This is a genomic window from Achromobacter sp. ACM04 (genome assembly GCF_014851465.1).
GTDB lineage: Bacteria > Pseudomonadota > Gammaproteobacteria > Burkholderiales > Burkholderiaceae_B > Achromobacter > Achromobacter aegrifaciens.
The window spans coordinates 1-114,050 of sequence record NZ_JACUZS010000003.1; the positions used below are offsets into that span (position 1 = coordinate 1).

Consider the following 114,050-nt stretch of genomic DNA (forward strand, 5'->3'; position numbering starts at 1 on the left):
CTGAAGGGTCGTTCGAGACCAGGACGTTGATAGGTCGGGTGTGGAAGCGCAGTAATGCGTTAAGCTAACCGATACTAATTGCCCGTGAGGCTTGATCCTATAACACTGATGGTTATGACCTGGTGATATAGCGTTCCAAGTGTCGTTCAATACAAAATCTGGCTGCACCGTCAGCAGCCAGCCAACACCAATTACACCCCACCGTGCGTGATCATCGAGTCTGACTCTGATCGCCACGCGTTGTGTTTCTTCCAAGATTGGAGCAGTTGCCTAACCGCAGCCGCTCAACCAGTTACGCTTGACGACCATAGCGAGTTGGTCCCACTCCTTCCCATCCCGAACAGGACAGTGAAACGACTTTGCGCCGATGATAGTGGACGGACGTCTGTGAAAGTAGGTCATCGTCAAGCTTTTATTCCGCAGAACCCCACAGGTAACCCCTGTGGGGTTTTGTCTTTGTGAGAGCCCCTTGCGGGCGCCTGTCGAGATCTGCTCCAGGCACGCGCATCGGTCTCGCTACAGGATTGGAGCGTTTGCCCACGATAGGGCAGGCACTCAAGCAGTTACGCCTGACAACCATAGCAAGGTGGTCCCACTCCTTCCCATCCCGAACAGGACAGTGAAACGCCTTTGCGCCGATGATAGTGGACGAACGTCCGTGAAAGTAGGTCATTGTCAGGCTTTGATTCCAGGAACCCCGCAGCTCGCGCTGCGGGGTTTTTTCTTTTGCGGTGTTGTGCGATGAGCTAGCAAGCGGTCGGCGCGGCTGCGGGCGGCTGGGGCTTTTGGGCGAGTGGTTGCGGACCGTCAATCAGGCTGCAAGCCGCGCCAGCATTGAATGTGCACAAATAACAACGGCCGTGGGCGGGGTAGCTTTGTGCGGTAAGATTGACCGAGTCAATTCGTTGGAGCGTTATCGTGAGTGATCCCCAGACCCCCGTGCCCGGAACGACGTTAGACCTGCGCACGCTGACCCACGTTGCCTATGGCTTGTACGCCCTGGGCTTCCTGACGAGCGGTTTCCTGGGCATCGCCACGCTGGCGGCCGTAGTGCTGATGTACCTGAAGCGCTCGGACGCCGCAGGTACCGTCTATGCCGCTCATTTCGACTGGCTGCTGCGGACCTTCTGGTGGGCCCTGCTGTGGCTGGCCATCAGCGGCATCGCGACGCTCATCTTCATCGGCTGGATCGGCCTGGCCGCGACCGTGATCTGGGTGCTGTATCGCCTGATCAAGGGCTGGCTGTCGTTGCTGGAAGGCTCCGCGCCGACTACCTACGCCTGAAGGCTCGCGTTCAAACAGAAGGCCGGCATATGCCGGCCTTTTGCTTTGTTGAGTTTGATCTTGTAGCCCGTACTTGGACAGCGGGTGCGGGCATCAGCGAACAAGCGCTGAGTGCAATTCAGCGTTTCGAAGGCCTCTGCTGGTGCAGGATTATTCACGCTCGACACGTGGGCCCGCAGCATGTGCAGCCATCGCGCATGGGCCAATCCATGTTGCTTCCGAATGCTGGCCGTGGGACCGTGAGGAAGCCATGCCAACTGCCTGAAGAGGCGCGCCACGCTTGGCTTTCGGGGAATGCTGGTGTGGGGAATCGGGCCGTGCCGGCGAGATTGCGGCGTGGCTGTCGCGGTGAGAGAAAGCTGCGCTGGGGAGGCGAGCTCGCCCAGGAATGAACCGGGGCGTCGCGACGATATGAAGGCAGGGACGTACGGGGTACGCCCTTTGCCTGCTTACTTCAGATGTGCGTTGACCAGCTTGGTCAGTTCGAACATCGTGACCTGATCTTTGCCGAAGATCGGGCGCAGCTTGGCATCGGCGTTGATGTTGCGCTTGTTGCTGGCATCTTGCAGGTTGTGCTTCTTGATGTATTCCCAGATCTTTTTGGTGACCTCGGTACGCGGCACGGCTTCCGAGCCGATGACGGCGGCCAGTTCGGCGCTGGGGGTCAGGGGCTTCATGAATGCAGCGTTCGGCTTGCGCGCGGTCGCGGGTTTGGAGGTTGTGGCCATAATGCGGCGCTCCTTCTCTGGCTGTTGGAAAAATTGTCCTGCGGCCGGAGCATAACGTGTCTCTCTCGTAAAGACAAAGGCATTTATCCTCTGTAGCAACTAAAATGCACAGACTGTCCCCTCTATATCGTCATTCTGTAACCTCCTATGTACGCACGATCTCCTTTGGAATCAATTCGCCTCTTTCATGACGAATTGACGGCGCTGCGGCGCGATTTGCACGCGCACCCCGAGTTGGGCTTCGAGGAAGTCCGGACCTCCGGAATCGTGGCGGGCGCGCTGGAGGCGCTGGGGATCGAGGTGCACCGCGGCATCGGCAAGACTGGCGTGGTGGGCGTCATCCGCGGCAAACGCTGCGATAGCGGGCGCATGATAGGCCTGCGTGCCGACATGGACGCCTTGCCCATGACCGAAGACAACGACTTCGGGCACAAGTCGACCAAGCCTGGCCTGATGCACGGTTGCGGCCACGACGGTCACACCGCGGTACTGATCGGCGCGGCCAAGTACCTGTCGCAGACGCGCAATTTCGATGGCACCGCGGTTCTGATCTTCCAGCCCGCGGAAGAGGGGCGCGGCGGCGCGCGCGCCATGCTGGAAGATGGCCTGTTCGATACCTTTCCGTGCGACGCGATCTACGCGCTGCATAACTGGCCGGGCCTGAAGCCGGGCACGATAGGCATCAACCCCGGGCCGATGATGGCCGCGGCCGATCGCTTCGAGATCCTGATCACAGGGCGCGGCGGCCACGGCGCGCATCCTTACCAGACCATCGATCCGGTCACCATCGCAGGGCAGATCATTACGGCGTTGCAGACCATCGTGTCGCGCAACGTCAATCCGCTGGATTCGGCGGTGGTGTCCATCGGATCGCTGCAAGCCGGGCATCCCGGCGCCATGAGCGTGATTCCGCGCGAAGCGAGAATGGTCGGCACGGTGCGCACGTTCCGCAAGTCCGTCCAGGAAATGGTGGAGACCCGCATGCGCGAGTTGGTGTCCGCGATTGCGGGCGCTTTCGGCGGCACTGCCGAGGTCACTTACGAACGGATCTACCCTGCGACCTTGAACACGCCGCAGCACGCCAATCTGGTGGCCGACATCGCCACCGAGATGATAGGCAAGGAGAACGTCGTGCGCGATCTGACGCCCTCGATGGGCTCCGAGGATTTCTCTTTCATGTTGCAGAGCAAGCCTGGCGCATACTTCCGCCTGGGCCAGGGCGGAGCCGATTCCGGCTGCGTGCTGCACAACTCGCATTTTGATTTCAACGATGCCGTCATCCCCTTGGGCAGCGCGATGTTCAGCGCGCTGGCCGAACGGGGCATGCCGCTGGCAGATTAAGAAGCCTTTCCATGTCTACTCAAAACACGACTCAGCTCACCATCACCCGGCCGGACGACTGGCACCTGCATCTGCGCGACGGCGCTGCCCTCGAGGCGGTGGTGGCGGATACCGCGCGCCAGTTCGCGCGCGCAATCATCATGCCCAACCTGAAGCCGCCGGTCACGACCACCGAACAGGCGTTGGCCTATCGCGGCCGCATTCTGGAGGCTTTGAAGAAGGCGGGCGGCAATCCCGATGCCTTCACGCCGTTGATGACGCTGTATCTGACCGACAACACCACGTCGGAAGAGATTTTCCGCGCCTACGAGTCGGGCCAGGTCTATGCCGTGAAGCTTTATCCGGCAGGTGCGACAACCAACTCCGATGCCGGCGTGACCGATCTGCTGGGCAAATGCACGAAGGCGCTGGAAGCGCTGGAAAAATGCGGCATGCCGTTGTTGGTGCACGGCGAAGTGACGGATCCGTCGATCGACCTGTTCGACCGCGAAGCAATCTTTGTCGAGCGCGTGATGAAGCCGCTGCGCCGCGCCTTCCCCGCCTTGAAGGTGGTGTTCGAACACATCACGACGAAAGAGGGCGCGGAATACGTGCGCGACGCGGAAGGTCCCATCGCAGCCACGATCACGCCGCAGCACCTGCTGTACAACCGCAATGCGATTTTCCAAGGCGGCGTGCGGCCGCACTTCTACTGTCTGCCGGTGCTTAAGCGCGAAACGCACCGCCTTGCGCTGGTCGAGGCGGCGACCAGCGGCAGCCCGCGCTTTTTCCTGGGCACCGACAGCGCGCCGCACGCGCGCGGGTTGAAGGAGCATGCTTGCGGTTGCGCCGGCTGCTACACGGCATTGCACGCGATGGAGCTGTACGCCACCGCCTTCGACGCGGTCGGCAAGCTGGACAAGCTGGAAGGCTTCGCCAGTTTCCATGGCCCGGACTTCTACGGCCTGCCGCGCAACACCGGCACGCTGACGCTGGTGCGCGAGGCCTACCAGGTGCCCGAGGAAGTCGCGTTCGGCAACACGACGCTGGTTCCGCTGGCTGCGGGTGAAGCGCTGACCTGGCGCGCGCGGGGCTAGGCAATTGCGCCGTCCGGCAAGTCCGGAACAAAAGAAATGCCCCCGGATTTCGGGGGCATTTTTCATGCGCCTCTATATGTATATAGAGACAAGCTGATTACAGCGTGCCTTCGCGGCGCGCTTCCAGCAGTTCCCAGCGGGCGAAGCGCTCTTCGAGTTCGCTTTCCAGCTTGGCCAGTTCGCCGTTGATGCGTTCGACTTCGGCGGGCGCGTCGCGGTAGAGGCTGCCATCGGCGAGCTTGCCGGCAAGTTCCGCTTGTTGCGCCTCCAGGGCGGCGATGGCGTCCGGCAGGCCTTCCAGTTCGCGCAGTTCCCAGGAGTTCATCTTGGCCGACTTGGCCGGTTTGGGCTTGGCGGCCTTGGCGCGCGCGGCGGCATCGTCGACAGGCCGGGCGGCGGGGGTTGCGTCTTCGGCCGGGGCCGCGGGCGCGGGCCGCTGCGCGACCCATTCGTCGTAGCCGCCCACGTAATCGCGCCAGCGGCCATTGCCTTCGTAGGCGATGGTCTGCGTAACGACGTTGTTCAGGAAGGCGCGGTCATGGCTGACCAGCAGCACCGTGCCCTGGTACTCCTGCAGCAATTCTTCCAGCAGTTCCAGCGTTTCGATGTCGAGGTCGTTGGTGGGTTCGTCCAGCACCAGCACGTTGGCAGGGCGGGCGAACAGGCGCGCCAGCAGCAGGCGGGCGCGTTCGCCGCCGGACAGGCTGCGCACGGGCGAGCCGGCGCGGGCGGGCGAGAACAGGAAGTCCCCGAGGTAACTCATGACGTGCTTGCGGGCGCCGCCGATTTCCACCCATTCGCTGCCCGGGCTGATGATGTCGACGAGCGTGACGTTTTCGTCCAGCTGCGCGCGCATCTGGTCGAAGTACGCGACCGCGACGTTGGTACCCAGCCGCGTCGTGCCGCTGTCGGGTTGCATCTCGCCCAGGATCAGCTTGAGCAGGGTGGTCTTGCCGGCGCCGTTGGGGCCGATGATGCCGATGCGGTCGCCGCGCAGGATGGTGGTGGAATAGTCGTCCACCACGATCTTGTCGCCGAAGGCCTTGTTCACGTGGTCGAGTTCGGCGACCAGCTTGCCGGAGCGCTGGCCCTCGGCCAGCGCGAGCGAGACGTCGCCGACGCGTTCGCGGCGTTCGGCGCGTTCGACCCGCAGCCGTTCCAGGCGGCGCACGCGGCCTTCGTTGCGGGTGCGGCGGGCCTCGACGCCCTTACGGATCCAGACTTCTTCCTGCGCCAGCAGCTTGTCGAAGCGCGCTTGTTCCAGGCGCTCGGATTCGAGCCACTGGGCCTTGCGCTCCTGCCACTGCGAAAAGTTGCCGGGAAAACTCAGCAGGCGCCCGCGGTCGAGTTCGACGATGCGGGTAGCCACTGCGTCCAGGAAGCGGCGATCGTGGGTGATGATGACGGCGGCGCCTTTCCAGGTGCGCAGCATGTCTTCCAGCCAGGCGATGCCTTCGAAGTCCAGGTGGTTGGTGGGTTCGTCCAGCAGCAGCAGGTCCGGCTCATCGACCAGGGCGCGCGCCAGCGCGACGCGCTTGCGCGTGCCGCCGGACAGGCCGGCGATCTGTACGTCCGCGGGCAGGCCGAGTTTTTCGAGCACCGAGCGCACGCGCGAGGGGCGCTGCCAGTCTTCATGATCGCCCTCGACATTGCAGACCACATCGAAGACGGTGGCGTTTTCGTCCAGTTCGGGTTCCTGTTCGACCGTGGCCACGCGCAGCCCCGAACTGCGGGCGATGTCGCCGTCGTCGGGCTGGGTCCTGCCGTCCAGCAGTCTCAGCAGCGAGGACTTGCCGGCGCCATTGCGGCCGATGAGGCCGATGCGCTCGCCGGCCTGGATGGCGAAATCGGCGTGGTCCAGCAGCGGGTGGTGGCCATAGGCCAGCTGGATGTCGGTAAGGGTGATGAGAGTAGCAAGGGCCATGTGATGGGTATTGTCTGCGGCGTCTGAGCGAATCAAGGCGTATTGTCGCAGGAACCCCGTAACGCCGTTTGCACGGCTAGTGTCGCGGCTTCTTCGGGGACGGAGCTGGCGGGTGTAATAGAATACGCACCGCAAGGCGGGTCGGACGATCGCGGTGGATGCGAATCCATCGAGGAAGGTCCGGACTCCACAGGGCAGGGTAACGGCTAACGGCCGTCCGGCCGCGTCTTCGGGCGCGGTTGAGGAATAGGGCCACAGAGACGAGTCTGCGGGGCGGGCGTGCATCGCGCGCACAGATACGGCCATCTCCGTATCGCGCCGTCCGGCAACGGGCGGCGGCATCGCAGGGTGAAACGCGGCAACCTCTATCCGGAGCAACATCAAATAGGCATGCGTGCGGTCTTCGGACCGCGTAGGGCGGCCCGTCCAAGCATGCGGGTAGATGGCTAGAGCGGCTCAGCAATGATCCGTCCAGAGGAATGATCGTCCGCCAGGGAAACCTGGTGTACAGAATCCGGCCTATAGACCCGTCTTGCAACTCATTCGCAACGCGAGCCTGGTCCTGGCTGGAACCTGGCGTCGCGCTGGCCGGGCCGGACCATTTTTGGGGCCGCTCAAATCGGCGGGCCCGGCTGGAAGCCTTGCCAACCGGAGCAAACGACCGACCGTAAAACAATGCAAAGGCATTGTTAGCCGCCACTTCTGAAGAAGGACTTTTAGATAGTGCCGCAACCTCCTGATTTATTGGGAGGTTTTTCTTTTTGCGGATTTACATATTGATCTAAGTCCTTGTTGTGATTGAAAAAATTGCAACCACGCGCTTGACCGCCCCGATCCCATACCGTAGAGTGGGAAATAGTAGGAAATTGTGCAATTAAGTGGGGTAAAAGTGGTGTTTCAGGGAAGCAGCGCGCTCACGCTGGATGCCAAGGGACGGATCTCGATTCCGACCCGGCACCGTGACGCGCTCATGTCGCAGGCCGATGGCCGGCTGACCCTGACACGCCACCCTGACGGCTGCTTGCTGGTCTACCCGCGGCCCGAGTGGGAAAAGAAGCGCGAGCAGATTGCCGCCTTTCCCATGACGGCGCGCGCGTTGCAGCGGCTGTTGCTGGGCAACGCTCAGGACGTGGAACTGGATGGCTCCGGCCGGGTCCTGATCGCTCCTGAACTGCGCAACGCTTCCGGTATGACGCGCGATGTGATGCTGCTCGGTCTGGGCGCGCACTTCGAGCTGTGGGACGCCGCTACTCTGGCCAGCCGCGAGGCTGAGGACCTGGCCAAGGGTATGCCGGATGTGTTGAATCAGTTTTCGTTCTGAAAAAGTTATGGAATTCGAACATCGGCCCGTTCTGCTGGAGCCGACGGTGGACGCGCTATTGCTGCCTGACTTCGGCGGCAAGGGTGCGGCACGGTCGCATCAGCAGGCCGGGCCGGCTGCGGCTACGCGGGCGGAAGGCGGCGTCTTCGTCGACGGCACCTTCGGGCGTGGCGGGCACAGCCGCGAACTGCTTGGCCGTCTGGGCCCGAGCGCCAGGCTGGTGGTGTTCGACAAGGATCCGGAGGCGATCGCCGTAGCCAGGCAACTGGCGGCAGCGGACCCGAGGGTCACCGTGGTGCATGGCGGCTTTGCCACCATGGCCGAAGAATTGGAGCAGCTCGGCATCGGCAAGGTCGATGGCGTGATGCTGGATCTGGGCGTTTCCTCGCCTCAGATCGATGACGCTGAGCGTGGTTTCTCGTTCATGCGAGACGGCCCGCTCGATATGCGGATGGACACCACTCGTGGTCCCACGGTGGCGGATTGGCTGGCGCAAGCCAGTGTGGATGAGATGCGGGAGGTCATAGCGGATTATGGCGAAGAACGGTTTGCTTTTCAGGTTGCAAAGGCGATTGCTGCTCGCCGCGCAACAAGGCCGCTGCGCACCACGCTCGAGCTTGCCGAGTGCGTCGCCAGCGCCGTCCGCACGCGCGAAAAGGGGCAACATCCGGCCACACGCACCTTTCAAGCTCTACGGATTTACATCAATCGGGAACTCGAAGAGCTCGCGCGCACCCTCGCGGCAGCTCTAGACCTGCTCGCCCCGGGAGGGAGGTTGGCGGTGATCAGCTTTCATTCGCTTGAAGACCGCATGGTCAAGCAGTGCATCGCGGCGGCGGCTCGTCCGGCCGCCGCGCATGCGCGCCTGCCCCTGCGCGAAAGCGAAATGCCCCAGCCGGTCCTGCGCTCCCTGGGCCGCGTGCTGGCCGAAGACGACGAAGTCTCGGCCAACGCCCGCGCCCGTTCCGCCGTCTTGCGCGTAGCCGAACGTACCGAGACGCCGCTGCCCGCCGAGGGCGGCTTCGCGTTCGTGAAGATCGGTTCGCTGCCGGGCAGCGACCTGGCACCCCCGCCGCGTCGCGGCAAGGGAGGGCGCCGCTAATGGGTCGCGTCAACCTGATCGTTGCGGCTTTGCTGATGCTGTCGGCCATTTCCCTGGTCACCAGCCGGTATCAGTCGCGCCAGCTCTTCATCGAGCTGGGACGTGATCAGGCGCAGGCTCGCGACCTCGAAACCAACTGGCGGCGCCTGCAGCTGGACCGCGCCGAACTGGCCCGCAACGCGCGGGTCGACGCCATCGCGCGCGATGGCCTGAAGATGATCTCCATCGTTCCGGATCGCACGCTGTACTTGAACCAGCCGCCCGCTTCCGCCACCGGAGGCGCGCAATGAAACGCGTCCCTTTCTTCGATAACCCCGTGCTGCGCGGGCAATTGCCCACCTGGCGCGCGCGCCTGGTGCTGATCCTGCTGTTCGGCGGGTTCACCGTGCTGGCCGGCCGCGCTCTGTTCCTGCAGGGGCTGTCCACCGAATTCCTGCAGCAGCAGGGCGAGCGGCGCTATGAGCGCACGCTGACCCTGGCCGCGACGCGCGGCAAGATCATGGATCGCAACGGCGCGGTGCTGGCCTCCAGCGTGCCGGCGCGCGCCATCTGGGCGATTCCGGAAGACGCCAAGCAGGCTACCCCGGCGCAGATGGACACGCTGGCGAAGCTGCTGGAAACGCCGCCGGCTGACCTGCGTCACCGCCTGGTCGACGAAGACAAGAACTTCGTCTACCTGAAGCGCCAGGTCTCCATGGATGTGGCCGACAAGATCAAGCAACTGGGCATGCCGGGCGTGCATCAACAGCCCGAGACCCGCCGCTACTACCCGGACGGCGACGTGATGGCTCACGTGGTGGGCTTCAATAGCGTCGAGGATCAGGGGCAGGAGGGCGTCGAGCTGACGTTCAACCAGCAGTTGTCCGGCCGTCCCGGCAGCCGCCGCGTCATCAAGGACCGGCTCGGCCGCGTGATCGAAGATGTGCAGGCCGTGACCCTGCCGGTGGATGGCCGCGACCTGCGCCTGTCGATCGACACGCGTCTGCAGTATCTGGTGTTCAAGGCGTTGAAGGACGCCATGGACAAGCACCAGGCCAAGGGCGCGACCGCCGTGGTCGTGGACGTGCATACGGGCGAAATCCTGGCCCTGGCCAACGTGCCGACCTTCGATCCGAACAAGCGCGAGACCTTCCACGGTTCCAAGCTGCGCAACCAGGCCATCACCGACACCTTCGAGCCGGGCTCGATCATGAAGCCGTTCACCGCCGCGTTGGCGCTGGACCTGGGTCGCATCAGCACCAAGACCCTGTTCGAAACCGGCAACGGCCGATTCCAGTATCAGGGCAGCACGATCAGCGATGTGAGCCGCAACGGCACGCTGGACGTGGCCGGCGTGCTGCGCAAGTCCAGCAACATCGGCATGACGATGATCTCCGAGAAGCTGGAATCCCGCGAAATGTGGGACCGTTTTACCGAACTTGGCCTGGGCCAGGCGCCCCAGGTGGGATTTCCCGGCGCGGCGCCCGGACGCCTGCGTCCCTGGGACCGTTGGCGCCTGATCGAAAAGGCCACCATGGCCTACGGCTACGGCCTGTCGGTGTCGCTGCTGCAGGTGGCGCGCGCCTATACCGTTTTCGCCCGCAACGGCGACATGGTGTCGCTGACCCTGGTCAAGCGCGACAGCGATCCCACCAGCGTCAAGATCTACACGCCCAAGACGACTGAAATGGTGCGCGGCATGCTGGAAGCGGCTGCCGGCCCCGAAGGCACCAAGGCTGCCCAGGTGCAGGGCTACCGCGTCGCCGGCAAGAGCGGCACGGCGCGCAAGATCGTCGACGGCAAATACAGCATGCAGCGCTATCGGAGCTCCTACGTGGGCTTCGCTCCGGTGTCCGATCCGAAGATCGTCGTGGCCGTGTCCATCGACGAGCCGACGATCGGCGGCTATTACGGCGGCGCCATCGCCGCGCCCGTGTTCTCCCAGATCGTGGGGGGGAGTTTGCGGCTGATGGGGGTGCGCCCGGACGCGCCCTTCGAATCCACAATTGTTGCTGGTCTCAAGGAGCCAGGCAGATGAGCGCCAAAGGCTTCCTCTCCAACCCTGTCGCCACGGTTGCCGAAACCGTGGCGTGGTTGCATTCGCGCGTGTCGTTGACCGCGCACCTCAAACTGGACTCCCGCGATATCGAGCCGGGCGATGTGTTCGTCGCCTGCCCGGGCCTGTCCAGCGACGGACGTCTCTATATAGAGAAGGCGTTGGCGCTGGGCGCCAGCGCGGTGTTGTTCGAAGCCCCCGCCAACGATGCCGTCGCGGCCGTGGCGGACCAGGCCGCGATGCTGCCGGTGACTGGCCTGCGCGCCCTGCTGGGCGAGTTGGCCGACACCTGGTACGGCCGGCCCTCGGCCGAGCTGGCGGTGGTGGCGGTAACTGGCACCAACGGCAAGACGTCGTCGGTGCAATGGATTGCGCACGCGCTGAGCCGCAATGACAAGCCCTGCGGCACCATCGGCACCCTGGGCGCCGTGCTGCCCGACGGCCAGACGCTGGGCGGCGACCTGACGACGCCGGACGTCTTGACCGTGCACCGTACGCTGGCCGCCATGCGCGACGCCGGCGCCAAGGCCGTGGCCATGGAAGCGTCTTCCATCGGCATCGAGCAGGGCCGGATGGATGGCGTGCGCGTTGCGTTGGCCGCCTTCACCAACCTGACGCGCGATCACCTCGATTACCACGGCACGATGGAACGGTACGAAGCCGCCAAGGCGCGCCTGTTCCGCTGGCCGGGCCTGACCGCCGCCGTGATCAATGCCGACGACGAAGCCGGCCGCCGCCTGATTGCCGATCTGCCGGCAGGCATGGCAATGGGCTACAGCCTGAGCGAAGCGCAGGACATTCCCGCCGCCATGCGCGCGCGCGATCTCCAGGCCACCGCGCAGGGTCAGATCTTCACGCTGGTGTCGCCGCATGGCGAAGCCCAGATCGTGACGCGCCTGCTGGGCGCGCACAATGTATCGAACCTGCTGCTGGTAGCGGGCGTGCTGTATCAGTTGGGCCTGCCGTTTGCGCAGATCGCGCGCGAACTGGCCGCGACGGACCCCGTCGACGGCCGTCTGCAAACCGTCGAGCCGGTGGCGCACAGCACCCAGGCCAGCACGGGCCGCGGCCCGCTGGTGGTGGTGGACTATGCCCATACCCCGGATGCGTTGTCGCGGGCGCTGACCGCCTTGCGCGCCGTTGCGACCGCGCGATCGGGCCGCTTGATCTGCGTGTTCGGCTGCGGCGGCGAGCGGGATCCGGGCAAGCGTCCCGTGATGGGCCGCATCGCGGCGGACCTGGCCGACCATGTGGTCGTGTCCAGCGACAACCCGCGCACCGAGTCGCCTGAAGCCATCGTCGAACAGATCCTGACGGGCATCCCCGACAGCGTGAAGCCCGACGTGCAAGTGGACCGCGCGCGCGCCATCATGCAGACCATCTGGGCCGCGACGCCCGACGATGTGGTGCTGCTGGCCGGCAAGGGCCATGAAACCTACCAGGACATCGGGGGCGAGAAGCTGCCTTTCGATGACCGGGAATGGGCGCGGCTGGCGCTGCTGCTGCCGCAGGTCAAGGGTGTGTCGACCGACACCCGCCGTATCGGCGAAGGCGAATTGTTCGTGGCGCTGGTGGGCGAGAACTTCGACGCCCATAACTATCTGGATCAAGCCGAAGCGCGCGGTGCGTGCGCGGCCGTGGTGGCGCACGTCGTACCCGACGCCAAGCTGCCGCAGCTGGTGCTGGGCGACACCCGCGTCGCGTTGATGCGCATCGGCGCCGCGTGGCGCGCGCGGTTCACGCTGCCCGTGGTGGCGGTGACCGGCAGCAACGGCAAGACCACGACCAAGGAAATGATCTCGGCGATGCTGGCCGAGTGGCAGGGTGAAGCGGGCCGCCTGGCGACCGCGGGCAACCTGAACAACGACATCGGCGTGCCGCTGACTCTGCTGCGCCTGCGGCCGGAGCACCGCGCGGCCGTATTCGAACTGGGCATGAACCACCCCGGCGAGATCGCGCAACTGGCCGCGATCGCGGCGCCCTCGGTGGCGCTGGTCACCAACGCTCAGCGCGAACACCAGGAATTCATGCATAGCGTGGAAGCGGTGGCGCACGAGAACGGCGCCGCCATCGCGGCGCTGCCCGAGGATGGCGTCGCCGTATATCCCGGCGACGAACCGTATTCGGCGATCTGGGATGCCCTGGCCGAGCCGCGCCGCGTGTTGCGTTTCGGCCTGCAGCCCGGCCTGGACGTGTATGCCGAGCAGATCCTGGCTGACGTAAACGCCACCCGCTGCCGTGTGGTGACGCCGGTGGGCGTCGCCGACCTGGCGCTGCCGGTGCCGGGCCTGCACAACCTGCGCAATGCGCTGGCCGCCATTGCCAGCGCGATCGCGGCGGGGGCGCCGCTGGATGGCGCGGTGCGCGCCCTGGCAGGTTTCAGCCCGGTCGCGGGTCGCATGCAGCACAAGAGTATGAGTGACGGAACGTTGCTCATTGATGACACTTACAATGCCAACCCCGACTCGGTTCGCGTAGCCGTGGACGTGCTGGCCCGCATGGCCGGCAAGCGCGTCCTGGTGCTGGGCGACATGGGCGAGGTCGGGGACAACGGCCCCGCCATGCATGTCGAGGTGGGCAATTACGCGCGTGAGCAAGGGCTCGACGCGCTCATCACGCTAGGCGAAGCCAGCCGGGCGGCCGCGGCCGCATTCGGAGTGGGCGCACACGCCTGCGCATCGGTAGACGAAGTGGTTGCCGCAATGCGCGGCTTGCGCGCGTCCTGCGTATTGGTAAAGGGATCGCGCTTTATGCGCATGGAGCGGGTAGTGACGGCTTTTTCTACGAATGAAGGTGTGACGGCCAAGGGGCAGGGAGAGCAGAATGCTGCTTGAAATCGCCCGCATGCTGTCTGACGATGTGCGCGCACTGGGGGTGTTCGAATACATCACCCTGCGCGCTGTTCTGGCATGCGCGACCGCGCTGTTGATTGGCCTGGTGGCGGGTCCGCGCGTGATTCGCAAACTGACCGAGATGAAGATCGGCCAGGCCGTGCGCTCCTACGGTCCGGAAACCCATCTGGTCAAGACCGGCACCCCCACCATGGGCGGTGTGCTCATCCTCATTTCCATCGCCATCAGCACGCTGCTGTGGGCGGACTGGACCAACCGCTTCGTGTGGGTGGTGTTGCTGGTGACCTTCGGCTTCGGCTGGATCGGCTGGATGGACGACTATCGCAAGGTGGTCTATCGCGATCCGGAAGGCATGCCCGCGCGGCAGAAGTTCTTCTGGCAGGCCACCATCGGGATGGTGGCCGCGGTGTATCTGGCGTTTGCCGTGTCGGCGCCGGCCAATACCGAACTGTGGCCCTTGTTCAAGGCCTGGGTGGGCAGCGGTTTCACGATGTCCTTGCCGACGCGCGCCGACTTGATCGTGCCTTTCTTCAAGAGCGTGAGCTATCCGCTGGGCGTGCTCGGTTTCGTGGCGCTGACCTGGGCGGTCATCGTCGGCACCAGCAATGCCGTGAACCTGACCGACGGCCTGGACGGCCTGGCCATCATGCCTACCGTCATGGTGGGCAGCGCACTGGGTATCTTCGCCTACGTGGTCGGCCGCGTGGACTATTCCAAGTACCTGCTGTTCCCCTACATCCCGGGAGCGGCGGAATTGATGGTGCTGTGCGCCGCGATTGGCGGCGCCGGGCTGGCATTTTTATGGTTCAACGCGTATCCGGCCCAGGTTTTCATGGGCGACGTCGGCGCGCTTGCCTTGGGAGGCGCGCTGGGCACCATCGCGGTCATCGTGCGCCAGGAAATCGTGCTCTTCATCATGGGCGGCGTGTTCGTGGTCGAGACCCTTTCCGTGATGATGCAAGTGACTTGGTTCAAGTACACGAAGCGACGTTATGGAACAGGTAGACGCATTTTCCGCATGGCCCCGTTGCATCATCACTTTGAAGTGGGCGGCTGGAAAGAAACCCAGGTGGTCGTGCGTTTCTGGATCATCAGCATGATGCTGGTGCTGATTGGCCTCTCTACCCTGAAGTTGCGATGAATACGATGGAAACCTCCCGCGCAGACGCGCCGCTCGTCCTGATCCTCGGATTGGGCGAGACGGGTGTCGCCGCCGCTCGCTGGTGCGCCCGCCTGGGTGCCCGCCTGCGCGTGGCCGACACGCGCGCCGAACCGGGCGGGCTGGCCGCGCTGCGCGAATCACTGGCGCAAAGCGAAGTGGAGTACCGCCTGGGCTGCGACGAGTCCTTCGACACGGCGCTGCTGGACGGCGTGCATCAGGTCGTGCTGAGCCCCGGCTTGGCGCCCTCCCAGGCGCCAGCGGCCGAGTTGCTGCGCGAGGCCGAGGCCCGCGGCATCGAGGTCGTCGGCGAGATCGAATTGTTTGCGCGCGCTTTGGCCGATCTGGCCGAGACGCGCGAGTACCGGCCGCGCCTGTTGACCGTGACCGGCACCAACGGCAAGACCACCGTCACCGCGCTGACGCGCCAACTGGTCGAGGCCAGCGGCCTGTCGGCGGTGGCGGCGGGCAATATCAGCCCCGCGGCGCTGGCCGCGCTGATGGAAGCGCTGGACGCCGAATCGCTGCCGCAGGTCTGGGTGCTGGAGCTGTCCAGCTTCCAGCTGGAAACCACGCGCTCGCTGATGGCCGACGCGGCCGTGGTGCTGAACGTCACCCAGGATCACCTGGACTGGCACGGCGGCATGGAAGCCTACGCGCAGGCCAAGGCCCGCCTGCTGAAGATGGCCCGCGTGGCCATCGTCAACCGCGACGATCCGTACACCGTGGACATGGTCGCCACGCTGAACGCGCTGAACGTGCGCAGCTTCGGCCGTGACGTGCCGGAGCTGGTCGGCGACATGGGCCTGGAGCTGGGCCAGGGCGTGGCCTGGCTGGTGGCCTGCGAACCCAACGATTTCGATGAACCCGCGCCGCCGGTGCGCCGCAAGAAGGACGCGCCCGAGCCGACGCGCGCCAAGGGCCGCATGAGCCGCCTGATGCCGGTGGACGCCTTGCGTATCCGCGGCATCCACAATGCCTTGAACGCGCTGGCCGCGTTGCAGTTGGCGCGCTGCCTGGACCTGGGCTGGGGGCCGATGCTGCGCGCCTTGCGCGAGTACACGGGCGAACCGCACCGCGCGGCCTTCGTGCGCACGATCGGCGGCGTCGACTACATCAATGACAGCAAGGGCACCAACGTGGGCGCCACTGTGGCCGCGCTGGAAGGCCTGGGCCAGCAAGTCGTGCTGATCGCCGGCGGCCAGGGCAAGGGCCAGGATTTCTCGCCGCTGATTCCCGTGGTGGCGCAGCATGCGCGTGCCGTGATGCTGATCGGCCAGGACGGCCCCGAGATCGGCCGCGTGCTGGCGTCGACCGGCGTGCAGTGCGTGACGGTTGAAACCCTGCGCGACGCCGTGCGCGGCGCCGCTGAATTGGCCCAGCCGGGCGATGCCGTGCTGCTGTCGCCCGCTTGCGCCAGCCTGGACATGTTCCGCAACTATCCGCACCGCGGACAGGTGTTCGTGGAAGAGGTCGAAGACCTGGCCCGCGACCGTGGAGAGATCGCATGAGCCTGATCGCCGATCTCACCGCCAGCGTCAACGCCGTACGGCCCGGCCGTACCCGCATGCGCAATTTCGATCTGCCGCTGGTCATCGCGGCGTCGACCTTGCTGCTGCTCGGCCTGCTGATGGTGTATTCGGCGTCGATCGCGCTGGCCGACGGCCCGCGCTATGCCTCATATGGCCGCTACTACTTCGTGATCCGCCACGGCCTGTTCATCAGCGCCGGCCTGGTGGGCGCGGCGGTGGTGCTGGCGGTGCCGATCCGCGTGTGGCAACGCCTGGCGGTGCCGCTGTTCGTGGTGGCGATGGTGCTGCTGGTGGCGGTGCTGATCCCCGGCATCGGCCGCGAGGTCAACGGCGCGCACCGCTGGATCCCGCTGGGTCCGCTGAACTTCCAGCCCTCCGAACTGATGAAGCTGGCTGCGCTGCTCTACGCTGCCGATTACACCGTGCGCAAGCAAGAGCACATGCAGGCCTTTGCCCGCGGCTTCCTGCCGATGGCGTTCGCGCTGGCCGGCGTCGGCATGCTGCTGCTGCTGGAGCCTGACCTGGGCGCCTTCATGGTGATCGTGGCGATCGCGATCGGCATCCTGTTCCTGGGCGGCATCAACGGCAAGTACTTCAGCAGCCTGCTGGCCGTGCTGGTCGGCACTTTCCTGATGTTGATCTGGCTGTCGCCGTGGCGTCGGGCGCGCCTGTTCGCGTATCTGGATCCCTGGAACGAAGACAATGCCTACGGTAGCGCCTACCAGTTGTCGCATTCGCTGATCGCTCTGGGTCGTGGCGAATGGCTGGGCGTGGGCCTGGGCGCCAGCGTCGAGAAGCTCCATTACCTGCCCGAAGCGCACACCGACTTCCTGATGGCGGTGGTGGGCGAGGAATTGGGCTTTGCCGGCGTGATGCTGGTCATCACCCTGTTCGCCATCATCGTCTATCGCGGTTTCGACATAGGCCGCCAGGCCATCGCCATGGAACGCACCTTCGCGGGCCTGGTTGCGCATGGCGTGGCGATGTGGTTCGGCGTGCAGGCCTTCATCAACATGGGCGTCTGCCTGGGCCTGCTGCCCACCAAGGGCCTGACCCTGCCCCTGATGAGCTATGGCGGTTCGGGCATCGTGATGAACCTGTGCGCGCTGGCCATGCTGATCCGGGTCGACGTGGAAAACCGCGTCATGATGCGTGGAGGGCGGGTATGACGGCCTCTCGCACCATTCTGATCATGGCTGGCGGTACCGGCGGACACATCATGCCGGGCCTGGCCGTGGCTGATGTGCTGCGCGAGCGCGGCTGGCGTGTGCTGTGGCTGGGCAATCCTGAAAAGATGGAAGGCCGGCTGGTGCCGCCGCGCGGCATCGAGCTGGTTCCGCTGCGTTTCCAGGGCGTGCGCGGCAAGGGTGCTTCGGCGCTGCTGAAGCTGCCGTTCCTGTTGCTGCGCGCATTCGGGCAAGCGTGGTCGCGTCTGTCCGACGTGCGGCCCGACGTGGTGCTGGGCATGGGCGGCTACGTCGCTTTCCCGGGCGGCGTCATTGCGGCGCTGCGCGGCACGCCGCTGGTGGTGCATGAGCAGAATGCCGTGGCCGGCACTGCCAACAAGTGGCTGGCCAGGATGGCCCGCCGCGTGCTGAGCGGCTTTCCCGGCGTGCTGCCCAAGGGCGAGGCCATGGGCAACCCGGTGCGCGCGGACCTGTGCGCGTTACCGGACCCGGCCGCGCGCTACGCCGGCCGCAGCGGCCCGCTGCGCGTGCTGGTCGTGGGCGGCAGCCTGGGCGCCCAGGCGCTGAACACGACTTTGCCGCAGGCGCTGGCGCGCCTGCCGCAGGAAAACCGGCCGGTGGTGGTGCACCAGGCCGGCGAGCAACATTTGCCCGCGCTGCAGCAGGCCTACGCCCAGGCGGGCGTGGAAGCCGACTGCCGCGCATTTATCGATGACATGGCGGGCGCCATGGGCGAAGCCGATCTGCTGATCTGCCGCGCGGGCGCCATGACGGTGTCCGAAGTGGCCGCGGCGGGCGTCGCAGCCCTGTTCGTGCCGTTCCCGCATGCCATCGACGACCACCAGACCGCCAACGCGCGCTTTCTGAGCGACGCGCAGGCTGCCTGGCTGCAGCCGCAGACCGGCCTGACGCCCGAATGGCTGGCGCAGTGGCTGGGCCAACGCTCTCGACAAGAACTCCAAGCCGTGGCCGAACGGGCCCGCGCGCATGCGCGCCCCGAAGCCGCGGCCCATATCGCCGACGTCTGTGAACAAGCAGCGGGGCGCGCATCATGAAACACAGAATTCAACACATCCATTTCGTAGGCATCGGCGGCTCGGGCATGAGCGGCATTGCCGAGGTGCTGCTCAACCTGGGCTACACCATCAGCGGTTCCGACCTGAACGAGTCGGCGGTGACGCGCCGCCTGGCCGGCCTGGGCATGAAGATCGCAATCGGCCACGTGGCCAGCAACGTCACGGGCGCCGCCGCCATCGTCACGTCCACCGCGGTGGCAGGCGACAATCCCGAGGTGATCGCCGCCCGCGCCGCCCGCATCCCGGTGGTGCCGCGCGCCATCATGCTGGCCGAGCTGATGCGCCTGAAGCGCGGCATTGCCGTCGCCGGCACGCACGGCAAGACGACCACGACCAGTCTGGTGGCCAGCGTGCTCGCCGCTGGCGACCTGGATCCGACCTTCGTGATCGGCGGCCGCCTGAATTCGGCCGGCGCCAATGCGCGGCTGGGGCAGGGCGACTACATCGTGGTCGAAGCCGACGAATCGGATGCCTCGTTCCTGAACCTGCTGCCGGTGATGGCCATCGTGACCAACATCGATGCCGATCACATGGACACCTACGGGCACGACGTGGCGCGCCTGAAGAGCGCCTTCATCGAGTTCACGCAGCGCCTGCCGTTCTACGGCAGCGCGGTGCTGTGCTCGGACGACGCCAATGTGCGCGAGATCATGCCTTTTGTCTCGCGGCCCATCACGACCTACGGCCTGAACGAAGAGGCGCAGGTGCGCGCCTACGAAGTGCAGCCGGAAGGCACGCGCATGCGCTTCAACGTGCAGCGCACGCATCGCGACACCCTGCTGCCGCCGCTGCAGGTCGAACTGAATCTGCCGGGCCTGCACAACGTGCGCAACGCGCTGGCCGCGATCGCCGTGGCGACCGAGCTGGGCGTGGCCGATGCAGCCATCTGCGAGGCGCTGTCGTCCTTCCATGGCGTGGGCCGCCGCTTCACGCAGACGGGCGAATTCCCTGTGCCGGCCAGTCATGGCGGCGGCACTTTCACGGTGATCGACGATTACGGCCATCACCCGGTGGAAATGGCCGCGACGCTGGCCGCCGCGCGCGGCGCCTGGCCCGACCGCCGCATCGTGCTGGCCTTCCAGCCGCACCGCTACACGCGTACCCGCGACTGCTTCGAGGATTTCGTGCGCGTGCTGGGCACGGCCGACGCGGTGTTGCTGACCGAGGTCTACGCCGCAGGTGAACCGCCACTGGTGGCGGCGGATGGCCGAGCCTTGTCGCGCGCCCTGCGTGTGGCCGGCAAGGTCGAGCCGGTGTTCGTCGAGGACGTGACGGAACTGCCGCAGGCCATCGTGGATTTCGTGCGCGATGGCGACGTGGTGATAGTGATGGGAGCGGGTTCGATCAGCAAGGTCCCCGCTCAAGTTGGAGAACTGGCATGAACACGCAATTCGGCAAGGTCGGTGTGTTGTACGGCGGACGATCCGCCGAGCGCGAAGTGTCCTTGATGTCGGGCACGGGCGTGCACCAGGCGCTGCTCAGCGCCGGCGTCGACGCGCACCTGTTCGACACGGGCGAGCGCAGCCTGTCCGAGCTGGCCGCCCAGGGTTTTGACCGCGTGTTCATTGCCTTGCACGGCCGCTACGGCGAAGACGGCACCATCCAGGGCGCCCTGGAACTGCTGGGCATCCCCTATACCGGCAGCGGTCCGCTGGCCTCCGCGCTTGCCATGGACAAGACCATGACCAAGCGCGTGTGGCTGCAGCACGGCCTGCCCACGCCCGACTTCGAATTGCTGGACGCCGACACCGAGCTGCGTCTGGTGCCGGACCGCCTGAGCCTGCCGCTGATCATCAAACCGCCGCATGAAGGCTCGACGGTCGGCATCACCAAGGTGGTGGGCTATTCCGACATGAAGGAAGCCTATGCCGCGGCCGCGCGTTTCGACGCCGAAGTGCTGGCCGAGCAGTTCATCACCGGTCGCGAGCTGACCGTGGCGGTGCTGGGCGGCGGCAAGACCGCGCGCGCGCTGCCCGTCATCGAGATCGCCGCGCCCGGCGGCAACTACGACTACGAGCACAAGTACTTCTCCGACGACACGCAGTATTTCTGCCCGGCCACGCTGCCGCCCGAAGTGGCCGCGGAAGTCGCCGAGATCGCGGTCAAGGCTTATCAGGCGCTGGGCTGCGAAGGCTGGGGCCGCGCCGATTTCATCCTCGACCGCGACAACCGGCCGTGGCTGCTTGAAATGAATACCTCGCCTGGCATGACCAGCCATTCACTCGTTCCCATGGCTGCCAAGGCGGTGGGAATCAGCTACGCCGATCTGTGCGTGGCGATCTTGTCCGAGGCTGCGTGCAAAGTGCGCAGTCCGGCCCGCAACGCTTGACCCGGATACTCTGTGTGGAACGACGCTCGCACCACCAACCTGATCGCCAACACGCTGGCCGTGCTGGCGGTTTGCGCCATGCTCGTCGCGGGTGTGGTGTGGGTGGCGCAACGCCCGTTCTTCACGCTGCAGGCCATCGAGCTGGAATCGATGCCGGACACCGAGCTGCACTACGTGTCCACGGGGGCGGTGCGATCTGCGATCGCGGGCCGCTTCAAGGGCAATTTCTTCACGGTGGACCTGGACGAAGCGCGCGAGATCTTCGAATCGGTGCCGTGGGTCCGGCACGCCACCGTGCGGCGGATCTGGCCCAATGTGTTGCGCGTGCGGATCGAGGAACAGCAGCCCCTGGCGTTGTGGAACGAGAACCAGATGATCAACACCTGGGGCGAGGCGTTCACGGCCAACACGGGCGAGGTGGACGACGAGACCGTTCTGCCGCAGTTCTCCGGTCCGGAAGGCACCGAGTCGCTGGTCGTGCAGCGCTACGCCGAATTGGCGCGCTGGTTCGCCCCGCTGGACATGCACGTCACGCAGCTGGACCTGAGTCCGCGCTACGCCTGGCGGGTGGTGCTGTCCAACGGCATGTCGCTGGACCTGGGCCGCGATCCGGGCGCCGATGCGCCGGATCCGCATGGCCTGCCCGGCGCTCTGCCGTTCGCGGCCCGCATTCAACGTTTTGTGCAGGCGTGGCCCGCCGTGGCGGGGCGCCTGGAAGGGCGCACCGTGACGCAGGCCGATTTGCGCTATCCCAATGGTTTCGCCCTGGCGCTGGCCCCGTTGCCGCCGTCGGAAACCAAATCCAAATCCATACCGAAACCTCCCAAGAAACGCTAACGCCATGACCCGTGACATCAAGGACCTTATCGTCGCCCTCGATATCGGCACCAGCAAGGTGGTGGCTGTGGTGGCTGAAATTTTGCCTGAAGGGCGATTCGAAGTGCTGGGCCTCGGCCAGCACGAATCGCGCGGCATGCGCAAGGGCGTGGTCGTCAATATCGAGACCACTGTGAATTCCATTCAGCGCGCGCTTGAAGAAGCCGAGCTGATGGCAGATTGCAAGATTCGCGACGTCTACACCGGCATTGCCGGCAGCCATATCCGCAGCTTCAATTCCAGCGGCATGGTCGCCGTGAAGGACAAGGAAGTCACCGCCACCGACGTTGCCCGCGTCATCGAGACCGCCAAGGCGGTGAACATCCCGACCGACCAGCAGGTGCTGCACGTGTTGACGCAGGAGTTCATCGTCGACGGCCAGGAAGACATCCGCGAGCCCATCGGCATGAGCGGCCTGCGCCTGGAAGTGCGCGTGCACATCGTGACCGGCGCGGTCAGCGCCGCCCAGAACATCGTGAAGTGCGTGCGCCGCTGCGGCCTGGAAGTGCAGGACCTGATCCTGCAGCCACTGGCCTCGAGCCTGGCCGTGCTGACCGCCGATGAAAAGGAACTCGGCGTCGTGCTGGTCGACATCGGCGGCGGCACCACCGACGTGGCCATCTTCACCGGCGGCGCGATCCGCCACACCGCCGTGCTGCCCATCGCCGGCGACCAGATCACCAACGACATCGCCGCGATGCTGCGCACGCCGACGCCCGATGCCGAGGAAATCAAGCTGCGCTACGGCGTGGCCAAGCAGGTGCTGGCCAGCCCCGACGAATCCGTGGAAGTGCCCGGCCTGGGCGACCGCGGCCCGCGCCAGGTCAAGCGCCAGGCGCTGGGCGCCGTGATCGAGCCGCGCGTCGAAGAACTGTTCACGCTGGTGCAGCAGGTCGTGCGCGACTCCGGCTACGAGGACCTGCTGGCTTCCGGCGTGGTCCTGACCGGCGGTTCGGCGCAACTGCCCGGCATGATCGAACTGGCGGAGGACGTGTTCCTCAAGCCGGTGCGCGTGGCTGTGCCCGAATACGAAGGCAGCCTGGCCGACGTGATGCGCAATCCGCGCTTCTCGACGGTGATGGGCTTGTTGCAGGAAGCAAGAATGCAGCGCGTGCGCGGCCGCAAGGTCGCCGCCCAGACAGGCAACTTCAAGAGCCTGCTGGCGCGCATGAAGGAATGGTTCATGAACTGAGTTGTAAAGGGCAGGTTGGGGCCTGTCCTTGGTGCGGTTCGTAGCGGTATTGCGGACCGGGCCAGAAGAGGGGAGGCGCTTCAAACCCGTTGCGGGCCCGTCCGGCGACGAGTTTGAGGCGATTCACAAAACATAGGTTGGTTGGGGAATTTTTGTGATTTGCGAAATCGGACTTGTGAGGGAGTCATCATGATGAACTTTGAGATGCTTGAGAACAACACCAAAGGGACCGTTATCAAGGTCGTTGGTGTGGGCGGTGCGGGCGGCAATGCCGTGGCGCACATGATTCGCAGCGGTGTGCACGGCGTGGATTTCATCTGCGCCAACACCGATGCGCAGGCACTGGCGGCGACCAACGCCCCGGTGCAGATCCGTCTGGGCCGCACCGGCCTGGGCGCGGGCGCCAAGCCCGAGCAGGGACGCGCGTCGGCTGAGACCGCGCGCGAGGAGATCCGTGCCGCGCTGAACGGCGCGCACATGGTCTTCATCACCGCCGGCATGGGCGGTGGCACCGGCACCGGCGCAGGTCCGGTCGTGGCCGAAGTCGCCAAGGAACTGGGCATCCTGACCGTGGGCGTGGTCACCAAGCCTTTCACCTTCGAAGGCAACAAGCGCCTGAAGATGGCCGAGGACGGTATCTCGGAACTGGCCAAGCACGTGCATTCGCTCATCGTGGTGCTCAACGAGAACCTCTATGAACTGATGGACGAGGACGCGACGCAGGAAGACTGCTTCCGTTCGGCCGACGACATCCTGCACAACGCTTGCGCGGGCATCGCCGAAATCATCAACGTCGAAGGCAACGTCAACGTCGACTTCGAAGACGTCAAGACGATCATGGGCGAGCAGGGCCAGGCCATGATGGGCACGGCATCGGCTTCGGGCGCAGACCGCGCCCGCGTGGCTGCCGAGCACGCGATTGCTTGCCCGCTGCTGGAAGGCGTGGACCTGAACGGCGCTCGCGGCGTGCTGGTCAACATCACCGCCAGCCGCTCGCTGAAGATGCGCGAAACGCGCGAAATCATGGAAACGATCCGCAGCTACGCTTCGGACGACGCGACCGTGATCTTCGGCACCGCCTATGACGAGTCCATGGGTGAAAACCTGCGCGTGACCGTGGTTGCGACCGGCCTGGGCCGTGCGCAAGCGCGTCCGCAGCTGGTGCAGAACACCGCTGAAGTGCTGCGTACCGGCACCGACAACATGCCCATGGGCGCGATGCCGGCTGGCGGTCAAGGCGATTACCGCAACCTGGACATGCCGTCTGTCATGCGCAATCCGCGCAGCCAGGCGTCGGCCCAGGTGCGTGCTCTGGAAAGCTCGGGCATGGATCATTTCGACATCCCGGCATTCCTGCGCAAGCAGGCGGATTGAACTTGAGAGCCCGTTTCGGGCTCTAAACGCACTCCCTCATCTCCGGCTTGCCTGTCCCCACAGGCAGGCCGGAGGCGGAGCGGTCCGTGTTTCCCTTGCACGGTTTCAATAAGGGACGGAGGTATCGGTCGGTCCGGACGCCAAATGGCGCCAGGGATCGGACAGAGTTACAATACGTCAGTTACGCCGGCAATCTGCTCGTCTTCTTGCCGGCTTCCTGGCTCAAAACACCCAAGTCTCATGTTCCGACAGCGCAGCATTCAAAATCTCGTCCGCACGACAGGCGTCGGCGTCCACTCCGGACGGCGGGTCGAGCTCACCTTGCGCCCGGCACAACCGAATACGGGCATCGTTTTCCACCGCGTCGACCTGCCGCAGGTCGTGGACCTGCCCGCGCAGGCCACGGGCGTGGGCGACACGCGCATGGCATCGGTGCTGCAGCAAGGCAATGTCCGCGTGTCGACGGTGGAACACCTGATGTCGGCGCTGGCCGGCTTGGGCATCGACAACCTGCATATCGACCTCACTGCCGAAGAAGTCCCCATCATGGACGGCAGTGCGGCCACGTTTGTCTACCTGCTGCGCTCGGCAGGCATCGTCGAACAGAACGCGCCCAAGCAATTCATCCGCGTCCTGAAGCCGGTGGAAGTGCGCGAAGGCGAAGGCCGCAACGAGAAGTGGGCCCGGCTGGAACCGCACGAAGGCTATGCGCTGGCGTTTTCGATTGATTTCCGCCACCCCGCCATCGACTCCACGGCCAATTTCGCCGAGATCGATTTCGCCACGCATTCGTACGTGCGTGAAATCGCCCGCGCGCGCACCTTCGGTTTCGTCAACGAAGTCGAGGCCTTGCGCTCCATGGGCCTGGCCCGCGGCGGCAGCCTGGACAACGCCATCGTCATGGACGAGTACCGCGTGCTCAACAGCGACGGTCTGCGCTACGACGACGAATTTGTAAAACACAAGATCCTGGACGCCATCGGCGACCTGTATCTGCTGGGCAAGCCCCTGGTGGCGCGCTATGTCGCGTGCAAGTCGGGCCACGGCCTGAACAACCAGCTGGCCCGCGCGCTGCTGGAGCAGCGCGATGCCTGGGAACTGATCACCTACGAATCGCAGGCGGAGGCGCCGCAGGCGTTCCGCCACGAGTGGAAGCTGGCCTGAGCGGCAAGGCCAGGCCCATCCCCAACCCCCTGACGCGGGCCCCCTGAGGGGGCGGCGCTGGCGGACCGGCAAAGCCGGCTCCGCGGCGCCCGCGCTATCATCTTGCGCGGCGGGGTTCTTGCTTGATTCCTGATCGTTCGCGGTAATTCCCCGGTGCGGTTCCCGACGGATGGCTGCGGTCGTCATCCCCTAGCGCTTAAGGCGCAAACCGGCGGCAAACCATAGTATCGATCCGTCCGAGAACTTGGTTTCGCTTCGTTTCCGGGTGCGCCGGATCAAGGACAACCCTGCCGGCTTCAGCTACTCTTGTGATGCTTCAAGAGCTTGGCGACCGCGTCGGCCAGAGGACCGGGCCGCAGGTTGCCGTGCAGTGTCTCGAACGCGCCCAGGGCGGTATTGCCCAGCGGTTGCGCCTCTTTGGGAGGGCGCGGTTGACGGGCGCCGGGCTTGGGCAAACCCGCTTGTACCTTGACGGCGATTTCGTTAAGGTTCCAGCCTTGGTCTGCCAGGGACCGCGCGATGCGCGGTGCCAATTGACGCATCTTGGCCGCATGCGCGGCACTCGGCACCACCAGGTGGAGGCACTGGTTTTCCAGCTTGCCCACCTGGCATACGGCGCCCAGCGGGGCGGGCAGAACCGCCGCCACCGCGTACTGAATTTGCAGGTGCTTGCGGGCGGTCGCCAGAACTCCGGCGCCCCGCATGTCATGACCCAGCCATCCCAGGGCGGTATCTTCTTTCCGCCGGCTGGAACTGGAACGTTGACGGTATGAAGTGGGTCTATTCATCCCGGCTCTAAGAATTAGGAAGCAAACCTTGAAAATCGTGATTATGCACGCCCGCGACGGGCAGGACGGGCATTTCACCCTGGGCGGCGCGCGCCTCGCGCTGTTTCTGGGGGGCGCCTTGATCACGGCCGCCATCTTTGGCGCCGCATTACAACGATACCTTACTCCGATCCTGCCGGCCGTACATGCCGTGGGCTGGCCCCTGGCGGGCCAACCCGGGCGCGATGCCGATTTCCTGCGGGGCAACATGAATCTGCTGGCCGCCAAGGTCGGTGCGTTGCAGGCCAAGCTGGTGAGCATCGACGGCTTGGGTCAGCGCGTGGCCAAGGTGGCCGGCGTGGCCTATACCGACCCCGAATTGGCCAAGCAGCTGGCCGTGGCGCAACCCGAGGCGCTGACCCAGCCCGAAGCCACCCAGGTCATGGACGATCTGTTCACCGACCACCCGCCGCCCAGCGCGGCCTCGGCCGAGGCGCTGGGCCGCCAGCTCGACGAGATCCAGGCCAGGCTGGCCCAGCAGTCCGACAATCTGAAACTGCTGGACGCGGCGCTGACCAAGCGGTCGGCGGACCAGGCGCGCATGCCGACCGCGATGCCGATCACCGATTATCCCTACCTCAGTTCGTCGTATGGCTGGCGCCGCAACCCCGTGACCGGCCGCAGCGCCATGCACGAAGGCCTGGATTTCGCCGCGCCTCCGGGTACGCCCATCCTGGCGGCCTCGGGTGGCGTGGTGCTGGAGTCCAAGTTCCAGCCGGGCTACGGCAACATGGTCGAGATCGATCATGGCGACGGCCTGATCACCCGCTACGCCCACGCTTCCTCCCTGATGGTGAAGCAGGGGCAGCTCGTCGAACGCGGCCAGCAAGTGGCCCGCGTGGGCAGCTCCGGCCGTTCCACGGGGCCGCATTTGCACTTCGAAGTCCGTCTGGCGGGACAGCCGCTGGACCCGCGCCTGTTCCTGGGGCCGCACCAGACCGCACCGCCTTCCACGGTGGCCCACGCCGCCCAGTGAACCTGGGCGGCCCGCGCCGGTCAAACCGGCCGGCAGCGCTACCCTGTCCATAGGTTCAGGCTATTGCGCTCCATGTGCGTTAAACTGGTTCGTTTTCCAGCGGACCCCCGCTCAACCAATAACATCAAGTCACGGGTGACGCTGCTCCGGCCTTTCGTGGGCGCGGCGTGGCTCGTGCGGCCGACATACGCATGGTTTCTCTGCTCAAAAAACTCATAGGCAGCCGCAACGACCGGCTGCTTAAGCAGTATCGCAAGCTGGTAACCCAGATCAATGGGCTCGAACCCAAGATCTCCGCGCTTTCCGACGCGGAGCTGGCGGCCAAAACCGAGGAATTCCGGTCCCGTCACGCCCAGGGTACGTCCCTGGACGATCTGCTGCCCGAAGCCTTCGCGGTTGTTCGCGAAGCCGGCAAGCGGGTGTTCGGCATGCGCCACTTCGACGTGCAGATGCTGGGCGGCATCGCCCTGCACAGCGGCAAGATCGCCGAAATGCGCACGGGCGAAGGCAAGACCCTGATGGCAACGCTGCCGGTCTACCTGAACGCGATCGCCGGCAAGGGCGTGCACGTGGTCACGGTGAACGACTACCTGGCGCGCCGCGACGCCGAATGGATGGGGCGCCTGTACCACTTCCTGGGCCTGAGCACGGGCGTGGTGGTGCCGCAGCAGCCCAACGAGGAAAAGAAGGCGGCCTACCAGGCCGACATCACCTACGGCACCAATAACGAATTCGGCTTCGACTACCTGCGCGACAACATGGAATACCGTGTTGAAGACCGTCGCCAGCGCGGCCTGTTCTACGCCATCGTCGACGAAGTGGACTCGATCCTGATCGACGAAGCCCGTACCCCGCTGATCATCTCCGGCCAGGCCGAAGACCATACCGAACTCTACGTCCGCATGAACGCGGTGCCGCCGCTGCTCAAGCGCATGGCGCATGAGCCGAAGCCGCAGGAGCCGGAACCCGAAGGCGACTACTGGGTCGACGAAAAGAGCCAGCAGGTCTACCTGTCCGAAGCCGGGCACGAAAACGCCGAAGGCATCCTGTCGCGCCTGGGCATCCTGCCGGAAGGCGAATCGCTGTACGACCCGCGCCATATCGCGCTGATGCACCACCTGATGGTGGCGCTGCGCGCCAACACGCTGTTCTTCCGCGACCAGCAGTACGTGGTGCAGGACGGCGAAGTGGTCATCGTCGACGAATTCACCGGCCGCCTGATGGTGGGCCGCCGCTGGTCCGACGGCCTGCACCAGGCGGTCGAGGCCAAGGAAGGCGTGAAGATCCAGCACGAGAACCAGACGCTGGCGTCGATCACGTTCCAGAATTACTTCCGCATGTACGAAAAGCTGTCCGGCATGACCGGCACGGCCGACACGGAAGCCTACGAATTCCAGGAAATCTACGGGCTCGAAACGGTCATCATCCCGACCAACAAGCCCATGGTCCGCAAGGACCAGAACGACCAGGTCTTCAAGACCGACGGCGAAAAGTACAACGCCATCCTCGAAGACATCCGCGACTGCCACGAACGCGGCCAGCCGGTGCTGGTGGGTACCACCAGCATCGAGAACTCCGAGCTGCTGTCGGGCCTGCTGAAGAAAGCCAAGCTGCCGCACGAAGTGCTGAACGCCAAGCAGCACGCCCGTGAAGCCGAGATCGTCGCCGAGGCCGGCAAGCCTGGCCACATCACCATCGCCACCAACATGGCGGGCCGCGGCACCGACATCGTGCTGGGCGGCAGCGTCGACAAGCAGGTCGACCTGATCCGCGCCGACGAATCGCTGTCCGATGCCGAAAAGAACGCCCGCATCGAGAAGGTGCGTGCCGAATGGAAGCCGCTGAACGAGCAGGTCAAGGCCGCTGGCGGCCTGCGCATCATCGGCACCGAACGCCACGAATCGCGCCGTATCGACAACCAGTTGCGCGGCCGTGCGGGCCGCCAGGGCGATCCGGGCTCGTCGCGCTTCTACCTGTCGCTGGAAGACTCGCTGATGCGCATCTTCGCGGGCGACCGCGTGCGCGCCATCATGGAACGCCTGAAGCTGCCCGAGGGCGAACCCATCGAGGCCGGCATGGTGACGCGTTCGATCGAGACTGCGCAGCGCAAGGTGGAAGGCCGCAACTTCGACATCCGCAAGCAATTGCTGGAGTACGACGACGTCGCCAACGACCAGCGCAAGGTGCTGTACTCGCAGCGCAATGACGTGCTGGAAGCGGCCAGCGTGGGCGCCACCGTGCAGAACCTGCGCGACGCCGCCGTGACCGACATGTTCAACACTTACGTGCCGCCGGAATCGGTGGAAGAACAGTGGGACGTGCCGGCGCTGCAGAAGGCGCTGGAGGCCGACTGGCATCTGCAGCTGCCGCTGACGGAAATGCTGGAAAAGGAAACCAACCTGACCGACGACGACCTGCGCGAACGCGTGGTGAACGCCGCGCGTGATTCCTACCAGGCCAAGGTCGACCAGGTGGGTACGGAATCGTGGTCGCAGTTCGAGCGTTCGATCATGCTGCAGGCGATCGACACGCACTGGCGCGAACATCTGTCGGCGCTGGACTACCTGCGCCAGGGCATCCATCTGCGCGGCTATGCGCAGAAGAACCCCAAGCAGGAATACAAGCGCGAAGCCTTCGAGCTGTTCTCGGGCATGCTGGATCGCATCCGCGACGACGTGGTCCGGGTGCTGATGACGGTGCGCGTGCAGTCGCAGGAGCAGGTCGAACAGGCCGAAGCCGAAGCGGCGCAGCCGCACGTGCAGAACGTGCAATACCACCATTCCGACTACGACGAAGCGCTGGCCCAGTCTGAACCGGAAAGCGGTGCGCAGCCCGTGCGCAATGCCTTGCCCAAGGTCGGCCGCAACGACCCGTGCCCTTGCGGCAGCGGCAAGAAGTACAAGCAGTGCCACGGCAAGCTCGTCTGATCCAGGAGCCATGATGCTGCATTCCGTCGGCCGCACAGAATTCGACCATGCCGTGGTTATGGTGCGCGACCGGCTGGATGCGCTGGCCCCGCATTTCGAACGCCAGGGTTTTCATCTGAGCGACAAGGCGGTGCACAACCTGGGGTCGTGCAACCGCCTGATCGTGCTGGAAGGCACGTACGTCGAATTGCTGGGCTGGCCGCCCGGCGCGCCGCCGGCGCGCAAGGAAATCGCTGATTCCCCGTTCGGGCTGGAGGCGCTGGTGTTCCGCACCCATGACGCCGAAGCCACCCGCGAGCGCCTGCTGGCGGCAGGTTTTGCCGTCAATCCCGTCCAGGAACTGAGCCGTCCCGCCATGCTGGACGGCCAGGAAGTCCAGGCCCGTTTCCACACCGTGCGTTTCGCCGAGCAGCCCTTGCCCGGCATCCGCATGTATTTCTGTCGCCATCTGACGCCCGAATGCGTGTGGTCGCCCGAACTCATGGCGCACCCCAACGGCGCGCGCAGCTTGCTGCGCATCGATGCCCGCGCGCCCGATGCCCGCGCGGTTGCCGAGCGCCTGGCGCTGGTGGCCGGCGTGCAGGCCGAAGCCGCCAGCGGTGGCTGGGATGTGCCGCTGGCCAACCTGCGCATCCATGTGAGCCAGGATGCCGCAGCGGCGGGGCCTACGTTGTCGACGCTGACTCTGGAAAACAAGGACGGCGCGCATTACACGCTGGATACCGGCCTGTAAGCGCCAGGCGGCAGATGCCGCTGACAAGGACAAAATCGCCCGCAACGTCCGCATTGCGGGCTTTTTTTGTCCTGAAAGGCATGGTGAGCGCGGCTGGCAAGAGCCCGCTTCCGGGGAAACCCGGGGTTGTTGGGTAAAGTGTATGCACTTTAGTATGCAGTTCATTCCCGACGATCCAACCGACCAGGTGATCCGGCATGACGCAACCCTCAGTCGCAATCCGGCCTGCAGCGCGCACCAAGGAAGCACAGGCCGAGCTGTATGGCGCGGTCAAGGCGATGGCCGTGCGCTTCGAATTCAAGCCAGGTGAGCGCATCAACGAGGTCGAGCTGGCCCGCAGGCTGAACGTCAGCCGCACGCCGCTGCGCGAGGTGCTGAACCAGCTGATGGTCGAAGGTTTCCTGACCCGCTCGGTCAACCGGGGCTTCATCGCCCGCCTGCTCGACGCCAAGCAGATCCACAGCCTTTACGAATACCGCGCAGTGTTGGAGGCGGGCATCGTGCGCGCGGCCTGCGAGCGCGCCACCGACCAGGAGCTGGCAAGCCTGCGGGAATTCGTCGAGCGTTCGCGCGACGTGCCCGAGGACAGCGACGCCACCCGCCTGCTGGAACTCGATGAGGCCTTTCACCTGACGCTGGCGCGCTATTCGCGCAACGAGGAGTTCGTGCGCGCGCTGGAAAGCGTCAACGCCCGCATCCATTTCGTGCGCTGGATCGACATGCTGCAAGGGCGCCGCAGTCATACCCAGGGCGAGCATCTGCGCATCGTCGAGGCGCTGGAGCGGCGTGACATCGACACTTTGCCGGGACTGATGAGCGCGCATATCGGCCGCCGCCTGGACCAGATCACCGACGTCATACGTACGGGTTTTTCCACGATTTACATGCGGGACCAGGCCGAACCCGCCACGGCAGCGCCGGCCAACACCATACAAGCAGGGGAAAAGCTATGAATCACGGGATAAAGCGCGGACTGGCTGCGCTATGCATGCTGTCCGCCACGGCGGGAGCCTTCGTTGCCGCGCCGGCCGCCGCCGAAGAACGGCCGCTGGTGCTGGTCGTGCCGTATCCGCCCGGAGGCAGCACCGACATCCTGGCGCGCATCCTGCAGCCACGCCTGTCTCAGCAATTGGGCGGCCGCGCGGTCGTGGTCGAGAACCGGCCGGGGGCGGCCAGCCAGATCGCCACGGCTTTTGTGGCGCGCGCCGAACCCGACGGCAACACGCTGCTGGTCAGCTTCGACAACCACGGCATCAACCCCGCCGTGAAGCCCAAGCTGCCCTACGACACGTTCAAGGACTTCGTCGCCATTTCGCAGACGGTGCGTTTCCCGCTGGTGCTGGGCGCCAATCCCAGCGTGCCGGGGGACAACCTGAAGGAGTTCCTGGCCGCGGCCGCCAAGCAGCCGCCCAACAAGTTCAACTACGCATCCACCGGCGTGGGTTCGCTGAACCATCTGGCGCCCGAAGAGCTCAAGCGCCTGTCGAAGGTGGAGTTGCTGCACGTGCCGTACGGCGGCGGCGGACCGGCCATCCAGGCGGTGGTGGGCGGCCAGGCCAGCATGACCTGGCTGAGCTTCGCGGCCCTGCGCGGCCAGATCCAGGCCGGCAAGATCAAGCCGCTGGCGGTGGCGGGCGACAAGCGCCTGCCGGATCTGCCCAACGTGCCGACCGTGGCGGAATCCGGCTTCCCCGGCTTTGTCGCCTATTCCTGGAGCGGCATGTTCGCGCCCAAGGGCACGCCGGAAGCGACCGTCAAAAAGCTGACGGCCGACTTCAAGGCCGTACTGGCCGACCCGGAAATCCGCAAGAAAGTGACCGACGCGGGCTTTGAGATCGTGGCCTCCGACGGCCCGGCGCTGGATGCCTACGTGAAGTCGGAATACGACCGGTGGAGCGCCTTCATCAAGAGCAGCAACATCAATCTGGACAACTGAACGGCTCGCGGCCTGGCGCTGAGGCGCCCGGCCGCGACGCGTGCAACACAAGTGGAGATGACATGGAAAACATGACCGGCGCCGAAGCCATGGTGCGCATGCTGCAGCACAACGGCGTCAAGCACATATTCGGCCTGTGCGGCGACACCAGCCTGCCGTTCTACGACGCGCTGTACCGTCTGGACCACGGCATGCAGCACATCCTGACGCGCGACGAGCGCAGCGCCGGCTACATGGCGGATGCCTATGCCCGCGTGACCGGCAAGGTCGGCGTGTGCGAAGGCCCCAGCGGCGGCGGCGCGACCTATCTGCTGCCCGGGCTGGTGGAGGCCAACGAATCGTCCATTCCGGTCCTTGGCATCACCTCGGACGTGGCGGTGGGCTCGCGCGGCAAGTACCCGCTGACCGAGCTGGACCAGGAAGCCTTGTACCGTCCACTGACCAAGTGGAACCGTACCATCGACCGCGCGGACCAGATTCCCGGCATGGTGCGCGCGGCCTTCCGCGCCATGACCACCGGCAAGCCTGGCGCGGCCCATCTGTGCTTTCCGTACGACGTGATGAAGCAGCAGGTGGACGCGTCCGATGTCTGGGCCCAGCCCGAGCACGGGCGTTTCCCGTCCATGCGCTACGCGCCGGATCCCCTGGACGTCGCGCGCGCCGCGCAGCGGCTGGTCAGCGCGCGGGCGCCGGTGATCATCTGCGGCGGCGGCGTGGTCATCGCCGGCGCCAGCGGCGCCTTGCAGGAGCTGGCTGAATCGCTCAAGGCCGCGGTCTGCGTGACCGTGAGCGGGCAGGGTAGCCTGGCCGACACCCATCCCCTGAATGCGGGCGTGGTCGGCTCCAACGGCGGCGTGATGGCGACGCGCGACGTGGTGGCCGCGGCCGACGTGGTGCTGTTCGTCGGCTGCCGCGCGGGCTCCACCTCGACCGAGCACTGGCGCTTCCCCAACCGCGACGTGCCCATCCTGCACATCGACATCGATCCCATGGTGATCGGCGCCAATTACCTGACCGAGGTCGGCATGGTGGGCGACGCCAAGCTGGCGCTGGAAGCCCTGGGCGTGGAGGTGGCGGCGCGCCTGGCGCACCGTCCGTCCGACGCCGCCGACGGCGCGGTGCTGGCCGGCCGCGCCAAGGAGGCGCGCCGCGCGCAGCTGGAGCCGCTGGCCCACAGCCTGGACGCGCCCATCCGCCCCGAGCGCGTGGTGCAGTCCTTGAACCGCCTGCTGCCCGACGACGCGGTGGTCTGCGCCGACCCCGGCACGCCTTGCCCGTATTTTTCCGCCTATTACGACGTGTCGCGCCCCGGCCGGCACTTCATCACCAACCGCGCCCACGGTGCGCTGGGCTTCTCCATGTCGGCCGCCCTGGGCGCCTGGGTGGGCCGGCCGCAGTCCAAGTGCGTGTCGGTGATGGGCGACGGCAGCTTCGGCTTCACGGTGGGCGAACTGGAAACCATCGTGCGGCACAAGGCGCCGCTGCTGATGGTGGTGTTCTCGAACTCCGTCTATGGCTGGATCAAGGCCAGCCAGAAGGCGGGCTACGACAAGCGCTACTACAGCGTGGACTTCAACCGCACCGACCATGCCCGCATCGCCGAGGCTTATGGCGTGAAGGCCTGGCGAGTCGAGGATCCGTCCAAGCTGGATGCCGCCATCAAGGCCGCGATGGAGCATGACGGCCCGGCGCTGATCGACGTGGTGGCGCAGCCCTTGCAGGACGCGGCCGCGCCGGTCAGCCAGTGGATGGGTTGACGCTGTCGACCAGGTGGTTGACGCCGGTGCAGAGGTCGTCCCGGGCCACGCCGTAGATGTGCAGCGATACGGCGATGTCCGGGCCGGCATTGCCCAGGCGGTGGATCTGGCGCAGGCCTTGCGTCGCGGTGACGATGTCGCCAGGGCGGCGGATCACCGTGCCGCAGGCCTGGGCGATGGCGGATTCCTGATCCCAGCGGTAGTGGGTTTCGGTGAGTTTGCCCTGTAGCACCTGGTAGGTGCACCAGGTCTTGTGGCCATGCACCGGGCTGAACTGTCCCGGACGCCAGATAAGGTAGGCCATCGTAAAGGCGCCATGCGGGTCGGCGTAGGCGATATGGCGGGTGTAGGACTCGGCCCGTCCACCGCGGAGTTCCGCGGGCAGGTTCTGCAGCATGTCGCCGGCGTTGGCGACGCTGGCGACCAGGTCGCGCAGCAGGGCGCGCGCGGCGTTCAATTGGGCGGACTGCACCGATGCGCAGAGCGATTGCAGGTCGCCGCCGGCGAGTTGGATGGAAGACATGGCAGGCCTCCGGGCAGAGCTTCCATGGTAGGAGCTTGCGCTGGAATGCCTTTGCCAAATTCGGCGCGCCAGGGCCGCAGATTGGAAAAAAATTCCATTCCGCCCGGCAGCTGCGCGCTCCTATACTGGTTCGCGTTGGCGCAAAGCTGCGCCGGGCAGCGCAATGACAGGGGAGTCAGGCATGGATCTGGGGATCAGCGGCAAGACGGCACTGGTATTCGGCGGCAGCCGCGGCATGGGCCGGGCCTGCGCCCTGCAACTGGCGCGCGAGGGCGTGGCGGTGACGATCGCCGCACGTAACCCGGCCACGCTGGAGCAGGCCGCGGCCGAGATATCGCATGAGACCGGGATAGGAGTCGGCTGGGTGTCGGCCGACCTGACGCAGGCGCAAGGGCGGGATGCGGCCATGGCCGCCTGTCCCCATCCGGACATCCTGGTCAACAATGCGGACGGCCCGCTGCCGGGCGATTTCCGCAACTGGAGCCACGACGACTGGATCGCCGCGCTGGACAGCATGATGCTGGGGCCCATCGACATGATCCGGCGGGTCATGGACGGGATGATCGAACGGCGCTTCGGGCGCATCGTGAACATCGTCTCGCGCAGCGTGAAGGCGCCGCACGCCGAGCTGGGCCTGTCCAACGGCGCGCGTTCGGGCCTGATCGGCTTCGTCAGCGGTCTGGCGCGGCAGACCGTGCGCCACAACGTCACCATCAACAACCTGCTGCCTGGCGCCTTCGCCACGGATGCGCAGGTCAGGCACATACAAGGCATGCTGGAGCAATCCGGCGGGAAGAGCTTCGAACAGCTCTGGGACGAGCGCGGACGCGCCAACCCGGCTGGCCGCTATGGCCAGCCCGAGGAGCTGGGCGCCCTGTGCGCCTATGTCTGTTCCGCGCAGGCCGGCTACATGACCGCCCAGAACATCCTGATCGACGGCGGCGGCTACCCCGGGACCTACTGAAGTCCGGCGCCCCGGGAGGGCGCAGGCTGGACGCGGGCAGGCGGAACAGGCAACATTGGGGCCGATCCAGCCAAGGAAACCCATGGACCAGACGGACATCAAGATACTGGCCTTGCTGCAGAAGGACGCCACCTGTTCGGTCGCCGAGATTGCCGAGCAGGTGCATCTGTCCGTCACCCCTTGCTGGCGCCGCATCCAGAAGCTGAAGGATGACGGCGTCATCGCCCGCAACGCCATCTTGCTGGATCCCTGCGCGCTGGGCCTGAACCTGACGGTCTTCGTCTCCATCAAGACCAGCCAGCACAACGAGAAATGGACGCAGAGCCTGATCAATGCCGTGATGGCCTTGCCCAACGTGGTGGAGTTCCACCGCATGGCGGGCGACGTCGATTACCTGCTCAAAGTCGTGGTCGAGGACATGGCGGCCTATGACCGCTTCTACCGGCGTCTGATCGCCGCCGTGGACCTGCTGGACGTCAGCGCCAGCTTCTCGATGGAAGTCATCAAAAGCACCACGGAATTGCCGCTGGACGCGGTGTAGGCGGGCGCGCGCAATTTTTTTTCCATGACAGGGGGCGGCGGGGATGCAAATTCCATTCGGCCTGCCGGCCGGCCCCCATCACGCAATTCTTTTGCGCGGGCTACGGCGTAGGATATTCCCCACTCCCATCATGGGACAAATCGGGATATCAGAGGACCCTATGTCGTTGGCAGTACCCGCCGGCTGCGCCGGTACGGAAAATTCGCGGCGCGCGCTTTCGGTGGATGACCTGCTGGGCGGCTGGAACGGCGTCGACGACCTGTGGGTGTTCGCCTACGGCTCCCTGATATGGCATCCCGGTTTCACCTGGCGCGAACGGCGGCTGGCGACTGTGCGCGGCTATCACCGGTCCTTGTGCCTGTGGTCGCACGACCATCGCGGCTCGCCCGACAATCCTGGCCTGGTGTTTGGCCTGGACCGCGGCGGCTGCTGCCGCGGCGTCGCCTTCCAGATTGCCGCCTGCGACGTGCCTGCGGTGTTCCAGGCGCTGTGGCGCCGGGAAATGGTCACGGGCGCCTACACGCCGCGCTGGCTCACCTGCCATACCGAAGCCGCGCCGGTGCGCGGGCTGGTGTTCCTGCTGAACCGGGCCTGCCAGGAATACGCGGCCGGCCTGAGCGACGACCGTCTGCTGGCGTCGGTGCGCAATGCCGTGGGGCATTCGGGGCCGTGCCTGGACTATGTCGTGGAAACCGAGAGAGCCCTGCGCGCGCATGGCATCGACGATTGGCGCCTGGGCGATCTGGTGCGCAGGCTGGGGCAGGTCTTCTGAGGCCTGGGGTGCGTCAGAAGTGCCAGCGGCCGAACATGAACAGCACGTTGCCCGCGCCAGCTGACCCCGGGATGTAGGTCGCGTAGAGCATCGTGTCCTTATAGCTGGCGCTCACCAGCGGCAGGATGCCGGGAAACGGCACATAGCTCATGATGTCGTGGCGCGCCGTCAGGAAGACGGTGTAGCCCGCGCCCAGACGGACGTTTTCACTGACGCGTCCGATCTTCAGGAAGCCGTAGCCCGCGATGGGCTCGATCTTGCTGTGCGAATCCAGGAAGGCCATGGCGTACAGGCCTTGCCAGTCGCCATCTTCGTCGTAGATGCTGCGGCCGTAGCCGCCGCCCCAGGCCAGTTCGTTGAAGCTGTCGATCTTCTCTTTGCTGTAGGTGGCCCGGTTGTGCCAGGAATAACCGGTGAAGTACAGGTCATTGCCGCCTTCGGTCCAGATCTGGTCCAGGCGGTTGCAGGCGGACTTGGCCCATGAGGGCATGCTGTCACAGGCTTGGGCGGTGGCGGCGAAGGTGGCGAGCAGCAGGCAAAGGATTGCCGCCCGGAATCTTGCGGTCATTGTGGGCGCTGAAAAGGGGGAGATGACAATCCCATTACTGTAATGGAACAGTCGTCTTTCACCCTGTCAGCTAGCTGTCAAGCGGGCGTCGCCAGAGGGAAGCGGATTTTTCCTGCTGTTGTATGCGAACTACAGCAGGAAAATCGTGGCCAGGCCCAGAAAGATGAAGAAGCCCAGCGAATCGGTGGCGAAGGTCAGGAGCACGGAAGAACCCATCGCAGGATCCTTGCCGAAGCGGGCGCGCACCATCGGCACCAGCACGCCGACCGACGCGCCGACCAGCATGTTGCAGACCATGGCGGCCATCATCACCAGCGCGATCGACACCGAGTGCGAGATGACCCAGGCGAACAGGGCCGCCACCAGGCTGCCGCACAGGCCCACCATCAGGGTGACGAAGAGTTCGCGCTTGACCAGCTGCCACAGGTTGCGGCCCGTGATCCGCCCCATGGCCAGGGCCCGGATGATCAGAGTCATGGTCTGGTTGCCAGAGTTGCCGCCGATGCCGGCCACGATGGACATCAGGAACGCCAAAATGACGATCTGGCTGACCGTGCCTTCGAACTGGGAGGCCACGAAGGATGCCGTGGCGGCGGTACAGAGGTTGAACAGCAGCCAGGGGGCGCGGTTGCGCAGGGCGGTGGACACCGGCGCGAAGATATCCTCTTCCTGCAGACCGGCGCGCGACAGCGCCTGCTCCTGCGAGTCTTCGCGCATCACGTCCACCACGTCGGCGATGGTCACGCGGCCGATCAGGCGGCCCTGGTCGTCCATGACGGGCGCGGAGACCAGGTCGTAGCGTTCGAAGGCGCCGGCGGCGTCAGCATCGGAGTCCAGGGGGTTGAGCGTCAGGAAGTCCGAGTTCATGACGGCGCGCACTTCGGTTTCGGGCTCGCTGACCAGCAGCTTGGACAGCGGCAGGATGCCCTGCAGCTTGTCCTGGCGGTCCACCACGAAGATCTGGTCGGTGTGGTCGGGCAGTTCGTGCAGCCGGCGCAGGTAGCGCAGCACCACTTCCAGGGTGACGTCTTCGCGCACCCGGACCATCTCGAAGTCCATGATCGCGCCCACGCTGTCTTCTGGATAGCCCATGGCTTCCAGCAGCTGTGCGCGTTCCTCTTCGGTCAGGCCCTTCTGGACTTCGGCCACCACGTCGGGCGGCAGGTCGGGCGCCAGGTCGGCCAGCTCGTCGGCGTCCATGTTGCCGGTGGCGGCAACCAGGTCCTGGCGGTCCATCGCCTCGATCAGCGATTCCCGCACCCAGTCTTCGACTTCCAGCAGCACGTCCGCGTCGTGCTCGGGGCTGACCAGCTTCCAGATGGCTTGCCGTTCGTCCTTGGGCAGCGACTCCAGGATGAAAGCGATGTCGGCCGGATGCAATCCGTCCAGCAGGGTCTTGAGTTCGGCCTCGTGCTGGCGGTGCACCAGGTCCTCGACCAGCGAGGCCTTGGAGTCGCCTTCCTCCTGGCGATGCACCAGGTCGGCAACCAGTTGCTGGCGGCGCAGGCGTTCCTGCACTTCCGCCAGGGCGTGTTGGGCGTCTTCCGGGTCGAGGCGGCGGGGCGTCGCGGGCGGTTTCTGCGCGGCGGCGGACTGCGTCATGCGTTACGGCTCAAAGAGTGGGGAGGGGACGGCGGCGGCGGGCTTCGTCGGTGGCGACGTAGGTCAGCGTGGCCTCGGTGACCTTGACGATCTCGGCGTCCAGCCGCTGGCGCTCCGCGTAGACCTCGACGGACACCGTGACCGACGTCGTGCCGGTCTTGATGATGGCTGCGTAGAAACTGAGCAGGTCGCCCACGAACACCGGTTCTTTGAACTGGAAGGCGTTGACCGCCACGGTGGCCACGCGTCCGGCGGCGCGGCGCGCGGCGGGGATGGATCCGGCGATGTCGACCTGGGACATGATCCAGCCGCCAAAGACGTCCCCGTGGATATTCGCGTCCGCCGGCATCGGCATGACGCGCAATACCGCGTCGCGATCGGCGGGCAAAGTCGTAAACGGGGTTTTGGTGCTGGAGGTCATGCGGCCGACTCCACTGCTAGGGAACCAGCCGATTATGCAGGAAAAACGAGACAGCGGCGTGCATGCGCAAAGCCCGCCGCTGCCTTGGGCGCGGCGGGCCGGGGATCAGGCTGCCAGCTTGACGATGCCGTAGCCGCCGACCAGCAGCCAGAGGTACAGGATCAGGCCCAGCGCCATCACCCGGGGACCGGCCTTGCGGATCTGGGCGAAGCGGGTTTCGATGCCCAGGGCGGTCATGGCCATGGTCAGGGCGAAGACGTCCAGGCGGCGGATGGCGGCGACGGCATCGGCGGGGATGATGTTCAGCGAATTGATGATGGCCAGCACCAGGAATCCCACCGCGAACCAGGGAATGGGCAGCTTGGCGCCTTTGCCCTGGCCGCCGGCATGCGAGGCCGCGCTGCGCAGATACATGCCCAGGATCAGCAGGACCGGCACCAGCAGGGCCACGCGGGTCATCTTCACGATGGTGGCGACTTCGGTGGTGGCGGGATCGACATTGCTGGCTGCGCCGACGACCTGGGCCACTTCATGGATGGTGCCGCCGATATAGATGCCCAGGGCCTGGGTGTCGAGGTTCAGCCAGCCCGCGTGATAGAGCACCGGGTACAGGAACATGGACAAGGTGCCGAACAGCACTACGGTCGCCACGGCCACCGCGCTCTTGTGCGGCGCGGCCCGCAGCGTGGGCTCGAAGGCCAGCACGGCGGCGGCGCCGCAGATGGCACTGCCAGCGGCGGTGAGCATGGCGGTGTCGCGGTCCAGGCCCAGCAGGCGCTGGCCCACCACGGTGCCCAGCAGCAGGGTGCCCACCACGACCGCCACCGAAACCGCCAGCCCGGGCAGGCCCACGGCGGCGATCTGCTGGATGCTGATGTTCAGGCCGTAGAAGGCCACGGCGATGCGCAGCAGGCGCCGCGCGGTGAAGTTCACGCCCGCGCCCCAGTCGGCGGGCATGGTGCCGCGCAGGAAGTTGCCGTAGAGCATGCCGCAGACGATGCCCACGACCAGCGGCGAGAAACCCAACTGGCGGATCGCGGGCAGGTCCGCCAGCTGCATCACCGCGGCGGCCATCAGGCCGACGAACAGTACGCCGTTGAGTTTGTCCCGCCACGGCGTAGCGGCGGGAGTGGCGGCGGGCGAAGCCGGGGTGGCGGGCAGGGGGACGGCGGTGCTGGAAGAGGTACTCATGGCTGGCCTTTTGGCGGAGGCATATCTAAATAACTTCACGAAATATTAATTTCCCGCCTACTATTTGAAAAATCTTTATTTCAGATATGTAATATCAGGAATTCTGATAATTTAGCGACCATGACTCCTGACCAGCTGCTTACCTTCGCCGCCGTGGCCGACGCCGGCAATATCAGCCGCGCAGCGCAGTTGCTGAACCTGTCCCAGCCTGCCGTTTCCGGCCAGCTACGGATGCTGCAGGAATGGTTCGGCGAACCCCTGTACCGCCGCAGCGGCCACGGCATCGCGCTGACCGAAGCCGGCGAGCGCCTGGCCGAGCAGGCGCGCCAGCTGCGCCAGGTGTACCGGCAGGCCCAGGCGGTGCGCGAATCCTGGCGCGGGCTGGAAACCGGCGATCTGCGCCTGGGCGCCAGCACCACCCCCGCCAGCTACCTGCTGCCCAGCCTGGTGGCGGATTTCCGCCTGGCCTTCCCGGCGGTCAGCCTGCATCTGTCGGACGGCAACACGCGCGAAATCGTCGAGCGCCTGCCGGCCCTGGACCTGGCGTTCATCGAGGGCGACGTGCCCGCAGGACTGCCCGCCGACACGGCCGTGCATGCCTGGCGGCAGGACGAAGTGGTGGCGGTGGTGCGTGCGGACCACGCGCTGGCCGGCAAGGGGGCGGTCACGCTGCGCGATCTGGCGGCTTCAGCGCTGGTCATGCGCGAACCCGGTTCGGGCGTGCGCCGGCTGGTGGAGCGTGCGTTTGCGGATGCGGGCCTGGCACCGTCCGTGGGGCTGGAGCTGGCCGGCGTGGAGGGCGTGAAGCAGGCAGTGCGTGCCGGGCTGGGCGTGGGCTTCGTGTCCGTCATGTCGATGCGCCATGAGGATGGCGCGCTGGCGGCCTTGCGCCTGTTGCCCAAGCCGCTGACGCGGACCCTGAGCATCCTGGTGCCGCACGCGGACGCGGCCGCCCGCGCCGCCGAACGCTTCCTGGCGATGTGCCTGGCGGTCGGGGCGGCGGACGGCGTTTGAGGGTCAGTCCTTGGCCAGGCGCTTGAGCGCCAGCTGGACCCAGTATGTGCCGCCCAGCGGCAGCAGTTCGTCGTTGAAGTCGTAGCTGCCGTTGTGCAGCATGCAGGGGCCCAGGCCGTGGCCGCTGTCGCGATGTTCGCCGGTGCCGTTGCCGATCCACACATAACAGCCCGGCAGTTCCTGCAGCATGAAGGCGAAGTCTTCCGCGCCCATGGTGGGCTGCACGTGATCGTTGACGTTGGCCTCGCCCACGATGTCGCGCAGCACGTCGGCGCAGAACGCGGCTTCCTCGGCGTGGTTGATGGTCGGCGGATAGTTGCGCTGGAACGTGAACTGCACTTCGCAGTCCATCGCTGCGCAGGTGTGGCGCGCGATCTCTTCCATACGGCGTTCGATCAGGTCCAGCACGTCCAGCGTGAAGGTGCGCACCGTGCCGCGCAATTCGGCGTGGTTGGGCACGACGTTGTCGGCGCTGCCGGCGTGGATCTGCGTGATGCTGAGCACTGCCGCGTCCAGCGGATTGCGGTTGCGCGTGATGATGGTCTGCAGCGATTGCGCCAGTTGCACGGCCGCCATGACGGGATCGATGCCCAGGTTGGGCATGCCGGCGTGGGTGCCCTTGCCCTTCACGATGATGGAGAACTCGTTGCTGGAAGCCATGATGGGGCCGGCGGTCAGGCCGAACTGGCCGGCTTTCATGCCGGGCCAGTTGTGCATGCCGAATACCGCTTCCATGGGGAAGCGCTTGAACAGGCCGTCGTCGATCATGCGCTTGGCGCCGCCGCCGCCTTCTTCCGCGGGTTGGAAGATCACGTAGACCGTGCCGGCGAAATCGCGGTGCTGCGACAGATATTGCGCAGCGGCCAGCAGCATGGCCGTGTGGCCGTCGTGGCCGCAGGCGTGCATCTTGCCGGCGTTAGTGCTGGCATGCTCGAAGGTATTGGCTTCTTGCATGGGCAGCGCGTCCATGTCGGCGCGCAGGCCCACGGCGCGGTCGCCCGGCAGATTGCCGCGGATGATGCCGACCACGCCGGTGCCGCCCAGGCCGCGGTCGATTTCGATGCCCCATTCTTCAAGCTTCGCCGCCACCACATCGGCGGTGCGGAACTCCTCGAACGCCAGTTCGGGATGCGCGTGGATGTCGCGTCGGATCTTGGAAATGTCGTGATGCCACGCGACGATGGGTTCGAGCAGTTTCATGGGGCTCTCGGGCGAAAAAAGGGAACGCAACAAGGGTATCATCAATCAAAAACCAATTTAATGGAGACAAATACCATGACGCGTCCGTGGCTTGCCCATTATCCGCAGGGGGTTCCGGCGGAGATATCGACAGACGGTTATGCCTCCCTGACTGACTTGCTGGACCGGGCCTGCAAGCAGTACGCCTCGCGCATCGCGTGCACCGCGATGGGCAGCAACATTACTTATGCGCAACTCGATGCGCACGCGCAGGCGTTCGCCAGCTGGCTGCAAAGCGTCGGCCTGTCCAAGGGCGAGCGCGTGGCACTGATGATGCCCAACGTGCCCGCCTATCTGGTCAGCATGCTGGGCACGCTGCGCGCGGGGCTGGTGGTGGTGAACGTGAATCCGCTCTACACCGCCGAAGAGCTGCAGCGCCAATTGCTGGACAGCGGCGCGTCGGCCATCGTCATCCTGGAGAATTTTGCGCACACCTTGCAGCGCGTCACGGATCGCGGGCAGCTCAAGCATATCGTCGTGACCGGTCCGGGCGATCTGCTCGGCGGCCTGAAGGCGCCGCTGGTCAACCTGGCCGCGCGCTATGTCAAGAAGATCGTGCCCGCGTGGCAGATCGATGGCGCCCGCATGCTGCCCGATGTGCTGCGCGACGGCGCGCGCCAGCGCTTTGCGCCGCCCGCGCTGTCGATGGACGACGTGGCGGTGCTGCAATACACCGGCGGCACCACCGGCGTGCCCAAGGGCGCGATGCTGTCCCATCGCAACCTGGTGGCCAACGTGCTGCAGACGGAAGCGGTGGCGCAGCCGGTGGTGCACGACCTCGCGGACCAGCAGCTCACCATCATCAGCGCGCTGCCGCTCTACCACGTGTTCGCGATGACCGTTTGCGGGCTGTACGGCTTGCATGCGGGCATGCGCAATGTGCTCATCATCAATCCGCGCGACCAGCCTTCGCTCATCAACGCATGGCGCAAGGTGCCGATCAATGTGTTCCCCGGCGTCAATACGCTGTTTAACGCGCTGGCCCACAACGAAGACTTCGCGCGCCTGGATTTCTCCGGCTTGCGGCTGACCTTGGGCGGGGGCATGGCGGTCCAGCAGCAGGTTGCCGAACGCTGGCTGAAGATCACCGGCAGGCCGCTGATCGAAGGCTATGGCCTGTCGGAGACCTCGCCGGTGGCGACCGTGAATCCCACCAACGCCACCGCGTATTCGGGTTCCATCGGCCTGCCGCTGCCATCCACCGACGTGGCCATCCTCGATGACGAAGGCCGCGAAGTGCCGCTGGGCGAGCGCGGCGAGGTGGGCATCCGCGGACCGCAGGTCATGCTGGGATACTGGCAGAAGCCCGAGGAAACCCGCCACTCCATGACCGCCGACGGCTATTTCCGCACGGGCGATATCGGCATCATGGACGAGCAGGGCTATACACGCATCGTCGACCGCAAGAAGGACATGATTGCGGTGTCGGGCTTCAAGGTCTATCCGAACGAAGTCGAGGCGGCCGTGGCCCAGCATCCCGGCGTGCTGGAGTGCGCGGCGATCGGGGTGCCGGACGAGCATTCGGGCGAAGCCGTCAAGGTGTTCGTGGTGCGGCGGGATCCGACGCTGACCGAGGCGCAGATCCAGGATTGGTGCCGGGAAAAGCTCACGGGCTACAAGCGTCCGCGCTATGTGGAGTTCCGCGATGAGCTGCCCAAGAGCAACGTGGGCAAGATATTGCGCCGGGAACTGCGTCCCGACGCAGTGGCGGGCGTACCCGCAGGCAAGGCGGCGTAGGGCCGTCAGTCCTTCTTGTCGAGGTGCGGCGCGATCATCTCGTGCAGGGCGCGTTCGATGGCCTTGTTGCCGGCCACGACGCGCCCGCCGATGGGCCAGGGATCCTGGCGGTGCATGTCGGAACATGCGCCGCCCGCTTCGCGCAGGATCAGCGTGCCGGCGGCCACGTCCCAGGGCGCCAGGCCCATTTCCCAATAGCCGTCGTAACGGCCGCAAGCGGTCCACGCCAGGTCCAGTGCCGCCGCACCCATACGGCGCACGCCGCGCGCGCGGTTGATGGCGTCATGCAGCATGGGCATGTACTGCGCAGCGAATGAAAAGTCGCGGAACGGGAAGCCAGTGGCTAGCACCGCATCTTCGATGGTCGCCGTGCGCGAGCACTTGATGCGCCGTCCGTTGAGCCAGGCGCCCAGGCCGTGGACCGCGGTAAAGAGTTCCTCGCGGCTGGGGTCGTAGACCACGCCGACCACGGGCGTGTCCTCGGCCAGCGTGTCGGACGCCGATATGGCGGTGCCTGCGTGTGCGATCAGCGCGATCGACACGGCGTAATGCGGGATGTCGTGCAGGAAGTTGGTGGTGCCGTCCAGCGGGTCGATATACCAGGTGGCGCTGCCTTGGGGCTTGCCGCCCGTTTCTTCGGCGACGATGCCGAACTTGGGCGTGCGCGTTTGCAGCTCCTGGATAATGGCGGCCTCCGCCTCGCGGTCCGCCTGGGAGACGAGATCGTTGCGCGCCTTGCGGTCGATCACGAGATCGGCGCGGTGATGCGCGTAGGATTGCAGGATGGCCGCGCCGGCATGGGCTGCCGTGACTGCCGCGTCGATCGCGGCGCACAGGTCGATGGGCGAGGTCTGCGAGCGGGGCTGATCATAGGTATCCATGAAACCAGTGTAAGCCCATGTATGCGTCAAATCCGTGGCGAAGCCCCGAAACCGCCATGCCGCGTGGCTTCCGCCCAACGCGGCCGCATCCGATAATCCGCGCTGATTTTCATTCTCTATTTCGTCTGCCGCCGCCGTTTCCATGTCCTTCTCCTATGCCCCCCTGATCCCCGCCAAGGCTGAATTCGACGCCGATGGCCGGCTCTACAGCCCCGCTTATGGCGATGTCTACCATTCGCCGTCGGGCGCGCTGGGACAGGCGGAACACGTGTTCCTGCGGGGCAATGGCCTGCCTGAGCGTTGGCGCGGACGCCGCGCATTCACCGTCTGCGAAACGGGTTTCGGACTGGGACTGAACTTCCTGGCTCTCTGGAAGGCATGGCGCGACGATCCGCAGCGCAGCGCCGCGCTGCACGTGGTGTCGCTGGAAGGGCATCCCTTTGAACGCGAGGACCTGGCGGCTCTCTTGACGCGTTATGCGCCCGAGCCCTTGGCCGGTCTGGGGCGACAACTGGCGGCAGCTTGGCCGGTCTTGTTGCCCGGACTGCATCGCCTGGAATTCGAGGGCGGCGCCGTCACGCTGACGCTGGGCTTTGGCGATGCGCAGGTCCTGGCGTCCCGTCTGCGCGTCGGCGTGGACGCGTTCTTCCTGGACGGCTTCGCGCCTGAACGCAATCCGCGGATGTGGGAATTGCCCTTGCTGCGCGACCTTGCCAAGCTTGCGGCGCCCGGCGCCACGCTGGCCACCTGGGCCTGCACCGGCGAATTGCGCCAGGCCTTGCGGACGGCGGGTTTCGAGGCGCGGCGCGCGCCCGGCTACGGCGGCAAATGGCATATGACCGTGGCCACTGCGATTGCCCCTGGAGGTGCGGCCGCGGACGTCCCGCACGCGGAGTCCCGCTACGCCGTGGTGGTGGGAGCGGGGCTGGCGGGAGCCGGCATCGCCCAGGCGCTGGCCGCGCGCGGATGGCGTGTGACCGTGATCGACGCGGGCCGGGCGCAGGGCGCGGCGGCGCACGCAGGGCATGTCGCGGCGGCCTTGACGCCGGTGGTGGCGCGAGACGACAACGCGCGGGCGCGCCTGTCGCGCGCCGGCAGCCTGCGCGCGCTGGCGCGCTGGCAGGGTTTGCCGGCAGGCGCGGCGCCCCTGGTCTGCGGCACGGTCCAGCTTGAGCGCGACGAAGGCCGGTCCGCGGCCTTGGCCGGCACCCTGGAGACCCTGGCCTTTCCCGAACACTGGGTGCGCCAGGTCAGCCGCGACGAAGCCAGCGCCTTGGCCGGCCTGCCGCTGGCGCGCGGCGGCGTGTATTTCGGACAGGGCATGCTGCTGCGGCCAGACTTGTTGATAGAGGCCCTGCTGGCGACCGAGGGCGTCACGGTGCTGCCCGGCACGGCGGCCAGGGTCGAACGCGCCGGCGCCGGCTGGCGCGTGCGCGATGCGGAGGGCGCTGAACTGGCGCGAGCCGATACCGTCGTTCTGGCCAACGCGTTCGGCGCGCGCGCCGTGCTGGCAGACAGCGGCTTGCTGGATCCCTTGCCGCGCGTGGGCCAGATGCACGCGCTTGCGGGAGAAGTGACGCTGCTGCCTGCGCAGACGCTGCGTGGCGGTCCTCGCTGCATCGTGGGCGGCGAGGGCTATCTGCTGCCCGACGTGGGCTCTGGCTGCGTGGCCGGCAGCACCTATGTGCATGGCGCGGCCGAAGCGCGGATCGGCGCCGAGGGCCAGCGTGTCACCCTGGACAAGGCTGCGGGCCTGCTGGGCGGAGGCTTCCCCGAATTCGAATCCCTGGAGCCCGGCAGTCTGCCGGGCTGGGCCGGATGGCGGGCCGTGCTGCCCGGACGCTTGCCCGCCGTTGGAGAACTACCCCACGCGCCGGGCCTGTGGTTGGCTATCGGCTATGCATCTAGGGGGCTGTCTTGGTCGGCGCTCATGGGAGACCTGATCGCCGCGCGTTTGGCCGGGGAGCCGTCGCCTTTGGAAACCGATCTGGCCCAACTTATTTCGCCACGATGAAAAAAAGCCGAAAGGGGCGCCGGGAGCTTGTCCCGGGTGGCGTAGAATGGCAGGAATTGCCGGGATTTGGCGCCAAATTGGCCTGAGTTGGCCGCGAACCCGGCATTTTGGCGGCTCGACGGCCGCTCCTCTTGGGGGGCGCTGGCCGAAGGCTTTAGACCCCTTTTATGGATGAGATCGCAGTCCAAATGAGGGACCGAGTTTATTTCAAAGCCCAAATCCGTCAAAATAGCGTCTTTTGATGGTTTTTGGCTTAAGCCGGGGGATGCTCTGTGCCGCCCAAGTTCGACTTTGCCCATACTACCCAGCTCGAAAACGTCGAGCTGCTGACGTCCCGCCCCAGTCGCATCGATTTCGACGCGGGCGATGGGTTGCATCTGGTAGTCGAGGCGCATGCGCCTGGCGTCTTTCGCCTGCGCTGCGGCGAGGCTAATCACCTTACCGATGACAAGCCCGGCGCGCGTGCTCGCGCCGTGGCGGAAATGCTGCTCGCGCGCCAGGAGGCCGTGGGCGAAGCCGTTATCGCTCCGCGCGACGACGGGGAGGGCTGGCGGATCACCCAGGGTGACGTCTCCCTGGAAATCCTGTCCAACCCCGTGCGCGTCGCGATCTACCGCAACGACGAACGGGTGTTCGAGTCCGAGGTATCCGCGCATACGCCCGCATTCGGGCACAACGCGCTGGACCAGGCCGACGACGCCGTCTGGACGGCGGGTTTCACGCTGCAGTCCGACGAGCGCATCTATGGCCTGGGCGAAACCCCGGGCGATCTGAACCGCCGCGAAGAATCCGTGGTGTCCGACGACCCCGAGCACCGCGCCCTGCCTTTGGCATGGAGCCCGCGCGGCTGGGGGGTCTACGTCAACACCATGCGCCGCGTCGAACACTCGGTGGGCGTGGCGCCTGCGGACTCCGCCTATGTGCTGACCGTGGACGACGTCGTGCTGGACATGTTCCTGTTCGCTGGCGAACCGGGCGAGATCCTCAATCAGTACACCGCCTTGACCGGCCGCGCGGGCCAGCCTTCGCTGTGGGCGATGGGCGCGTGGCTGCAGCAGGCCCCGGGCGAAATGCCCACGGACACCGTGGCCTTGGTCGCTCGCATGCGCGAAAACCAGATTCCGGTGGATGCCGTGACGCTGGCGCAGCCTGCGGCCTGGGGTTTCCAGTCGGACAAGACGGTTTTCGAATGGGACGCCCAGCGTTTCCCGGACGCCAAGCAGATGCTGGCGCTGTTCCACAAGCACCATGTGCATGTCGCCGCTTCCGGCTTCCCGGGCGTGCTGAAGACCAGCCCGCTGTTCGAGGAACTTGAAGACCGCGGCTGGCTGTTGGCCAAGGACGACGGTTCGGCCCAGGTGTTCGACGGCACCGCCGCCACCTCGGGACAGCCCTACGGCCTGCTGGACCTGACCTACCGCGACATCTACAACCTGTGGGTGGAGCGCCATCGCCAATTGGTCGAAGACGGCCTGGACGCGCCCGCGTGCGACGCCCAGATCGCCATCCCCGACGGCGTCACGGCCCGCAACGGCGAAACCGGTCCTGCGCTGCGCAGCATGTATCCGCTGCTGGTGCGCCGCGCGCTGTTCGATGCGGTCGCCGGCCTGAAGGTGCCGCCGGAAGGCGTGGTGCCCAGCTCCGATCTGTTCCCCGCCGCCCAGCGGCTGCCGTGGCAAGTGGGGCCGCAGGTTGAAAACACCTGGGAAGGGCTGCGTCACACCCTGCGCACCGCGTTGTCGATCGGCGCCAGCGGCTTGCCCGTCCAGGTGCATGGCATCGGCTCGGCCGCGCGCGACCGCGCCGGCATGACGCCCGAGCTGTACCTGCGCTGGCTGACCGCCGGCGTGTTCTCGTCGAACTTCGCTTTCCAGGGCGTGGAAGGCCTGATGCCATGGGACTTCGGCGAAGAAACCCTGGCGCATGCCAAGACCTGGATGCAGTGGCGTTACCGCCTGGTGCCTTACGTGCTTGGCGCCATCGAGGACTCGGCGCGCACCGGCTTGCCGGTGCAGCGTTCCATGGCGATGTCGTTCCCGAACGATCCGCACGCGCATGACTGGGACCTGCAATACCTGCTGGGTCCGGCCCTGCTGGTGGCGCCGGTGACCGAACCCGGCAAGCAGGTGCGCGTGTACCTGCCCAAGGGCGAGGCCTGGTGGGACCTGAACACCGGGCACCGCTACGAAGGCGGCACCACCTGGACCATCGATTGCGAACTGGGCCAGTTTCCGGTTTTCGGCCGCGAAGGGCACATGCTCTGTCTTGGACCGGCGGCGCAGCATACCGGCGAGTTCAACTCGGCCCGCATCCTGGACGAGGTCTGGATGTTCGGCATGCCGGTGCATAACCCGGTCGTCATGCGCAACAAGATCCGCGTGATGCAGATGCAAGGCTCCAGCTACATCAAGGGGCTGGAAGGCCTGCGCATCTCTCCGTCCGAGGGCCTGGAAGTCAAGCGCCGCGGCGCGGAAGTCCGCATCTCGCGCGCACGCTGAAAAAGCCGGCTGCGGCCGGTCCGGCACAAAATGGGCAGTCAGGAAGGCTTTCCTTCCTGACTGCCCTTTCCGCGTTATGGCGTGTGCTCCTTAGGGACGCAACCGGGCGCGGGTACGGGCTCTTATATTACTTGTAGTTATAAAAAATGAAAGAAACAGTCGTTCTCTGTAGAAGAGAAAAGATACAAAATCGCTTGCCATGATTCAGATCGAGAACCTATCCAAGACCTACGCCACGCCGCACGGACAATTCCAGGCGCTGCGCGGCATCAACCTGCATATCAAGCAGGGCGAGGTCTTCGGCATCATCGGCCCCAGCGGGGCCGGCAAAAGCACGCTGGTCCAGTGCATCAACTTGCTGGAGCGGCCCAATGAAGGATCGATCGCCATCGGCGGCCAGTCCCTGACCGGCTTGAACGAGGCGCAGTTGCGCGAGCAACGCCGCCGCATCGGCATGGTGTTCCAGGGGTTCAACCTGCTGTCGCGCCGCACGGTGTACGGCAATGTTGCGCTGCCGCTGGAAATTGCCGGCGTGGCCAAGGCCGAGATTCCGGCCCGCGTCGAGCGCCTGCTGGCGCTGGTGGGCCTGGAGCATCTGCGCGACCGCTATCCCAGCCAGATCAGCGGCGGCCAGAAGCAGCGCGTCGGCATTGCCCGCGCCCTGGCCAACAATCCGGACGTGCTGCTCAGCGACGAAGCCACGTCCGCGCTGGATCCGGAAACCACCCACAACATCCTGGCCTTGCTGCGCGACATCAACCGCAAGACCGGCGTGACCGTGGTCATGATCACGCACCAGATGGAAGTCGTGCGCGAGGTCTGCGATCGCGTCGCCGTGCTGTCGCAGGGCGAAGTCGTCGAAATGGGCAGCACGCGCGAAGTGTTCGCGCAGCCGCGCCACGAAGTGACCCGCGCCATGGTGTCGGCCGCCACCGCGTCCGACCTGACCGACGCCACGCTGGCCGCGGTCAAGGAGCGCATCCAGGCGCTTGCCGCCGCCAAGCCGGGCCAGGCCGTGCGTCTGCTGCGCCTGTCGCTGACCGGCACCGACGCGTCGGGCTCCTTCCTGTCCGACCTGTACAAGCAGTATTCGCTGGACGTGGGCCTGATCCAGGCGCGCGTGGAAGACATCCAGGGCGTGGCCGTGGGCACGATGTTCGTGCTGGCCCAAGGCGCGCCCGCATCGGTCAAGGACGCGATTGCCGCGCTGGCCGCCCGTGACATTACCGTTGAAGAAATAGCTCATGAGTCCGCAACTGATCGACCTGCTTATTACGTCGCTGCTTGACACCCTGCTGATGGTGGGCGTGGCCAGCGCCATCGCGGTGGTGATCGGCATTCCGCTGGGCGTGATCCTGACGGTGACGGCCCGCGGCAACATGCTCGAGAACCAGTCCGTCAACCATGTGCTGGGCGCGGTGATCAACGCCACGCGTTCGGTGCCGTTCGTCATCCTGATGGTAGCGATCATCCCGTTCACGCGCCTGGTGGCCCAGACCTCCATCGGCACCACCGCCGCCATCGTGCCCTTGTCGGTCGCCGCGATTCCGTTCATGGCCCGCATCGCCGAAAACGCCATGCGCGAAGTCGACCCGGGGCTGATTACCGCGGCGCGCGCCATGGGCGCGTCGCCCATGCAGATCATCATGAAGGTGCTGCTGCCCGAATCCTTGCCCGGCCTCATCGCAGCCACGGTCGTCACTGTCGTCAGCCTGATCGGTTATTCGGCCATGGCCGGCGCCATCGGCGGAGGCGGCCTGGGCGACCTGGCCATCCGCTACGGCTACCAGCGCTTCCAGTCCGACGTGATGGCCGCAGTCGTCATCGTGCTGATCGTCCTGGTCCAGGTGATCCAGAGCCTGGGCGACCGTTACGTGCGCCGCATCTCGCATCGCTGATCCTGCCGGCGCCGCATCCATTTCTCCTCACTTCCGACATTCGGGATACTGCAACATGAGCATCAAGGTTTTGAAGTCGCTGGCCGCGTTCGCACTCGGCGCCGCCGTTTTCGCCCAGCCCGCGCTGGCCCAGGACAAGCCGCTGAAGATCGGCGTGACCGCCGGCCCGCACGCCCAGATCTTTGATGTGGTGAAGCAGGAAGCCGCCAAGCAGGGCCTGAACATCCAGGTCATCGAATTCACCGACTACGTGCAGCCCAACGTCGCGCTGTCCTCGGGCGACCTCGACGCCAACAGCTACCAGCACCAGCCCTATCTGGACAACGCCAACGCCGACCGCGGCTACAAGCTGGTCAGCATCGCCAAGACGGTGATTTTCCCCATCGGCATCTACAGCAAGAAGATCAAGTCGCTGTCCGAGCTGAAGGAAGGCGCCCGCATTGCGCTGCCGAACGATCCGACCAATGGCGGCCGCGCCCTGCTGTTGCTGCAGGCCAACGGCTTGATCAAGCTGCGTCCCGATGTCGGCCTGAAGGCGACCCCGATCGACGTGGTCGAGAATCCCAAGAAACTGCGCTTCATCGAACTCGACGCTGCTCAGTTGCCGCGCTCGCTGGATGACACCGATGCGTCGGCCGTGAATACCAACTTTGCGCTGGAAGCCGGCCTGAATCCCGCCAAGGACGCCATCGCCCAGGAATCGCCCGACTCGCCGTACGCCAACGTGTTGGTCGTACGTGAAAAGGACAAGGACCGTCCCGAGTTCGCCAAGCTGATCGCCATCTATCACAGCCCGGCCGTGAAGCAGTTCATCGAGACCAAGTACAAGGGCGCGGTGGTGGCCGCCTGGTAAGCCCAGCACCGCCAGCTCCAGGAACGGCCGCCGCGAGCGGCCGTTTTTGTTGCTCGGTGGAAGTTATGGGTTGGGGCCTTGCACCGAATTTTGACAAACGGCGCCAAATCGGCCATAATTTCTGGCTTCGGTCGGGTTGTTAGCTCAGTCGGTAGAGCAGCGGACTTTTAATCCGTTGGTCGCGAGTTCGAGTCTCGCACAACCCACCACCCCAATTCTCGTACAAAGCAATGGCTGTCCAAGCATTGCTGTACTCAAGAAAAACGCCGCTATTTCTAGCGGCGTTTTTTTTGCTTCTTGATCATTGTGGTTCATGACCTGGCTATGGACTCGGCTTGTGGCCGGGTTGAAGCCGCTGCTGGACCGGCGCGCGTTGCAGCCGGTCCATTCGTGTTGCTCTCTTACGTCGAGGCCGCAAACGCGATGAGGGTCGGCTCCGCCATCGGCACATGCCGCGGGGGCTGGGACGATGCCGTCTTGAACACTTCGACCGCATGCAGCAGGTCGCGCGCCTGTTCCGCCATGGAATGCGCCGCGGCAGCGGATTCCTCGACCAATGCCGCGTTCTGCTGCGTCACGGAGTCCAGTTGGGCGATGGCGACGTTGACCTGTTCAATACCGATGGCTTGTTCGCGCGACGCGGTGGCGATCTCTCCGGTTATTGTCTTCATGCGCATCACCGAGGTCACGACTTCCTCCATGTCCCGGCCAGCCCGCGCGGCGAGATCCCGTCCGGCCTGGACCACGGAAGTGGAGGTCTCGATCAGGTCTTTGATTTCCCTTGCGGATGTGGCGCTGCGTTGAGCCAGCGCCCGGACCTCGCCGGCGACCACGGCGAAGCCGCGGCCTTGATCCCCGGCCCTGGCGGCTTCCACTGCAGCGTTCAACGCAAGTATGTTCGTCTGAAATGCAATGCTCTCGATCAGCGACACGATCTGAGCGACCTTTTCGGAGTTGGCGGAAATCTCTGTCATGGCTGCGAGCATCTCGGACACCACGCTGCCAGCTTTCTCGGCTGCCTTGGCTCCTTCAATGGCTACTTCGTCTCCGCTTGCCGCGTTGTCTTGATTCAGTCGCACGGTGGACGTCAGCTGTTCGATGCTGGCGGCTGTCTCTTCCAGAGAGGCGGCCTGCTCCTCGGTACGGTGCGACAGGTCTGCATTGCCTTGGGCAATCTGACCAGCAGCCGTCGAAATCGACGAAGCCGACGATTTGATTGCATCGACGATTCTGGATAGACGTGATCGCATGGATTCCAGACCATGCATCAAGCTGTGGTCATAGCGGGAATCGAGCTGCAGTCGGCTGGTCAGATCGCCATCCGCGATGCTTACCGCCAGGACTTGTGCATCGCCGGGATCGCCACCCAGCTGGCGCAGGATGCTGCGCGCCGTGAGACAGCCAGCAAGCACCCCAAGTAGCAGCGCGATCATGACGGTCGTTCCTACAGCCCATTGCAACTGGTTCGCGAACGTTCGGGTATCCGCCGCGCGTGCGTCGTTGATCTGCGTTTCGAGCGCCGCGAGTGTGGAAAGCGTTTCCTGGAGCACGCGTTGCTTGGGCCGCAGTTCCTCTTCCAGCAGATGTTGCGCGTTCTGGCGGTCGCCGTTCAATCCTTCTTCCATGACACGCACGAACTGCGAACGCATGTCTTGTTGTGCAACGCCGGCGGCGGCGAACAGACGCCTTTCGTCGTTGGTGGTGCCAGAGCGGCTGGAGAACATGCCGCCCAGCTTGTCTCGAGATTCGTTGTAGAGTTTCTCCGCTTCATTTGCCCGCAGTAATTCGGCCTTCAGCACCGACGGATCCGTGAGGAGCAGAATGTTGCGGATCGCGATGGCCTGTTCCTGGACTTGGTAGCGCATGTCGATCGCCAGGCGCCGCTGTTCGTTGTTGATCGAGGTGATCTGATAGACATCCTGCTCCAACGCCCGGATGCCAAACGCGCCGAGAACGCCGGACACCAGCAGCGCCACCATGATCATCGCAAAACCCATGGCAAGGCGAGTACGCATCTTCAGCTTTGATGGCTTCATTTCAATTTCGCTTTCAAAAATGGAATCTCTGTATTCGGTTCACGCTGTCCGGACTATACGGACGCGCTGCGCGCGACAAAAGACAGAAATTTTGTTCCGCCAAGCACTTTTTCCTATTTTGTGGGCGACCGTAGATCACGCCGCGCAAGCCCGCGCGGCGCAGGTGAAAGCCATCCATCGATTTATCGCGCCGGGTTGTCGGACTGCGTGATGACGCAGTTGCGGCCAGAGGCCTTGGCGCGATAGAGCAGTGCGTCCGCTTGCTTCAGCAACGCGTCGATATCGCTGATTTCATCTGCCCGCGCGCAGACCACGCCAAAGCTGCTGGTGATCGACGTTATGGTCCTGCCGTCGGCAGGGACCGTCAGGCGTTCGATGCGGCGGCGCATGCTCTGCGCCATTGCGCTTGCTTGCGCCATGCTGGGAACCGTGCATAGCACCGCGAATTCTTCGCCGCCGATGCGCGCAACGATGTCGGTGCGCCGCCATGTCTGATGGCATGCCTGGGCCACCGCCACCAGCACGTTGTCGCCGCCGGCGTGGCCGTAGGAATCGTTGATCCGCTTGAAATGATCGATGTCGAAGACGATCAAAGTCAGCATCTGTTCCAGCTCATGCAGGCTTGCGCACAAGGCTACGGCGCGGACGTGAAATGCGCGACGGTTGAGCAGCCCCGTGAGGAAGTCTGTCTCCGCCAAGGTCGCCAGATCGGCGATGAGCCGCTCGCGTTCATGCTCTGTCCGGGACTTGGCGATGGCGTCCTCCTTCAATCTCTGAATGGCGTCGAACAGGCCGCGGACTTCCTTCCGATAGCCGGCGCCGGAGATTGGCGCGGGGGCGTTGTCATTGATGGAGTTGATGATTTCGGTGGCCACGACGAACGGTCGTATCAGACGCCAGCGGAACTTGGTGAATCCCCAGGTGGCGGCCAGCAACAGCACGATGGCGACCGCTGTGGTCGTGACCAGTTCCGTCACCGCGTTGACGCGTTGCCGTTCCAGGAGCTTTTCCAATACGCTCAGCACTTCATCGCGGAAGTCGACGATGGATTGCATCAGCGGAACATAACGCTCCTGCGTGCCCGCCTGCGGACTGGGCGAGTCCGCGCTTGAAGGCGGCGTGTGGCGCAAGGTTTCGATGTACTCCAGGCCTGCGCCAAAATACTCAAACTGAACTCGGGGATAAGCGCGCGTCTCGAGGTCCGCATGGGTGGAAAGCTGTACTTCAAGCAACGCACGCAATTGCGAAACGCGTCCAAGCTGCTGTTCGATGCGTTGCGTTTCCAAGTCACTGAGAGGGCGACGCTGAACCTGTGCGGGCATGAAGGAGGATCCCAGCAGGCCGGCTTGTTCGCGCAGGCCTGCAGCAAGCATGGCAATGGTCATGAGGCCGGGGCTTTCCACTTCATGTCGGATCACGACGGCCGAGTTGTCGAGCGCGGTTTCCTCGAGAGCGGGAATGAGCCCGGCCATGATGACCACCACGTCATTCAGCTCCTGCGCGCTGATCAGCGCACGCGGCCTGGCGATGAGCCGATCTGCGGCGGCGCGGTGTTGGACCAGGGTCCGCGCGATGTGCTGGATGGTGGCTCGGACATCCCTGCAACTGTCGCAGCTGCGGGTTCGGTGCAGTTCCAGCAGCTCGGCAATTCTGTTGTCGCTGGCGTTGCGCGCGAGTTGTAGTTCTTGCTGTCTGGCCTCGGATACCGGCTGGCCTTCAATCAGCGCCGCATTCATCGAACCGCGTTCCATCAGGACGGTAGCCATCGCCTCCAGCGTGCCCTGGACGACGCCCAGGCTCGACATGGCATCGCGCGCCGCCGCGTGGGCCCGCCAGCTATGCGTAAGTTGAATGCCTATCAGCGCGCTGACCGGGATGAGCACGCCGATGACATAGGCCACCGTGTAGCGGTTCAGGGATTTCAAAAGAACGGTGCGGACGAAGAGATTTCAACAGGCGGGAGGGATAGCGGCAGACGTGCCGCGTCGCGCGCGATTCACTCCTTGGCTCCGAGCGTGTCCTGCAGTATCACTTTGTTGAGCGCCAGGATGGCGATCAGGCGTTCAAGCCGGTTGCACTCGCTTTCCAGCTTGTTCAGCAACTTCAGTTCAGAGGACGCAAGCCCGTCGTAATGCGTCTTCCACTCGTGGAAAATCGCTACGCTCACGCCCATGCGCTTGCAGATGTCAGACATCGGCGTGCCAAGCGTCGCCTGTCTCAACGCATGCCTGATCTGTTCTTCCGTAAAGCCCAACCGATCCATGTTATGCACCCCCCGTATCCTGAGACGAAGTCAATTCCTTTCAAACCATGAGCGCGTACACCCCGCGCAATCGCTTTGACTCATTGCGTCAAGCTACCTGCAAGCCGCGTAGCGCCTGTAGCACTGCAACCCGGGTTTGTCCCAGCACCATGCCGTGCCAATTCGCCTCGTTGCAATAGAACGCGTCCAGCGTGGTCTGCAGGATGGTCCGCCGCAATTCGTCCGGCGCTTCGGGGTGCGCGTGCAGCCAGTTCCTGCCGCACAACGCATGCACCATGGCGTCGAAACGGACAGCCCCGAAAACAATGGCCATCGACGTCGGCAGCGACAAAGGACAGGCCTGATAAATCAGATCGGCAAGCTGGCCGGAGATATCTACCGACACCGAGTTGCCTTGATAGGGAACGGTGATGTCGCTTCCCCACCACTGGCGTGCGCGCGCCACTTCGGCGTCGTCGTGGCGGCCGGCGTAGAGTTTTTCGCCGTGGCCGCGCGGTCCCCAACCGGTGTGCACGTCGATCCAGCCGATATGGGTACGCGTACGCGCATGCTCGTGCAGGATACGGCGCAGGTTTTGCAGCGATGCCGCCGGACGGTCACCGCCATAGAACAGGCCGTTGGCGTGCGAATACTGGCCCCGCGAGACCGCTTGCGCGAATGTGGACTGGCCGTGTTCGGCGATGTACTGGGCGATCAGTTGCTGGTTGGATTCCGTGGGGGGCCATTCCTCGGGCAGCAGCAGGTCGTGCAGCCTTGCGTATTCGGGGTTTGCCGGTAGCGGTCGTCCGTCGAAGGGCAGTCCGTTGCGGTTCAGGTCGATGTTGTACTCGTCCGTCCGGGCGATCCAGGAATAGCCGTAAGGATTGACCGCATGCACCAGCAGCAAGGCCACGCCGGCCTCTCGTGCACGGGCCAGCATGACGGTATCGTCGAGCAGCGCGAGCTGGCACCCGGAGCCGCAGAATCCTTCCACTCCCAGCACGGCGGATGTCATGATGAGAATCCGATCGGCGTCGGGGTCGCCGATGTAGGCGACATCGGTGCTCAATGCCTCGCCTTCGCTGCCGGTCTGGTCGATGCCATAGGAGTGGAACGAATCGGCGAGCGGCCTGGCCGCCTGCGCAAAACGCTCGCGCGCCTGGGCGTAGCTGCGGGAAAAGTAGCTCGCGCTGGTTAGCATCAGGCCTCCTGTAAGCCGGACAGGGCTTGCAGAACGGCCACGCGGCTTTGGCCCAGGATCATGCCGTGCCAATCGGCGGCGTTGCAGTAGAACGCATCCAGCGTGGCGCTCAGGATGGCGTCGCGCTTGGCGTCGTCGGCCTCTGGATGGGCAAGCAGCCAGTTGCGGCCGCGCAGCGCTTCGATCATGGCGTCAAGGGGAACGGTGCCGAATTCCAGCGCCATCGGCGTGTGCAAGGCGTCCGGACAAGTCTGGTAGATCAGGCCCGCCAACTGGCCGGTAATGTCCACCGATGCGGAACTGCCTTCGTAGGGAACGGCGATATCGCTGCCCCACCATTGGCGGGCCCTGGCGACCGCGGCAGCGTCGCGGCGGCCCGCGTAGATTTTCTCGCCGTGACCGCGAGGCCCCAATCCTGTATGCACGTCGATCCAGCCGATATGCTTGCTGCGACTGCCGTGCTGTTGCAGGATATGGCGCAGATTCAGTAGCGACGCAGTGGTGTGGTTGCCGCCGTAGAACAGGCCGTCGGCGTGCGTGTACTGTCCGCGGGTCACGACCTGGGCAAAAGCCGCCCGGCCGTGCTCGGCGATGTAGGCTTCGATTCGCGCGATGTTCGACGGGGCGGGCGGCCATTCCTTGGGCAGCAGCAGATCATGTACTTCGGCATATCCAGGGTTCTGCGGCAGGGGGCGACCGTCGAAGATCTGGTCATTGCGGTTCAGGTCGACATTGTCTTCGTTCGTACGCGCCAGCCAGGAAAACCCGTAAGGGTTGATTGCGTGCACGAGCAGCAAAGCCACGCCGGCCCTGCGGGCGCGTTCCAGCATGGCGGCGTCGTCCAGCAGGGCCAGTTGGCAGCCCGAGCCGCAAAAGCCTTCCACGCCATGCGTGGCGGAGGTCATGATCAACAGCCGTTCCGCGTCCGGCGGGCCGATCAACGCGACATCGGTTGCCAACGCTTCGCCTGCGCGGCCCGCGGGTTCGATGACGTAGGAGTGAAAGTGCGTGGCCAGTGGTTTGGCCGCGAGCACGAAACGGTGGCGAGCCTCTTCGTAGCTGCGCGAGAAGTAGCTGGAACCGAGCTGCATCAGGCCTCCTGAGCGTCGATGTCGTCGTGGGTGCGGTCGTCGATCCAGAACAGCACCACTGTTGAAAGAGCTATCGCCACCATCAGGAACCACGCCGGCGCCATGGAGTTGCCGGTCACGTGCAGCAGCCAGGTCACGAAGAACTGCGCGAAGCCGCCGAACACGGAGATGCCCAGTCCGTACACGACCGACATGCCCGTCGTGCGTACGGCCTTGGGGAAGAGTTCGGGAAGCATCGTGAATGCCGGCGCCGACTGCAGCGCCACCAGTACCGCAAACAGGGCGACGAGCAACATCAGCCGTTCGGTGCTGGGTGCGGTCATCAGCCACTGGAAGCAGGGCAGCAGGACGATCAGGGTCGCCAGGCGCGACCAGAAGATCACGCGCTTGCGGCCATAGCGGTCCGCAAGCATGCCGACAAATGGCGCAATCAGGAAACCGACAGCGCCGAACACGACGCTTGCCGACAGCGTGGACGTCGCCGGCAAGCCCAATTCCCGGTTGGCATACGCTGGCATGTAGAAGCTGAGGATCTGCGTGCTGACCATGCCGCCGATGAGCAACAGGATGCCCTTAAGTATGGTGACCTTGTAGTCGGCGAAGACGCGGCGCAAAGGTTGGTGAGTGGTGGCGGGGTGCGCGGTCGCGAGTTGCGGTTTGCCGGTGTTTTGAGGCGAGCTGGTCAGCGTTTCTTCGAGGTTCCGGCGGATGTAGGCGCCCACGGGCACGGTCAGGATGCCGATCACGAATGGCACGCGCCAGCCCCAGGCCTGCATCTGTTCCGTTGTCAGTCCCATGGTCAGCAGCGTCACGACCAGTGCGCCAAGCATTACGCCCAGCGACTGGCTGCCGAACTGCCAACTGGAATAGAAGGCGCGCTTGCCTCGTGGCGCATGTTCAACCAGCAGGGTGGTGGAGGCGCCGACCTCGCCGCCCGCGGCGAAGCCCTGGATCAGTCGGGCCAGCACCATCATGACCGGGCCGACCATGCCCATTTGCGCATACGTGGGGGCCACGGCGATCAAGGCACAGCCCAGGCCCATCATCCACAGCGTCAGCGTCATGGCCGCACGGCGGCCGTGGCGGTCGGCATAGGAGCCGATGAGCATGCCGCCCACGGGGCGCATCAGGAATCCGACGCCAAAGGTGGCGGTGGTCAAGAGCAATTGGCCGTAGCCCGAGGCGGCCGGGAAGAACAGCGGGCCGAGCACCAGCATCAGAAAGGTGAAAACGGTGAAATCGAAGAATTCAAGTGCGTTGCCGATGGTGGTGCCAGCGATGACGCGCCGGCGCATGGACGGCGTGTGGAGCGCGTTGGACGCGGTCGCTGCGATTGCGATAGACATGGTTTCCCCTGGTGTCTGGTGAGAGGTGCGCCGATCCGTGGTCCCGGGCCTTGGGCTCGCCTCTCGAAGGGCACTATACGGATGCCCTTGGATAAGAAAAAGAAAGAAAATTCGATTTGGTGAACACTTTTTTATATAGAGCAGCCTCCCTTTCCCCCAGTGTTTTGATCTGGTCGCCAACATGGAATGGCGATTCAGATTCGGGGTGTCACGCCACAGGCGCGTCAGTGTCGTCATGGGGCGGCCATGCCGATCGGCAGGCATGGTTTTCCCTGGTGTCTCTCGGGGGGGCGCAGTCTGTGCATCCGGGTCTCGGCCCCCCCTTCTTTGAGAGGCACTATAAGGACGCCTTGAAATAAGAAAAAGACAGGATTTGCGTTCTAATGAATACTTTTCCTTATAGGGCGGGTGACCTGGAAAGTCCTGCGCATATATCCCGGGGGCGGATCGTGCCTTGCATGAATGGTGATCGCGTCGGTCGCGGCGTTCCTGCCGCAGGCTGCCGGTGAATTCCGCGCGAGCACATCTGTGCGCCGCTGCTATATGGTTGCCATAGAATGAAAAACCGAAGTTGCGCGCAGTGATCTGTCCTTTTGTATTCCGCAAAAGTCCGCCGGAGCCGAACGCATGAACCTACGCCAATTGCGCGCCTTCGCGTTGATCGCCGAGCACGGCAGTATCCGCGCCGCGGCGCGAGCGCTCTCCGTGACGCAGCCCGCCGCGACCCGCAGCTTGCGCGAACTCGAACAGACCGTGGGGGTCGATCTCGTGCGCCGCAGCGTCAAGGGTGTGGAGCTGACTACCTACGGCGAGGCGCTGTACAAGCGGGCCATCGTCATCCTGCAGGAGACCCGCCGCGCGCGTGAGGAAATCGGTCAGATGCGCGATGGTGAAGGCGGTACGTTGAACCTGGCCGTGAGTTCGGCGGCGCTGGTCGTCGTGCCGGAGGCACTGGTTGCATTCCGCGCGCGCATGCCGCGCGTGGCGGTTTCGTTCAATGAAGTGGCGCCGCCTTACAGCCATGAGCAGCTGGAGTCCGGACGCTACGATTTTCTGGTGCAAACCGAGTACGACGGCGAGATCATCGACGGTTTCGCGCATCGTCCGCTGTTCACGCTGCCGCTCGCGGTCGGCGCGCGTCTGGGGCATCCGCTGCGCAAGGCGCGCAGCCTGGCTGAGTTGCATGACGCGCCCTGGCTCGTGCCGGGCAACCCGGAAGCCCCCACAAACCTGCTGAGGCTGGCTTTCGCCGCGCACGGCCTGTCTTTGCCGCGCGACACCATTTCCTGCCATTCGGTGGCAGTGGCGTTGGCCATCATGGCAAAAAGCGATGCGCTGGGCATTTTCGTACGCCCTTTGTTCGAGCATGACCTCCTGCCGGCGAACATGCGCATGATGCCGTTGGCGCATGAGTTGCCTTCTGCCCGCATTTCGATCCTGGCAAAAAAGGAGTCGCCGCCCACGCCGGCCGCCGAGTGCTTCATCGATTGCCTGATCGCCACACGGGACTCCATGTTCGCTGCCTCCAAGGAAGGGCGGTCCAGCGCGCAAAAATCCGGTCTCATGGACTCCGCGGGACTGGCCCTGCCGTGATGCCGGCTGTCGCCCGGAATTTGGGTCAGCGCGCCGGCCTGCCGCGCTTGGGAAGGCTCGCGCCCAGCAGCGCCATGAGCTCCCGATGGTTGCGCACGCCCAGATGCTGGAAGGCCCGGTAGCGATAGGTCAGGGCAGTGGTCTCGGACACGCCCATTTCCAGGGCCGCTTCCTTGGTGGTCAGTCCGTCGAGCACATGCGTGATCAGTTGCCGTTCGCGGCCCGATAGCTTGGTCAAGAGTTGTACCTGCAGCGGCTGGTCCGCGGGCGCGCGCCGGGTCACCTGGACATGGCGCATGACTGCCGCCGCGATCAGCGACGCGTGTTGCGACATGCGCTCGAAGTCCTTGGGACCGTAGTCCGGATACGAAAAGTTCCGGTGCAGACTGACCGCCACCCGGTAGCCGTCAGGGAACACGGCCAGCAGCGACATGCGTTCGCGTATGCCGGGCTCGTCATAGCAGACGCGGCGGTAGTGGGCATCGGCGACCTCTTCGGCGAATTGATGCCCGATCCAGAGTTGGCGCGCTTTGGCGGGTTTGCGCCGGGACAGCCAGATCATGTTGGAGTCCTGCTTGTCGAAGCCCAGGCGCATGTATTCGATGGCGGTCAGCGTTGCGACTTCACCGATGGCGCTGGCGCTCGAAACGGCTTCCACACGCCCGCTGCTGCGCAGCGCAAACACCGTGCAATGACTGGCGGGCAAGGTGGTGCCCAGCGCGTCCAGCACCCCGGCGGCGAAGTTTTCGGCGCCGATTGCATTCATCAGTGCAATGCTCAGCGCTTGGCCGGGAGGAAGGGGCCGCGGCGGCAGCGGCAGCAATTTCATAGCGGGTTAGTCTGTCCTGATTAATTAGGACATATTAACCAGTCCGGCCCCGCAGAATATGACGCAAGCCAATACGGCCTTTTTTTGATGACACGTTCAGGACTTGCGCATGCCCTTGGAAAGAATCGGACCCTTCGAGTACCGGCGCTACCCGCCGTCGCTGCCCCGGCTCAATGCGGAAGGCGGTGAGGCCCGGCATCATCGCGTGCTGATTGCGGGCGGCGGTCCGGTGGGGCTGGCGGCCGCGCTGGGTCTGGCCCGACTGGGCCTGGACAGCGTGGTGATCGAGGCCGACGACTCGGTCTGCGAGGGCAGCCGCGCGGCCTGTATTTCGCGCCGCAGCCTGGAAATCCTGGACCGCCTGGGCGTGGCGCCGGCCTTCATGGAAAAAGGCCTGGCCTGGACCCGGGGCCGCAGCTTTTACGGCACCGAGGAGGTGCTGGTGTTCGACATGCCGTCGACGCCGGGCGACAAGTACCCGCCGATGATCAATCTGCAGCAGTACTACATCGAACAGTTCCTGCTGGACGCCATCGACGACATCAATGGCCGCTTCCCGGGGCGGGTGGATATTCGCTGGGCCAGCAAGGTGGTCGAATGCCGTCCCGACACCGGGGGCGTGAGCGTGCGGGTCGAAAATCCGCTGGGCAGCTACGAGACGCGCGCCGACTGGCTGCTGGCCTGCGATGGTGGCCAGAGCTTCATACGCTCCAGCCTGGGTCTGGAGCTGAAGGGTACGGGCTATCAAGGCCGCTACGCGATCGTCGATATCGAGCTCGCCAGCGACCATCCTGCGGAGCGCCGCGCCTGGTTCGACCCGCCCTGGGCGCGCGGGACCACCATCCTGATGCATCGCCAGCCGGACAACATCTGGCGGGTGGACTATCAACTGGCGGCCGGCGCGGATGCCGCGCAAGCCTTGCAGCCGGATCAGGTGCAGGCATTCGTGCAGACGCATCTGGACGCCATCGGCGAAGGACATCTGCCCTGGACGCCGGTGTGGACTTCGGTGTACCGCGCGGGCGCGATGACGCTGGATGCCTATCGGCATGGCCGCATCCTGTTCGCTGGCAACGCCGCGCATGCCATGCCGATTTTCGGCGTGCGCGGCTTGAATTCAGGTTTCGACGATGCCGACAACCTGGTCTGGAAGCTGGCGGCCGTGCTGCAAGGCAAGGGCGCGGATGCTCTGCTGGACAGCTATTGCGGCGAACGGCGGCAGGCGTTCCACATCAATGCCGAGAACGCCATGCGCAGTACCGAGTTCATGTCGCCGCCGCATCGCGGCTTCGATCTGATGCGCGAGGCCTGCCTGTCGCTGGCGGGCCGGCATCCGGGCATCGCGCGCCTGGTCAATCCGCGGCAGACGCGAGCCATCGCCTATGCGGGATCGCCCTTGTCGACGGATGACGAGGGCGGGGGCGATTGGGCGCCAGGCGCGCCGCTGACGGACGGCGGGACGGCGGGCGGCGGGCACCTGACCGATCTGCTGACGCCTGGCAGTTTCACTTTGTTGGCGTTCGGCGGCTGGCCGGAACAGGAGGCGCTGGAAGCGCTGACGGCTTCGCCTGCGTGGCGGTTTCTGCCTTGCCGTTGTGCCGCGCCTGCTGCGCACGCGGAGTCGCCGCAGGCCGGCATGGCCTATCTGTTGCGGCCCGACGGCCATGTCTGCGGCCGGTGGCGTTCGCCATCGCTGGACACCGTGCTGTCCGCCATCGAACGCGCCTGTGGGGCGCAAGGAGCCATTCAATGATTGTCGACGCCGCGGTCCAGGACCGTATCTATGCCCGCTGCAGCAACGCCATCGCGACCGCCGGGCGCGGGCGTGAGTCCTTGTTTCTGGCGCGCCTGGCCCTGCTGTTGTTCGAGCAGGTCCAGGACGAGCAGCGTTGCCTGGACGCCATCGAGCACGCCTTGCTTGACCTGCCCAATCCCTCGCTTTCAGCCGACTGACCGGCGACGACCATTCCAAAGGAGACAGACTTGAACCGACGCCATTTCCTCGCGGCGCTTGGGGCCTCGGCCCTGGCCGCAGCCACGCCGCTGGCCCGCGCCCAGGGCAAGTATCCCGACCAACTGATCAAGTGGGTGGTGCCGTATCCCGCGGGCGGAGGCACCGACAACCTCGCGCGCACGCTGGCCGAGTCCATGCGCGCCGCGCTGGGTCAGCAGATCATCATCGACAACCGGCCGGGGGCCGCGACCAATATCGGCGCGGAGCAGGTCGCCAACGCCAAGCCCGACGGCTACACCGTCATGTCGGCGGACAACGGCGTGCTGGCCTTTAACGAGCACCTGTTCCGCAAGCTGGCCTTCAGTCCGGAAAAGGACTTCACCTATATCGGGGCCATCGGCAAGTTTCCGCTGGTGCTGGTGGTGAATCCGGCGTTTCCGGCTGCGGACTTCAAGACGTTCATGGCGCGCGTGCAGGCCGAGCCGGGCAAGGTGGACTACGCCTCGGTCGGCAACGGCTCGCCGCATCATCTGGCCATGGAGCTGTTCCAGAGCCGGACCGGCGCCCGTCTGACCCACGTGCCTTACCGCGGCGCTGCGCCCGCCATGCAGGACGTGATGGGCGGGCAGGTGCCGGTGATGTTCCTGGACCTGGCTTCGGGCGCGTCCATCATCAAGGCCGGCAAGGTGCGGCCGCTGGCCATCGGCTCGCAGGCCCGTTCGTCGCTGCTGCCGGATGTGCCGACGCTGGCCGAACTGGGCGTGCCGGACGCCGAGGTGTTCGCGTTCCAGGGCATGCTCGGCCCCAAGGGCATGCCGGCGCCAGCGGTCGCGCGCCTGAACCAGGAGCTGAATGCGGCGCTGGCCAATCCCGCCGTGGTGAAACGCTTTGCCGAGTTCGGCTTCGAGCCGCTGCCCGGAACGCCTGACGAATTCAGGACTCTGGCGCGCGCCGAATCGGCGCGCTGGGGCGAAGTCATCCGCGCCAACAAGATCTCGCTCGATTGAGGAATCGCATGGACCATACCGCCGCTCGTCCCGTGCAGGGACTGCATCACTTCGCCTGGCGCTGCCGGGATGCCGAGGAGACCCGACGCTTCTACGAAGACCTGTTGGGCTTGCCGCTGGTGCATGTCATCAAGAAGGACTCCGTGCCCAGCACCGGTGAATTCTGCCCCTATGTGCATATTTTTTTCCGCATGCGGGACGGCTCCTGCATCGCGTTTTTCGACCTGGGTGACCAGACCGCGGCGCTGCCATCGCCGAACACGCCCGGGTGGGTCAATCACATAGCCCTGCGGGTGCCGCAGCGCGACGATCTGCTTGCCATGAAGGCGCGGCTGGAGGCCCATGGCGTGGAAGTGGTCGGCGTTACGGACCACGACAGCTACATCGAATCGATCTATTTCTTCGATCCCAACGGTCTGCGGCTGGAGCTGACGGTCGAAGTGGCCGCGCCCGAAGTCGTCGAGGGCTATGTGCGGGAGGCCCGCGCGGCGCTGGACCGCTGGACCGAGGACAAGCGAGGCGCCGCGGCGGCGCCGGGGAGACTGGCATGACCAAGCTTGCCTTGCCATTGCGCGTGGCGACGCGCAGGAACGGCACGCGTGACGGCGAGCTGATGCTGGTGAGCCCGTCGGGCCTGCGATGGATATCCGCGGGGAGCTGCGCCGCTACGCTGCAAACCCTGCTGGATGATTGGGATGCGCTGGCGCCGCAGCTCGCCCGCCACGCGCAGGAGCTCGACGCCGCCGAGTGGGCGGGAGCGGGCGCGTTCGACGCCAGCCAGTGCATGGCCCCGTTGCCACGGGCCTATCAGTGGGCGGATGCCTCCGTCTACCGCAATCATGCGCGCTTGATCTACCAGTGGCGCCGGGAGCCTATCCCGCCGCGCTACGAAGAGGAGCCGCTGGTGTACCAGGGCGGGTCGGACGTGATGATCGGGCCGCAGGACGCCATCGTGGCGATCGACGAGGCCCATCAGGTCGACCTGGAAGCCGAGGTCGCCGTGATCACCAAGGATGTGCCCATGGGCACCGATGCCGCCCGGGCCGCCGATTTGATCGCGCTGGTGGTCCTGCTCAACGACGTGTCACTGCGCGGGCTGATTCCGGGTGAGCTCTCCAAGGGCTTTGGGTTCTACCAGAGCAAGCCGGCGACCAGCTTTGCGCCCATCGCGGTGACGCCGGACGCGCTGGGCGCCGCCTGGAAGGATTGCATGCTGGACCTGCCCGTGCGCATCGAGATCAACGGCGAGCGCTTTGGCGAGCCTCACGCCAATAGCGAGATCGTCTTCAACTTCGCACAGATCATCGCGCACCTTGCCAGGACGCGCACCCTGGCGGCAGGCAGCATCATCGGCGCGGGGACCATCAGCAATGCGGATCCGGGCGCGGGCAGCGCCTGCATTACCGAAGCGCGGGTTCGCGCGCAGCTTGACGGAGTGCCGGAAGCGCGGCTGCCGCCCTACCTGCGGCATGGCGATCGCGTGCGCATCCTGGCGCGCGGACCGGATGGCGATGCGCCGTTCGGCGCCATCGACCAACGTGTGCAAATCGCAGGAGGAGGGCGCTGACGGCGGAGATTTCAGGACAGGGTGCGCGCCGGCATGGCCGACAGATCGTGCAGGTTCAGGCCGCAGCTGCGGGCGCGCTCCGCCATCAATTCGCTATGCGCCAGGGCGCGCCGGCTTTCGTCCAGCAGCACGTCGAGCTGTTCCTGCAGGCTGGCCGCCATGGTCCAGGCGCGTTCGGAGAACCGGGCCGAGAAGCTGTCGGCACAGGCCTTGCAGATGGCTGCACCGTTCTGTTCGAGCAGCGGGGCGCCTTGCGCAAGCGTCGATTGGCAAAAAATGCAGGCGAGTGCGCGATTCATGCTGGGCGGCCGGTCCTGGGGTTGAAGGGGCGCGCAACCCGGCGGGTACCAGCGCCCTGACATCAATGGACAACGGCGCTGTCGGCCAACTCTTAAATCGACGGGCCCTTCTAGTCGACGATAAAGCCCCCCGGGCCCGACTGGCCCAGCAGTTCGCGGGCGCATTGCGCCGCCTGGCCGACGGTGGCCACGGCCAGGAATGGCACGCCGAAGGCGCGGGTCATCTTTTCGCCGCGCTTGCGGATCTTGTCCAACGCTTCGGCATTGCCCTCCACGGCGATGAATGCCCGGCAGCGGGCCTTCAGGCGCGGCATGTTGGCGGTCTGCCATTCGATCATGGCCTTGCGGTCGGCCTGACCGGCTTCCTGCCGCATGTCGGGCACGACCATGACGAAGCTCTGGGGGTTGTTTACCAGCATTTCCATTTCGCGTATCCAGCTGGCGGAATAGCCGTCGGGCGCGCCGCCATGCCTGGACGTGACGATGGGAAACTGGGACAGGTCGTGGAAGAAAAACTGTTCGTGGTTCATTCGAATTCTCCGTGAGGAAGGGCGGCGGCGTTCTTGCCGCAGCCGCAGTGGCCGTAAAGCACCAGGCTGTAGGAGTCCAGCAGGAAGCCGCTGCGCTTGGCGATCTTCCTGACCAGCTGGCCCATGGCCGGGTCGCTGGACTCAAGGATCCGTCCGCAATCGGTGCAGACCAGATGGTCGTGGTGTCCTTTGTCGTTGAGCTCGTACACGGTGGTGTGAGCGTCGAGCTGAGTTCGTTTGAGCAGGCCGGCGCCTTCAAGTTGCGTGATGACGCGATAAACGGTGGCCAGTCCGATGTTGCTGCTGTCCGAGAGCAGGTTGCGGTAGATGTCGGCCGGGCTCATGTGCAGGCCGGCGTGCTGATAGAAGAGGTCCAGGATCTTCATGCGCGGGAAGGTGGCCTTGATGCCGGCATGGCGCAGTCTTGAGTGGTCCATGGGAGGTTTTCCTTGCGTGGCTGATATCCAGGTGAGAATGATGTACATTTCCAACTGGATCCGCTCACCGGAAACCGTCAACCTGTAGCTCAAACCTGCCAACCATGCTTCACGTGGCCGTTGCGCCTCCCCTGCCGGACGTATTGCTGACGCCGTTCAGCGTCCAGGGACGGCGTGAATCCAAAGGCATTGCCGTACCCTCTCATGTCCATGACGAGGGCATGCTGGTGCTCGTGCACGAGGGGCTGGTACTGGTGCAGGCGGGCGCCCATGTTTGGACGGTGATGCCGGGCAGTTTGGGCTGGATTCCGCCCGGCGTGCAGCACGGCGCGCGCTGGTTCGGCGAGGCGCGCGGGTCCTTCCTGTATGTGCGCCGCGACGCCTGCGGGCGCCTGCCGGACCGCTGCCGCTCCTGGCCCGCGTCCAGGCTGATCGAAGCCCTGATGGACCGCTTCACGTCGGTCCAGCCGAACACGACCTTGTCTCCCGCCTACCAGGAACAGTTGTTCGACGTGCTGCTGGAAGAGCTCAAGCAGCGCGAGCATGAACCCGTGCTGTTACCCATGCCTGTCGATCCGCGTTTGCAGGATCTGGCCAATACGCTGCTGGACCGGCCCGACGACACCGCCGGCATCGATGAGTGGGCGCAGCGCCTGAGCATGTCCTCGCGCACGCTGATGCGCCGCTTCCGCCAGGAAACGGGCGTCACGCTGGGGCAATGGCGCCAGCAGGCGCGCCTGTTGCGCGCCCTGGAGCTGCTTTGCCGCGGCGGCTCCGTCACCGAGGCCGGCCTCTCGGTGGGTTACGAGAGCACCAGCGCCTTCATCGGCAGCTTCCGCGCCGCTTTCGGCGTGACGCCTACGCGCTACCTGGCCGAACGCGAGTAGTTCAGCCCCCCGGCCGTGGGCTTTACGGATTTTCACGGTTCTCCGACAGTTTTGCCGATCTTCCCGGACACCCCCTGCCTAGTATGACGCCAGGGTCGGACAGGCCTTTTCGTCCTGCCCGCCATGCTTCAGGGGTGTTTCATGAATGACTTGTTTTTATTGGCGTTGCCGCCGGCCGGGAGTGCGCCGTGAGCCAGCAACGCGTCGGCGCGCTGCTTATCCACGGCTTGGGCGGCACCGAATTCGACATGGGCGCCATGCACAAGGTGCTGGCGCGCGCCGGGGTCGAACCCCACGGCGTGACCTTGCCCGGCCATGCCGGTTGTCCGGAAGACCTGCTTGATGTGACGGTCGAGGACTGGATGGCGGTGGTCACGCAGCGCTATCGCGAACTTTGTGCGCAATACGAGGTACTGCATGTCATCGGCATGTGCCTGGGGGCGCTGCTGGCGGTGGAGCTATGCAAGCGCGAATCGCACACGCGCGGCGCGTTGGTGTCGCTGTCCGCGCCGGTGTTCCTGGATGGATGGAGCACGCCCTGGTACCGGGCCGTGCGCTACCTGGTGTATCGCCTGCCGGGCCTGCGGCGGCGGATTCGCGTGCGCGAGGAAGATCCATATGGAGTCAAGAGCGAACTGGTGCGCGCCTTCATCAAGGCGGGGTTCGCGCGCGGCGACGGTTTCCATTACCAGTGGGTGCCGCTGGCTTGCGTGCGCCAGGTGGACCGGTTGCGCGGCATGGTGCGGCGCGGGCTGGAGCGCATGCGCTGCCCGACTTTGATCATGCATGCGGAAGAGGACGAGCTGACCAGTCCGCGCTCAGCCCGCTTCCTGGAGCGGCGCATATCCCAGTCGACGGTGGTGATGCTGGAGGACAGCTATCACATGATCTGCGTGGACCAGGAGCGCGAACGCGTGATGCGCAATGTGCTGGGCTTCCTGGGCAAGGACCCCGACATCGTCCGAATGCGCAAGCGGGTTCGGGCCCCCGCGGCCGATGTCTGCTCCAGGCAGGCGATGCTGGCGCAGGCCGGCCATTCCTGCGCCGGCTGAAACCCGACTCAGGCCGCGGCGGGCTGGTTGGGGTGCAGCGGGCCTTGCGGGTCGTTCTCGGCGTCCGGCCGGGGCGGCACCGGGGCCAATCCCAGCGCCAGGCGCAGGCGCTGGCAATCCGGATTGGGCGAGCCGTCCGGCATCCAGATGTCGAATTCCCGGCACGGCGTGGGGCGGTTTTCGTAGATGGCGCAATGGATGCCGGGCTGGCCGAGTTCGCCGCGCAGCGAGATGCAGCGGCCGCCGCCGGTTTCCGTGCCCTTCATGCACGCGCGCAGCGGGCTCATCTGGGTGACCAGTTCCACCGGCACATGGCCGCCGTTCTCGCCTGCCAGTTCGCCGCAATAGAACGACACCCTGAAATGCGCACAGCACGCCCCGCAGTCCAGACAGGGGTTGGCGGCCGGGTCGTCGCCTGCCAGGACGGCGGGAGAGACGAAGGAAATAAGAGAGGACTCTAGCAGGGACATGGCGCGCGGAAGGCTGAAAACCTGTCCAGGCCCCGGCTGGCTCGCAAAACGGGCTGCATGATGCAGACCCCCCGTGCAGCGCCGGGATGCGCGCGGACAGGGCCGGCGCGGGATCAGGGCTGCAAATAGTAGCGGGATATGATCGGCGGCCGCCATGCTTTTTTTGCGCATGGGCGGACTTTTATCGGGGACGTTGCTGCGGTAGCATCGGTAGCCCCGATAGCGCCCAGGAGCCTGCCTTGAACGCCAACATCGAATCCCCCGACGGTCTGATCCGTTGCGGCTGGGTGGACACGTCCGCCGAGTACATGGCCTACCACGACACTGAATGGGGCTACCCCGAGGGCGACGACCGGGCGCTGTTCGAGCAGCTTTGCCTGGAAGGATTCCAGTCGGGGTTGAGCTGGCGCACCATCCTGTCCAAGCGCGACGCCTTCCGCCGCGGCTTCGCCAACTTCGAGCCCGCCAAGGTGGCGCGCTTCGGCGAAAAAGAGGTGTTGAGGCTGCTGGACGACGCCGGCATCGTGCGTCATCGCGGCAAGATCGAAGCCGTGATCAACAATGCCGCCCGCGCGTTGGAAATGATCGAGCGCGAAGGCTCGCTGGGCGCCTACCTGTGGCGTTTCGAAGCCCCGAAGGGGGCGCCGTCGACCCGCGGCGCTTCGACCTCGGCGCAATCCGAGGCCTTGTCCAAGGCGCTGAAGAAACTGGGCTGGAAGTTTGTCGGGCCCACCACCGTCTACGCTTTCATGCAGTCGGTGGGCATGGTGAATGACCACAGCCCCGATTGCCATTGCCACGCCGCCAGCGAGAAAGCCCGCAAAGCGTTCAAGCGGCCGGCGTAGCGGCCGCGGGGCAGGGAACTCACAGGGCCGGCTTGTCGCCGGAGGCGGAGGATGCGCCAGCCTGTTCCGGCAGGCTGTAGCGGCCTTCGCGATAGGCCCAGCTGGGCCACAGCGCATGCGCCAGCGCCTCGGCCGCCAACTCGGGATCCAGCGGCACGGGTGCGTATTCCTCGGGCGCCGTGTAGCGATACTGCAGCGGCGTCTTGTTGGGCGCCATCACCAGCAGATCGTCTTCCTTCAGATAGCCGTAGGTGTTGTCGTACTGCATGATCGCCCGGCCTGGCGTGCTGCGGGTAAGGTCGTGGCCGATCATCGGGTGCTCGGTGTTCACGCCTATCAGCGACAGCAGGGTCGGCGCCAGGTCGATCTGGCTGATCAGGCGGTCGTCGCGGCGCGGCTCGATGCCGGCGCCCAGGATCACGGCCGGAATATGGAAGTGGCGCACGGGCACCAGGCTGGCGCCGAAGACGCGGGAATCGTGGTCCGCCGCTATCAGGAACACGGTGTTCTCCCAGTACGGCGAGGCTTTGGCGCGTTCAAAGAAGCGGCCCAGCGCCCAGTCGGCGTAGCGCACGGTGTTTTCCACGGTGGCCGGGTTGCCGTCGGTCTGGATGCGGCCTGCCGGGTACTCCCAGGGCGAATGGTTGGACACGCTGAAGGCCAGCGTGAAGGTGGGCTGGTCGCCGTCTTCGCGCAGCAGCCGGTCCAGCTGGTTGAACATGTCTTCGTCCGACGCGCCCCAGGTGCCGACGAAGGCCGGGTCCACGAAATCGGGCCGGTCCACGATCTGCTTGAAACCGTTGCCCAGGAAGAAGCCCTTCATGTTGTCGAAGTGCGATTCGCCGCCGTAGATGAAGCGCGAATGGTAGCCATGGCGTCCGAGCAGGTCGGCCAGCGAGAAGAAGCCGCGCTGCGAGCGCGGCAGCTTCAGCACCGCCTGCGCCGGAGTGGGCAGAAAGCCCGTGACCACCGCTTCCAGCCCGCGCACCGAGCGGGTGCCGGTGGCATAGGCGCGGGTGAAGGTCCAGGCTTCGCGCGCCAGGGCGTCCAGTTCCGGCGTCAGGTCGGCTCCGCCCAGGCCGGCGCAATACTGCGCGCCCAGGCTTTCTTCCAGGATGATCACCAGGTTCAGCGGCCGCGCCGTTTTGCGGGTGGCCACCTGGCGGTGCAGGCTGGGGTAGTCGGGGTTGGCGGGCGGGTTGGGCAGGCCGGCCTGGGCCAGCACCCTCGCGTGCATCTTGTCGTCGTCCATGCCGCCGTACACGGCGGAGGCGGACTTTTCGTTTTTCATGCTGTAGACGGCATAGAACACGTTATAGAGCGAGTTCAACGCCAGCGTGTTGAGCATGCCGTCCGAGCTATAGGCGACCGAGGACGGGTTGATCGGGCGGTGGCCCAGCGTGCCGCGGATGGCCAGGATGACGATGGCCAGGATCGCCAGACTGGCTAGCGGCATCTGCCACCAGCTCAGTCGCGCGTCGGGCAGGGCGTGGCCGAACAGGCCGTAGGCGCCCCAACCAATGAGGGCCACGACGGCCAGACCGCCCACCAGTGCGCCCTTGTAGCCGCGCCAGAGCATGCCGGAGACTTCGCGCGGATGCTTCAGGTATTCGACGAACAGGCGGTTGGGGCGGGAGTCGTATTCCAGGATGAAGGGCGGGGTGGCCACTTCCAGGAAGGCCAGCAGGATGAAGGCGACCAAATACCAGTAGCCGGCCAGCGTGGCGGCCAGCGGGATGTGTCCGAACAAGGGCGACAGCACGGCCGGCAGCGCCGCCAGCACGGCGATCTGGTGCGCGTCGATGCGCAGCCCGCCGAGCAGCAGGGGGAGGAGCCCCCCAGCATCGCGCACGCGCTTGGACTGCCAGGCGGCCAGCGCCAGGCGGCTGAGCGTCAGCAGCGCAAATGCCGCCACCACGAAAATCAAGGTCGAATGCCGCATCGGGCCTCCAGGTTGTTCTGCTGCCCGGTCAGAGGGGCCGGGGTCTGTCGTTCAGGCATTTGAGCGTGACCGGCGTCGAAAATTCGGTAGGCGCCGACGTCTGGGTCACATTTCGCCGTAGGAAGCCATTTCGGTTTGTAACCGACCGTCCCAGGGCTGGGCACGCGCCATGCTGCGCAAACCCCGGCTGGCACGCGCCGGGCGCCGCCGCCTGGAGAGCCGGGCGAGGAAAAATCCGCACACATTATGGGGCCGGAAAGCCTGGCTGGCCCTGCGGGCCGCGATACCCTTAAAGGTAACGAGGGCCGGTAGCGGTGCGCCGGCCGCAATGCCAAGGATAATAACCATGACGCGCTCAGGAAAAATAGCGATCGGGATTGTAGGGGGAGCGGCGCTCCTCGTGGCGATTTTGGTGGCGGTGATCGCCACCTTCGACTGGAACCGCGCCAAGCCCTTCATCAACGAACGGGCCAGCGCCGCGATCGGACGCCCCTTCGCCATCAACGGCGATCTCAGCGTCAAATGGACTCGCGAGCCCGATGAAGGCAGCTGGCGGGCCTGGGTGCCATGGCCGCATGTGATTGCCAACGATATCTCGGTGGCCAATGTGCCCTGGGCCAAGGCCCCCCAGTTCGCAACCCTCAAGCGCGGCGAGTTCAGCCTGGCGCTCCTGCCGCTGTTGCGCCAGCGCGTGGTCATCCGCCGCATCCAGCTGACCGAACCCGCCGCCGATTTGCAGCGCCTGGCCGACGGCCGCGCCAACTGGGAATTTACGTTGCCAGAAACCGGCGAGCCTTCGCCCTGGGTGCTGGACATCAACGAGATCGGCTTTGACAAGGGCCGCGCGGCGCTGGTGGACGAAGTCCTCAAGGCGGACCTGACCGTGATGGTGGATCCGCTGGGCAAGCCAGTGCCGTTCGCGGACGTAGCCGGGGCGGCCTTCGCGGCACCGGAGGGTGGCGCCGCGACGTCGCCGCGCGACTACGTATTCGGCTGGAAGCTGGACGGCAAGTTCAAGGGCCTGGCCACCAAGGGCGAAGGCAAGGTTGGCGGCATGCTTGCCCTGCAGGACGCCAGCCAGCCTTTTCCTGTGCAGGCGGACGTGACCATCGGCGGTACCCGGGCGTCAGTCGCGGGGACCTTGACCGATCCGGTCAATCTTGGCTCGCTGGATCTGCGTTTGAAGCTGTCGGGCGCGTCAATGGCGCAGCTGTACCCGCTGACGGGTGTCACCCTGCCGGACACGCCGCCGTATTCCACTGACGGCCATCTGGTGGCCAAGCTGCGCAATCCCGGCGGGGCGGTGTTCGACTACAAGGATTTCAACGGCAAGGTAGGCAACAGCGATCTGCATGGCGACATCAGCTTCGCACTGGGTATGCCCCGGCCCAAGCTGACCGGCAAGCTTTCCTCCAAACAATTGCGCATGGAGGACCTGGGGCCGCTGATCGGCGTGCCGTCGGGCAAGGTGGCGGGCGCCGCAACGGACAAGGCCAAGGACGCGCCGGCCAAGCCCAAGGGCGGCAAGGTGCTGCCCACGCAGGCATTCCGCACCGACCGCTGGCGTGACATGGATGCGGACGTTGCGCTGGACGCCGGCCGCATCGTGCACGACAGCAAGCTGCCGCTGTCGGACCTGTCCGTGCACCTGGTGCTGCAGGACGGCAAGCTGACGCTCGACCCCCTGCGCTTCGGCATGGCCGGCGGCAACATCAATTCCACCATACGGCTGGACGGCTCCGGCTCGACCCTGACCGGGCGCGTGGACATCAGCGCGCGCCGCCTGCGGCTCAAGCAGCTGTTTCCCGCCACAGCCGCCATGCAGAAAACGCTGGGCGAGCTGAATGGCGACATGGCGGTGAGCGGCGCGGGGAATTCGGTGGCCGCCTTGCTGGGCACGGCGACGGGCGATGTGAAAATGCTGGTCAACGATGGCGTCATCAGCCGCAGCCTGATGGAGATCGCGGGGCTCAACGTGGGCAACTACGTCGTCTCCAAGCTGTTCGGCGACGACGAGGTGAAGATCAATTGCGGCGCGGCCGATCTGGAAATGAAGAACGGCGTCATGACGCCGCGCGTGTTCGTGTTCGACACCGAGAACGCGCTGATCAGCATTACCGGCACGGCTGACTTCAAGAACGAGAAGATGGACCTGGACATCACCCCGGACAGCAAGGGCTTCCGCATCTTCTCGCTGCGCTCTCCCTTGTATGTGCGGGGTACGTTCGGATCGCCGGACGTGGGCGTGCATGTGTTGCCGCTGGCGGCGCGTGGCGCGGGCATGGTGGCCCTGGGCGTACTGCTGACGCCGGCCGCCGGGCTGTTGGCGCTGGTTGCGCCCAGCACCACCGACGACAATGCCTGCGGCCCCTTGCTGAAGGAGATGCGCGTGCCGCCCAAGGCCCCGCCGCCCGCTCAGCCCAAAGGCAAATAGGGCTCAAGCCGGCGAGGTCCGGCGCGCTCCGGCCTGGGCATCGTCGTCCGCGACGCAGACGGCGTTGCGACCATGGTTCTTGGCGTAGTAGAGCGCCTGGTCGGCGCGCTGTAGTACGGCGTCGAGCGTCACGCCATGTGCGGGGTAGGCCGCCACGCCTGCCGAAATGGTGAGGGGCGTGGCGACGGCGCCCGGCTCCGTGGCAATGCGCTGGCGCAGTCGCTCGACCAGCGCGATGGCGGCTTCCAGGGGGGCGCCGGGCAGCAGCATGACGAACTCTTCGCCGCCGGCGCGCGCCACGGTGTCGCCGCTGCGCGAACCTTCGCCCATCAGCTTGGCCAGGGACTGCAGTGCGCGGTCTCCCACCGCGTGGCCGTAGCGGTCATTGATGTGCTTGAAGTGGTCAATGTCGATGACCACGGCGGCCACCGGTTGCTTCTCGGCTTGCAGCAGCGCCAGCGCCTCGTCCATTCCTCGCCGGTTCAAGAGGCCCGTCAAGGTATCCGTGGTGGTTTCACGGCGCAGGTCGCGGATCTTGTGATGGATCGAGGACAGGCCCGCCAGCAGCGCGCGCTTGAGTTGCGCGGCTTCAAAGTACCAGGAGCGCACGTCGCGGATGCGATCCGCCGAATCCGCGTTCTGCATGTGCTTGGCGATGCCGGCCAGTTCGCCTAGCGGCCGGGCGATCCAGCGCGACAGCAGCCAGATGGAGGCCACGGAAAGCAGCAGCAGGGGCAGGGTATGGAGAGCCGTGGTCAGAAGCAGATCGCCCAGGGGCTGCAACGTGGCGTCGACGTGGCGTTGCGCGATGATGCTCCAGCCCATGCCGGGCACTGGCGCATAGCCCGTCAGCAAGGCGTGGCCGTCGTCGTCGGTGAAGCGCATTTCACCGGTTTCGCCCCGCAAGGCGGGGGCGAACGCGTCGGATTTGGAGACGCTTTGTCCCAACCGGCCGCGGTCGGGGTGATAGATCAGGGTGCCGTTGCGATCGATGACGTAAAGAGAGGAGTCGCCGCGGTAGAAGTGCTGGCTCAGCAGGTGATCCAGCATGTTGTGCTCATGCAGGTAGAGAGTGCCGCCGAGAAACCCCAGATAGCGGTGGTCGGCCGAGAAAATAGGGTGGGTGTACAGGATCAGCCAGCGGTTCTTGAGGTCCATGAACGGAGGGCTGACCGTGGGGAGCAAGGTTGCCTGCGCGCGCCTGACGGCCTCGCTGTTCAGCTGCTGGCCCAGCAACGCGCGGTCCGATGTCGATGCCGCCAGTACCTTGCCTTGCGGCGACACGACAAACGTGGAGTTGAATTGGCCGAGTTGCCGTTCCTGCCGCTGCGTCTCGGCCACCATGTGTTCGGGGTGCACTTCCATGTCGGCCAGCATTTCCGCGCTATACGACAGATAGTTTCTGAGGTCGGTCAGGAACACGTCGGTCACGGAAGCCAGCTTGGACGCGTAGGCCTGATTGAGTTCCAGCGCGGTGCGCAGCAGAAGGTCGCGCTGCACCAGGTAGCTGGCATGCAGGCTGCCCATCAGCGCGAGCACAACCGACAGCAAGCTGATCCACAGGATGAGATGCCGCAGATTGATCCGGAACATGACGTTATCCGTTGGGTATGCTTTCGGTCAGCGCGTCCCAGGCTCTCATTGCCTGTCTGGCCACGGCTTGCAGGGTCTTGCGGCTGGCGCCGTCGCGCGCCTGGATCGACATGCCGTGCAGCACGGTGGTGTAGAAGGCGGCCAGGCTCTTGAGGTCGGCGCCGGCCGGCAGTTCGCCATGCGAGGCGCCGGCATTGAGGCGGGCCAGGATGCGGCTTTGCATGTCGCGGCGGTTGTCGCCCAGGAAGTCGCCCACGCCGGCCGGATTTACGCAGCCTGCCGGCGCGCTCAGCACGATCATGCAGCCCGAGGGCGTGCCGGGAGCGGTGAAGCGTTCGGCGGACGCCAGCAGCATGGACTGGATGGCTTCGCGCGCCGTGGGCGCTTCTTGCAGCGCACGCCGGGCCGAGCCACCCTCGGTCTCGCGGTAGAGCTCCACCGCTTCGCGGAATAGTCCTTCCTTTGAGCCGAATGCGCCATAGAGGCTGGGCGAATTGATGCCCATCGCCGCCGTGAGGTCGGTCAGCGATGCTCCGTCATATCCCTTCGACCAGAAGACGTCCATGGCCTTGCGCAAGGCCTGGGCACGGTCGAAGTTCCTGGGGCGCCCACGTTCTGCCATAGGCGTGATTTTACCCGGCAGGGATTTTTGTGGTGATTGATAAAAAAATAGTTGACGGGCGATGGAGGGCTCGGCGAATATATTTGTACTGATCACTACAAATATGGGTATCGCAATGCCGAATCTGACTGGAAAAATTGTCTTCGTCACCGGCGGCAGCCGGGGTATCGGGGCCGCCATCGTGCGCCGCCTTGCAGCCGATGGCGCCGACGTGGCGTTCACTTACGTGAGCGCCTCCTCGGCCGCCGGTGCGCAGGCGCTGGCGCGTGAACTGTCGGTGGACGGGCGCCGCGCGCTCGCCATCCAGGCAGATGCGGCAGACGCGTCCGCAGTCCGCGGGGCGGTCAACCGGGCCATCGCCGAGCTGGGCCCTATCGACGTGCTGGTCAACAACGCCGGCATCTTCCTGACCGGCGCGATAGGCGAGACCAGCCTCGACGACTACGAGCGCACCATGGACGTCAACGTGCGCGCGCCCTTCGTCGCCATCCAGGCGGCACAGGCGTCCATGCCGGACGGCGGACGCATCATCAACATCGGCAGCTGCCTGGCAGGCCGCGCGGGCCGCGCCGGTGTCGCGCTGTATGCCGCCAGCAAGTCCGCGCTGGTCGGCCTGACCCAGGGCCTGGCGCGCGACCTGGGCGCACGTGGCATCACCGCCAACGTAGTGCACCCCGGCCCGATCGACACCGACATGAATCCCGCCGACGGCGCGCATGCGGCGGATCTGGTGGCGGTGCTGTCCTTGCCGCACTACGGCGAAGCGCGTGACATCGCCGGCATGGTTGCGTTCCTGGCCGGGCCGGAAGGGCGCTACGTCACGGGTGCGAGCCTGGCGGTGGACGGCGGATTTGCGGCTTGAGGCCGGTCTGGAAAAAGTTTTTTCCACCTGACTTGCACAAACCAAAAAAGCTGCATATAATCTTTCTTCTTCGCACTACACACATAACGAAACGCAGCGGCAGCGGACTAAACAACGCGCAGCAAAGCGGACGAGACTGAGTGAAGTTGCAGGGCTGTTAGCTCAGTTGGTAGAGCAGCGGACTCTTAATCCGTAGGTCGAGTGTTCGAGCCACTCACAGCCCACCAGAATTCCAAAGGCCGTTGACGTCATCGTCAACGGCCTTTTGTTTTTGCCGCGTCAAACTGATGTCAGGGCAGGCTGCGTGAATCGCCGGGCGTAGGAAAAGCGCATCCGCGCAGCGGTGGGAAAAGCGCAATGGCGGGGCATGGACTTTGATATGATTGCTAATCATTCTTATTTCCAAATCATTTCGCGCGCGCCATGTCCGCTCCTGATACCGCCCGCCACGCGGCCTTGTTGACCTGGTACAGCGATCATCATGGCTGGCTGGTCGGGTGGCTGCGCCGCAAGCTGGGCTCGTCCTGCGACGCCGCTGATTTCGCGCAGGACACCTTTGTGCGGTTGATCGGCCGCGACGATCTGGCGGCGATCAGGACGCCGCGCGCCTACCTCACGACGACCGCCACCCGGCTGGTGATCGACGACGCACGGCGGCGCAAGCTCGAGGCGGTTTGCCTGGAAAGCTGGTCCATTCTGCATGGTGGCGAGACCTCGCCCGCTCCCGAACAGTTGCTTGAAACCGTCGAGATCCTGGCGGAACTGGCGCGCATGCTCGATGCCTTGCCCGCCAAGCCGCGCAGCGCCTTTCTGCTGCATCGGCTGGAGGGATGGAACTACGGCGAGATCGCGGTCGAACTGGGCGTCTCTTCCAGCATGGTGAAGCAGTATGTCGCGCGCGCGCTTGCCCATTGCTACTTGGTGATGGAGGCGGCGTGAAGGCAGAGGCTATCCCTTGCGTCGTGGCGGACGCGGCCCAATGGATGGCCACCTTGCGCGATGAGTGCGCGAGCGACGCCGACCGCGAAGCCTGTCTGCGGTGGCGGGCCGCGGATCCCGAGCACGAACGGGTCTATCGCCGGCTTGAGGATCTTTGGGGAAGTTTCGACCGGGCCGCGGCCTTCGATTCGCCTGCGGCAGCCCGCCGCATCCTGGAGCAGGCCGACCGCAAGCCGCGTACCGGCCGCCGCGCACTGGGAGCGGCCGCGCTGGCATTGCTGGTGTGTGGGGCCGGCCTGTGGCGCATGGCGCCGCCGGCCTGGCTGCTGGCCGATCACCGCAGCGGAGTCGGCGAGTGGCGCGTCATCGAACTGGACGACCACAGCCGCATTACCTTGAACAGCGATTCGGCGATCGACGTGCGCTTCGATGCCCGGCAACGGCTGATCACCTTGCGGCAAGGAGAGATCCTCGTCGACGTGGCGCACGAGGACGCGGGACGGCCCTTCGTGGTGCAGACGCCGGACGGCACGGCGCAGGCGCTGGGCACGCGTTATGCGGTGCGGCGCGGCGACGGCCATACGGATGTGGTCGTGCAGGAATCCCGTGTGCGGGCCTGCGCTCAGGCTCCCGCGCCGGTGTGCGCCGATCTGGCGGCGGGGCAGCGCGTGCGCATGGGCGCGGGCCAAGTCGGCGAGGTTGAACCAGTAGACGCAGAACAGGCGCTAGCCTGGACACGGCACAGCCTGGTGGTGGATAACCAGCCACTGGCCGATGTACTGGCGGAGCTGAGCCGCTACCGCAAGGGGCGCCTGCAGTACGACGCGGGTTCTCTGGATGGCCTGCGCGTGTCGGGCGTATTCCCGCTGGAAGCGCCCGATCAGGCCCTGGCATCGCTGGCGGCCAGCCTCCCCATCACGGTCAACCGATACACGTCCTGGCTGGTGCTGGTGCAGCGTCGTTGAAAAAAAATCTGCATTTCGCTGTCCCTGTCGCGGTTTGCTTCGTCATGACTCATGAGTAGCCATCAATCTGGAGAGGGTCGTCCGCTCATGAGTCATTCCAAGTTCACAGTGCGCATCTTGCGCGCGCTGTCCGCCGCGGCCGCGCTGGCCGCGGTTCATCCCGTCTGGGGGCAGTCGTCGACTGCGTCCGTTGCGGCAGTTGCCCGCACGGTCAACGTGGCGCCCGGTCCTCTGGCTCCCGCGCTGAATCGCTACGCCGAGCAGGCCGGCCTGATCCTGTCGTTCGATCCGGCGTTGACTGCCGGGCTGCAAAGCCCGGGCCTGTCAGGCACGGTGGCGCCCAGGGAGGCGTTCGCCGGCTTGTTGGCAGGCACCGGGCTGGAGGCGATTGCGCGCGGCGAGGCAGGCTATACGATTCGGCGCGCGTCCGGCGCTGCCGCCAGCACGCTGGAGCCGATCACGGTGCACGGCAGCGGCGAGCAGGCCTGGGGACCGGTCGACGGCTATGTCGCGCGTAACAGCGCGACCGCCACCAAGACCGACACGCCGCTGATCGAGACACCGCAGTCGATCAGCGTCATCACCCAGGCGCAGATGGCGGCGCAGGGCGTCAGCCGCGTGGACGAGGCCTTGCGCTATAGCGCAGGGGTGCGCACCGAACCCATCTACGACACGCGCCGCGGCACCTACTATGTGCGCGGCTTCAACGTCGCCAACAACGGTCAGTATCTGGACGGCCTGAAGCTGGCCTACTCGGGCGGTTACGGCGGCTGGGAGGTCGACCCCTACACGCTGGAACGTCTGGAAGTCCTGCGCGGTCCTTCGTCCGTGCTGTACGGGCAGACCGTGCCGGGCGGGCTGGTCAACCAGGTCAGCAAGCGTCCGCTGGATACGCGCAGCGGCGAACTGGCGGTGCAGTACGGCAGCTTCGACCGCAAGCAGCTCTCCGGCGACTTCACCGGTCCCTTGGACGATGCGGGCCAGTGGCTTTACCGCCTGACGGCGGTGGGGCGCGAGGGCGGCACGCAGACCAACCACGTCGATGACGACCGCGTCCTGCTGGCGCCGTCGCTGACCTGGAAGCCCAGCGCGGCGACCTCGATCACGCTGCTCGCGCAGTACCAGCACGATCGCACGGGCAATACGGCCAACTTCCTGCCCGCTGCGGGCACGCTCTGGCCGGTCGCCAACGGCCATATTCCGGTGGACTTTTTCACGGGTGACCCGACCTTCGACCAGACCGATCGGCGCAAGGCGCAGATCGGCTACCTGGCCGAGCATCGGGTCAACGACCAGCTGACGCTGCGCCAGAACCTGCGCTATTCCACGCTGGACGTCGATTACCGCAGCCTGGGGGCGAACGGAGGCTGGGTGCAGACGCGTGAACCCTACACCGACCTGCGCCGCATTTCGCTGGTCAGCAAAGAGGGCTTCCACCTGTTCACGCTGGACAACCAGGCGCAGTTCAATCTTGCGCATGGGCCGGTGGCGCACACGCTGCTGCTGGGCGCGGATTATCAGGAATCGCGTTTTGACCGGCTCTACGGCTTGCGTACGGCCGCGGTGGATCCGATCAATGTGTGGGACCCGGTGTATGGGCGGCCGTTCCCCGGCGCGACGCCGCAGGCGTCCAACGATACCAATCAGGTGCGCCGGCAGTTCGGCCTGTATGCGCAGGACCAGATCAAGTTCTACGACAAATGGGTGCTGCAACTGGCCGGCCGCTACGATTGGGCGCGTTCCACCACGGGCGAGACGATCCTGCGCACCGGCGTGGAAACCACGACCCGCAGCAACGACGAACAATTCAGCGGCAAGGTCGGGCTGGTTTACCTGGCCGACAACGGCCTGGCGCCTTACGCGTCGTATACCGAGTCTTTCGAGCCGGTGGCGGGCGCGGGCTACGGCGGCACGCCATTCGAGCCCACGCGCGGCAAGCAGTATGAGATCGGCCTGAAGTATCAGCCGGCGGGCGCCCGCAGCTTCGCGCAGGTCTCGCTCTTCGACCTGCGGCAGACCAATGTGTCGACCGCGGACCTGGCCCATCCCGGCTTCAGCGTGCAGACCGGCGAAATCCGTTCGCGCGGCATCGAGCTGGAAGGCACCTGGGAAGTCACGCCGCAGTTGAACGTGCTGGCGTCCTACACCTACAACGACGTCAAGGTGACCAAGGCGGCGCGGACGGCGGTCAACCTGGGCAAGCGTCCGCCCTACATTCCCGATCACATGGCGTCGCTGTGGGCCGATTACCGCCTGTCGGCGACGGGGCCGCTGGCCGGCCTATGGTTCGGCGCGGGCGTGCGCTACATGGGGTCGACCAATGACATTCCGGACGCGGTGCATGTGCCTGCCTACACGCTGGTGGACGCGGCGCTGCGCTACGACATGGGGAGCTACCAGTTCTCGCTGAACGCCAGCAACCTGTTCGACAAGCGCTATGTGGCGGCGTGCGACAGCGTGACAAACTGCTATTACGGTCTGGAGCGGACCATCATGGCGCGGGTGGCGTATCGCTGGTAGCGCGATTAAGTTCAGGCTTAATTCTGGGTAAACGCAGGTTGAACCACAGCGGCTGCGTTGCTCTTTATAGTGGGCCTGTACCCACCCGAGAGAGCCGCGCATGTCCAGTCCCGCCGCAGTACCCACCTATCCCCGGGCCGTGTTGTTCGACCTGCTGACGGCCTTGCTCGATTCCTGGACCCTATGGAACCGCGCCGCCGGCTCCGAGTCCGCCGGACGCGCCTGGCGCGCGGAGTACCTGCGCCGCACCTATGGTTGCGGCGCCTATCAACCCTATGAGCGTCTGGTGCAGGAAGCCGCGTCCGCGGTCGGCCTGCCGGCATCCGCACCCGCCGCGTTGGAGGCGGGCTGGGACGAGCTGCCCGCCTGGGATGGCGCCCGTGAATTGCTGCAGGCCTTGCGGCCGCATTGCGGCCTGGCCGTGGTCACCAACTGTTCCGCCCGTCTGGGGCAGCGCGCCGCCGGTTTGCTGGGCGTGGACTGGGACGTGGTGGTGACGTCGGAGGAGGCGGGCTACTACAAGCCCGACCCGCGCCCCTATGAGCTGGCCTTGGCCCGATTGCAGGTGCAGCCGTCCGAGGCCGCGTTCGTCGCGGGCTCCGGCTACGACATGTTCGGCACCAGCAAGGTGGGCCTGCGCACGTATTGGCACAACCGGGTGGGGCTGACGCTGCCTGAAGGCGCGGCGCAGCCGGAGCTGGAGTCCCCCCGGCTGGAAGCGGCGTTGCCGTGGCTTGCGCGGTTCAACGCGGCCTGATGGCTGGCCGCCGTGGATGCCGTGCGTCAGTCCGCCGGCAATGAAATCGCATCCCCCAACCCCTTGACCTCTTTCAGCACGAAGGAGGTGTAGACCTCCTTCACGCCGGGCAGGGCGCCAAGCACATAGCGCGCCAGATCGCCGAACGCGTCGAGGTCGCGGGCGATGACCGTTAGCTGATGGTCGTAGCGGCCCGACACGCAATGGCAGGTCAGCACCTCCGGCACGTCCTTGATGGCGTCCTCGAACGCCTTGACGTGTTCGGCGCCCTTCATGTCCAGCGAAATCCAGACGAACGCGGTTACGCCGAAGCCAAGCTTCTTGACGTCGACCTCGGCCCGGTAGCCGCGGATCACGCCCTCGTCCTCCAGGCGCTTGACGCGTCGCCAGCAGGGGGAGGGGGTGAGCGAAACGCGCTCGGCCAGATCGGCGCTGGAAAGCCGCCCGTCGACCTGCAAGGCGGCCAGGATCTGCAGGTCCGTGGGATCGAAATTCTTGCTTTGCACGATTTTTCCAAGAAATTGAATGTTTCGCTAATTTCAATCCAAAATATTACACATTCGCGTCGAAAATTCGGAAATATTCGCGATTCCGCTCCGGTATCTTTGTTCGATTGCTGGAGGGGGCGTCGACGTCATGAATGCTCCCCGTTTGAACACTATGGAGCAGACATGAAAGATCCGAATCCGATACGCAAGAAGCTGCTGGCCCTGGAGCCTTCCGAGGGGTGCTGGCTGACCCTGGCGAGCCCGGCCGTGGCCGAGGCGATTGCGCATTGCGGCTTCGACTGGCTGGTCGTCGACATGGAGCATGCGCCCAATGACATGGCGGGCTTGACGGCGCAATTGCAGGCCATCGACGCGGCGCGCGCGCATGGCGCCGCCGCGTATCCGGTTGTGCGCGTGACGGTGAACGACGCCGCGCTGGTCAAGCGCGCGATGGATTGCGGCGCCCAGACGATCATTTTCCCGAACATCGACACGGCCGAGGACGCGGGCCGCGCCATCGCGGCCATGCGCTTTCCGTGCGAAGGCAATGGCGGCGTGCGCGGCGTGGCGGGGCTGGTGCGGGCCGGCATGTACGGGCAGGACCCTTCCTACGTCAGGCGGGCCAATGAGCAGGCCTGCGCGATCCTGCAGATCGAATCGGCGCAGGCGGTACGCAACGTGGCAGCCATTGCCGCGCTGCCTGGGGCGGACTGCCTGTTCGTCGGCACCGCCGACCTGGCCGCCAGCCTGGGCCGGCTGGGAGACATGGCCCATGCCGAGGTGCGCGAGGCCGTGGGCCGCGTGATCGACGCCGGCCGCACGGCGGGCAAGGCGGTCGGCATTTTCGCCAACGATCCCGAAGAGGCCGCGCGCTACCGCAAGCTGGGCGTGCAATTCATTGCGCTGCACTCCGATGTGGCCTGGCTGGCCCGCGGCGCCCGCCAGGCGCGCGCGCAGTTCAGCGAGGCATGCCGCTGAGTGGCGGCGCGATCTCAATCTACTGGCAAGACAGGAACAGGCATGAATACAGCAGTATCTACCGGCGGCGTCACGGCGAGCGCGCGCGCCAGCGTGCAGAGCTTGCGTTCGTCGCAAATCCGCGAAGTCGCCAATGCGGGCATGGGCCGCGCCGACGTGCTGCCCTTCTGGTTCGGCGAACCCGATGAGCAGACGCCGCCCGCGTTCCGCGACGCGGCCATCGCCCACATCGCTTCCGGGCAGACCTTCTATGTACAGACCCTGGGCGTGCCCGCGTTGCGCGAACGCCTGGCCGGGTATGTGAGCGGGCTGCACGGCCAACGTGATGTGGACAACATCGCAGTCACCAGCTCGGGCACGTCGGCGCTGATGACGGCCGTGCAGGCCATCGTGGGCGCGGGCGATCACGTGGTCGCCGTGACGCCCTTGTGGCCCAACCTGGTGGAAATGCCCAAGGTGCTGGGGGCGCGCGTGACGACGGTTGCGCTGTCGTTCTCCGAGAGTGGCTGGCGCCTGGACCTGGACGCCTTGCTCAGCGTCCTGACGCCGGACGTGCGCGCGCTTCTGGTGAATTCGCCGAACAACCCGACGGGCTGGGTGATGACCGCCGAGCAGCAGCGCGCGGTGCTGGAGCACTGCCGCAAGCACGGCATCTGGATCATTTCCGACGACGTGTATGAACGCTACTACTACGAAGGCGCGGTGGCGCCCACTTTCCTGGACATTGCTGCGCCGGACGACCGGGTGGTCAGCTGCAATTCGTTCTCCAAGGCCTGGCTGATGACCGGCTGGCGCGTGGGCTGGGTCGTGGTGCCGCGCGGGCTGCTGCCGGAAATCGGCAAGCTGATCGAATACAGCAACACCTGCACGCCGGGTTTCGTGCAGACCGCCGCGCTTTGCGCGCTTGAACAGGGCGAGCCCGTCATCGCGCGTACCGTGCAGCGGCTGCGGCTGGCGCGCGACCATCTGGCGTCGAAGCTGTCGCAGGTGCCCGGGGTTGAACTCGCGGGTGCGGCGCCGGGGGCGATGTACACCTTCTTCCGCATTCGGGGCGTGTCGGACAGCCTGGCGTTCTGCAAGGATCTGGTCGTGCGCGGCGGGCTGGGCCTGGCGCCGGGCATGGCGTTCGGTCCCGAGGGCGAGGGCTATCTGCGCTGGTGCTATGCCAGCGCGCACGAGCGCCTGGATGAAGGCGTGGCTAGACTGGCGCGCTTTCTGGATGCGGCGCGGAGCAAGGCTGCCTGAGCGCCAGGCCTCAACCTTAGGGTACGACCCATGAATACTGCAGAGCTTCCCCGTTCCCTGGAATGGATAGAACGGCTGGTGCGTTTCGACACGACCAGCCGCCTGTCCAATCTGGGCTTGATCGAAACGGTGCGCGACCACCTGGCCGCGACCGGTCTGGCGCCCCGATTGATCTACAACGCCGACGGCAAGAAGGCGAATCTTTTCGTGACCGTGCCTGCCGCGGACGGCGGCACCCAGGGCGGGGTGGTGCTGTCCGGCCATACCGACGTCGTGCCGGTGGACGGCCAGGCCTGGAGCAGCGATCCGTTCGCGCCCGAGGTGCGCGATGGCCGCCTATATGGCCGCGGCACTTGCGACATGAAGGGCTTCATCGGAACCGCGCTGGCCATGCTGCCGTCGTTCACGTCGCGGCGTTTGCGCGTGCCGCTGCATCTGGCGCTGAGCTATGACGAGGAGGTCGGCTGCCTGGGGGCGGACATCATGCTGCGTGAATTGGCCAAGCTGGATATCCACCCCGATAGCTGCATCGTGGGCGAGCCCACCGAGATGCGCGTCATTTCCGCCCACAAGAGCAGCAATCTGTACCGCTGCACCGTGCATGGGCACGCCGCGCATTCTTCGTTGACGCCGCGCGGCGTCAACGCGATCGAATATGCGGCGCGCGCCATTTGCCACATCCGCGACATGGCCGACGCCCATCGCCAGAACGGTCCTTTCGACCAGGACTTCGAGGTGCCGTACACCACGGCCAACACCGGCACGATCTCGGGCGGCTTGTCCGTCAACACGATCCCGGACCGTTGCCAGTTCGAGTTCGAATTCCGCACCATCCCGGGCGTGCCGGCGCCAGATGTGATCGGCGGTTTGCGCCGCTACATCACTGGCGAGCTGCGCGACCGCATCAAGGCGGAGAACCCGCAGGCCGACATCGAGCTGGAAGCGCTGGCCGAGGTGCCCGGTTTCGATACCGCCGCCACCGCCGAGATTGCGCGGTTGGCGCAGGCGCTGACTGGCGCGCGCGGCACCGAGAAGGTGGCGTATTGCACGGAGGCCGGCCTGTTCCAGCGGGCCGGCATGACGGCGGTCATTTGCGGTCCCGGCAATCTGCAGCAGGCGCACCGGCCGGACGAGTATGTCGCGCTGTCGCAGATCGGCCTGTGCGAACAGTTCATGGAAAAGCTGGCGGGCCATCTTGCGATGGCCGGCCAATGAGTTGATCGATCGTTAATTTTTAGAAAATAACAGAGGGAAAAATGGCTTATTCGGAGAAGACAACGTGGAATGCGGCCGCCGCCGGCCGCAGCAAGGCGGCACCGGCAGGCGACCGGCGCGCCCAGGCGCGGCGCGCGGTGATCGCCGCGTCCATCGGCAATGCGCTGGAGTGGTTCGACATGATCGCGTATGGCACCTTCGCGCTGATCATCGCCAAGCTGTACTTTCCGTCCGCCAGCGAGAGCTCCTCGCTGTTGCTGGCGCTGGCCACCTTCGGCGTGTCGTTCCTGATGCGGCCGCTGGGCGCCATCGTGTTGGGCAGCTATGCCGACCGGGCGGGCCGCAAGGCGGCGCTGACGGCGTCCATTTTCCTGATGATGATAGGCACGCTGATCATCGTGGTGGTCCCCACGCATGCGCAGATCGGCGTGGCCGCATCGATCATCATCCTGGTCGCCCGGCTGATCCAGGGCTTTTCGGCGGGCGGGGAATTCGGCAGCGCCACGGCCTTCCTCATTGAATATGCGCCGGACCGGCGCGCCTATTACGCCAGCTGGCAGGTCGCCAGCCAGGGCGCGGCGATCCTGCTGGCCGCCTTGTTCGGCGCGGTGCTCAACGCGACGCTGACCCAGGCCCAGCTGGAAAGCTGGGGCTGGCGCATTCCGTTCGTGTTCGGCCTGCTGATCGCGCCGGTTGGCTACTACATCCGCCATCACATGGATGAAACGCCGGAGTTCAGCGCGGCAGAGGCATCGGCTTCGCCGCTGAGCGACATGTTCGCGGGGCAGAAGCTGCGGCTGCTGGTTACCGTTGGCTTCGTGGCGCTGGGCTCGGTGGGCAACTACCTGGCCCTGTACATGCCTACGTACTCGATCCGCCAGTTGGGTCTGCCGCCTACCATCGGTTTTCTGGCGACGCTGGTCACGGGCGTCATCATGACGGTAGGCGCGCCCTTCGTCGGCGCGCTGGCCGACCGCATCGGACCCGCGCGCATCATGATGGCCGCGGCCCTTTCGACCGCGCTGCTGTGCTATCCCTTGTTCTATCTGCTGGTGTCGTATCCGACGGTGGGCGTTTTGATGATCGTCCAGGTCATCCTGGGCATCCTGGCGACGGCGTACTTCGCGCCCATGCCGGCGCTGATGTCCGCCATCTTCCCCGTGCAGGTGCGTACCACCGGCTTGTCCCTGGGCTACAACATTGCAGTGACGATCTTCGGCGGCTTCGCGCCATTCATCCTGACCTGGCTGATCGCGACCACCGACTCCAAGCTGTCGCCCAGCTATTACCTGCTGGCCATTGCGCTCATGGCGATGGTGTCGCTGAACGTGGCGCGCCGGACGTTCCAGCAGCGTTAGGCGCCGGGCGCCGGCCTTCGCATCGGAGGCCGGCTGGCGGCGGGTGGAATGTAGCCCATTGTTGCGGGCCTGAGCGTTTTTCCGCCCAGGCTGCGGCCGTGTTCCACAGCGCGGCCGCACTATCTTCAGGACCTTCCTGATAGTACAAAATGTTGCCTGCCTCCCTTCGTGTGCTTGCTAGCATGGTCTGGCCGGAATGATCCGGCACACCGACGGAATAAGTGGAGGTTGCCATGAGCTCAAGAACAATATTCAACCGGATCGCAGTCGTTGCGGCGGCGGGTGCATTGCTGGCGGGATGCGCCACGCAGCAGCAGACCAATACCGCCGTGGGCACGGGCGCGGGGGCGGCGATCGGCGCCGGCATCGGCGCCTTGATCGGCCACGGCAAGGGCGCGGCCATCGGCGCCGGCATCGGCGCGGTGGCGGGCGGCCTGGTTGGCTACAACTGGAAGGTCGTCAAGGAAGACGTGCAGAAGTCGGGCGCTTCGTCGCTGGGCATCGACGTGGTCGAAATGCCCGACGGCAGCCTCAAGGTCAACATTCCCAGCGGCGTGTCGTTCGATACCGACAAGACGCAGCTCAAACCCGCGCTGTTGCCGGTGCTGGACAGCGTGGCGCGCTCGCTCAACCAGCATCCTGAACTGCGGGCCAAGGTGGTCGGCCATACGGACAGCACGGGCGCCCTGGCGCATAACCAGACCCTGTCGGTCAACCGCGCCAAGAGCGTGACCGACTACCTCAGCAAGCAGGGCGTGGCAGCGGGCCGCCTGACGGTCGAGGGCCGCGGGCCGAACGATCCAATCGGCGACAATGCGACCGCCGAAGGCCGCGCGCTGAACCGCCGGGTGGAGATCTACCTGTACGCGGTCCAGCAGTAAACCTGGGCCAGCCCAGTGTCCGAGGCGGCTGGCGCAACGCGCCGCCGCCTGTTTTTTTGGAGTCCGTCATGAGCATGTTCCCTCCCGCCCGCATCGGCACCGATACCGCCGTGGCCGCCTTGTCCGGATGGCAGGCCGTGGCGATGCGCGACGCCATCGAAAAGCGTTTCCGCTTTCCCAATTTCAATACGGCATTCGGCTTCATGACGCGCGTCGCCATGTTCGCGGAGAAGCTGAATCATCATCCGGAATGGACCAACGTCTACAACCGCGTGGACGTGACCTTGACCACCCACGATGCCGGCGGCGTGACCGAGCTGGATGTGCGCATGGCGCAGTTCATGGACGAGGCGGCAGCGCAATTGGGCGCCACCGCGCCCAAGGCTTAGGGCGCGTTTCCTGGCGGCGTGGGCGGGAGCGGCTCTTCCGAGCCGTCCGCGTCGGGCTGCAAATGGCTGTTCACGCGGTCCAGCATGTCGCCCAGCAGGAGCTGCTCGTCGGCGCTGAGGCAGCCGAAGATCTCTTCATTGCGGCGGGCGATCAGGTCGATGACGCGCTGGTATTGCACCAGGCCTTCCGGGGTGGGCGCCAGCACCACGCCGCGTCCATCCGAGGCGGACATGGTCTTTTCCACCAGGCCGCGGTCCACCAGCGCCTGTGCCGAGCGGCTGGCCTGGCCCTTGTTCAGATTGGCCGCCAGCGCCAGATCGTTGACCGACAAGGGCGCGTAGCGGCCGATGGCCGCCAGGCAGCGCGCCTCGCCCAGAGGAATCCCGCATTCTTCCAGATAGGCGCGATTCGTGTCCCTGTCCGTGATCTTGTTGAGCACGTGCAGGCGGTAGGTCAGGAATCGTTCCAGGGCGGGCTGTTTCACGTCGGGCGGGCAGGGGCGGAGGCGGGATAGTGTGCCACAGGGCCGTTGGCCAGGCAGGCGGCTTCCGCCTGGGCCAGCAGCGCGGCGGCGTCGCGCGCATCGCTCACGCGGGCCAGCAGCGACAGGCTCAGGATCGACAGGAAGAGCGACGCCTGTTCTTCGCCGACGCGCGTCAGGGTCTGCGCCATGGCGGTATAGACCTGGTCCAGTTCATCGTTGTTCATGCTAGCTCTTCCTTGTGCGCGTCCAGTGCGATCGAGGGGTAGTAGGGCTTGAGCGCGGCGCGCAGGGTGGCGGCCGAGGGGGCAATCCAGCGTCCCAGGACGTAGCCGTCGGGCCGCAGCAGGTAGACGGCGCCGGCTTGCGCGCCGTAGCGCTGGCGTAGCTGCCCGTGCGGGTCCTGCAAGGCATCATCGCCCGTCTTCAGCACGCGCAGCGGCTGGGGCGAGTTGCGGGTGGCGGCGGCCAGGGCGTCCAGTTCGGCCGCCAGAGCGGTGTCGGGAGCCAGCGCCAGCGCGACGAAGCCGGCGCCAAAGCACGCGCTGAGATGCAGCGGCGCGCCGCGATCGTGCAGCAGCGCTTCGGGCGCGGGCTGGCCGGGCGCGGCGGTTGCGCCGGCCTGCGGCGCGCCGTCATCCAGGTTCAGCGGCGAGGCATCGTAGGAGATGGGCGCCGATTGCCGCGGGTTGATCAGCTGGCGCACCCGCTCATCCGTCAGCGCCAGGCGCAGGGCGGCCTCGCGCATCAGGCGGAATCCGAAGTCCGGCGGGGCCATGAATTCGGTGCTCTTGGCGCCATAGGTCAGGTTCTGGCGGGTGGCGTGGACGCGCTCCACGCTGTAGCTGTCCAGCAGGCTGTCGGGAGCCTGGCCTCGCAGCACCCAGGCCAGCTTCCAGGCCAGGTTGCCGGCATCGTCCAGTCCCGAGTTCAGGCCCCGCACGCCGAAGATCGGCACCAGGTGGGCGGCGTCGCCGGCGAACAGCACGCGTCCGTGGCGGTAGTTTTCCAAGGTCAGGCACTTGGCGTTGTAGATGGATATCCACAGCGGCTTCCAAGGCGCGGTTTCGCCGATCATGTCCAGATGGCTTTGCACGCGGGGCAGCACGTTCTCGGGCTTTACGGCCTCTTCGGGGTCCTCGTCGTCGCGGATCTGGTAGTCCACCCGCCACACGTTGCCGGGCTGGCGGTGCATGAGCAGGGTGGAGCCGGGATTGGAAGGCGGATCGAACCAGGCCAGGCGCTCCACGGGGCGGCTGGACTCCTGTTCGATGTCCACGATCACGTAGCGTCCTTCGTACTGCATGCCTTCCAGCTTCAGGCCCATGGCCTCGCGTACGGTGCTGCGGCCGCCGTCGCAGGCGATCAGCCAATCGGCGCGCACGGTCTGGCGGCCGCCTTCGATGTCCACTTCAGCCGTGACGCCGTCCGCGTCGGCGCTCAGGCCGGCAAGCCGCGCCGACCAGCGCAGCTCGGCCAGCGCCGGATGGCGCTGCATGGCCTGATGGGCGTACTCCTCGACGGCGTATTGCTGGATGTTGACCATGGGCGCGTAGCGCTGCAGCGGATCGTGCGGCATCTCGAAATGCAGGACTTCGCTGTTGCGGAAGTAGCTGCGGCCGCCGGTCCAGGCCAGGCCGGTGGCGGTCAGGGGCCGGTCGGCGCCGACCCAGCCCATGATTTCCTGCGACCGCCGCGAGATGCAGATGGCGCGGCTGCCGCTGCAATAGTCGTCGTCGGCCTCCAGGGTCAGCGAGGGGATGCCGTATTCGGCAAGCAGGGCGGCCAGCGTCAGGCCGACGGGGCCGCCGCCGACGATGAGGACGGGAACGTGCGCGGGGAGCGGCATGCTGTCTCCAGAAATTGGTTGTTTGCGCAACTATATGCTTAAGAGGTTGCGCACGCAACCATATTTTTGGGGCAAAAAAAACCCGCCGGATCAGGGCGGGTCTTCGGGCGCGGCGTATCTATCAGTTGCGCACGTAATAGATGCGCATCGCCTGCTGCTTCTGGGCGCCGTCCAGCACGCGCAGCACCACGACCTTGGCAGTGAAACCGTCGGGCAGCTTCAGTTGGCCCAGGGCGTAGTCGTAACGGTCGACGTTCAGGGCGGGGCCTTCCGGCGTGACGGTGGCGGCGCGGCCGTTGGGGTAGGTGCCGTCGATGGAGAAGGTCAGGGTGCCCTTGAACGGCGCGCCCTGGCGATCCTCGCGCATGACCAGCACCTGGTAGTCCAGCAGACCGGGCGCGCGCTTGAAGGTGGCCGAGCGGATGCCCAGGTTGCCGCCGCGCGGGTCGGCGGGCATGGCGTCCTGGAACAGCACCAGTTCCTTGTTCAGCGTGTCAATCTTGCTGCGGGCTTCAGAAAGGTCGGCGGTCAGCTTTTCATGGCCGGACTTGTTGGCGTCGCGTTGTTGGGTGGCTTCCTCAAGCTGGCTTTGCAGGCGCTGGCGCTCCAGGTTGGCGGTGCTCAGTTCGCTGTGCAGCTGCTCGGATTGCTCCACGGTCAGGCGTTGCGGGCCGTAGTTGGTCTGCAGGAAGAGCACGCCGCCGGCGCCCAGGGCGATGCCCACCAGCAGCAGGACCAGCCAGCGCGGCATGCGGCGCGTGCGTTGACCGGGCTGGTATACGGAAGGCTTGAATACAGCCCGTTGCGATCTTCCAAACATCCCCATTCCTAGAAAACTTCCTGTGTGTTTGCTCGCCCGCGCGCTGCGCGCGCAGGTCAAAGCGCTAGAGAATACCCCGTTAGCCGGGACCGTTGGGTGCGCGGACAAGCCTGGTTGCGCACCTTGATATTGTGAAATATGTGGACATCAGCGTGCTTGGCCGGTGAGCTCGGCATCCAGGTCGGCGAGCCGCTGCGGCGTGCCGACATCCGTCCATTTGCCCTGGTGGCGCGCGCCGCGCACCAGGCCGCGGGCCATGGCTTGCCGGAGCAGAGGCGCCAGGGGCGCTGCCGCGCCCCGGGGGACGTCGGCGAACAACGAGGGATGGTAGACGCCGATGCCCGCAAAGGTCAAACGAGGTTCGCCCTGGGCATGGACGCTGCCGTCGGCATCCAGGCGGAAATCGCCAGCCGGATGCTGGGGCGGGTTGTCCGCCAGCAGCAGCCAGGCGCCGCCTTCAGGCAATGTGCGCGCCAAGCCTGCGGCCGCGGCGGGGTCCCAGTCGCACCAGACGTCGCCGTTGACGACCAGGAAGGGCTCGTCGCCCAGCAGCGGCAGCGCCTGGACGATGCCGCCGGCGGTTTCCAGCGCGGAGGTTTCGGCCGAATAGCGGATCTGTACGCCGTATGTGCTGCCGTCGCCCAGCGCCCGCTCGATTTCGTGGCCGAGCCAGGCATGGTTGATGACCACGTCGTGGATGCCGGCGGCCGCCAGCCGCCGCAGGTGCCAGACGATGAGCGGCTGGCCGCCCACGGACAACAGGGGCTTGGGCAGGCGGTCGGTGAGGGGGCGCATCCGTTCGCCGCGGCCCGCCGCGAGGATCATGGCCCGCATCAGAAGGTGTATCCGACGCTGACCTGGCGGTCGTCGAGCTTGTCCAGCAGGCGCAGCAGCGGCGTGAAGACGCCGTAGCGCTGGGCCACCTGGCGCACGTAGCCGTTCATGCGCGGAATGTGGGCCAGGTAATGCGCCTTGCCATCGCGGTGATTCAGGCGGGCGAACACGCCCAGGATGCGCAGGTTGCGTTGCAGGCCCATCCATTCATAGGCGCGGTGGAACTCCGCGAAATCCGAGTCCACCGGCAGGCCGGCCGCCCGCGCCATTTCCCAATAGCGGATGGCCCAGTCCAATTGCTGGGGTTCTTCCCAGGTTGTGCGGGCATCCGTCACCAGGGAGGCCAGGTCATAGGTGATGGGGCCGGCCAGCGCATCCTGGAAGTCGATGATGCCCGGGTTCGGTCCGTACTTCGGCTGGTCGCAGACCATCAGGTTGGGCGAATGGTAGTCGCGATGCACCAGCACCTGGGCCTGTCCGCCATTGCTCGCGGACAGTAATGCGAAGATCTTTTCCAGCGCGTTTGCGGTCTTGTCGTCCAGCGTCACGCCGTGATGCTTCTGCACGTACCACTCGGGGAAGAGCTTGAGTTCGTCAGCCAGGCGGGCGGTGTCATAAGTGCCCAGGCCGGCAGTGGAGGCCTGTTGCAGGCGGACCAGGGCGGCCAGGGCCTCTCGATACAGCGTCTGCAGTTCGCTGTCCGGCAGTCCGGCCTGAATGCGCTGGTAGTAGGTCTGCTCGCCCAGGTCGGACAACAGCAGCAAGCCCTGGTCCAGATCCTGCTCCAGCACTGCAGGCACGTTCAGGCCGACGTCCGCCAGCAGACGGTCCACGTGCAGGAAGGGCCGGCAATCCTCGTGTGCGGGCGGGGCGTCCATGACTATCAAGGTGCGCTCGCCGGCGTCCAGCCTGAAATAGCGGCGGAAGCTGGCGTCGGCCGACGCCGGACGCAGCGTGTCGATGGCCAGGTTCAGGCTGGCGGGCAGGCCGCCCAGCCAGTGGCGGATCTGCTCCAGGCGGGGGTCGTGATCGTTTTTCAAGGAAGATCCGTGTCAGAAAGGCAATATTGCTGAGAATTGTGTCCCGAGCACATAAGTCTGGGCCTATGGCGCGGCTTCTCTATAATACCGGCTCGTTTCCGTTAGCATTGGCCCTCCGTGGGTGCCGGTGTCGCGTTCCCACCATCGTCAAAAAGGGCTGTTTTCACTCGTGCGCAAGGTTCGATGGTTGATCCTCTCTGCTGTCAGTGTCGCCGCCGGAGCCGTCCAGGCCCAAGGTAGCCAGGGCAGCGCTCCCGCCGCGTCGTCGACCTCGGCGACTCCCGTGTTGCGCACCTCGCCGGGCCTGCGGATCCACCGCCTGCCGGACGACAGCATTCCCGCCTTCATGGAGGCGGACAGCATTGATGGCGATCCCGACTCTGACCTGACCCTGACGGGCAATGCCCAGGTGCGCCGCATCGACAGCGTGATCAAGGGCGACCGCATCAACTACCGCAAGGACACGGGCGAAGTCGACGTGCAGGGCAGCGCGCGCATGATGCGCGACGGCACCCTGGTGATCGGGCCGAATGCCAAGTTCAACGTCGACAAGTCCTCGGGCGAGATCGAAAAACCCAATTTCTGGATGGGCGCCAACGGCGGCTTCGCCGTCGCCGAGCATGCGGACATCTTCAGCCGCTCGCAGATGCGGCTGCACACGGTGACGTACAGCGGCTGCGCCTGCGAAACGCCGTCCTGGTACATCAAGGCCAATACCGTCGACATCGACTTCGATGAGAACGAAGGTGTGGCCCGCAGCGGTGTGTTGTATTTCAAGGACGTGCCCATCCTGGCGTCGCCTTACATGACCTTTCCGGTCAAGCGGGAGCGCAAGTCGGGCTTCCTGATGCCGACCTATGGCACGACCAGCCAGGGCGGTTTCGATTTTTCGATTCCGTACTACCTGAATCTGGCGCCGAACTATGACATGACCGTGCAGCCGCGCTACTTCTCCAAGCGCGGGCTGCAGTTGGGGGGTGAGTTCCGCTATCTCGGCAATGGCTACGGCGGAATTCTGGATGGCGCCTACCTGCCCAACGACAAGCTGACCGATAGTGACCGGTGGATGTATTGGTGGCGTCACCAGCAAATATTGCCCTACGGATTCTATGCGGATTGGGATGTCGCGAAAGTATCGGACGACAACTACTTTCGAGACATTTCCCAGCTGGGTTTGAACCAGGCTTCGACGACCTATCTGCCGCAGCGCGCGCGGGTGGGCTGGTCGTCTCCGTCCGGTTACTGGAGCGCGTATGCGCAGGTCTACAAGTACCAGACGCTGCAGGATCCTGATGCGCCGCTCGCGCCTCCGTATGACAAGGAGCCGGAACTCTTCTTCCGTGGTGCCCGTTATGACTGGGGCGGATTTGACGTGGATTGGAGTTCCACCGCAGTACGCTTCCGCAAACCGCTCTTCGAAAGCCAACGACTCGGACCTGACGGCAACCGCTTCCAGACTTATCCGACGGTTTCCTATCCGATCGTCAAGCCAGGCTGGTTCATTGTTCCCAAGGCTGGAGTCAATTACACCCAGTACGACACCGACTGGTACAACCTGAGCCCGGGTACGCCGCGTTCGCAATCCCGTTCGGTGCCGATCTTGTCCCTGGATTCGGGGCTGATCTTCGAACGCGACACCTCGCTGTTCGGCAAGGCCTCCACGCAGACCCTGGAGCCGCGCCTGTACTACCTGTACGTGCCGTACCGCGACCAGTCCAAACTGCCTGTCTACGACACCTCTTTGGCTGATTTCAGCTTCTCGCAGGCGTTCGAAGAGAACATCTATACCGGTGGCTGGGACCGCATCGCGAACGCCAATCAGCTGACTGCGGCGTTGACGACGCGCTGGCTGGATGCCAACACCGGATTTGAGCGCATGTCGCTGGGCGTTGCGCAGCGTCTGTACTTTGCAGACCAGAAGGTCACGTTGCCGGGTGAAGTGCCTCGCGAGAATGTTCGTTCGGACTTCCTCCTGGGCGCCAGCGCGGCGCTGACCGACACGCTAAGCACCGAGATCGCCGCGCAATACAACCCTTACGACAGCAACTGGTCGCGCGGCTTGATCAGCGCGCGCTGGTCGCCGCAGCGCCTGACGACGGTGGCCGTGTCCTACCGCTACCAACGCGATCCCCAGCCCGGCGTCCAATATCAGGCGCAGGGTCAGAACCAGGTGAGCCTGGCCATGCAGTGGCCGTTCTCCAAGCGCTGGTACGGCGTCGGGCGCGTGGACTACTCGCTGCGCAGCGGTCCGTCCAGCACGCTGGCCGGCACGATGGACTCGCCTCGCGTCACGCAGGCCATTGCCGGCCTGGAGTACAAGGGAGATTGCTGCTGGGTGGGCCGCATGGTCTACCAGCGATACGCGGTATCCGCCACGGACGCCAACTCGGCACTGTTCTTCCAGCTTGAACTGACCGGTCTGGGTTCCCTGGGAACCGACCCGATGAACCTGCTGAACAGAAGTATCCCCGGCTACACGCGTGTTACGCCGCCTGTGCCCACCGGGACCACATTTGAAAGGTATGAATGATGCGTAGGTTGCACTCTTTGCGCCGCCTCTCTGGCAATGCGCTGCTGTTGGCCGTGTGCGCCGGCTTGCCCGTGGCCCATGCGGCCGAGCAGGGCGGCAAGGCCGCGAACAATGGCGCCAAGCCGAATTCCGCCGCGCAGAAGAACGCTGCGCCCGCGCCGCAGCGCGAGCAGTTCGTCGATGGCATTGCTGCTGTCGTGGACAAGGACGTGATCACGCTGCGCGAATTGCGCGATGCGTCGTTGCGCATTTCGAGCGAGCTCAAGACCCGGGGCATCCAGGTGCCCGATGATCAGACCTTGCAGCATCAGGTATTGCAACGCCTGATCATGGAGCGCGTGCAGCGCCATGAGGCGGATCGCCTGGGCATACGCGTGGATGATGCGCAGATCGACCAAGCCATCCAGACCATTGCGTCCCGCAACAAGATCACCGTGGCCCAGCTACGCCAGGAAATCGAAAGAACCGGCACGAGCTGGGACGGCTATCGCAAGTCGCTGCGCGACGAGATCCGCACGGATCGCCTGCGTCAGCGCGCGGTGGATTCCACGATTGTGATTTCCGACGCCGAAGTCGACGCGTTTCTGAAGGACCAGCGGCGCAATCCGGCGTTCGGCGCCGCGCCGCAGGCAGCCCCGCAACCGCAGGCCCAGCCGCAGCCCGAACCCCAACAGGCCGCTGCGCCGTCGGGCCCGATGCTCTACGCCCTGGCCCAGATTCTGGTGCGCGTGCCGGAAGGTTCGTCGCCCGAGCAGCTGGCGGTGCTGCGCAAGAAGGCCGAAAGCCTGCTGGCGCAAGCCAAGCGCGGCGATGACTTCGCCAGCCTGGCCGCCGCGGCCTCGGACGGTCCCGAAGCCTTGCAAGGTGGCGTCATGGGTGTGCGCCCGCTGGACGGCTGGCCCGACCTGTTTGTTCAGGCCGTCGGCAATCTGCAAAAAGGCCAGGTCAGCGGCCTGATCCAGAGCGGCAACGGTTTCCACATCATCAAGGTGATGGACCGTGGCACCGCCCAGCCGGCGCCCGCCCGCACGGCCCGCGCTCCGGCGCCGGCCCAGGCGCCGCAGCCCGCCGCCGCGCCCGCGCAGGCGCCTGCGCACCAAGGCCCTGTGGAAGTGATGCAGACTCGTGCGCGCCACATCCTGATCAAGACCTCCACCGTCATGAGCGACGAAATGGCGCGTCAGCGCCTGGAGCAGGTGCGCCAGCGCCTGGTGAGCGGCGGCGCCAAGTTCGAGGACATGGCGCGCCAGTATTCGCAGGACGCGACCGCCCCGCAAGGCGGCGAACTGGGTTGGTTGAACCCGGGCGAAACCGTGCCGCCGTTCGAGGCCGCCATGAACGCCCTGAAGCCGGGTGAAATCAGCCAACCGGTGCAATCGCCCTTCGGCTGGCACCTGATCGAAGTGGAAGAGCGCCGCCAGCACGACGCCACCGACGATATGGCTCGCATGAAGGCCCGTCAGACCTTGTTCGAACGCCGCGCCCAGCCGGCTTTCGAGGATTGGCTGGAGCAGTTGCGCGCCCAGGCGTACATCGACAATCGTCTGGAAAAGCAGCAGAAGATCCAGCAGAACAACCGCTAAACGCATTACAGGCTTTACATGTCCCAGCACCAGGCGCGCAAGCGCTTTGGCCAGAACTTCCTGACCGACGAGAGCGTGGTCGAGTCCATCGTCCGGGCGGTTTCGCCCGCCCGCGACGATACCGTGGTCGAGATCGGCCCGGGCTTGTCCGCGCTTACCCGGCCGTTGCTCGAACGCCTGGATCACCTGACGGCGGTCGAGATCGACCGCGACCTGGCGGCGCGCCTGCGCAAGCAGTTCGACGCCAGCCGCCTGACCGTGGTCGAGGCCGATGCCTTGACGGTGGATTTTTCCCAGTTCGGGCCTGCGCTGCGCGTGGTGGGGAACCTGCCCTACAACATCTCCAGCCCGTTGCTGTTCCATCTGATGACCTGGGCCGATCACGTCCGCGACCAGCATTTCATGCTTCAGCGGGAAGTGATCGACCGCATGGTCGCGCAGCCCGGTTCAGGCGACTTCAGCCGCCTGTCGGTGATGCTGCAGTCGCGCTACCGCATGCACAAGCTGTTCGACGTGCCGCCGGAAGCCTTTGACCCGCCGCCCAAGGTGGTGTCGGCGATCGTGCGCATGGTGCCCTTGCCGGCGGACCGTCTGCGTCCGGTCAGCGAGCGGGCCTTCGAAACCGTGGTGGCGCGGGCATTCTCACAGCGCCGCAAGATGCTGCGCCGGGTGCTGGCGGACTGGGCGCAGCAAGTGCCCTGGGAAGCGCTGGACATCGCGCCTACGGCGCGCGCCGAGGATATTTCGGTGGACCGGTACATCCGTCTGGCGGATGCGCTGGTGGCGGCCGGAGTGCTGCAGGCCGAGTGAAGCTGGATCCGCAAAATGAAGAAGCCCGCGCAAGCGGGCTTCTTCATTTGGGTTTCTACAACATGCGCTTCTGCGCGGTCATCCAGAGCTGCATGACGTCGCGGGCGCGGTCGGCCAGCAGTTTTTCGGCGTCCGTGAGCGCCTGCTGCAACGTGATGGGGCCGGGCGCCAGGCTGAACGCGGCGCTGATGCCGCAGGCGTGCAACGCTTCGTAGCCTTCGCCCAGCGAGCCGGCCAGCGCCACCACGGGCACGCCCGCGCGCTGCGCGATCTTCGCCACGCCGGCCGGAGTCTTGCCCCGCAGGGTCTGCGCGTCCATGCGGCCTTCGCCCGTGAACACCAGGGTTGCGCCTTCGACCGCCTGGGCCAGGCCGCCCAGTTCGGCCACGATCTCCACGCCGGGCCGGAAACTGGCACCCAGGAACGCCTTGGCGGCGAATCCCAGGCCGCCCGCCGCGCCCGCGCCTGGGTGGTCGCGATGGTCGGAGCCCAGGTGCTTGGTGCACACATCGGCGAAATTCGTCAGCATCTGATCCAGGATCAGCACCTGTTCAGGCGTCGCGCCCTTTTGCGGGCCGAACACATGCGAGGCGCCCTGTGGGCCGCACAAAGGGTTGTCCACATCCGAGGCAATGTCGATGCGGATCTGGGCCAGGCGCGGATCCAGGCCGTGGGTATCGATGCTGGCCAGCTTGCCGAGCGCGCCGCCGCCGGGCGGCAGGCTGCGGCCGTCAGCGTCCAGCAGGCGCACGCCCAGCGCAGTCAGCATGCCGGCGCCCGCGTCGTTGGTGGCCGATCCGCCCAGGCCCAGGATGATGCGCTTGGCGCCTGCGTTCAAGGCTGCCAGCATCAGTTCGCCCACGCCGTGGCTGCTGGCGCGCATCGGATCGCGCTTGGCAGGGGCGATGAGTTCCAGGCCCGCCGCCGCGGCCATCTCGATCACCGCCGTGCCGTCCTCGAGCAAGCCCCAGACGGCGTCGACCTTGTAGCCCAACGCATCGTTCACCGTCTGTTGGCGTTCCTTGCCGCCGGTCGCCGCGAGCACGGCTTCGACCGTGCCTTCGCCGCCGTCGGCCATCGGAATGCATACCGTGTGAGCGCCGGGAACAGCGGCCTTCACGCCGCGTGCAATGGCTGCCGCGGCATCGGGGGCGGACACGCTTTCTTTGAAAGAGTCGGGGGCGATGACGATTTTCACGGGTTCAGTCGAGCTCGTTTTTCGGTTGAGGTGATGCCCATGATACCTGCGCGGGCGCGGCCGGCGTACCATAGCGTTTTTGTTGTTTTAGCGAGAGTGGATCGTCATGCCCGTATTGCGCCGCACCAAAATTGTCGCCACCCTGGGACCTTCGACTTCGACGCCTGAACGCATAGAAGCGCTGATCCGCGCGGGTCTGGACGTGGCCCGCCTGAACTTCTCGCACGGCAGCGCGGACGACCATCGCGAGCGCGCCCGCATGGTGCGCGAGATCGCCGCCAAGCAGGGCCGCTTCGTCGCCATCATGGGCGACCTGCAAGGCCCCAAGATCCGCATTGCACGCTTCAAGGACAAGCTGGTCCAACTGCAGATCGGACAGCCGTTCACGCTGTCGCGCGTGCATCCCAAGGAAGAGGGCACGGCCAGCATCGTCGGCATCGATTACCCCGAACTGGTGCAGGACTGCCGCGTCGGCGACGAGCTGCTGTTGGATGACGGCCGCGTGGTGCTGGTGGTGGACAGCGTCGAAGGCGACGAGGTCCACACCACCGTTACCGTGGGCGGCCCGCTGTCGAACAACAAGGGCATCAACCGCCGCGGCGGCGGCCTGTCCGCGCCCAGCCTGACCGACAAGGACCGCGTCGACATCAAGCTGGCCGCCGAGATGGAACTGGACTACGTGGCCGTGTCATTCCCGCGCTATGGCAGCGATATCGACGAGGCGCGCACGCTGCTGGCGGCCGCCGGCAGCCAGGCGTGGATCATCGCCAAGATCGAACGCGCCGAAGCCGTGGCCGACGACGAGGCGCTGGACGCGCTGATCCGCGCCAGCGACGGCGTGATGGTGGCGCGCGGCGACCTCGGCGTGGAGGTGGGCGATGCCGAACTCGTCGGCATCCAGAAGCGCATCATCCAGCACGCCCGCACGCTGAACAAGGTCGTCATCACCGCGACGCAGATGATGGAGTCGATGATCTCCAGCCCCATGCCCACGCGCGCCGAAGTGTCCGACGTGGCCAACGCGGTGCTGGACTACACCGACGCCGTCATGCTGTCGGCGGAAAGCGCATCGGGCCAGTATCCCGTGGAAACCGTGCAGGCCATGGCCCGCGTCTGCCTGGGCGCGGAAAAGCACCCGACCTCGACCAAGTCGCATCACCGCCTGGGCGAGACCTTCACCCGTTGCGACGAGACCATCGCGCTGGCGGCCATGTACGCGGCCAACCATTTTCCCGGCGTCAAGGCCATCATTTCGCTGACCGAAAGCGGTCACACGCCGCTGATCATGTCGCGCATCCGCTCGGGCGTGCCTATCTACTGCTACAGCCCGCACAGCATCACGCAAAACCGCGTGGCCATGTTCCGCGGCGTCTACACGATTCCGTTCGCGCCGTCAGACTACGAGCCTGCCGACCTGAGCAACGCCGCCATCGATGAACTGCGCAAGCGCAACCTGGTGCAGACCGGGGACTGGGTGATCCTGACCAAGGGCGACTTCTACCGCGACAGCGGTGGCACCAACGGCATGAAGATCCTGCTGGTGGATTGATACGGCGGGGCAGGAGCGCCGCCCGGGCGCTCCTTGCCGCCGCGCGGCGGGTTTCAGCCGAAGAACCAGTAGCACACGCCGATGGCCGCCAGCACGCCGGCCAGGTCGGCAATCAGGGCGCAGCCCACCGCGTGGCGCGCCCGCAATATGCCCACCGATCCGAAGTACACCGCCAGCACGTAAAAGGTGGTCTCGGTGCTGCCCTGGACCACCGCGGCCAGCAGCGCGGGGAAGCTGTCCACGCCGAAATGCGTCATGGTTTCCAGCATCATGGCGCGCGCCGCGCTGCCCGAGAATGGCTTGACCAGCGCGGTAGGCAGGGCATCCACGAAGCGCGTGTCCCATCCCGCTTGCACCGCCAGCCAGCGGATGCCGTCCAGCAGGAAATCCAGCGCGCCCGATGCGCGCAGCACGCCCACCGCGCAGAGCATCGCGACCAGATAGGGCAGCAGGCTCTTGGCGATGTCGAAGCCTTCCTTGGCGCCTTCGATGAAGGCCTCGTAGACCGGCACCTTCTTCCAGGCGCCCGCCACCAGGAAGGCGATCAGGATGCCGAACAGGACCAGATTGCCCAGCAGCGACGACAGCGCGGCGATGGCCGCCGCCGACATGCTGGCCAGCAGCGCCATGAATCCGCCCATGAGCAGCGCCGCGCCGCCCAGCCACAGCATCACGACCGGATCGATCAGGCGCAGGCGCTGGCAGGCCGCCACGGCCAGGAAACCTGCCAGGGTCGATGCGCTGGTGGCCAGCAGGATGGGCAGGAACACCAACGTCGGGTCCGGCGCGCCCTGCTGCGCGCGGAACATGAACAGCGTCACCGGCAGCAGGGTCAGCGATGACGCATTCAGCACCAGGAACAGTATCTGCGCGTTGCTGGCGGTTTCGGGCGTGGGGTTGAGCGACTGCAGTTCGCGCATGGCGCGCAGGCCGATGGGCGTGGCGGCGTTGTCCAGGCCCAGTCCGTTGGCGGCGAAGTTCAGCGTGATCAGACCGATGGCCGGGTGGTTGCGCGGCACGCCGGGCATCAGGCGCGCGAACAGCGGTCCCAGCACGCGCGCCAGTTTTTCCACCAGGCCGGCGCCCTCGGCGATGCGCAGAAAGCCCAGCCACAGCGTCAGCGTGCCGAACAGCAGCACCATCACTTCCACCGACACGCGCGCCATGTCGAACAGGCTGGCGACCATCATGCGGAAGACATCGGGGTCGCCGATGACCAGCCAGCGGTACAGCGCCGCCGCGGCCGCAGTAAGGAAAAAGCCCAGCCAGAGTTTGTTCAGCATGCGGAGACTGCCCGGATAGCGATGGATTGCGCGCTGCGCGCCGAGGCCCATTGTCGCAGAGTCGGCAGGCCGCAGCTTGGCCCGACGCCGCCAATTCTGGTACTTTGACCTGATACGCCCTGGGGCCTGGGGCCATAACAGTGAGGAAAACTCATGGACTTCAACGCATGGCGCCGGCGCCGCATCTCGGAACCCGCTTACCGCTGGGCGCGCAACGCGCTGCCCGCCATGTCGGCGACGGAGCGCGAAGCCATCGAGGCCGGCGACACCTGGTGGGATGCTGATCTGTTCACCGGCAATCCCGACTGGCGCAAGCTGCTGGACGTGCCGGCGGCCACGCTGACCGCGGACGAGCAGCGCTTCATAGACGGTCCGCTGGCGCGGCTTTGCGCCATGCTGGACGAATGGGACATCACCTGGAACCGGCGCGATCTGCCGCCCGAGGTATGGGACTTCCTGAAGGCCGAACGCTTCTTCGGCATGATCATTCCGCGGCGCTACGGCGGCCTGGGCTTTTCGCCCTATGCGCACTCCGAGGTCGTGCGGCGCATTTCGGCCTACTCCATCACCGCGGGCGTCACCGTCATGGTGCCCAATTCGCTGGGCCCCGGCGAATTGCTGATGCAGTTCGGCACGCCGGCGCAGCGCGACTACTGGCTGCCGCGGCTGGCCGACGGCCGCGAGGTGCCATGCTTCGGCCTGACCAGCCCCGAGGCCGGTTCGGACGCCGCGTCCATGGTGGACACGGGCGTGGTCTGCCGCCAGGTGATCGACGGGCGCGAACTGATCGGCATCCGGCTGAACTGGCACAAGCGCTACATCACGTTGGGGCCGGTGGCGACGGTGCTGGGGCTGGCTTTCAAGCTATCGGACCCCGACGGCATCCTGGGCGGCGCCAAGGACATTGGCATATCGGTCGCGCTGGTGCCGACCGAAGCGCCCGGCGTGGAGATCGGGCGCCGCCACCTGCCCGCCATGCAGGTCTTCCAGAACGGCCCCAACCGCGGGCGCGACGTGTTCGTGCCGCTGGACGCGCTGATCGGCGGCGCCGAGCGCGCCGGGCATGGCTGGCAGATGCTGATGAGCGCGCTGGCGGCGGGGCGGGGCATTTCCTTGCCGTCGCTGTCGGCCGCGGCCGCCGTGATGTGCGCGCACACCACGGGCATGTATGCCCGCGTGCGCGAACAGTTCGGCATTCCCGTCGGCAAGTTCGAAGGCGTGCAGGAAGGGCTGGCCCGGCTGGCGGGCAATGCCTATCTGGTCGAAGCCGCCAGGCGCTTGACCTGCGCCGCGCTGAACCAGGGCGTCAAGCCGGCAGTGGTCTCGGGCATCATGAAGTACCACGCCACCGAGCGCATGCGCGGCTCGGTCAACGACGCGATGGACATCCATGCCGGCCGCGCCGTCATCGACGGTCCCAGCAATTACCTGGGCGCGCTGTACCGCGCCGTGCCCATCGCCATCACGGTCGAGGGCGCCAACATCCTGACGCGCAACCTGATCATCTTCGGCCAGGGCGCGATCCGCGCCCATCCCTATCTGATGCCGGAAATCCTGGCGTTGGGCAACCCCGACGAAGACCGCGGCATGGAGGTCTTCCACGACGTGTTCTGGCGGCATCTGCGCCACACAGGCATCAACGCGCTGCGGGCCATCGGCCGCGCCTGGACTGGCGGGGTGCTGGCGCCTGCGCCTTCATCCGGTCCCGTGGCCGGCCACTACCGGCGGCTGGGCCGCTATGCCTCGGGCTTCGCGCTGCTGGCCGATGCCACGCTGGCGCAGCTGGGCGGAGGCCTGAAGCGCCGGGAAATGATTTCCGCCCGCCTGGGCGACATCCTGTCCGAACTGTATCTGCAGTCGGCGGTGCTCAAGCGCTGGGAAGACGAGGGCCGCAAGCACGACGATCTGCCGCTGGTGCAGTGGTGCCTGGAGCACGGCTACGCCAGCATCGAGAAAAGCATGGATCAGGTCCTGCGCAATCTGCCGGGCCGCGTGTTGTCGTGGGGACTGCGCGCGGCCATCCTGCCGCTGCGCCTGGCCAAGGGGCCGAGCGACGCCTTGACCCGGGAATGCGCTGAACTGCTGCTCAAGCCTTCGCCCACGCATGTGCGCCTGGCGGCCGACCTGCATCGCGAGGCCGGCGCTGCCGGCGACGATCCGGTAGGCCTTCTGACCCGCGCCTTCGCGCTGGCGGACGCCGTGCAGCCGCTGCGCGACCGCCTGCGCCAGTCCGGCGTGCGCGATTGGCGCGAAGCCCATCAGCGCGGCGCCATTACCGACGCGCAGGCGGCCTCGCTGGAAGAGGCCGAAGCCCTGGTCTCGCGGGTGTTGCAGGTGGACGATTTCGCGCCCGAGGAGTTGTCGCCGCAGGCCGCCAAGGCGGACTCCGGCGAGGCTTAGGGTAGGGACGCAAGCCCCCGCAAGGCGGGAGCGGGGCCTTAGTCGTCCTGATTCGGATCCATGTCCGGGAACAGGATTTCAGTGAACCCGAATTTGCTGAAGTCCTGGATGCGCGACGGGTAGAGCCGGCCGATCAGGTGATCGCATTCGTGCTGCACCACCCGGGCGTGAAAGCCCTCGGCCTCGCGCTCGATGAGCTGGCCGTAGGGATCTCGCCCGCTGTAGCGGATGCGGCGGTAGCGCGGCACCATGCCGCGCAGGCCCGGCACCGACAGGCAGCCTTCCCAGCCGTCTTCCGTCTCGTCCGACAGCGGCGTGATGACGGGATTGCACAGGATGGTCTGCGGCACGGCGGGGGCGTCGGGATAGCGCTCGTTGCGGTCAAAGCCGAAGATCACCAGCTGCAGATCCACGCCGATCTGCGGCGCGGCCAGGCCCACCCCTTGCGCGGCGGCCATGGTTTCGAACATGTCGTCGATCAGCGCATGCAACTCGGGCGTGTCGTAGCGCTCCACGGGCGCGGCCACGCGCAGCAGCCGCGGATCGCCCATTTTCAGGATGGTGTGGATCATGGAAGTGTCTTCCTGGCTTTGGCCGCGCGGGGCTCAGTCCTGGCGGCCCTTTTTCTGGATGAACTCGATCTTGTAGCCATCGGGGTCTTCGACAAAGGCGATGACCGTCTTGCCGTGCTTCATCGGGCCGGCTTCGCGCGTGACCTTGCCGCCTTTTTCCTTGACCTTGTCACAGGCTTCGTAGGCGTTGTCCACTTCCAGGGCGATGTGGCCGTAGCCGGTGCCCAGGTCGTACTTGTCCGTATCCCAGTTGTGGGTCAGTTCGATGACGGCGCCTTCGGATTCGTCCTGGTAGCCGACGAAGGCCAGCGTGAACTTGCCTTCGGGGTAGTCGTTGCGGCGCAGGACGCGCATGCCGAGCACATTGGTGTAGAAGTCGATGGACTTGTCGAGATTGCCGACTCGCAGCATGGTGTGGAGCATACGCATGGGATGGTTTCCTTAAGCGGTGAGGGGGAACGGGAAGAATCCGCCGTTGCCGGCGGCTTCCCGGGTGATGCCGATGTCGCGCAGCGCGCCGCCCATGGCGTCGACTGCCTGCCGCATCTGGTCTGGCCCGAAGGCGCCGATGCAGCCGACCCGGAACGAAGGTTGTTCGGTGTTGTAGAAGTTGCTGAGCACGTAGCCGCGGCGCTTGAGGGCGTCCACGAACAATTGCAGGTTCCAGGTCGGCGCATCCGGGGCGCGGACGTTGACGACGATGGGCCCCTGCAGCGCGGGCGGCAGGTAAGGCGCCAGGCCCAGTTCCCTGACGCCATCATATAGCGTGTGCATGTTGGCGGTGTAGCGCGCCAGGCGGGCTTCGCGGCCTTCTTCGCGGTGCAGCTCCAGCGCCACGGCCAGCGCGGCCAGCGTGGGCGCGGGCGGCGTGAAACGCGGGCCGGCATTGGGCTGCTGGCTTTGCTGGTAGATGTCGGCCAGGTCCAGCGACCAGCTGCCGGCGATGCCGCGCGCCGCTTCCAGGCTGTCGCGCCGCGCCACCACGAAGGCGGCGCCGGGCATGCCTTCCAGGCACTTGTTGGCCGTCAGCACCACTGCCTCCACGGCGGGCAGGGCGTGCAGCTCCAGGGGCAGCGCGCCGAAGGCGGATACGGCGTCGACGATGACGCGGCGGCCCAGCGCATGCGCGATGCGCGCGAGTTCGGGCACGTCGTGGCAGATGCCGCTGCCGGTTTCGCTGTAGACCAGCGCCAGGTGCGTGAGCGTGGGATCCTGTTCCAGCGCCTGCGCGACCGCTTGCGGATCGATCCGCTCGGTGGGGCCTACGGGCAGCGGCACGGCGACGCGGCCGGCATCGCCGGCCAGCTTCTGCAGGCGGGCGGCGTAGGCGCCGGTGGAGGGCGCCAGCAGGCGGCCGCCGGCGGGGATGAGGCTGCGGATGGCGGCTTCCACCGCGAAGTGGCCGCAGCCCGGCAGCGCCAGCGCAGCGTGCTCGTCGGGCGACGCCTGCGCCGCCCGCAGGACGCCATCGCAGACCTGCCGGTAGGTCTGACGGAAATCGTTGTCCCACGGCGCATAGTCTTGCGCCATGGCGGCCTTCACCCGCGCGTCGGTCGTGACCGGGCCCGGAATCAGCAGCAACATTTTCGTGTCTCCAGAATGCCTCAGAACTGAGGCAAGGATGCGGGGTCGTGACGTCGCAGGATGTTCTTGGCGTCTTCGAAATCGGGCAGGATCTGCCCCACTTCGCGCCAGAAGTCCTGACTGTGGTTCATTTCGCGCAAATGGGCAAGCTCGTGGGCGATGACGTAGTCGATGATGGCGGGCGCGAAATGGATCAGGCGCCAGTTCAGCATGATGTTGCCGTCGCTGGTGCAGGAGCCCCAGCGGGTTGCGGCCGACGACAGGCGCCAGCGCCGGATCTTCAGGCCGCTGACTTGCAGGAAGTGGGCCAGGCGCGCGCCGAACCAGGCGCCGGCGCGCTGCTGCAGCCAGGCTTGGGCCGAATCGCGGATGCGGCCCTGGTCCGCCGAGGACGGCAGCGCCAGCCACAGGGTGTCGCCGTCCTGGGGGGCGTCGGCGTCGCCCGACAAACTGGCCTGGCGGCTGTCGCCGCCCACGCCGATCACGATGCGCTTGCCCAGGTAGGGCAGCTCGCCGCCCGGCTGCCAGCGGGTGTGCGCCATGGCCAGTTGCTGCTTGCGGGCATGCCATTCGCGCAGCTTGGTCAGGATCCAGCGGGCCTTCTCGCGCACGGCGTCGTCCACCTGCGTCAGCGTCACCCAGTTCGGGGCGGTGACGCGCAAGCCGTCGTCAGTGATCACGAAGCCTATGCTGCGGCGGCGCGAACGCAGCAGCACGAAGCCGATGGACTGCTGCTCGGTCGCGACCTCGCGCCAACGCGCGCCGGGCGGCAGCGGGTCGGGGCAGGGCGTGGGGACGAGCGAGGCCGCGTTGGGCGACAGCGTCAGCAGCGGTTCGCCGGCAGGGACGGCGGCCGGCGGCAGATCGGGGAAGAGGGGCTTGGGCGGGACCGGCTTGGGCGAGGCCGCCTCAGGCGCGGCCGGAGCCTGAGGCGCGGCGTTCAGCGGCGGCGCGCCCGTGGGCGCGTCGTGCTGCTGTTCGTCGAACAGGAGTTCGAGCTGATCAGTGCTGGCCATACCTTTCTGGATTGAGACGCCGCATTTCCCCTTCGATCCAGTCCTGAACCTTTTTGTTCAGTTCCTCGGGGGAGAGTCCCTTGGATTCTATCGCGGGACCGATGGACACGGTAACCATGCCCGGATACTTCACGAAGGCGTTGCGGCGCCAGCATTCGCCGGCATTATGCGCCACGGGGATGACGACCGCGCCGGTGCGCGAGGCCAGCAGCGCGCCGCCCATCTTGAAGCGGCCGGTCTTGCCGGGCGGCACGCGGGTGCCCTCGGGGAACAGCAGGGGCCAGCGGCCTTCGTCCAGGCGCGTCTGGCCTTGCTTGACCACTTGATCGAAGGCATCGCGACCCTTGGCGCGGTCGATCGGGATCATGCGCAGCAGCGCCAAGCCCCAGCCGAAGAACGGCACCATGTGCAGTTCCTTCTTGTAGACGAAGCAGACTTCGCGCGGCATGTGGGCCGGGAAGAACAGCGTTTCCCAGGCCGACTGGTGCTTGGACAGCAGCACCGCCGGGCCGTCGGGCAGGTTTTCCCAGCCCTTGACCTGCCAGCGGATGCCGCAGAAGAAGCGCGCGCCCCAGATGGCCAGGCGCGGCCAGCCCACGGTCAGCTTGTAGCGCCAGTGCAGAGGCAGCGGCGCCCACAGGATGCAGGCGAAGGCATAGGGAATGACCGTGACGGCCAGGAACAGGAAGTACAGCAGCGAACGTAGGCGGGCCATTGGATCAATGGTCCTGCAGCAGCGCGTCGACCACGGCCGACAGGTCGTCGCAGACGCGGGTGTTGTCAGGCAAACCGCCCTTGGCCAGCGTTTTCTTGCCGTTGCCGGTCAGCACCAGCCAGGGCGAGCAGCCGACCGACGACGAGGCCTGCAGGTCGCGCAGCGAATCGCCCACCGCCGGCACGCCAGCCAGGTCGACGTCGTAGCGGTGTCCGATCTGTTCGAACATGCCGGGCTTGGGCTTGCGGCAGGAGCAATTGTCATCGGGGCCGTGTGGGCACATGAAGACCGCGTCGATACTGCCGCCAGCGGCGGCCAGTTCGCGACGCATCTTGGTATGGATGGCCGTCAGGGTGTCCATGTCGAACAGGCCGCGCGCCAGGCCCGACTGGTTGGTGGCGACCACCACCTTCCAGCCCGCCTGCGTCAGCCGCGCGATGGCCTGCAGGCTGCCGGGCAGGGCGATCCATTCGTCCGGATTCTTGACGAACGAATCGCTGTCCTGATTGATGACGCCGTCGCGGTCTAGGATGATGAGTTTCACTGTGCCAGCCTGGAGATGTCAGCGACCTGGTTCATCAGGCCATGCAACTGGCCCAGCAGGGCCAGCCGGTTGGCGCGCACGGCCGGGTCTTCGGCCATGACCATGACGTCGGCAAAGAAGGCGTCCACGGCTTCGCGGACCTGGGCCAGCGTGCTCAGGCTGCCGGCGAAGTCGCCCGCGGCCAGTTGCGCCTCGGCCTTCGGGCGCAGCGCGGAAACGGCGGCGGCCAGGGCCTTTTCAGCCGGTTCCACGAGCGCGGCGTCGTTCACCGCGCCGATCTCGCCTTCGGCCTTCTTGAGCAGGTTGCCGATGCGCTTGTTGGCGGCGGCCAGGCTGGCGGCCTCGGGCAGCTGCGCAAAGGCGGCGGCCGCGCGCACGCGCTCGGCCACCTGGTGCAACGGCGGGGTCAGCGCGATCACGGCTTCGACGGCATTGCGGTCGAAGTCATTGATCAGCTGGTTGCGGTAGCGTTCGTAGATGAAGGCGCGGACTTCGGCCAGCGTGTCGGCGGGGATCTTGCCGGCGGGGAAGGTCCCTGCGGCCAGTTCCAGCAGGCCGTCCAGCGACAGGGGGCCGGCCTCGCTGATCTTGAGCCAGCCGCCTGCGGCCAGTTGTTCGAAGGCGCTGATCAGGCCCAGCGCGGCGCGGCGCAGGCCGAAGGGGTCGCGCTCGCCGGTGGGCGCCAGGCCGATGGCCCAGATGCCGACCATGGTTTCCACGCGCTCGGCGATGAACAGGGTGGCCGCGGTCAGCGTGTCGGCGGTGACGGGCGCGTCGTAGCGGTTGCGGTACTGCGTGCGCAGGGCCTGCACCACGCTGTCGGGCTCGCCGTCGCCGGCCGCGTAATAGGCGCCCATGACGCCTTGCAGCTCGGGGAATTCGCCCACCATGTTCGAGCCCAGGTCGGCCTTGGCCAGCATGGCCGCGCGGTCGGCGGCGGAGACGTCGCCGCCCAGTTGCTCGGCCACGCCGCGGGCGATGGCGCGCACGCGCTCCACGCGTTCCAGCTGGGTGCCCAGCTTGTTGTGGTAGACGATCGAGCCCAGTTGTTCGACGCGCGCCGCCAGCGGCGTCTTGCGGTCGGTTTCGAAGAAGAACTGCGCATCGGCCAGGCGCGGGCGCACCACGCGCTGGTTCCCTTCAATGATGTTCACCGGATTGTCGGTGTGCATGTTGCTGACGATCAGGAAGCGGTGCGTCAGGCGGCCGGTAGCCGGATCGAACAGCGGGAAGTATTTCTGGT

Annotated in this window: 100 protein-coding genes, 2 tRNA genes, 3 rRNA genes and 1 other RNA gene (1 of these 106 running past the window's edge); 66 read left to right on the forward strand and 40 right to left on the reverse strand. The window is 65.8% G+C overall.

The genetic code is table 11. The features are described 5' to 3' along the window. The 4 genes from IB259_RS16340 to IB259_RS16355 form a co-directional block, all read left to right on the forward strand. A 23S ribosomal RNA gene (locus IB259_RS16340) occupies positions 1–99 on the forward strand; the annotation flags it as partial. A 198-nt stretch (positions 100–297) separates the two neighbouring features. Beyond that, positions 298–410, forward strand: a 5S ribosomal RNA gene (gene rrf, locus IB259_RS16345). A 158-nt stretch (positions 411–568) separates the two neighbouring features. Continuing rightward, positions 569–681, forward strand: a 5S ribosomal RNA gene (rrf, locus tag IB259_RS16350). Positions 682–918: 237 nt separating this feature from the next. After that, positions 919–1,284: a membrane protein gene (locus tag IB259_RS16355; RefSeq protein WP_013391517.1), complete on the forward strand. Its 366-nt coding sequence runs from the start codon at positions 919–921 to the stop codon at positions 1,282–1,284. Positions 1,285–1,733: 449 nt separating this feature from the next. On the opposite strand, the gene IB259_RS16360 is transcribed toward IB259_RS16355, so the two are convergent. Continuing rightward, the gene (locus tag IB259_RS16360) at positions 1,734–2,012 is read right to left on the reverse strand and encodes an SWIB/MDM2 domain-containing protein (RefSeq protein WP_006217453.1); all 279 of its coding nucleotides are present in this window, start codon (positions 2,010–2,012) and stop codon (positions 1,734–1,736) included. A gap of 147 nt (positions 2,013–2,159) precedes the next feature. Between IB259_RS16360 and IB259_RS16365 the strand changes: the two genes are divergently transcribed. Beyond that, positions 2,160–3,353: a M20 aminoacylase family protein gene (locus tag IB259_RS16365; protein WP_054457611.1), complete on the forward strand. Its 1,194-nt coding sequence runs from the start codon at positions 2,160–2,162 to the stop codon at positions 3,351–3,353. Between the two features lie 11 nt (positions 3,354–3,364). Then, on the forward strand, positions 3,365–4,429 hold the full coding sequence (gene pyrC / locus IB259_RS16370) for a dihydroorotase (RefSeq protein WP_054457610.1): 1,065 nt from the start codon (positions 3,365–3,367) through the stop codon (positions 4,427–4,429). A 97-nt stretch (positions 4,430–4,526) separates the two neighbouring features. Here pyrC and IB259_RS16375 read toward each other — a convergent pair whose 3' ends face one another. Next, positions 4,527–6,353: an ATP-binding cassette domain-containing protein gene (locus tag IB259_RS16375; RefSeq protein WP_192329672.1), complete on the reverse strand. Its 1,827-nt coding sequence runs from the start codon at positions 6,351–6,353 to the stop codon at positions 4,527–4,529. 133 nt (positions 6,354–6,486) lie between these two features. Between IB259_RS16375 and rnpB the strand changes: the two genes are divergently transcribed. The 16 genes from rnpB (at position 6,487) to lpxC (ending at position 25,552) form a co-directional block, all read left to right on the forward strand. Beyond that, positions 6,487–6,891: RNase P RNA component class A (gene rnpB, locus IB259_RS16380), an RNA gene on the forward strand. A gap of 354 nt (positions 6,892–7,245) precedes the next feature. Next, positions 7,246–7,674, forward strand: a complete 429-nt coding sequence (gene mraZ / locus IB259_RS16385) for a division/cell wall cluster transcriptional repressor MraZ (protein WP_006226256.1) — start codon at positions 7,246–7,248, stop codon at positions 7,672–7,674. Positions 7,675–7,681: 7 nt separating this feature from the next. Further along, positions 7,682–8,776 carry a 16S rRNA (cytosine(1402)-N(4))-methyltransferase RsmH gene (rsmH, locus tag IB259_RS16390; protein WP_054457608.1) on the forward strand — a complete coding sequence of 365 codons (1,095 nt, stop codon included), beginning with the start codon at positions 7,682–7,684 and terminating at the stop codon, positions 8,774–8,776. Continuing rightward, on the forward strand, positions 8,776–9,066 hold the full coding sequence (ftsL, locus tag IB259_RS16395; RefSeq protein WP_054457607.1) for a cell division protein FtsL: 291 nt from the start codon (positions 8,776–8,778) through the stop codon (positions 9,064–9,066). The genes rsmH and ftsL overlap by 1 nt, the downstream gene beginning before the upstream one ends. Next, a complete protein-coding gene (locus tag IB259_RS16400) occupies positions 9,063–10,793 on the forward strand; it encodes a penicillin-binding protein 2 (RefSeq protein WP_054457606.1) in 1,731 nt (576 codons plus the stop codon). Before ftsL ends, IB259_RS16400 begins: the two co-directional genes overlap by 4 nt. Then, the gene (gene murF, locus IB259_RS16405; RefSeq protein WP_192329674.1) at positions 10,790–13,645 is read left to right on the forward strand and encodes a bifunctional UDP-N-acetylmuramoyl-L-alanyl-D-glutamate--2,6-diaminopimelate ligase MurE/UDP-N-acetylmuramoyl-tripeptide--D-alanyl-D-alanine ligase MurF; all 2,856 of its coding nucleotides are present in this window, start codon (positions 10,790–10,792) and stop codon (positions 13,643–13,645) included. Before IB259_RS16400 ends, murF begins: the two co-directional genes overlap by 4 nt. Further along, positions 13,635–14,804, forward strand: a complete 1,170-nt coding sequence (gene mraY, locus IB259_RS16410) for a phospho-N-acetylmuramoyl-pentapeptide-transferase (protein WP_042796413.1) — start codon at positions 13,635–13,637, stop codon at positions 14,802–14,804. Before murF ends, mraY begins: the two co-directional genes overlap by 11 nt. Continuing rightward, positions 14,801–16,333, forward strand: coding sequence for a UDP-N-acetylmuramoyl-L-alanine--D-glutamate ligase (murD, locus tag IB259_RS16415; protein ID WP_175182180.1), 1,533 nt, complete (start codon positions 14,801–14,803; stop codon positions 16,331–16,333). Before mraY ends, murD begins: the two co-directional genes overlap by 4 nt. Continuing rightward, the gene (ftsW, locus tag IB259_RS16420) at positions 16,330–17,523 is read left to right on the forward strand and encodes a putative lipid II flippase FtsW (RefSeq protein ID WP_042796415.1); all 1,194 of its coding nucleotides are present in this window, start codon (positions 16,330–16,332) and stop codon (positions 17,521–17,523) included. The genes murD and ftsW overlap by 4 nt, the downstream gene beginning before the upstream one ends. After that, positions 17,520–18,596 carry an undecaprenyldiphospho-muramoylpentapeptide beta-N-acetylglucosaminyltransferase gene (murG, locus tag IB259_RS16425; protein WP_054457602.1) on the forward strand — a complete coding sequence of 359 codons (1,077 nt, stop codon included), beginning with the start codon at positions 17,520–17,522 and terminating at the stop codon, positions 18,594–18,596. Before ftsW ends, murG begins: the two co-directional genes overlap by 4 nt. Next, complete coding sequence (gene murC, locus IB259_RS16430) at positions 18,593–19,999, forward strand: UDP-N-acetylmuramate--L-alanine ligase (RefSeq protein WP_054457601.1); 1,407 nt, start codon at positions 18,593–18,595, stop codon at positions 19,997–19,999. Before murG ends, murC begins: the two co-directional genes overlap by 4 nt. Continuing rightward, positions 19,996–20,946, forward strand: a complete 951-nt coding sequence (locus IB259_RS16435) for a D-alanine--D-alanine ligase (RefSeq protein ID WP_054457600.1) — start codon at positions 19,996–19,998, stop codon at positions 20,944–20,946. The genes murC and IB259_RS16435 overlap by 4 nt, the downstream gene beginning before the upstream one ends. A gap of 12 nt (positions 20,947–20,958) precedes the next feature. Further along, positions 20,959–21,783, forward strand: coding sequence for a cell division protein FtsQ/DivIB (locus IB259_RS16440; RefSeq protein ID WP_054457599.1), 825 nt, complete (start codon positions 20,959–20,961; stop codon positions 21,781–21,783). A 4-nt stretch (positions 21,784–21,787) separates the two neighbouring features. Continuing rightward, a complete protein-coding gene (ftsA, locus tag IB259_RS16445) occupies positions 21,788–23,014 on the forward strand; it encodes a cell division protein FtsA (RefSeq protein ID WP_006217473.1) in 1,227 nt (408 codons plus the stop codon). Between the two features lie 189 nt (positions 23,015–23,203). Then, complete coding sequence (gene ftsZ / locus IB259_RS16450) at positions 23,204–24,388, forward strand: cell division protein FtsZ (RefSeq protein ID WP_054457598.1); 1,185 nt, start codon at positions 23,204–23,206, stop codon at positions 24,386–24,388. A 240-nt stretch (positions 24,389–24,628) separates the two neighbouring features. After that, positions 24,629–25,552, forward strand: a complete 924-nt coding sequence (gene lpxC / locus IB259_RS16455) for a UDP-3-O-acyl-N-acetylglucosamine deacetylase (protein ID WP_008160097.1) — start codon at positions 24,629–24,631, stop codon at positions 25,550–25,552. A 296-nt stretch (positions 25,553–25,848) separates the two neighbouring features. On the opposite strand, the gene IB259_RS16460 is transcribed toward lpxC, so the two are convergent. Continuing rightward, positions 25,849–26,256 (reverse strand): DciA family protein, encoded by a 408-nt coding sequence (locus IB259_RS16460; RefSeq protein ID WP_082401228.1) that lies wholly within the window; start codon positions 26,254–26,256, stop codon positions 25,849–25,851. A 127-nt stretch (positions 26,257–26,383) separates the two neighbouring features. Here IB259_RS16460 and IB259_RS16465 point away from each other — a divergent pair, with 127 nt between their 5' ends. From IB259_RS16465 to IB259_RS16490, 6 genes are all read left to right on the forward strand, one after another. After that, positions 26,384–27,355 carry a M23 family metallopeptidase gene (locus IB259_RS16465; RefSeq protein ID WP_054457596.1) on the forward strand — a complete coding sequence of 324 codons (972 nt, stop codon included), beginning with the start codon at positions 26,384–26,386 and terminating at the stop codon, positions 27,353–27,355. Positions 27,356–27,546: 191 nt separating this feature from the next. Further along, complete coding sequence (gene secA, locus IB259_RS16470) at positions 27,547–30,282, forward strand: preprotein translocase subunit SecA (protein WP_192329676.1); 2,736 nt, start codon at positions 27,547–27,549, stop codon at positions 30,280–30,282. Between the two features lie 13 nt (positions 30,283–30,295). Then, positions 30,296–31,015 carry a VOC family protein gene (locus IB259_RS16475; RefSeq protein ID WP_054457594.1) on the forward strand — a complete coding sequence of 240 codons (720 nt, stop codon included), beginning with the start codon at positions 30,296–30,298 and terminating at the stop codon, positions 31,013–31,015. Positions 31,016–31,212: 197 nt separating this feature from the next. Continuing rightward, a complete protein-coding gene (locus IB259_RS16480; protein WP_192329678.1) occupies positions 31,213–31,968 on the forward strand; it encodes a GntR family transcriptional regulator in 756 nt (251 codons plus the stop codon). Next, entirely contained in the window at positions 31,965–32,951 is a 987-nt protein-coding gene (locus tag IB259_RS16485) for a tripartite tricarboxylate transporter substrate binding protein (RefSeq protein WP_175163960.1), read from the forward strand. Before IB259_RS16480 ends, IB259_RS16485 begins: the two co-directional genes overlap by 4 nt. Positions 32,952–33,013: 62 nt before the next feature. Continuing rightward, positions 33,014–34,708 carry a thiamine pyrophosphate-binding protein gene (locus IB259_RS16490; protein ID WP_082401227.1) on the forward strand — a complete coding sequence of 565 codons (1,695 nt, stop codon included), beginning with the start codon at positions 33,014–33,016 and terminating at the stop codon, positions 34,706–34,708. Here the strand turns inward: IB259_RS16490 and IB259_RS16495 are convergent. Beyond that, the gene (locus IB259_RS16495; protein WP_119449376.1) at positions 34,689–35,231 is read right to left on the reverse strand and encodes a cysteine dioxygenase family protein; all 543 of its coding nucleotides are present in this window, start codon (positions 35,229–35,231) and stop codon (positions 34,689–34,691) included. The genes IB259_RS16490 and IB259_RS16495 overlap by 20 nt on opposite strands. Before the next feature lie 181 nt (positions 35,232–35,412). On the opposite strand from IB259_RS16495, the gene IB259_RS16500 reads away from it, so the two are divergent. The 3 genes from IB259_RS16500 to IB259_RS16510 all read left to right on the forward strand — a co-directional run bounded on the left by IB259_RS16500 (position 35,413) and on the right by IB259_RS16510 (position 37,508). Then, positions 35,413–36,195, forward strand: a complete 783-nt coding sequence (locus IB259_RS16500) for an SDR family oxidoreductase (RefSeq protein ID WP_192329680.1) — start codon at positions 35,413–35,415, stop codon at positions 36,193–36,195. 82 nt (positions 36,196–36,277) lie between these two features. Further along, positions 36,278–36,736 (forward strand): Lrp/AsnC family transcriptional regulator, encoded by a 459-nt coding sequence (locus tag IB259_RS16505; protein WP_042796425.1) that lies wholly within the window; start codon positions 36,278–36,280, stop codon positions 36,734–36,736. 160 nt (positions 36,737–36,896) lie between these two features. After that, complete coding sequence (locus IB259_RS16510) at positions 36,897–37,508, forward strand: gamma-glutamylcyclotransferase (RefSeq protein WP_054457588.1); 612 nt, start codon at positions 36,897–36,899, stop codon at positions 37,506–37,508. Positions 37,509–37,521: 13 nt separating this feature from the next. Here the strand turns inward: IB259_RS16510 and pagP are convergent, their stop codons facing one another. The 4 genes from pagP to IB259_RS16530 all read right to left on the reverse strand — a co-directional run bounded on the left by pagP (position 37,522) and on the right by IB259_RS16530 (position 41,290). Next, entirely contained in the window at positions 37,522–38,076 is a 555-nt protein-coding gene (gene pagP / locus IB259_RS16515) for a lipid IV(A) palmitoyltransferase PagP (protein WP_054457587.1), read from the reverse strand. A gap of 129 nt (positions 38,077–38,205) precedes the next feature. Continuing rightward, complete coding sequence (gene mgtE, locus IB259_RS16520) at positions 38,206–39,678, reverse strand: magnesium transporter (protein ID WP_054457586.1); 1,473 nt, start codon at positions 39,676–39,678, stop codon at positions 38,206–38,208. A 10-nt stretch (positions 39,679–39,688) separates the two neighbouring features. After that, positions 39,689–40,099, reverse strand: coding sequence for an acyl-CoA thioesterase (locus IB259_RS16525; protein ID WP_054457585.1), 411 nt, complete (start codon positions 40,097–40,099; stop codon positions 39,689–39,691). Between the two features lie 105 nt (positions 40,100–40,204). Continuing rightward, complete coding sequence (locus IB259_RS16530) at positions 40,205–41,290, reverse strand: YeiH family protein (protein ID WP_054457584.1); 1,086 nt, start codon at positions 41,288–41,290, stop codon at positions 40,205–40,207. A gap of 120 nt (positions 41,291–41,410) precedes the next feature. Between IB259_RS16530 and IB259_RS16535 the strand changes: the two genes are divergently transcribed. After that, the gene (locus IB259_RS16535) at positions 41,411–42,304 is read left to right on the forward strand and encodes a LysR family transcriptional regulator (protein ID WP_054457583.1); all 894 of its coding nucleotides are present in this window, start codon (positions 41,411–41,413) and stop codon (positions 42,302–42,304) included. A gap of 3 nt (positions 42,305–42,307) precedes the next feature. On the opposite strand, the gene IB259_RS16540 is transcribed toward IB259_RS16535, so the two are convergent. Continuing rightward, on the reverse strand, positions 42,308–43,504 hold the full coding sequence (locus IB259_RS16540; RefSeq protein ID WP_054457582.1) for a M20 aminoacylase family protein: 1,197 nt from the start codon (positions 43,502–43,504) through the stop codon (positions 42,308–42,310). A gap of 75 nt (positions 43,505–43,579) precedes the next feature. Here IB259_RS16540 and IB259_RS16545 point away from each other — a divergent pair, with 75 nt between their 5' ends. Next, positions 43,580–45,280: an AMP-binding protein gene (locus IB259_RS16545; RefSeq protein ID WP_054457581.1), complete on the forward strand. Its 1,701-nt coding sequence runs from the start codon at positions 43,580–43,582 to the stop codon at positions 45,278–45,280. Positions 45,281–45,285: 5 nt separating this feature from the next. Here the strand turns inward: IB259_RS16545 and IB259_RS16550 are convergent, their stop codons facing one another. After that, complete coding sequence (locus IB259_RS16550) at positions 45,286–46,161, reverse strand: inositol monophosphatase family protein (protein ID WP_054457624.1); 876 nt, start codon at positions 46,159–46,161, stop codon at positions 45,286–45,288. 142 nt (positions 46,162–46,303) lie between these two features. On the opposite strand from IB259_RS16550, the gene mnmC reads away from it, so the two are divergent. The 6 genes from mnmC to IB259_RS16580 all read left to right on the forward strand — a co-directional run bounded on the left by mnmC (position 46,304) and on the right by IB259_RS16580 (position 53,633). Continuing rightward, the gene (gene mnmC, locus IB259_RS16555; protein WP_192329682.1) at positions 46,304–48,175 is read left to right on the forward strand and encodes an FAD-dependent 5-carboxymethylaminomethyl-2-thiouridine(34) oxidoreductase MnmC; all 1,872 of its coding nucleotides are present in this window, start codon (positions 46,304–46,306) and stop codon (positions 48,173–48,175) included. Between the two features lie 272 nt (positions 48,176–48,447). After that, complete coding sequence (locus tag IB259_RS16560; protein ID WP_054457579.1) at positions 48,448–50,673, forward strand: TIM-barrel domain-containing protein; 2,226 nt, start codon at positions 48,448–48,450, stop codon at positions 50,671–50,673. 199 nt (positions 50,674–50,872) lie between these two features. Next, positions 50,873–51,961 carry a methionine ABC transporter ATP-binding protein gene (locus tag IB259_RS16565; RefSeq protein WP_054457578.1) on the forward strand — a complete coding sequence of 363 codons (1,089 nt, stop codon included), beginning with the start codon at positions 50,873–50,875 and terminating at the stop codon, positions 51,959–51,961. Continuing rightward, on the forward strand, positions 51,918–52,571 hold the full coding sequence (locus IB259_RS16570) for a methionine ABC transporter permease (RefSeq protein WP_042796433.1): 654 nt from the start codon (positions 51,918–51,920) through the stop codon (positions 52,569–52,571). Before IB259_RS16565 ends, IB259_RS16570 begins: the two co-directional genes overlap by 44 nt. Before the next feature lie 55 nt (positions 52,572–52,626). Next, entirely contained in the window at positions 52,627–53,424 is a 798-nt protein-coding gene (locus IB259_RS16575) for a MetQ/NlpA family ABC transporter substrate-binding protein (RefSeq protein ID WP_054457577.1), read from the forward strand. Positions 53,425–53,557: 133 nt separating this feature from the next. After that, positions 53,558–53,633, forward strand: a tRNA-Lys gene (locus IB259_RS16580). Positions 53,634–53,825: 192 nt separating this feature from the next. On the opposite strand, the gene IB259_RS16585 is transcribed toward IB259_RS16580, so the two are convergent. From IB259_RS16585 to IB259_RS16610, 6 genes are all read right to left on the reverse strand, one after another. Further along, positions 53,826–55,460, reverse strand: coding sequence for a methyl-accepting chemotaxis protein (locus IB259_RS16585; RefSeq protein ID WP_125472044.1), 1,635 nt, complete (start codon positions 55,458–55,460; stop codon positions 53,826–53,828). A 182-nt stretch (positions 55,461–55,642) separates the two neighbouring features. Further along, positions 55,643–57,385, reverse strand: a complete 1,743-nt coding sequence (locus tag IB259_RS16590) for a diguanylate cyclase (RefSeq protein ID WP_125472045.1) — start codon at positions 57,383–57,385, stop codon at positions 55,643–55,645. Positions 57,386–57,456: 71 nt separating this feature from the next. Next, positions 57,457–57,723 carry a transposase gene (locus tag IB259_RS16595; RefSeq protein ID WP_175163501.1) on the reverse strand — a complete coding sequence of 89 codons (267 nt, stop codon included), beginning with the start codon at positions 57,721–57,723 and terminating at the stop codon, positions 57,457–57,459. An 88-nt stretch (positions 57,724–57,811) separates the two neighbouring features. Next, positions 57,812–58,903 (reverse strand): M14 family metallopeptidase, encoded by a 1,092-nt coding sequence (locus tag IB259_RS16600; protein ID WP_119451418.1) that lies wholly within the window; start codon positions 58,901–58,903, stop codon positions 57,812–57,814. Beyond that, complete coding sequence (locus tag IB259_RS16605; RefSeq protein ID WP_054457572.1) at positions 58,903–59,994, reverse strand: M14 family metallopeptidase; 1,092 nt, start codon at positions 59,992–59,994, stop codon at positions 58,903–58,905. The genes IB259_RS16600 and IB259_RS16605 overlap by 1 nt, the downstream gene beginning before the upstream one ends. Beyond that, complete coding sequence (locus IB259_RS16610; RefSeq protein WP_192329684.1) at positions 59,994–61,340, reverse strand: MFS transporter; 1,347 nt, start codon at positions 61,338–61,340, stop codon at positions 59,994–59,996. Before IB259_RS16610 ends, IB259_RS16605 begins: the two co-directional genes overlap by 1 nt. 627 nt (positions 61,341–61,967) lie before the next feature. Between IB259_RS16610 and IB259_RS16615 the strand changes: the two genes are divergently transcribed. Next, positions 61,968–62,933, forward strand: coding sequence for a LysR substrate-binding domain-containing protein (locus IB259_RS16615; RefSeq protein ID WP_192329686.1), 966 nt, complete (start codon positions 61,968–61,970; stop codon positions 62,931–62,933). Between the two features lie 25 nt (positions 62,934–62,958). Here the strand turns inward: IB259_RS16615 and IB259_RS16620 are convergent, their stop codons facing one another. Then, positions 62,959–63,699 (reverse strand): helix-turn-helix transcriptional regulator, encoded by a 741-nt coding sequence (locus IB259_RS16620; protein ID WP_225589009.1) that lies wholly within the window; start codon positions 63,697–63,699, stop codon positions 62,959–62,961. A 172-nt stretch (positions 63,700–63,871) separates the two neighbouring features. Here IB259_RS16620 and IB259_RS16625 point away from each other — a divergent pair, with 172 nt between their 5' ends. From IB259_RS16625 to IB259_RS16645, 5 genes are read left to right on the forward strand one after another with little or no spacing between them, the layout of a single operon-like run. Further along, a complete protein-coding gene (locus IB259_RS16625; protein WP_192329688.1) occupies positions 63,872–65,515 on the forward strand; it encodes an FAD-dependent monooxygenase in 1,644 nt (547 codons plus the stop codon). Further along, entirely contained in the window at positions 65,512–65,715 is a 204-nt protein-coding gene (locus IB259_RS16630; protein ID WP_054457567.1) for a hypothetical protein, read from the forward strand. The genes IB259_RS16625 and IB259_RS16630 overlap by 4 nt, the downstream gene beginning before the upstream one ends. 30 nt (positions 65,716–65,745) lie before the next feature. Beyond that, positions 65,746–66,723, forward strand: coding sequence for a tripartite tricarboxylate transporter substrate binding protein (locus IB259_RS16635; RefSeq protein ID WP_192329690.1), 978 nt, complete (start codon positions 65,746–65,748; stop codon positions 66,721–66,723). A gap of 8 nt (positions 66,724–66,731) precedes the next feature. After that, a complete protein-coding gene (locus IB259_RS16640) occupies positions 66,732–67,274 on the forward strand; it encodes a VOC family protein (RefSeq protein ID WP_054457565.1) in 543 nt (180 codons plus the stop codon). Further along, positions 67,271–68,290, forward strand: coding sequence for a fumarylacetoacetate hydrolase family protein (locus IB259_RS16645; protein WP_192329692.1), 1,020 nt, complete (start codon positions 67,271–67,273; stop codon positions 68,288–68,290). The genes IB259_RS16640 and IB259_RS16645 overlap by 4 nt, the downstream gene beginning before the upstream one ends. Before the next feature lie 11 nt (positions 68,291–68,301). Here IB259_RS16645 and IB259_RS16650 read toward each other — a convergent pair whose 3' ends face one another. The 3 genes from IB259_RS16650 to IB259_RS16660 form a co-directional block, all read right to left on the reverse strand. Further along, positions 68,302–68,589 carry a hypothetical protein gene (locus IB259_RS16650; RefSeq protein WP_054457563.1) on the reverse strand — a complete coding sequence of 96 codons (288 nt, stop codon included), beginning with the start codon at positions 68,587–68,589 and terminating at the stop codon, positions 68,302–68,304. Positions 68,590–68,699: 110 nt separating this feature from the next. After that, entirely contained in the window at positions 68,700–69,119 is a 420-nt protein-coding gene (locus IB259_RS16655; RefSeq protein ID WP_054457562.1) for a hypothetical protein, read from the reverse strand. Further along, positions 69,116–69,556, reverse strand: coding sequence for a Fur family transcriptional regulator (locus IB259_RS16660; RefSeq protein ID WP_054457561.1), 441 nt, complete (start codon positions 69,554–69,556; stop codon positions 69,116–69,118). Before IB259_RS16660 ends, IB259_RS16655 begins: the two co-directional genes overlap by 4 nt. Before the next feature lie 104 nt (positions 69,557–69,660). On the opposite strand from IB259_RS16660, the gene IB259_RS16665 reads away from it, so the two are divergent. After that, a complete protein-coding gene (locus IB259_RS16665; protein WP_192329694.1) occupies positions 69,661–70,443 on the forward strand; it encodes an AraC family transcriptional regulator in 783 nt (260 codons plus the stop codon). Between the two features lie 188 nt (positions 70,444–70,631). Further along, positions 70,632–71,495 carry a carboxylesterase gene (locus IB259_RS16670; protein WP_119451422.1) on the forward strand — a complete coding sequence of 288 codons (864 nt, stop codon included), beginning with the start codon at positions 70,632–70,634 and terminating at the stop codon, positions 71,493–71,495. A gap of 8 nt (positions 71,496–71,503) precedes the next feature. On the opposite strand, the gene IB259_RS16675 is transcribed toward IB259_RS16670, so the two are convergent. Continuing rightward, entirely contained in the window at positions 71,504–71,965 is a 462-nt protein-coding gene (locus tag IB259_RS16675; protein ID WP_059373686.1) for a YkgJ family cysteine cluster protein, read from the reverse strand. A 239-nt stretch (positions 71,966–72,204) separates the two neighbouring features. Between IB259_RS16675 and IB259_RS16680 the strand changes: the two genes are divergently transcribed. Next, positions 72,205–72,810 carry a DNA-3-methyladenine glycosylase I gene (locus IB259_RS16680; RefSeq protein WP_119451423.1) on the forward strand — a complete coding sequence of 202 codons (606 nt, stop codon included), beginning with the start codon at positions 72,205–72,207 and terminating at the stop codon, positions 72,808–72,810. A 19-nt stretch (positions 72,811–72,829) separates the two neighbouring features. Here the strand turns inward: IB259_RS16680 and IB259_RS16685 are convergent, their stop codons facing one another. After that, positions 72,830–74,752, reverse strand: a complete 1,923-nt coding sequence (locus tag IB259_RS16685) for an LTA synthase family protein (RefSeq protein WP_192329696.1) — start codon at positions 74,750–74,752, stop codon at positions 72,830–72,832. Between the two features lie 346 nt (positions 74,753–75,098). Between IB259_RS16685 and IB259_RS16690 the strand changes: the two genes are divergently transcribed. After that, positions 75,099–77,186, forward strand: coding sequence for an AsmA family protein (locus IB259_RS16690; RefSeq protein WP_125472058.1), 2,088 nt, complete (start codon positions 75,099–75,101; stop codon positions 77,184–77,186). Between the two features lie 3 nt (positions 77,187–77,189). Here the strand turns inward: IB259_RS16690 and IB259_RS16695 are convergent, their stop codons facing one another. Both IB259_RS16695 and IB259_RS16700 read right to left on the reverse strand, forming a co-directional pair. Continuing rightward, positions 77,190–78,779, reverse strand: coding sequence for a sensor domain-containing diguanylate cyclase (locus IB259_RS16695; RefSeq protein ID WP_192329698.1), 1,590 nt, complete (start codon positions 78,777–78,779; stop codon positions 77,190–77,192). A 4-nt stretch (positions 78,780–78,783) separates the two neighbouring features. Next, positions 78,784–79,401: a TetR/AcrR family transcriptional regulator gene (locus tag IB259_RS16700; RefSeq protein ID WP_054457553.1), complete on the reverse strand. Its 618-nt coding sequence runs from the start codon at positions 79,399–79,401 to the stop codon at positions 78,784–78,786. A gap of 115 nt (positions 79,402–79,516) precedes the next feature. Between IB259_RS16700 and IB259_RS16705 the strand changes: the two genes are divergently transcribed. The 6 genes from IB259_RS16705 to IB259_RS16730 all read left to right on the forward strand — a co-directional run bounded on the left by IB259_RS16705 (position 79,517) and on the right by IB259_RS16730 (position 85,444). Continuing rightward, entirely contained in the window at positions 79,517–80,263 is a 747-nt protein-coding gene (locus tag IB259_RS16705; protein ID WP_192329700.1) for an SDR family oxidoreductase, read from the forward strand. A gap of 151 nt (positions 80,264–80,414) precedes the next feature. Next, positions 80,415–80,490, forward strand: a tRNA-Lys gene (locus tag IB259_RS16710). Positions 80,491–80,686: 196 nt separating this feature from the next. Beyond that, positions 80,687–81,202: a sigma-70 family RNA polymerase sigma factor gene (locus IB259_RS16715; protein ID WP_192329702.1), complete on the forward strand. Its 516-nt coding sequence runs from the start codon at positions 80,687–80,689 to the stop codon at positions 81,200–81,202. Next, positions 81,199–82,167 carry a FecR family protein gene (locus IB259_RS16720; protein ID WP_125472061.1) on the forward strand — a complete coding sequence of 323 codons (969 nt, stop codon included), beginning with the start codon at positions 81,199–81,201 and terminating at the stop codon, positions 82,165–82,167. The genes IB259_RS16715 and IB259_RS16720 overlap by 4 nt, the downstream gene beginning before the upstream one ends. 87 nt (positions 82,168–82,254) lie before the next feature. After that, the gene (locus IB259_RS16725; protein ID WP_192329703.1) at positions 82,255–84,687 is read left to right on the forward strand and encodes a TonB-dependent siderophore receptor; all 2,433 of its coding nucleotides are present in this window, start codon (positions 82,255–82,257) and stop codon (positions 84,685–84,687) included. Positions 84,688–84,787: 100 nt separating this feature from the next. Further along, positions 84,788–85,444, forward strand: coding sequence for an HAD family hydrolase (locus IB259_RS16730; RefSeq protein WP_192329705.1), 657 nt, complete (start codon positions 84,788–84,790; stop codon positions 85,442–85,444). A gap of 26 nt (positions 85,445–85,470) precedes the next feature. Here IB259_RS16730 and IB259_RS16735 read toward each other — a convergent pair whose 3' ends face one another. Next, entirely contained in the window at positions 85,471–85,950 is a 480-nt protein-coding gene (locus tag IB259_RS16735; protein WP_054457549.1) for an Lrp/AsnC family transcriptional regulator, read from the reverse strand. A 165-nt stretch (positions 85,951–86,115) separates the two neighbouring features. Here IB259_RS16735 and IB259_RS16740 point away from each other — a divergent pair, with 165 nt between their 5' ends. From IB259_RS16740 to IB259_RS16765, 6 genes are all read left to right on the forward strand, one after another. Further along, a complete protein-coding gene (locus IB259_RS16740) occupies positions 86,116–86,910 on the forward strand; it encodes an HpcH/HpaI aldolase/citrate lyase family protein (RefSeq protein ID WP_175213803.1) in 795 nt (264 codons plus the stop codon). A gap of 42 nt (positions 86,911–86,952) precedes the next feature. Further along, positions 86,953–88,155 (forward strand): pyridoxal phosphate-dependent aminotransferase, encoded by a 1,203-nt coding sequence (locus IB259_RS16745; RefSeq protein WP_054457547.1) that lies wholly within the window; start codon positions 86,953–86,955, stop codon positions 88,153–88,155. A gap of 30 nt (positions 88,156–88,185) precedes the next feature. Beyond that, a complete protein-coding gene (argE, locus tag IB259_RS16750; protein ID WP_192329707.1) occupies positions 88,186–89,370 on the forward strand; it encodes an acetylornithine deacetylase in 1,185 nt (394 codons plus the stop codon). A gap of 41 nt (positions 89,371–89,411) precedes the next feature. Beyond that, positions 89,412–90,728 (forward strand): MFS transporter, encoded by a 1,317-nt coding sequence (locus IB259_RS16755; protein ID WP_225589007.1) that lies wholly within the window; start codon positions 89,412–89,414, stop codon positions 90,726–90,728. A gap of 233 nt (positions 90,729–90,961) precedes the next feature. Beyond that, a complete protein-coding gene (locus IB259_RS16760) occupies positions 90,962–91,609 on the forward strand; it encodes an OmpA family protein (RefSeq protein ID WP_054457545.1) in 648 nt (215 codons plus the stop codon). A gap of 68 nt (positions 91,610–91,677) precedes the next feature. After that, positions 91,678–91,998 (forward strand): 4a-hydroxytetrahydrobiopterin dehydratase, encoded by a 321-nt coding sequence (locus tag IB259_RS16765; RefSeq protein ID WP_054457544.1) that lies wholly within the window; start codon positions 91,678–91,680, stop codon positions 91,996–91,998. On the opposite strand, the gene IB259_RS16770 is transcribed toward IB259_RS16765, so the two are convergent. From IB259_RS16770 to IB259_RS16795, 6 genes are all read right to left on the reverse strand, one after another. Then, on the reverse strand, positions 91,995–92,483 hold the full coding sequence (locus IB259_RS16770) for a MarR family winged helix-turn-helix transcriptional regulator (protein ID WP_175213804.1): 489 nt from the start codon (positions 92,481–92,483) through the stop codon (positions 91,995–91,997). The genes IB259_RS16765 and IB259_RS16770 overlap by 4 nt on opposite strands. Further along, positions 92,480–92,707 carry a hypothetical protein gene (locus IB259_RS16775; protein WP_054457542.1) on the reverse strand — a complete coding sequence of 76 codons (228 nt, stop codon included), beginning with the start codon at positions 92,705–92,707 and terminating at the stop codon, positions 92,480–92,482. The genes IB259_RS16770 and IB259_RS16775 overlap by 4 nt, the downstream gene beginning before the upstream one ends. After that, positions 92,704–94,329 (reverse strand): FAD-dependent oxidoreductase, encoded by a 1,626-nt coding sequence (locus IB259_RS16780; protein ID WP_192329709.1) that lies wholly within the window; start codon positions 94,327–94,329, stop codon positions 92,704–92,706. The genes IB259_RS16775 and IB259_RS16780 overlap by 4 nt, the downstream gene beginning before the upstream one ends. 121 nt (positions 94,330–94,450) lie before the next feature. Beyond that, positions 94,451–95,149, reverse strand: a complete 699-nt coding sequence (locus tag IB259_RS16785; protein ID WP_054457540.1) for a DUF6776 family protein — start codon at positions 95,147–95,149, stop codon at positions 94,451–94,453. A 147-nt stretch (positions 95,150–95,296) separates the two neighbouring features. Then, positions 95,297–95,983 (reverse strand): N-acetylmuramate alpha-1-phosphate uridylyltransferase MurU, encoded by a 687-nt coding sequence (murU, locus tag IB259_RS16790; RefSeq protein WP_192329711.1) that lies wholly within the window; start codon positions 95,981–95,983, stop codon positions 95,297–95,299. Further along, positions 95,983–97,023 (reverse strand): aminoglycoside phosphotransferase family protein, encoded by a 1,041-nt coding sequence (locus IB259_RS16795; RefSeq protein WP_119451437.1) that lies wholly within the window; start codon positions 97,021–97,023, stop codon positions 95,983–95,985. The genes murU and IB259_RS16795 overlap by 1 nt, the downstream gene beginning before the upstream one ends. A 169-nt stretch (positions 97,024–97,192) precedes the next feature. Between IB259_RS16795 and IB259_RS16800 the strand changes: the two genes are divergently transcribed. Genes IB259_RS16800 through rsmA form a run of 3 tightly spaced genes read left to right on the forward strand, consistent with a single transcriptional unit; the run spans position 97,193 to position 101,946 of the window. Beyond that, a complete protein-coding gene (locus tag IB259_RS16800; RefSeq protein ID WP_119451438.1) occupies positions 97,193–99,553 on the forward strand; it encodes an LPS-assembly protein LptD in 2,361 nt (786 codons plus the stop codon). Then, positions 99,550–101,136: a peptidylprolyl isomerase gene (locus tag IB259_RS16805; protein ID WP_054457536.1), complete on the forward strand. Its 1,587-nt coding sequence runs from the start codon at positions 99,550–99,552 to the stop codon at positions 101,134–101,136. Before IB259_RS16800 ends, IB259_RS16805 begins: the two co-directional genes overlap by 4 nt. Positions 101,137–101,154: 18 nt before the next feature. Next, complete coding sequence (rsmA, locus tag IB259_RS16810) at positions 101,155–101,946, forward strand: 16S rRNA (adenine(1518)-N(6)/adenine(1519)-N(6))-dimethyltransferase RsmA (RefSeq protein WP_119451439.1); 792 nt, start codon at positions 101,155–101,157, stop codon at positions 101,944–101,946. 55 nt (positions 101,947–102,001) lie between these two features. Here rsmA and IB259_RS16815 read toward each other — a convergent pair whose 3' ends face one another. Beyond that, positions 102,002–103,144 (reverse strand): glycerate kinase, encoded by a 1,143-nt coding sequence (locus tag IB259_RS16815; protein WP_192329713.1) that lies wholly within the window; start codon positions 103,142–103,144, stop codon positions 102,002–102,004. 106 nt (positions 103,145–103,250) lie between these two features. Between IB259_RS16815 and pyk the strand changes: the two genes are divergently transcribed. Continuing rightward, positions 103,251–104,693: a pyruvate kinase gene (gene pyk, locus IB259_RS16820; RefSeq protein ID WP_054457531.1), complete on the forward strand. Its 1,443-nt coding sequence runs from the start codon at positions 103,251–103,253 to the stop codon at positions 104,691–104,693. A 53-nt stretch (positions 104,694–104,746) separates the two neighbouring features. On the opposite strand, the gene IB259_RS16825 is transcribed toward pyk, so the two are convergent. Beyond that, positions 104,747–105,976: a nucleoside recognition domain-containing protein gene (locus tag IB259_RS16825; protein ID WP_054457620.1), complete on the reverse strand. Its 1,230-nt coding sequence runs from the start codon at positions 105,974–105,976 to the stop codon at positions 104,747–104,749. Between the two features lie 153 nt (positions 105,977–106,129). Between IB259_RS16825 and IB259_RS16830 the strand changes: the two genes are divergently transcribed. Next, positions 106,130–108,376: an acyl-CoA dehydrogenase gene (locus IB259_RS16830; RefSeq protein ID WP_192329715.1), complete on the forward strand. Its 2,247-nt coding sequence runs from the start codon at positions 106,130–106,132 to the stop codon at positions 108,374–108,376. Positions 108,377–108,414: 38 nt separating this feature from the next. Here IB259_RS16830 and def read toward each other — a convergent pair whose 3' ends face one another. The 7 genes in view from def to glyS are tightly spaced (at most 33 nt apart) and all read right to left on the reverse strand, a layout consistent with a single transcriptional unit that may run on beyond the window. Further along, positions 108,415–108,948 carry a peptide deformylase gene (gene def / locus IB259_RS16835; RefSeq protein WP_192329717.1) on the reverse strand — a complete coding sequence of 178 codons (534 nt, stop codon included), beginning with the start codon at positions 108,946–108,948 and terminating at the stop codon, positions 108,415–108,417. Positions 108,949–108,981: 33 nt separating this feature from the next. Continuing rightward, positions 108,982–109,377, reverse strand: coding sequence for a lactoylglutathione lyase (gloA, locus tag IB259_RS16840; protein ID WP_054457526.1), 396 nt, complete (start codon positions 109,375–109,377; stop codon positions 108,982–108,984). A gap of 12 nt (positions 109,378–109,389) precedes the next feature. Continuing rightward, the gene (locus IB259_RS16845) at positions 109,390–110,532 is read right to left on the reverse strand and encodes a 2-aminoethylphosphonate--pyruvate transaminase (protein ID WP_192329718.1); all 1,143 of its coding nucleotides are present in this window, start codon (positions 110,530–110,532) and stop codon (positions 109,390–109,392) included. A gap of 20 nt (positions 110,533–110,552) precedes the next feature. After that, positions 110,553–111,548 (reverse strand): M48 family metallopeptidase, encoded by a 996-nt coding sequence (locus tag IB259_RS16850; RefSeq protein ID WP_192329720.1) that lies wholly within the window; start codon positions 111,546–111,548, stop codon positions 110,553–110,555. Continuing rightward, positions 111,535–112,263 (reverse strand): 1-acyl-sn-glycerol-3-phosphate acyltransferase, encoded by a 729-nt coding sequence (locus IB259_RS16855; RefSeq protein ID WP_054457522.1) that lies wholly within the window; start codon positions 112,261–112,263, stop codon positions 111,535–111,537. The genes IB259_RS16850 and IB259_RS16855 overlap by 14 nt, the downstream gene beginning before the upstream one ends. 4 nt (positions 112,264–112,267) lie before the next feature. Further along, positions 112,268–112,807, reverse strand: coding sequence for a D-glycero-beta-D-manno-heptose 1,7-bisphosphate 7-phosphatase (gmhB, locus tag IB259_RS16860; RefSeq protein ID WP_054457520.1), 540 nt, complete (start codon positions 112,805–112,807; stop codon positions 112,268–112,270). Continuing rightward, positions 112,804–114,050 carry the 3' portion of a glycine--tRNA ligase subunit beta gene (glyS, locus tag IB259_RS16865; protein ID WP_054457518.1) on the reverse strand. 892 nt of this gene lie beyond the right edge of the window, so only the last 1,247 of its 2,139 coding nucleotides appear in the window; its start codon lies beyond the right edge, outside the window; it ends in the stop codon at positions 112,804–112,806. The genes gmhB and glyS overlap by 4 nt, the downstream gene beginning before the upstream one ends.

Coding starts and splice junctions, on each gene's coding strand:
- IB259_RS16600 (WP_119451418.1), bottom strand. CDS start 58,903: ATGCTAACCAGCGCGAGCTACTTTTCCCGCAGCTACGCCCAGGCGCGC.
- IB259_RS16365 (WP_054457611.1), top strand. CDS start 2,160: ATGTACGCACGATCTCCTTTGGAATCAATTCGCCTCTTTCATGACGAA.
- IB259_RS16630 (WP_054457567.1), top strand. CDS start 65,512: ATGATTGTCGACGCCGCGGTCCAGGACCGTATCTATGCCCGCTGCAGC.
- IB259_RS16495 (WP_119449376.1), bottom strand. CDS start 35,231: ATGTCTTCCATCCAACTCGCCGGCGGCGACCTGCAATCGCTCTGCGCA.
- IB259_RS16700 (WP_054457553.1), bottom strand. CDS start 79,401: ATGGCAGAACGTGGGCGCCCCAGGAACTTCGACCGTGCCCAGGCCTTG.
- ftsW (WP_042796415.1), top strand. CDS start 16,330: ATGAGCCTGATCGCCGATCTCACCGCCAGCGTCAACGCCGTACGGCCC.
- IB259_RS16785 (WP_054457540.1), bottom strand. CDS start 95,149: ATGTTTGGAAGATCGCAACGGGCTGTATTCAAGCCTTCCGTATACCAG.
- IB259_RS16595 (WP_175163501.1), bottom strand. CDS start 57,723: ATGGATCGGTTGGGCTTTACGGAAGAACAGATCAGGCATGCGTTGAGA.
- IB259_RS16530 (WP_054457584.1), bottom strand. CDS start 41,290: ATGAGTACCTCTTCCAGCACCGCCGTCCCCCTGCCCGCCACCCCGGCT.
- IB259_RS16740 (WP_175213803.1), top strand. CDS start 86,116: ATGAAAGATCCGAATCCGATACGCAAGAAGCTGCTGGCCCTGGAGCCT.
- IB259_RS16540 (WP_054457582.1), bottom strand. CDS start 43,504: ATGAAACTGCTCGAACCCATCGTCGCGTGGCATCACGACATTTCCAAG.
- IB259_RS16690 (WP_125472058.1), top strand. CDS start 75,099: ATGACGCGCTCAGGAAAAATAGCGATCGGGATTGTAGGGGGAGCGGCG.
- IB259_RS16565 (WP_054457578.1), top strand. CDS start 50,873: ATGATTCAGATCGAGAACCTATCCAAGACCTACGCCACGCCGCACGGA.
- IB259_RS16825 (WP_054457620.1), bottom strand. CDS start 105,976: ATGCTGAACAAACTCTGGCTGGGCTTTTTCCTTACTGCGGCCGCGGCG.
- IB259_RS16845 (WP_192329718.1), bottom strand. CDS start 110,532: ATGTTGCTGCTGATTCCGGGCCCGGTCACGACCGACGCGCGGGTGAAG.
- IB259_RS16485 (WP_175163960.1), top strand. CDS start 31,965: ATGAATCACGGGATAAAGCGCGGACTGGCTGCGCTATGCATGCTGTCC.
- pagP (WP_054457587.1), bottom strand. CDS start 38,076: ATGACCGCAAGATTCCGGGCGGCAATCCTTTGCCTGCTGCTCGCCACC.
- IB259_RS16695 (WP_192329698.1), bottom strand. CDS start 78,779: ATGTTCCGGATCAATCTGCGGCATCTCATCCTGTGGATCAGCTTGCTG.
- IB259_RS16775 (WP_054457542.1), bottom strand. CDS start 92,707: ATGAACAACGATGAACTGGACCAGGTCTATACCGCCATGGCGCAGACC.
- IB259_RS16780 (WP_192329709.1), bottom strand. CDS start 94,329: ATGCCGCTCCCCGCGCACGTTCCCGTCCTCATCGTCGGCGGCGGCCCC.
- IB259_RS16715 (WP_192329702.1), top strand. CDS start 80,687: ATGTCCGCTCCTGATACCGCCCGCCACGCGGCCTTGTTGACCTGGTAC.
- IB259_RS16730 (WP_192329705.1), top strand. CDS start 84,788: ATGTCCAGTCCCGCCGCAGTACCCACCTATCCCCGGGCCGTGTTGTTC.
- IB259_RS16850 (WP_192329720.1), bottom strand. CDS start 111,548: ATGGCCAGCACTGATCAGCTCGAACTCCTGTTCGACGAACAGCAGCAC.
- IB259_RS16585 (WP_125472044.1), bottom strand. CDS start 55,460: ATGAAGCCATCAAAGCTGAAGATGCGTACTCGCCTTGCCATGGGTTTT.
- IB259_RS16765 (WP_054457544.1), top strand. CDS start 91,678: ATGAGCATGTTCCCTCCCGCCCGCATCGGCACCGATACCGCCGTGGCC.
- secA (WP_192329676.1), top strand. CDS start 27,547: ATGGTTTCTCTGCTCAAAAAACTCATAGGCAGCCGCAACGACCGGCTG.
- IB259_RS16725 (WP_192329703.1), top strand. CDS start 82,255: ATGAGTCATTCCAAGTTCACAGTGCGCATCTTGCGCGCGCTGTCCGCC.
- IB259_RS16500 (WP_192329680.1), top strand. CDS start 35,413: ATGGATCTGGGGATCAGCGGCAAGACGGCACTGGTATTCGGCGGCAGC.
- mnmC (WP_192329682.1), top strand. CDS start 46,304: ATGTCCTTCTCCTATGCCCCCCTGATCCCCGCCAAGGCTGAATTCGAC.
- IB259_RS16675 (WP_059373686.1), bottom strand. CDS start 71,965: ATGTCCCTGCTAGAGTCCTCTCTTATTTCCTTCGTCTCTCCCGCCGTC.
- IB259_RS16525 (WP_054457585.1), bottom strand. CDS start 40,099: ATGACCTCCAGCACCAAAACCCCGTTTACGACTTTGCCCGCCGATCGC.
- IB259_RS16360 (WP_006217453.1), bottom strand. CDS start 2,012: ATGGCCACAACCTCCAAACCCGCGACCGCGCGCAAGCCGAACGCTGCA.
- murG (WP_054457602.1), top strand. CDS start 17,520: ATGACGGCCTCTCGCACCATTCTGATCATGGCTGGCGGTACCGGCGGA.
- IB259_RS16460 (WP_082401228.1), bottom strand. CDS start 26,256: ATGCGGGGCGCCGGAGTTCTGGCGACCGCCCGCAAGCACCTGCAAATT.
- IB259_RS16760 (WP_054457545.1), top strand. CDS start 90,962: ATGAGCTCAAGAACAATATTCAACCGGATCGCAGTCGTTGCGGCGGCG.
- IB259_RS16490 (WP_082401227.1), top strand. CDS start 33,014: ATGGAAAACATGACCGGCGCCGAAGCCATGGTGCGCATGCTGCAGCAC.
- IB259_RS16755 (WP_225589007.1), top strand. CDS start 89,412: ATGGCTTATTCGGAGAAGACAACGTGGAATGCGGCCGCCGCCGGCCGC.
- IB259_RS16705 (WP_192329700.1), top strand. CDS start 79,517: ATGCCGAATCTGACTGGAAAAATTGTCTTCGTCACCGGCGGCAGCCGG.
- IB259_RS16480 (WP_192329678.1), top strand. CDS start 31,213: ATGACGCAACCCTCAGTCGCAATCCGGCCTGCAGCGCGCACCAAGGAA.
- murU (WP_192329711.1), bottom strand. CDS start 95,983: ATGCGGGCCATGATCCTCGCGGCGGGCCGCGGCGAACGGATGCGCCCC.
- IB259_RS16570 (WP_042796433.1), top strand. CDS start 51,918: ATGAGTCCGCAACTGATCGACCTGCTTATTACGTCGCTGCTTGACACC.
- IB259_RS16505 (WP_042796425.1), top strand. CDS start 36,278: ATGGACCAGACGGACATCAAGATACTGGCCTTGCTGCAGAAGGACGCC.
- IB259_RS16855 (WP_054457522.1), bottom strand. CDS start 112,263: ATGGCCCGCCTACGTTCGCTGCTGTACTTCCTGTTCCTGGCCGTCACG.
- def (WP_192329717.1), bottom strand. CDS start 108,948: ATGATCCACACCATCCTGAAAATGGGCGATCCGCGGCTGCTGCGCGTG.
- IB259_RS16660 (WP_054457561.1), bottom strand. CDS start 69,556: ATGGACCACTCAAGACTGCGCCATGCCGGCATCAAGGCCACCTTCCCG.
- mgtE (WP_054457586.1), bottom strand. CDS start 39,678: ATGACGCAGTCCGCCGCCGCGCAGAAACCGCCCGCGACGCCCCGCCGC.
- IB259_RS16685 (WP_192329696.1), bottom strand. CDS start 74,752: ATGCGGCATTCGACCTTGATTTTCGTGGTGGCGGCATTTGCGCTGCTG.
- IB259_RS16400 (WP_054457606.1), top strand. CDS start 9,063: ATGAAACGCGTCCCTTTCTTCGATAACCCCGTGCTGCGCGGGCAATTG.
- IB259_RS16545 (WP_054457581.1), top strand. CDS start 43,580: ATGACGCGTCCGTGGCTTGCCCATTATCCGCAGGGGGTTCCGGCGGAG.
- IB259_RS16625 (WP_192329688.1), top strand. CDS start 63,872: ATGCCCTTGGAAAGAATCGGACCCTTCGAGTACCGGCGCTACCCGCCG.
- ftsZ (WP_054457598.1), top strand. CDS start 23,204: ATGATGAACTTTGAGATGCTTGAGAACAACACCAAAGGGACCGTTATC.
- murC (WP_054457601.1), top strand. CDS start 18,593: ATGAAACACAGAATTCAACACATCCATTTCGTAGGCATCGGCGGCTCG.
- rsmA (WP_119451439.1), top strand. CDS start 101,155: ATGTCCCAGCACCAGGCGCGCAAGCGCTTTGGCCAGAACTTCCTGACC.
- IB259_RS16665 (WP_192329694.1), top strand. CDS start 69,661: ATGCTTCACGTGGCCGTTGCGCCTCCCCTGCCGGACGTATTGCTGACG.
- IB259_RS16620 (WP_225589009.1), bottom strand. CDS start 63,699: ATGAATGCAATCGGCGCCGAAAACTTCGCCGCCGGGGTGCTGGACGCG.
- IB259_RS16805 (WP_054457536.1), top strand. CDS start 99,550: ATGATGCGTAGGTTGCACTCTTTGCGCCGCCTCTCTGGCAATGCGCTG.
- IB259_RS16550 (WP_054457624.1), bottom strand. CDS start 46,161: ATGGATACCTATGATCAGCCCCGCTCGCAGACCTCGCCCATCGACCTG.
- IB259_RS16640 (WP_054457565.1), top strand. CDS start 66,732: ATGGACCATACCGCCGCTCGTCCCGTGCAGGGACTGCATCACTTCGCC.
- IB259_RS16575 (WP_054457577.1), top strand. CDS start 52,627: ATGAGCATCAAGGTTTTGAAGTCGCTGGCCGCGTTCGCACTCGGCGCC.
- IB259_RS16610 (WP_192329684.1), bottom strand. CDS start 61,340: ATGTCTATCGCAATCGCAGCGACCGCGTCCAACGCGCTCCACACGCCG.
- IB259_RS16475 (WP_054457594.1), top strand. CDS start 30,296: ATGCTGCATTCCGTCGGCCGCACAGAATTCGACCATGCCGTGGTTATG.
- pyk (WP_054457531.1), top strand. CDS start 103,251: ATGCCCGTATTGCGCCGCACCAAAATTGTCGCCACCCTGGGACCTTCG.
- mraY (WP_042796413.1), top strand. CDS start 13,635: ATGCTGCTTGAAATCGCCCGCATGCTGTCTGACGATGTGCGCGCACTG.
- argE (WP_192329707.1), top strand. CDS start 88,186: ATGAATACTGCAGAGCTTCCCCGTTCCCTGGAATGGATAGAACGGCTG.
- IB259_RS16830 (WP_192329715.1), top strand. CDS start 106,130: ATGGACTTCAACGCATGGCGCCGGCGCCGCATCTCGGAACCCGCTTAC.
- gloA (WP_054457526.1), bottom strand. CDS start 109,377: ATGCGTATGCTCCACACCATGCTGCGAGTCGGCAATCTCGACAAGTCC.
- IB259_RS16375 (WP_192329672.1), bottom strand. CDS start 6,353: ATGGCCCTTGCTACTCTCATCACCCTTACCGACATCCAGCTGGCCTAT.
- IB259_RS16465 (WP_054457596.1), top strand. CDS start 26,384: ATGCACGCCCGCGACGGGCAGGACGGGCATTTCACCCTGGGCGGCGCG.
- pyrC (WP_054457610.1), top strand. CDS start 3,365: ATGTCTACTCAAAACACGACTCAGCTCACCATCACCCGGCCGGACGAC.
- IB259_RS16535 (WP_054457583.1), top strand. CDS start 41,411: ATGACTCCTGACCAGCTGCTTACCTTCGCCGCCGTGGCCGACGCCGGC.
- murF (WP_192329674.1), top strand. CDS start 10,790: ATGAGCGCCAAAGGCTTCCTCTCCAACCCTGTCGCCACGGTTGCCGAA.
- IB259_RS16745 (WP_054457547.1), top strand. CDS start 86,953: ATGAATACAGCAGTATCTACCGGCGGCGTCACGGCGAGCGCGCGCGCC.
- IB259_RS16655 (WP_054457562.1), bottom strand. CDS start 69,119: ATGAACCACGAACAGTTTTTCTTCCACGACCTGTCCCAGTTTCCCATC.
- IB259_RS16645 (WP_192329692.1), top strand. CDS start 67,271: ATGACCAAGCTTGCCTTGCCATTGCGCGTGGCGACGCGCAGGAACGGC.
- IB259_RS16605 (WP_054457572.1), bottom strand. CDS start 59,994: ATGCAGCTCGGTTCCAGCTACTTCTCGCGCAGCTACGAAGAGGCTCGC.
- ftsA (WP_006217473.1), top strand. CDS start 21,788: ATGACCCGTGACATCAAGGACCTTATCGTCGCCCTCGATATCGGCACC.
- IB259_RS16435 (WP_054457600.1), top strand. CDS start 19,996: ATGAACACGCAATTCGGCAAGGTCGGTGTGTTGTACGGCGGACGATCC.
- rsmH (WP_054457608.1), top strand. CDS start 7,682: ATGGAATTCGAACATCGGCCCGTTCTGCTGGAGCCGACGGTGGACGCG.
- IB259_RS16615 (WP_192329686.1), top strand. CDS start 61,968: ATGAACCTACGCCAATTGCGCGCCTTCGCGTTGATCGCCGAGCACGGC.
- lpxC (WP_008160097.1), top strand. CDS start 24,629: ATGTTCCGACAGCGCAGCATTCAAAATCTCGTCCGCACGACAGGCGTC.
- IB259_RS16510 (WP_054457588.1), top strand. CDS start 36,897: ATGTCGTTGGCAGTACCCGCCGGCTGCGCCGGTACGGAAAATTCGCGG.
- IB259_RS16650 (WP_054457563.1), bottom strand. CDS start 68,589: ATGAATCGCGCACTCGCCTGCATTTTTTGCCAATCGACGCTTGCGCAA.
- murD (WP_175182180.1), top strand. CDS start 14,801: ATGAATACGATGGAAACCTCCCGCGCAGACGCGCCGCTCGTCCTGATC.
- ftsL (WP_054457607.1), top strand. CDS start 8,776: ATGGGTCGCGTCAACCTGATCGTTGCGGCTTTGCTGATGCTGTCGGCC.